Annotated in this window: 121 protein-coding genes and 1 tRNA gene (2 of these 122 only partly in view); 86 read left to right on the top strand and 36 right to left on the bottom strand. The window is 63.6% G+C overall.

The window, feature by feature from the left end:
* Nucleotides 1-292, top strand: the final stretch of a protein-coding gene (ppx, locus tag Q8R61_RS04005; protein WP_305534458.1) for an exopolyphosphatase. The gene continues 1,178 nt to the left of window position 1, outside the view; 292 of the gene's 1,470 nt are visible here — the last part of the coding sequence; its start codon lies beyond the left edge, outside the window; it ends in the stop codon at nt 290-292.
* A gap of 191 nt (nt 293-483) precedes the next feature.
* Here ppx and Q8R61_RS04010 read toward each other — a convergent pair whose 3' ends face one another.
* From Q8R61_RS04010 to Q8R61_RS04035, 6 genes are all read right to left on the bottom strand, one after another.
* Entirely contained in the window at nt 484-1,425 is a 942-nt protein-coding gene (locus tag Q8R61_RS04010) for a hypothetical protein (RefSeq protein WP_305534460.1), read from the bottom strand.
* A gap of 205 nt (nt 1,426-1,630) precedes the next feature.
* Complete coding sequence (locus tag Q8R61_RS04015; protein WP_305534462.1) at nt 1,631-2,734, bottom strand: mechanosensitive ion channel family protein; 1,104 nt, start codon at nt 2,732-2,734, stop codon at nt 1,631-1,633.
* A gap of 228 nt (nt 2,735-2,962) precedes the next feature.
* Nucleotides 2,963-3,448 carry a hypothetical protein gene (locus Q8R61_RS04020; RefSeq protein ID WP_305534464.1) on the bottom strand — a complete coding sequence of 162 codons (486 nt, stop codon included), beginning with the start codon at nt 3,446-3,448 and terminating at the stop codon, nt 2,963-2,965.
* Between the two features lie 240 nt (nt 3,449-3,688).
* Complete coding sequence (cls, locus tag Q8R61_RS04025) at nt 3,689-4,948, bottom strand: cardiolipin synthase (protein ID WP_305534466.1); 1,260 nt, start codon at nt 4,946-4,948, stop codon at nt 3,689-3,691.
* Nucleotides 4,949-5,066: 118 nt separating this feature from the next.
* Nucleotides 5,067-5,525, bottom strand: a complete 459-nt coding sequence (locus Q8R61_RS04030; RefSeq protein ID WP_305534468.1) for a glycine zipper 2TM domain-containing protein — start codon at nt 5,523-5,525, stop codon at nt 5,067-5,069.
* A 236-nt stretch (nt 5,526-5,761) separates the two neighbouring features.
* Nucleotides 5,762-6,427, bottom strand: a complete 666-nt coding sequence (locus Q8R61_RS04035) for an OmpA family protein (RefSeq protein ID WP_305534470.1) — start codon at nt 6,425-6,427, stop codon at nt 5,762-5,764.
* 394 nt (nt 6,428-6,821) lie between these two features.
* Between Q8R61_RS04035 and Q8R61_RS04040 the strand changes: the two genes are divergently transcribed.
* The 4 genes from Q8R61_RS04040 (at nt 6,822) to Q8R61_RS04055 (ending at nt 8,873) form a co-directional block, all read left to right on the top strand.
* Entirely contained in the window at nt 6,822-7,208 is a 387-nt protein-coding gene (locus Q8R61_RS04040) for a DUF2173 family protein (protein WP_305534472.1), read from the top strand.
* The gene (locus tag Q8R61_RS04045; RefSeq protein ID WP_305534474.1) at nt 7,192-7,524 is read left to right on the top strand and encodes a DUF2173 family protein; all 333 of its coding nucleotides are present in this window, start codon (nt 7,192-7,194) and stop codon (nt 7,522-7,524) included. Before Q8R61_RS04040 ends, Q8R61_RS04045 begins: the two co-directional genes overlap by 17 nt.
* Nucleotides 7,525-7,553: 29 nt before the next feature.
* On the top strand, nt 7,554-7,889 hold the full coding sequence (locus Q8R61_RS04050; protein ID WP_305534477.1) for a DUF2173 family protein: 336 nt from the start codon (nt 7,554-7,556) through the stop codon (nt 7,887-7,889).
* Between the two features lie 138 nt (nt 7,890-8,027).
* Entirely contained in the window at nt 8,028-8,873 is an 846-nt protein-coding gene (locus tag Q8R61_RS04055) for a MipA/OmpV family protein (RefSeq protein WP_305534479.1), read from the top strand.
* Between the two features lie 13 nt (nt 8,874-8,886).
* Here Q8R61_RS04055 and Q8R61_RS04060 read toward each other — a convergent pair whose 3' ends face one another.
* The 4 genes from Q8R61_RS04060 to Q8R61_RS04075 form a co-directional block, all read right to left on the bottom strand.
* Nucleotides 8,887-10,023: a GGDEF domain-containing protein gene (locus Q8R61_RS04060; protein ID WP_305534481.1), complete on the bottom strand. Its 1,137-nt coding sequence runs from the start codon at nt 10,021-10,023 to the stop codon at nt 8,887-8,889.
* 119 nt (nt 10,024-10,142) lie between these two features.
* Complete coding sequence (locus tag Q8R61_RS04065; protein ID WP_305534483.1) at nt 10,143-10,655, bottom strand: DNA-deoxyinosine glycosylase; 513 nt, start codon at nt 10,653-10,655, stop codon at nt 10,143-10,145.
* A gap of 6 nt (nt 10,656-10,661) precedes the next feature.
* Complete coding sequence (locus Q8R61_RS04070; protein ID WP_305534485.1) at nt 10,662-11,309, bottom strand: class I SAM-dependent methyltransferase; 648 nt, start codon at nt 11,307-11,309, stop codon at nt 10,662-10,664.
* Between the two features lie 98 nt (nt 11,310-11,407).
* Entirely contained in the window at nt 11,408-11,833 is a 426-nt protein-coding gene (locus Q8R61_RS04075; RefSeq protein ID WP_305534487.1) for a CAP domain-containing protein, read from the bottom strand.
* A 383-nt stretch (nt 11,834-12,216) separates the two neighbouring features.
* On the opposite strand from Q8R61_RS04075, the gene Q8R61_RS04080 reads away from it, so the two are divergent.
* Nucleotides 12,217-12,807, top strand: a complete 591-nt coding sequence (locus tag Q8R61_RS04080; RefSeq protein ID WP_305534489.1) for an alpha-ketoglutarate-dependent dioxygenase AlkB — start codon at nt 12,217-12,219, stop codon at nt 12,805-12,807.
* A gap of 64 nt (nt 12,808-12,871) precedes the next feature.
* Here Q8R61_RS04080 and Q8R61_RS04085 read toward each other — a convergent pair whose 3' ends face one another.
* The 4 genes from Q8R61_RS04085 to Q8R61_RS04100 form a co-directional block, all read right to left on the bottom strand.
* On the bottom strand, nt 12,872-13,579 hold the full coding sequence (locus Q8R61_RS04085) for a PEP-CTERM sorting domain-containing protein (protein ID WP_305534491.1): 708 nt from the start codon (nt 13,577-13,579) through the stop codon (nt 12,872-12,874).
* A gap of 239 nt (nt 13,580-13,818) precedes the next feature.
* Nucleotides 13,819-14,817, bottom strand: a complete 999-nt coding sequence (locus Q8R61_RS04090; RefSeq protein ID WP_305534493.1) for a zinc-dependent alcohol dehydrogenase family protein — start codon at nt 14,815-14,817, stop codon at nt 13,819-13,821.
* 110 nt (nt 14,818-14,927) lie between these two features.
* Nucleotides 14,928-15,776, bottom strand: coding sequence for a putative RNA methyltransferase (locus tag Q8R61_RS04095; protein ID WP_305534495.1), 849 nt, complete (start codon nt 15,774-15,776; stop codon nt 14,928-14,930).
* A 72-nt stretch (nt 15,777-15,848) separates the two neighbouring features.
* Nucleotides 15,849-16,820, bottom strand: a complete 972-nt coding sequence (locus Q8R61_RS04100) for a Crp/Fnr family transcriptional regulator (protein ID WP_371133550.1) — start codon at nt 16,818-16,820, stop codon at nt 15,849-15,851.
* Between the two features lie 73 nt (nt 16,821-16,893).
* On the opposite strand from Q8R61_RS04100, the gene Q8R61_RS04105 reads away from it, so the two are divergent.
* Nucleotides 16,894-17,286, top strand: coding sequence for a DoxX family protein (locus Q8R61_RS04105; protein WP_305534497.1), 393 nt, complete (start codon nt 16,894-16,896; stop codon nt 17,284-17,286).
* 62 nt (nt 17,287-17,348) lie between these two features.
* On the opposite strand, the gene Q8R61_RS04110 is transcribed toward Q8R61_RS04105, so the two are convergent.
* The gene (locus Q8R61_RS04110; protein WP_305534499.1) at nt 17,349-18,362 is read right to left on the bottom strand and encodes a GlxA family transcriptional regulator; all 1,014 of its coding nucleotides are present in this window, start codon (nt 18,360-18,362) and stop codon (nt 17,349-17,351) included.
* 157 nt (nt 18,363-18,519) lie between these two features.
* On the opposite strand from Q8R61_RS04110, the gene Q8R61_RS04115 reads away from it, so the two are divergent.
* On the top strand, nt 18,520-19,089 hold the full coding sequence (locus tag Q8R61_RS04115) for an OsmC family protein (protein WP_305534501.1): 570 nt from the start codon (nt 18,520-18,522) through the stop codon (nt 19,087-19,089).
* A gap of 64 nt (nt 19,090-19,153) precedes the next feature.
* Here the strand turns inward: Q8R61_RS04115 and Q8R61_RS04120 are convergent, their stop codons facing one another.
* From Q8R61_RS04120 to Q8R61_RS04135, 4 genes are all read right to left on the bottom strand, one after another.
* Nucleotides 19,154-19,537 carry a hypothetical protein gene (locus Q8R61_RS04120; protein WP_305534503.1) on the bottom strand — a complete coding sequence of 128 codons (384 nt, stop codon included), beginning with the start codon at nt 19,535-19,537 and terminating at the stop codon, nt 19,154-19,156.
* Nucleotides 19,538-19,607: 70 nt separating this feature from the next.
* Nucleotides 19,608-20,591, bottom strand: coding sequence for an MDR family oxidoreductase (locus tag Q8R61_RS04125; protein ID WP_305534505.1), 984 nt, complete (start codon nt 20,589-20,591; stop codon nt 19,608-19,610).
* A gap of 214 nt (nt 20,592-20,805) precedes the next feature.
* Complete coding sequence (locus tag Q8R61_RS04130) at nt 20,806-21,264, bottom strand: DUF411 domain-containing protein (RefSeq protein ID WP_305534507.1); 459 nt, start codon at nt 21,262-21,264, stop codon at nt 20,806-20,808.
* Nucleotides 21,265-21,473: 209 nt separating this feature from the next.
* Entirely contained in the window at nt 21,474-21,869 is a 396-nt protein-coding gene (locus Q8R61_RS04135) for a hypothetical protein (RefSeq protein ID WP_305534509.1), read from the bottom strand.
* Nucleotides 21,870-22,136: 267 nt separating this feature from the next.
* Here Q8R61_RS04135 and Q8R61_RS04140 point away from each other — a divergent pair, with 267 nt between their 5' ends.
* Nucleotides 22,137-22,766, top strand: a complete 630-nt coding sequence (locus Q8R61_RS04140; protein WP_305534511.1) for a 2OG-Fe(II) oxygenase — start codon at nt 22,137-22,139, stop codon at nt 22,764-22,766.
* A gap of 125 nt (nt 22,767-22,891) precedes the next feature.
* Here the strand turns inward: Q8R61_RS04140 and Q8R61_RS04145 are convergent, their stop codons facing one another.
* The 6 genes from Q8R61_RS04145 to ppk1 form a co-directional block, all read right to left on the bottom strand.
* Entirely contained in the window at nt 22,892-24,943 is a 2,052-nt protein-coding gene (locus Q8R61_RS04145) for a hypothetical protein (RefSeq protein WP_305534513.1), read from the bottom strand.
* A 70-nt stretch (nt 24,944-25,013) separates the two neighbouring features.
* Nucleotides 25,014-25,706, bottom strand: a complete 693-nt coding sequence (locus Q8R61_RS04150; RefSeq protein ID WP_305534515.1) for a hypothetical protein — start codon at nt 25,704-25,706, stop codon at nt 25,014-25,016.
* Nucleotide 25,707: 1 nt separating this feature from the next.
* Nucleotides 25,708-26,403, bottom strand: coding sequence for a DarT ssDNA thymidine ADP-ribosyltransferase family protein (locus Q8R61_RS04155; protein ID WP_305534517.1), 696 nt, complete (start codon nt 26,401-26,403; stop codon nt 25,708-25,710).
* An 83-nt stretch (nt 26,404-26,486) separates the two neighbouring features.
* Nucleotides 26,487-28,382 carry a molecular chaperone HtpG gene (gene htpG / locus Q8R61_RS04160; RefSeq protein WP_305534519.1) on the bottom strand — a complete coding sequence of 632 codons (1,896 nt, stop codon included), beginning with the start codon at nt 28,380-28,382 and terminating at the stop codon, nt 26,487-26,489.
* A 170-nt stretch (nt 28,383-28,552) separates the two neighbouring features.
* Entirely contained in the window at nt 28,553-29,350 is a 798-nt protein-coding gene (locus Q8R61_RS04165; RefSeq protein WP_305534521.1) for a DUF2007 domain-containing protein, read from the bottom strand.
* 46 nt (nt 29,351-29,396) lie between these two features.
* Nucleotides 29,397-31,463 carry a polyphosphate kinase 1 gene (gene ppk1, locus Q8R61_RS04170; RefSeq protein ID WP_305534713.1) on the bottom strand — a complete coding sequence of 689 codons (2,067 nt, stop codon included), beginning with the start codon at nt 31,461-31,463 and terminating at the stop codon, nt 29,397-29,399.
* Between the two features lie 160 nt (nt 31,464-31,623).
* Here ppk1 and Q8R61_RS04175 point away from each other — a divergent pair, with 160 nt between their 5' ends.
* The 17 genes from Q8R61_RS04175 (at nt 31,624) to Q8R61_RS04255 (ending at nt 45,816) form a co-directional block, all read left to right on the top strand.
* Nucleotides 31,624-33,156 (top strand): CYTH and CHAD domain-containing protein, encoded by a 1,533-nt coding sequence (locus Q8R61_RS04175; protein WP_305534523.1) that lies wholly within the window; start codon nt 31,624-31,626, stop codon nt 33,154-33,156.
* A gap of 73 nt (nt 33,157-33,229) precedes the next feature.
* Nucleotides 33,230-33,682 carry a histidine phosphatase family protein gene (locus Q8R61_RS04180; protein ID WP_305534525.1) on the top strand — a complete coding sequence of 151 codons (453 nt, stop codon included), beginning with the start codon at nt 33,230-33,232 and terminating at the stop codon, nt 33,680-33,682.
* A gap of 75 nt (nt 33,683-33,757) precedes the next feature.
* Complete coding sequence (gene fliF, locus Q8R61_RS04185) at nt 33,758-35,125, top strand: flagellar basal-body MS-ring/collar protein FliF (RefSeq protein WP_305534527.1); 1,368 nt, start codon at nt 33,758-33,760, stop codon at nt 35,123-35,125.
* Nucleotides 35,122-36,090, top strand: coding sequence for a flagellar motor switch protein FliG (locus Q8R61_RS04190; RefSeq protein WP_305534529.1), 969 nt, complete (start codon nt 35,122-35,124; stop codon nt 36,088-36,090). The genes fliF and Q8R61_RS04190 overlap by 4 nt, the downstream gene beginning before the upstream one ends.
* Complete coding sequence (locus Q8R61_RS04195; RefSeq protein WP_305534531.1) at nt 36,087-36,698, top strand: flagellar assembly protein FliH; 612 nt, start codon at nt 36,087-36,089, stop codon at nt 36,696-36,698. Before Q8R61_RS04190 ends, Q8R61_RS04195 begins: the two co-directional genes overlap by 4 nt.
* Nucleotides 36,695-38,092 carry a flagellar protein export ATPase FliI gene (fliI, locus tag Q8R61_RS04200; RefSeq protein WP_305534533.1) on the top strand — a complete coding sequence of 466 codons (1,398 nt, stop codon included), beginning with the start codon at nt 36,695-36,697 and terminating at the stop codon, nt 38,090-38,092. The genes Q8R61_RS04195 and fliI overlap by 4 nt, the downstream gene beginning before the upstream one ends.
* Entirely contained in the window at nt 38,089-38,553 is a 465-nt protein-coding gene (locus tag Q8R61_RS04205; protein ID WP_305534535.1) for a flagellar export protein FliJ, read from the top strand. The genes fliI and Q8R61_RS04205 overlap by 4 nt, the downstream gene beginning before the upstream one ends.
* The gene (locus Q8R61_RS04210) at nt 38,543-39,004 is read left to right on the top strand and encodes a hypothetical protein (protein WP_305534537.1); all 462 of its coding nucleotides are present in this window, start codon (nt 38,543-38,545) and stop codon (nt 39,002-39,004) included. The genes Q8R61_RS04205 and Q8R61_RS04210 overlap by 11 nt, the downstream gene beginning before the upstream one ends.
* Nucleotides 39,005-39,029: 25 nt before the next feature.
* On the top strand, nt 39,030-39,383 hold the full coding sequence (gene fliO, locus Q8R61_RS04215; protein WP_305534539.1) for a flagellar biosynthetic protein FliO: 354 nt from the start codon (nt 39,030-39,032) through the stop codon (nt 39,381-39,383).
* Nucleotides 39,380-40,108, top strand: coding sequence for a flagellar type III secretion system pore protein FliP (gene fliP / locus Q8R61_RS04220; RefSeq protein WP_305534541.1), 729 nt, complete (start codon nt 39,380-39,382; stop codon nt 40,106-40,108). The genes fliO and fliP overlap by 4 nt, the downstream gene beginning before the upstream one ends.
* Nucleotides 40,108-40,362 carry a flagellar biosynthetic protein FliQ gene (locus Q8R61_RS04225; protein WP_305534543.1) on the top strand — a complete coding sequence of 85 codons (255 nt, stop codon included), beginning with the start codon at nt 40,108-40,110 and terminating at the stop codon, nt 40,360-40,362. Before fliP ends, Q8R61_RS04225 begins: the two co-directional genes overlap by 1 nt.
* 1 nt (nt 40,363) lies before the next feature.
* Nucleotides 40,364-41,113: a flagellar biosynthetic protein FliR gene (locus Q8R61_RS04230; protein WP_305534545.1), complete on the top strand. Its 750-nt coding sequence runs from the start codon at nt 40,364-40,366 to the stop codon at nt 41,111-41,113.
* Nucleotides 41,114-41,225: 112 nt separating this feature from the next.
* Nucleotides 41,226-42,101 carry a 4-hydroxy-tetrahydrodipicolinate synthase gene (gene dapA / locus Q8R61_RS04235; protein ID WP_305534715.1) on the top strand — a complete coding sequence of 292 codons (876 nt, stop codon included), beginning with the start codon at nt 41,226-41,228 and terminating at the stop codon, nt 42,099-42,101.
* 53 nt (nt 42,102-42,154) lie between these two features.
* Nucleotides 42,155-43,255, top strand: coding sequence for an outer membrane protein assembly factor BamC (gene bamC, locus Q8R61_RS04240; RefSeq protein WP_305534547.1), 1,101 nt, complete (start codon nt 42,155-42,157; stop codon nt 43,253-43,255).
* 16 nt (nt 43,256-43,271) lie between these two features.
* Nucleotides 43,272-44,030 carry an MBL fold metallo-hydrolase gene (locus tag Q8R61_RS04245; protein WP_305534549.1) on the top strand — a complete coding sequence of 253 codons (759 nt, stop codon included), beginning with the start codon at nt 43,272-43,274 and terminating at the stop codon, nt 44,028-44,030.
* Entirely contained in the window at nt 44,027-45,475 is a 1,449-nt protein-coding gene (locus Q8R61_RS04250) for a DEAD/DEAH box helicase (protein WP_305534550.1), read from the top strand. The genes Q8R61_RS04245 and Q8R61_RS04250 overlap by 4 nt, the downstream gene beginning before the upstream one ends.
* Nucleotides 45,472-45,816 carry a DUF3301 domain-containing protein gene (locus tag Q8R61_RS04255; protein ID WP_305534552.1) on the top strand — a complete coding sequence of 115 codons (345 nt, stop codon included), beginning with the start codon at nt 45,472-45,474 and terminating at the stop codon, nt 45,814-45,816. The genes Q8R61_RS04250 and Q8R61_RS04255 overlap by 4 nt, the downstream gene beginning before the upstream one ends.
* A gap of 38 nt (nt 45,817-45,854) precedes the next feature.
* Here the strand turns inward: Q8R61_RS04255 and Q8R61_RS04260 are convergent, their stop codons facing one another.
* From Q8R61_RS04260 to msrB, 3 genes are read right to left on the bottom strand one after another with little or no spacing between them, the layout of a single operon-like run.
* The gene (locus tag Q8R61_RS04260; RefSeq protein ID WP_305534554.1) at nt 45,855-46,796 is read right to left on the bottom strand and encodes an MBL fold metallo-hydrolase; all 942 of its coding nucleotides are present in this window, start codon (nt 46,794-46,796) and stop codon (nt 45,855-45,857) included.
* 39 nt (nt 46,797-46,835) lie between these two features.
* Entirely contained in the window at nt 46,836-47,540 is a 705-nt protein-coding gene (locus tag Q8R61_RS04265) for a ferredoxin--NADP reductase (RefSeq protein WP_305534556.1), read from the bottom strand.
* A gap of 3 nt (nt 47,541-47,543) precedes the next feature.
* Complete coding sequence (msrB, locus tag Q8R61_RS04270; RefSeq protein ID WP_305534558.1) at nt 47,544-47,942, bottom strand: peptide-methionine (R)-S-oxide reductase MsrB; 399 nt, start codon at nt 47,940-47,942, stop codon at nt 47,544-47,546.
* Between the two features lie 326 nt (nt 47,943-48,268).
* On the opposite strand from msrB, the gene Q8R61_RS04275 reads away from it, so the two are divergent.
* The 8 genes from Q8R61_RS04275 to Q8R61_RS04310 all read left to right on the top strand — a co-directional run bounded on the left by Q8R61_RS04275 (nt 48,269) and on the right by Q8R61_RS04310 (nt 56,879).
* The gene (locus Q8R61_RS04275) at nt 48,269-48,688 is read left to right on the top strand and encodes a rubrerythrin family protein (RefSeq protein WP_305534560.1); all 420 of its coding nucleotides are present in this window, start codon (nt 48,269-48,271) and stop codon (nt 48,686-48,688) included.
* A gap of 83 nt (nt 48,689-48,771) precedes the next feature.
* Nucleotides 48,772-50,103 (top strand): heterodisulfide reductase-related iron-sulfur binding cluster, encoded by a 1,332-nt coding sequence (locus tag Q8R61_RS04280; protein WP_305534562.1) that lies wholly within the window; start codon nt 48,772-48,774, stop codon nt 50,101-50,103.
* A gap of 24 nt (nt 50,104-50,127) precedes the next feature.
* Nucleotides 50,128-50,712: a DUF3501 family protein gene (locus Q8R61_RS04285; protein ID WP_305534564.1), complete on the top strand. Its 585-nt coding sequence runs from the start codon at nt 50,128-50,130 to the stop codon at nt 50,710-50,712.
* A 63-nt stretch (nt 50,713-50,775) separates the two neighbouring features.
* Nucleotides 50,776-51,987 (top strand): cyclopropane-fatty-acyl-phospholipid synthase family protein, encoded by a 1,212-nt coding sequence (locus tag Q8R61_RS04290; RefSeq protein WP_305534566.1) that lies wholly within the window; start codon nt 50,776-50,778, stop codon nt 51,985-51,987.
* An 85-nt stretch (nt 51,988-52,072) separates the two neighbouring features.
* Nucleotides 52,073-53,113, top strand: coding sequence for an ABC transporter substrate-binding protein (locus Q8R61_RS04295; protein WP_305534568.1), 1,041 nt, complete (start codon nt 52,073-52,075; stop codon nt 53,111-53,113).
* A 4-nt stretch (nt 53,114-53,117) separates the two neighbouring features.
* On the top strand, nt 53,118-55,859 hold the full coding sequence (locus tag Q8R61_RS04300) for a bifunctional diguanylate cyclase/phosphodiesterase (protein ID WP_305534570.1): 2,742 nt from the start codon (nt 53,118-53,120) through the stop codon (nt 55,857-55,859).
* A gap of 26 nt (nt 55,860-55,885) precedes the next feature.
* Complete coding sequence (locus Q8R61_RS04305; protein WP_305534572.1) at nt 55,886-56,245, top strand: DUF2784 domain-containing protein; 360 nt, start codon at nt 55,886-55,888, stop codon at nt 56,243-56,245.
* A gap of 49 nt (nt 56,246-56,294) precedes the next feature.
* A complete protein-coding gene (locus tag Q8R61_RS04310; RefSeq protein ID WP_305534574.1) occupies nt 56,295-56,879 on the top strand; it encodes an NAD(P)H-dependent oxidoreductase in 585 nt (194 codons plus the stop codon).
* Between the two features lie 32 nt (nt 56,880-56,911).
* Here Q8R61_RS04310 and Q8R61_RS04315 read toward each other — a convergent pair whose 3' ends face one another.
* Nucleotides 56,912-57,817 carry a LysR family transcriptional regulator gene (locus Q8R61_RS04315; RefSeq protein WP_305534576.1) on the bottom strand — a complete coding sequence of 302 codons (906 nt, stop codon included), beginning with the start codon at nt 57,815-57,817 and terminating at the stop codon, nt 56,912-56,914.
* A 111-nt stretch (nt 57,818-57,928) separates the two neighbouring features.
* On the opposite strand from Q8R61_RS04315, the gene Q8R61_RS04320 reads away from it, so the two are divergent.
* Together Q8R61_RS04320 and Q8R61_RS04325 are read left to right on the top strand one after the other, a co-directional pair.
* The gene (locus Q8R61_RS04320) at nt 57,929-58,579 is read left to right on the top strand and encodes an FMN-dependent NADH-azoreductase (protein ID WP_305534578.1); all 651 of its coding nucleotides are present in this window, start codon (nt 57,929-57,931) and stop codon (nt 58,577-58,579) included.
* A gap of 37 nt (nt 58,580-58,616) precedes the next feature.
* A complete protein-coding gene (locus Q8R61_RS04325) occupies nt 58,617-59,474 on the top strand; it encodes a pirin family protein (protein ID WP_305534580.1) in 858 nt (285 codons plus the stop codon).
* 9 nt (nt 59,475-59,483) lie between these two features.
* Here Q8R61_RS04325 and Q8R61_RS04330 read toward each other — a convergent pair whose 3' ends face one another.
* Entirely contained in the window at nt 59,484-60,392 is a 909-nt protein-coding gene (locus Q8R61_RS04330; RefSeq protein ID WP_305534582.1) for a cation diffusion facilitator family transporter, read from the bottom strand.
* 171 nt (nt 60,393-60,563) lie between these two features.
* On the opposite strand from Q8R61_RS04330, the gene Q8R61_RS04335 reads away from it, so the two are divergent.
* From Q8R61_RS04335 to Q8R61_RS04355, 5 genes are all read left to right on the top strand, one after another.
* Nucleotides 60,564-61,178, top strand: coding sequence for a trimeric intracellular cation channel family protein (locus Q8R61_RS04335; protein WP_305534584.1), 615 nt, complete (start codon nt 60,564-60,566; stop codon nt 61,176-61,178).
* A gap of 81 nt (nt 61,179-61,259) precedes the next feature.
* Complete coding sequence (locus Q8R61_RS04340; RefSeq protein WP_305534586.1) at nt 61,260-61,772, top strand: CNP1-like family protein; 513 nt, start codon at nt 61,260-61,262, stop codon at nt 61,770-61,772.
* Nucleotides 61,772-62,890: a glutamate 5-kinase gene (gene proB, locus Q8R61_RS04345; protein WP_305534588.1), complete on the top strand. Its 1,119-nt coding sequence runs from the start codon at nt 61,772-61,774 to the stop codon at nt 62,888-62,890. Before Q8R61_RS04340 ends, proB begins: the two co-directional genes overlap by 1 nt.
* A gap of 95 nt (nt 62,891-62,985) precedes the next feature.
* Nucleotides 62,986-63,588 carry a histidine phosphatase family protein gene (locus Q8R61_RS04350; protein WP_305534590.1) on the top strand — a complete coding sequence of 201 codons (603 nt, stop codon included), beginning with the start codon at nt 62,986-62,988 and terminating at the stop codon, nt 63,586-63,588.
* Nucleotides 63,585-64,442, top strand: coding sequence for a cobalamin-binding protein (locus Q8R61_RS04355; protein WP_305534592.1), 858 nt, complete (start codon nt 63,585-63,587; stop codon nt 64,440-64,442). The genes Q8R61_RS04350 and Q8R61_RS04355 overlap by 4 nt, the downstream gene beginning before the upstream one ends.
* Here Q8R61_RS04355 and fur read toward each other — a convergent pair.
* Nucleotides 64,433-64,879 carry a ferric iron uptake transcriptional regulator gene (fur, locus tag Q8R61_RS04360; protein ID WP_305534594.1) on the bottom strand — a complete coding sequence of 149 codons (447 nt, stop codon included), beginning with the start codon at nt 64,877-64,879 and terminating at the stop codon, nt 64,433-64,435. The two genes, Q8R61_RS04355 and fur, sit on opposite strands and share 10 nt — an antisense overlap.
* Nucleotides 64,880-64,958: 79 nt before the next feature.
* On the opposite strand from fur, the gene bamE reads away from it, so the two are divergent.
* The 7 genes from bamE to Q8R61_RS04395 all read left to right on the top strand — a co-directional run bounded on the left by bamE (nt 64,959) and on the right by Q8R61_RS04395 (nt 72,629).
* Nucleotides 64,959-66,101, top strand: coding sequence for an outer membrane protein assembly factor BamE (gene bamE / locus Q8R61_RS04365; RefSeq protein ID WP_305534596.1), 1,143 nt, complete (start codon nt 64,959-64,961; stop codon nt 66,099-66,101).
* Nucleotides 66,101-66,904, top strand: coding sequence for a 4-hydroxy-tetrahydrodipicolinate reductase (gene dapB, locus Q8R61_RS04370; RefSeq protein ID WP_305534598.1), 804 nt, complete (start codon nt 66,101-66,103; stop codon nt 66,902-66,904). The genes bamE and dapB overlap by 1 nt, the downstream gene beginning before the upstream one ends.
* Before the next feature lie 22 nt (nt 66,905-66,926).
* Nucleotides 66,927-67,181, top strand: coding sequence for a glutaredoxin domain-containing protein (locus Q8R61_RS04375; protein WP_305534600.1), 255 nt, complete (start codon nt 66,927-66,929; stop codon nt 67,179-67,181).
* Between the two features lie 161 nt (nt 67,182-67,342).
* Nucleotides 67,343-68,482, top strand: coding sequence for a glutamine-hydrolyzing carbamoyl-phosphate synthase small subunit (gene carA, locus Q8R61_RS04380; protein WP_305534602.1), 1,140 nt, complete (start codon nt 67,343-67,345; stop codon nt 68,480-68,482).
* Nucleotides 68,466-71,672 carry a carbamoyl-phosphate synthase large subunit gene (gene carB / locus Q8R61_RS04385; protein WP_305534604.1) on the top strand — a complete coding sequence of 1,069 codons (3,207 nt, stop codon included), beginning with the start codon at nt 68,466-68,468 and terminating at the stop codon, nt 71,670-71,672. The genes carA and carB overlap by 17 nt, the downstream gene beginning before the upstream one ends.
* 16 nt (nt 71,673-71,688) lie before the next feature.
* Nucleotides 71,689-72,165, top strand: a complete 477-nt coding sequence (gene greA, locus Q8R61_RS04390; protein ID WP_305534606.1) for a transcription elongation factor GreA — start codon at nt 71,689-71,691, stop codon at nt 72,163-72,165.
* A 2-nt stretch (nt 72,166-72,167) separates the two neighbouring features.
* The gene (locus Q8R61_RS04395) at nt 72,168-72,629 is read left to right on the top strand and encodes a DUF4149 domain-containing protein (RefSeq protein ID WP_305534608.1); all 462 of its coding nucleotides are present in this window, start codon (nt 72,168-72,170) and stop codon (nt 72,627-72,629) included.
* 16 nt (nt 72,630-72,645) lie between these two features.
* Here Q8R61_RS04395 and yhbY read toward each other — a convergent pair whose 3' ends face one another.
* Nucleotides 72,646-72,942, bottom strand: coding sequence for a ribosome assembly RNA-binding protein YhbY (gene yhbY, locus Q8R61_RS04400; protein WP_305534610.1), 297 nt, complete (start codon nt 72,940-72,942; stop codon nt 72,646-72,648).
* Nucleotides 72,943-72,992: 50 nt separating this feature from the next.
* Between yhbY and Q8R61_RS04405 the strand changes: the two genes are divergently transcribed.
* The 27 genes from Q8R61_RS04405 (at nt 72,993) to Q8R61_RS04535 (ending at nt 98,364) form a co-directional block, all read left to right on the top strand.
* Nucleotides 72,993-73,664, top strand: coding sequence for an RlmE family RNA methyltransferase (locus tag Q8R61_RS04405; RefSeq protein ID WP_305534612.1), 672 nt, complete (start codon nt 72,993-72,995; stop codon nt 73,662-73,664).
* 60 nt (nt 73,665-73,724) lie between these two features.
* Complete coding sequence (gene ftsH / locus Q8R61_RS04410; RefSeq protein WP_305534614.1) at nt 73,725-75,617, top strand: ATP-dependent zinc metalloprotease FtsH; 1,893 nt, start codon at nt 73,725-73,727, stop codon at nt 75,615-75,617.
* Nucleotides 75,618-75,671: 54 nt separating this feature from the next.
* Nucleotides 75,672-76,511 (top strand): dihydropteroate synthase, encoded by an 840-nt coding sequence (folP, locus tag Q8R61_RS04415; RefSeq protein ID WP_305534616.1) that lies wholly within the window; start codon nt 75,672-75,674, stop codon nt 76,509-76,511.
* Complete coding sequence (glmM, locus tag Q8R61_RS04420; RefSeq protein ID WP_305534618.1) at nt 76,501-77,865, top strand: phosphoglucosamine mutase; 1,365 nt, start codon at nt 76,501-76,503, stop codon at nt 77,863-77,865. The genes folP and glmM overlap by 11 nt, the downstream gene beginning before the upstream one ends.
* Before the next feature lie 88 nt (nt 77,866-77,953).
* The gene (gene pstS, locus Q8R61_RS04425; RefSeq protein WP_305534619.1) at nt 77,954-78,973 is read left to right on the top strand and encodes a phosphate ABC transporter substrate-binding protein PstS; all 1,020 of its coding nucleotides are present in this window, start codon (nt 77,954-77,956) and stop codon (nt 78,971-78,973) included.
* A 118-nt stretch (nt 78,974-79,091) separates the two neighbouring features.
* Nucleotides 79,092-80,072: a phosphate ABC transporter permease subunit PstC gene (gene pstC, locus Q8R61_RS04430; RefSeq protein WP_305534621.1), complete on the top strand. Its 981-nt coding sequence runs from the start codon at nt 79,092-79,094 to the stop codon at nt 80,070-80,072.
* Nucleotides 80,073-80,075: 3 nt separating this feature from the next.
* Entirely contained in the window at nt 80,076-80,921 is an 846-nt protein-coding gene (gene pstA / locus Q8R61_RS04435) for a phosphate ABC transporter permease PstA (RefSeq protein ID WP_305534717.1), read from the top strand.
* Between the two features lie 18 nt (nt 80,922-80,939).
* Nucleotides 80,940-81,737: a phosphate ABC transporter ATP-binding protein PstB gene (gene pstB, locus Q8R61_RS04440; protein WP_305534622.1), complete on the top strand. Its 798-nt coding sequence runs from the start codon at nt 80,940-80,942 to the stop codon at nt 81,735-81,737.
* Between the two features lie 84 nt (nt 81,738-81,821).
* Nucleotides 81,822-82,571 carry a triose-phosphate isomerase gene (tpiA, locus tag Q8R61_RS04445; RefSeq protein ID WP_305534624.1) on the top strand — a complete coding sequence of 250 codons (750 nt, stop codon included), beginning with the start codon at nt 81,822-81,824 and terminating at the stop codon, nt 82,569-82,571.
* A 9-nt stretch (nt 82,572-82,580) separates the two neighbouring features.
* On the top strand, nt 82,581-82,934 hold the full coding sequence (gene secG, locus Q8R61_RS04450; RefSeq protein WP_305534626.1) for a preprotein translocase subunit SecG: 354 nt from the start codon (nt 82,581-82,583) through the stop codon (nt 82,932-82,934).
* A gap of 55 nt (nt 82,935-82,989) precedes the next feature.
* Nucleotides 82,990-83,074, top strand: a tRNA-Leu gene (locus tag Q8R61_RS04455).
* A 158-nt stretch (nt 83,075-83,232) separates the two neighbouring features.
* Nucleotides 83,233-83,589 carry an NADH-quinone oxidoreductase subunit A gene (locus Q8R61_RS04460; RefSeq protein WP_305534628.1) on the top strand — a complete coding sequence of 119 codons (357 nt, stop codon included), beginning with the start codon at nt 83,233-83,235 and terminating at the stop codon, nt 83,587-83,589.
* A 142-nt stretch (nt 83,590-83,731) separates the two neighbouring features.
* Nucleotides 83,732-84,208, top strand: a complete 477-nt coding sequence (locus Q8R61_RS04465; protein ID WP_305534631.1) for an NADH-quinone oxidoreductase subunit B family protein — start codon at nt 83,732-83,734, stop codon at nt 84,206-84,208.
* A gap of 6 nt (nt 84,209-84,214) precedes the next feature.
* The gene (locus tag Q8R61_RS04470) at nt 84,215-84,814 is read left to right on the top strand and encodes an NADH-quinone oxidoreductase subunit C (protein WP_305534633.1); all 600 of its coding nucleotides are present in this window, start codon (nt 84,215-84,217) and stop codon (nt 84,812-84,814) included.
* Between the two features lies 1 nt (nt 84,815).
* Nucleotides 84,816-86,069: an NADH-quinone oxidoreductase subunit D gene (locus tag Q8R61_RS04475; protein WP_305534635.1), complete on the top strand. Its 1,254-nt coding sequence runs from the start codon at nt 84,816-84,818 to the stop codon at nt 86,067-86,069.
* On the top strand, nt 86,069-86,542 hold the full coding sequence (gene nuoE, locus Q8R61_RS04480; protein WP_305534637.1) for an NADH-quinone oxidoreductase subunit NuoE: 474 nt from the start codon (nt 86,069-86,071) through the stop codon (nt 86,540-86,542). The genes Q8R61_RS04475 and nuoE overlap by 1 nt, the downstream gene beginning before the upstream one ends.
* Entirely contained in the window at nt 86,539-87,819 is a 1,281-nt protein-coding gene (gene nuoF, locus Q8R61_RS04485; protein ID WP_305534639.1) for an NADH-quinone oxidoreductase subunit NuoF, read from the top strand. The genes nuoE and nuoF overlap by 4 nt, the downstream gene beginning before the upstream one ends.
* Before the next feature lie 4 nt (nt 87,820-87,823).
* Nucleotides 87,824-90,178, top strand: coding sequence for an NADH-quinone oxidoreductase subunit NuoG (gene nuoG / locus Q8R61_RS04490; RefSeq protein WP_305534641.1), 2,355 nt, complete (start codon nt 87,824-87,826; stop codon nt 90,176-90,178).
* Nucleotides 90,178-91,194 carry an NADH-quinone oxidoreductase subunit NuoH gene (nuoH, locus tag Q8R61_RS04495; protein WP_305534643.1) on the top strand — a complete coding sequence of 339 codons (1,017 nt, stop codon included), beginning with the start codon at nt 90,178-90,180 and terminating at the stop codon, nt 91,192-91,194. The genes nuoG and nuoH overlap by 1 nt, the downstream gene beginning before the upstream one ends.
* Nucleotides 91,195-91,201: 7 nt before the next feature.
* Entirely contained in the window at nt 91,202-91,690 is a 489-nt protein-coding gene (nuoI, locus tag Q8R61_RS04500; RefSeq protein WP_305534645.1) for an NADH-quinone oxidoreductase subunit NuoI, read from the top strand.
* 197 nt (nt 91,691-91,887) lie between these two features.
* Nucleotides 91,888-92,529 carry an NADH-quinone oxidoreductase subunit J gene (locus tag Q8R61_RS04505; protein ID WP_305534647.1) on the top strand — a complete coding sequence of 214 codons (642 nt, stop codon included), beginning with the start codon at nt 91,888-91,890 and terminating at the stop codon, nt 92,527-92,529.
* Nucleotides 92,526-92,831, top strand: a complete 306-nt coding sequence (gene nuoK, locus Q8R61_RS04510) for an NADH-quinone oxidoreductase subunit NuoK (protein ID WP_305534649.1) — start codon at nt 92,526-92,528, stop codon at nt 92,829-92,831. The genes Q8R61_RS04505 and nuoK overlap by 4 nt, the downstream gene beginning before the upstream one ends.
* Nucleotides 92,832-92,836: 5 nt before the next feature.
* Nucleotides 92,837-94,834, top strand: a complete 1,998-nt coding sequence (nuoL, locus tag Q8R61_RS04515) for an NADH-quinone oxidoreductase subunit L (RefSeq protein ID WP_305534718.1) — start codon at nt 92,837-92,839, stop codon at nt 94,832-94,834.
* 12 nt (nt 94,835-94,846) lie between these two features.
* Nucleotides 94,847-96,331 carry an NADH-quinone oxidoreductase subunit M gene (locus Q8R61_RS04520; protein WP_305534651.1) on the top strand — a complete coding sequence of 495 codons (1,485 nt, stop codon included), beginning with the start codon at nt 94,847-94,849 and terminating at the stop codon, nt 96,329-96,331.
* Between the two features lie 9 nt (nt 96,332-96,340).
* Nucleotides 96,341-97,786, top strand: a complete 1,446-nt coding sequence (gene nuoN / locus Q8R61_RS04525; protein WP_305534653.1) for an NADH-quinone oxidoreductase subunit NuoN — start codon at nt 96,341-96,343, stop codon at nt 97,784-97,786.
* 55 nt (nt 97,787-97,841) lie between these two features.
* Nucleotides 97,842-98,144 (top strand): DUF2818 family protein, encoded by a 303-nt coding sequence (locus Q8R61_RS04530; protein ID WP_305534655.1) that lies wholly within the window; start codon nt 97,842-97,844, stop codon nt 98,142-98,144.
* A 4-nt stretch (nt 98,145-98,148) separates the two neighbouring features.
* Entirely contained in the window at nt 98,149-98,364 is a 216-nt protein-coding gene (locus tag Q8R61_RS04535; RefSeq protein WP_305534657.1) for an RNA-binding S4 domain-containing protein, read from the top strand.
* Here Q8R61_RS04535 and Q8R61_RS04540 read toward each other — a convergent pair.
* The 3 genes from Q8R61_RS04540 to Q8R61_RS04550 are packed head-to-tail and all read right to left on the bottom strand — an operon-like array spanning nt 98,361 to nt 102,035.
* A complete protein-coding gene (locus Q8R61_RS04540; protein WP_305534659.1) occupies nt 98,361-98,630 on the bottom strand; it encodes an AF1514 family protein in 270 nt (89 codons plus the stop codon). The two genes, Q8R61_RS04535 and Q8R61_RS04540, sit on opposite strands and share 4 nt — an antisense overlap.
* Nucleotides 98,627-101,209 (bottom strand): DNA mismatch repair protein MutS, encoded by a 2,583-nt coding sequence (mutS, locus tag Q8R61_RS04545; protein WP_305534661.1) that lies wholly within the window; start codon nt 101,207-101,209, stop codon nt 98,627-98,629. The genes Q8R61_RS04540 and mutS overlap by 4 nt, the downstream gene beginning before the upstream one ends.
* A gap of 19 nt (nt 101,210-101,228) precedes the next feature.
* Nucleotides 101,229-102,035 carry an inositol monophosphatase family protein gene (locus Q8R61_RS04550; RefSeq protein ID WP_305534663.1) on the bottom strand — a complete coding sequence of 269 codons (807 nt, stop codon included), beginning with the start codon at nt 102,033-102,035 and terminating at the stop codon, nt 101,229-101,231.
* A gap of 58 nt (nt 102,036-102,093) precedes the next feature.
* Here Q8R61_RS04550 and Q8R61_RS04555 point away from each other — a divergent pair, with 58 nt between their 5' ends.
* From Q8R61_RS04555 to iscX, 11 genes are all read left to right on the top strand, one after another.
* Entirely contained in the window at nt 102,094-102,861 is a 768-nt protein-coding gene (locus tag Q8R61_RS04555) for an RNA methyltransferase (protein WP_305534664.1), read from the top strand.
* Nucleotides 102,862-102,896: 35 nt separating this feature from the next.
* Nucleotides 102,897-103,655 (top strand): serine O-acetyltransferase, encoded by a 759-nt coding sequence (gene cysE / locus Q8R61_RS04560; protein ID WP_305534667.1) that lies wholly within the window; start codon nt 102,897-102,899, stop codon nt 103,653-103,655.
* A 76-nt stretch (nt 103,656-103,731) separates the two neighbouring features.
* The gene (gene iscR, locus Q8R61_RS04565) at nt 103,732-104,193 is read left to right on the top strand and encodes a Fe-S cluster assembly transcriptional regulator IscR (protein WP_305534669.1); all 462 of its coding nucleotides are present in this window, start codon (nt 103,732-103,734) and stop codon (nt 104,191-104,193) included.
* 22 nt (nt 104,194-104,215) lie between these two features.
* A complete protein-coding gene (locus Q8R61_RS04570) occupies nt 104,216-105,424 on the top strand; it encodes an IscS subfamily cysteine desulfurase (protein WP_305534671.1) in 1,209 nt (402 codons plus the stop codon).
* 22 nt (nt 105,425-105,446) lie between these two features.
* Entirely contained in the window at nt 105,447-105,833 is a 387-nt protein-coding gene (iscU, locus tag Q8R61_RS04575) for a Fe-S cluster assembly scaffold IscU (RefSeq protein ID WP_296886776.1), read from the top strand.
* A gap of 3 nt (nt 105,834-105,836) precedes the next feature.
* Entirely contained in the window at nt 105,837-106,160 is a 324-nt protein-coding gene (iscA, locus tag Q8R61_RS04580; RefSeq protein WP_305534676.1) for an iron-sulfur cluster assembly protein IscA, read from the top strand.
* 120 nt (nt 106,161-106,280) lie between these two features.
* A complete protein-coding gene (gene hscB / locus Q8R61_RS04585) occupies nt 106,281-106,811 on the top strand; it encodes a Fe-S protein assembly co-chaperone HscB (RefSeq protein WP_305534678.1) in 531 nt (176 codons plus the stop codon).
* 187 nt (nt 106,812-106,998) lie between these two features.
* Nucleotides 106,999-108,861 (top strand): Fe-S protein assembly chaperone HscA, encoded by a 1,863-nt coding sequence (hscA, locus tag Q8R61_RS04590; protein ID WP_305534680.1) that lies wholly within the window; start codon nt 106,999-107,001, stop codon nt 108,859-108,861.
* 7 nt (nt 108,862-108,868) lie between these two features.
* Nucleotides 108,869-109,642: a DUF3050 domain-containing protein gene (locus Q8R61_RS04595; protein ID WP_305534682.1), complete on the top strand. Its 774-nt coding sequence runs from the start codon at nt 108,869-108,871 to the stop codon at nt 109,640-109,642.
* A 1-nt stretch (nt 109,643) separates the two neighbouring features.
* A complete protein-coding gene (gene fdx, locus Q8R61_RS04600) occupies nt 109,644-109,982 on the top strand; it encodes an ISC system 2Fe-2S type ferredoxin (protein ID WP_305534683.1) in 339 nt (112 codons plus the stop codon).
* Complete coding sequence (iscX, locus tag Q8R61_RS04605; RefSeq protein ID WP_305534720.1) at nt 109,978-110,178, top strand: Fe-S cluster assembly protein IscX; 201 nt, start codon at nt 109,978-109,980, stop codon at nt 110,176-110,178. The genes fdx and iscX overlap by 5 nt, the downstream gene beginning before the upstream one ends.
* Nucleotides 110,179-110,259: 81 nt before the next feature.
* Here iscX and Q8R61_RS04610 read toward each other — a convergent pair whose 3' ends face one another.
* On the bottom strand, nt 110,260-110,788 hold the 3' portion of the coding sequence (locus Q8R61_RS04610) for an outer membrane beta-barrel protein (protein ID WP_305534685.1). 44 nt of this gene lie beyond the right edge of the window; 529 of the gene's 573 nt are visible here — the last part of the coding sequence; the start codon falls outside the window, past its right edge; the stop codon is at nt 110,260-110,262.

Here is a 110,788-nt window from a genome sequence, read left to right on the forward strand (position 1 = left end):
GCGTCTGGCGCTGCTGGCGCGCGCCCAGCGCGGCGCGCTGACCAAGCTGTCGAGCTTTGATGGGGTGGCGGACCCCGACCGCCGCCTGGTGTGGCTGCTACGGCAGGCCGTCATTTTCTGCCGCAACCGTGCCGAGCCCAAACTGCCCGAGATGAAGACGGAAATCGGTACCAAGCGTTTTCGCCTGACGCTGCCCGAAGGCTGGCTCGAAAGCCACCCGCTCACCCAGCGGGCGCTGGAGGAGGAGGCTGTGTATTGGCATGCGGTGGGGGTGAAGTACAGCTTCGGCTAGTGTCGCGAATCAGAAATAGCGGGACAAATAAAACGGATGGATTTTTTCGCAGGGCAAGGCGCGAGGAGGCGACATAGCCCGGTCTATGGCAACGACGCGTAACGCCGCCATATGGAATAAGATGGCGGAAAAAGACACCGTTTTATGTTTCGATATTTCTGATTCGCGACACTAGCGTGCCGGGCTGAAGCCTACTTGTTGTAGGTGCTGATGCAGTCCTTCAATGCGTCGACGTTGCGCGTATCGAGCGTGCAGTTGCGCGGCTTGGGGGCGCTGCCGTCGCTGCGGCGGCTTGCGGCGGGTCCGTCTTTTGGCGCACTGGGCGCGGCCGCCTCGACCTGGCGTGCGGCCACCTGTTTTTCCTCCGCCATGCCCACCTGTCTTTGGGTGCTGGCGGGACCGACGTGCTCGACCAGCGTGGCCGCCAGCTTTTCCTCGGCTTCGATGCGTGCGGCCTGTGCTTCGTCCAGTGCCTTGCGGGCTTCGGCATGCGATTGGGCGTTCTCCGTCAGTGACGATTCCAGGCGCCGGCCTTCGGCAACTTGCTGTCCGACCAGGCTTTCGAGCAGGGCATAGGATTCGGCGGTGGACGTCGTGTATTCGATGAAAGCGGCGGCGAGCTTTTTTTCCGTCTCGACGCGGCGGGCCTGTTCGGCCTCGAACGCCTTCACGATTTCGGCGCTGGGCCGGCTTTTTTCCGCAAGCGCTGTATCCAGGCGCTGGCTTTCCTGAAGCAAGGCACCGAGTTGTTTCTGGAACTGGGTATAGGCGAGCGCACCGCCCGCGAGACCGCCCATCAACACCAGGCTGAGGTAGACCAGGGCTGCTCGCAGGCGGCGCTTGGGCTTGGGTGGTGCTTCGGCCGCCGCTGCGGCCGGCTCCTCGCGATCCCGCGTCCGGTCACGCCGTGCGCCGGCACGGTCGTCATCCTGCGCCTCGGCCGGCGCGCCGCAGACTTTGGTGCGCAGTCGCTGCAGCCGTGCAATTTTCGCGTCGAGCACAGCCGCAACCCTGACACGCACCCGGGTCATCAGGGCGCGCTTGGCATGGGCCGCCACGGATTCTTCCGTGGTCTGCGCACCGTCCGGTGTTCGGGAGGATGGGCGCGTTTCGGGCTGGGGCGACGTGTTCAAACGGTTCTCACGGGATAGGCACTTACAGGTGATATCGGCCCGTGCGCCGAATAGTTAATGGCAAAACCGCATGCAGGCGAGCTTTTCCGCTGATTTGGCCCGGTTTTGGCGCGCGCCGCAGTCATTTGACGTGGCCCCATGCCCAGGACCACACGTCAAAATGCCGCGGTCCGCCGAAGGGCGCACGCAGGGCGGTCTGTGCGACTTACGCTTCAGGCGCCGCCGCGGGCGCGTCGGGGATCGAGTCGATATGCAGCGTCTGCGTTGGGAAGGCGATCTCGGCACCGTGGCCACGGATGATGTCGGCGATTTTCAGCAGCACGTCCTGCTTGACTTCGTGGTAGTGCACCCATTGCACGGTGCGGGTAAAGGTGTAGATGAAGAAATTCAGCGAGGAGACCCCGAATTCGTTGAAATTGACGATCAGCGTGGCGTCGGCATCGATCTCGGGATGCGCCTGCAGCATGGTCTTCACGTCCTCGACGATGACGGGCAGTTTGTCGAGGTCGGCGTAGCGGATGCCGATGGTTTCCCGGATGCGCCGGTTGGTCATGCGGGTGGGGTTTTCCACCACGATGGTGGTGAACAGCGCATTCGGCACATAGATCGGATTCTTGTTGAAGGCGCGCACGCGGGTGTGGCGCCAGCCGATGTATTCGACTGTGCCCTCGATCTCCTTGTCGGGCGAACGGATCCATTCGCCCACCACGAACGGTCGATCCAGGTAAATGGTCAGGCCGCCGAAGAAGTTGGCCAGCATGTCCTTGGCGGCAAAGCCCACCGCGATGCCGCCGATGCCGCCGAAGGCGAGCACGCCGGCGATGCTGAACCCCAGGTTCTGGACAATCACGAGGAAAGCCAGCACCAGGACGATGACCCGCCCCAGCTTGGACAGCGCATCCACCGTGGTGAAGTCGATGCCCTGGCCGACGGCTTCGGTGCGCGCCAGCAGGCCGTGCGAGGCGTTGCGTATCAGCCGCAGCAGGAACCAGGCGAACGCGAGGATGATCAGCGTGTCGCGCACCGGATCGACGTAGGTGGGCAGTTCCACGCCGCGGTGCTGGTAGATGATCGTGAGGGCATAGGCCGTGCCAGCCACCCACAGGATGAAGGTGAGCGGCTTGCGCATCGCCTTGAAAAGCGCGTCGTCCCAGACCGCCGCAGTGCGCGAGGCCAGTTTTTCGATATGGCGCAGCAGGTAGTAGGCGCCAATATTCAGCGCGATGACGGCGGCGATGATCGCCATCACTTCGGGGATCCAGGGATGGGCCAGCGAGGGCAGGCCTAGATGTTGCGCGAGTTCTTTCATGGGTGAATGCGGACAGAAATTCGGGGGCGGTGTGCCCCGATTCTAAGCGCAAAGCCGCTGGGCGCCGATTTGACGCCGTGTTTCAGTAGCCGACGATCCGGCGCATCCAGGAACAGGCTGCCCGTGCCACAGTAACAAGACAGCGCGCATCGATGTCTCCGGGAGGAAACAGCCAATTGCGCCGGGGCGGGCAGGCTTGCAACGCGGAAACGCGCGGGTGCCGCGCGTCTATTTCAGGACGCGCGCGCGACGCCCGATCTGGGTTCCATTCGGTGTGACCGGGCTTTCCGGGATCGACAGGAAGTGCGGCCTCGTGCTGCTCGCCATGGCCGGAATCATGGCCTGCGCGTGCACGGCAAAACGAGTCAGCGCCGCGCATTTTTCGAGGCAGGCACAGCGTCGGTCGTCGATCAGCCGGGATACCGTGACCGCGAGGGCATCGCATGCATTGGTCAGCCGCTCGAAGCCGGCTGCGCAAGCACACTCGCGCAAGCGGATCAGCGTCAGGGCATAGTCGGTAATCGCGTCCTGGGTCAGCGCGGCGGGATGCGCAAAACAGGGACTGGCAGCGGTACGGGTCAGTGCGGCCAGGGCATCGTTCACCGCCGCTGCAGCCCAGTTTTCAGGCGCACCGGGTGCCGGTTTTCGCCCCGGCGTTCTGGCGATCGTCGTGCGGATGTGCGGCTGGGGCTGCGGAACGTTCATGCTGCGCATGGGTTTGCCTCCTTATCTTATGGCCGGCGGGTATGTGGTCCCGAGCGGGCTGTTCTATATCGATCTATATCGACCAGAACAAGCGAATCTTTAATATATGTACTAGAAAAAAATAGTACAAATGTACCTGACGCGTTGCGCCCAGCCAGGTTGCAGTGCTGCAAGCGATCCGGACGGGCGGGCGGCCGGAGGGCTTATCTGGACGCACCGGCCTGAGCGGCCGGGCTCGGAGGACGAGCCTTACATCTGCGACCGCAGCAAGGCCATGGTGTGCTCGAGCAGCTTTTCACTCCAGGGACGGTTGCGCCATTCGGCGTAGGTAATCTGCCGTGATTTTTTCAGGTCGCCCTCGATGATATCGATCTGGCGCTGTGCGAATGCGTGGTCGTAGATATTGAGGTTGGCTTCGTCATTGAGCCGGAACGAGCGTGAATCGAAGTTGGTCGAGCCGACCGACACCCACACATCATCGACAACCATCACCTTGCAGTGAAACATGGTCGGCTGATATTCGTAGATTTCGGCGCCGGCCTCGAGCAGATCGCCCCAGCGTGCGCGCGAGGCGCGCCGCACCGGTTCCGAGTCGATGCGCTTGCCAGGCAAAATGATTTTGACTTTCACGCCGCGCTTCAGCGCGCGCACGAGGGTTTCGACCGACAGGTCGTCGGGGACGAAATAGGCATTGGCGATATAGATCGTCTTGCGCGCCGAGGCGATCGACAGCAGATACATCAGGCGCACGCTTTCGCTGCCCTCGCCCGACGAACTCTTGAACACTTGCGCGTGGTGCTCGCCGACTGGCTGCAGCGGCGGGAAATAGTCTTCGCCGTGCAGCACCTCACCGCTGGTCTTCATCCAGTTATCAAGGAACGCCGCCTGCATGTGCGCCACTGCCGGCCCTTCGATCCGGAAATGGGAATCGCGCCAGTGATCGGCATCCTGCGCATCGCCCAGCCAGTTGTCGGCGATGCCGACGCCGCCGGTGAAGCCCACCGTGCCGTCGATCACCAGCAGCTTGCGGTGGGTGCGGTTGTTCATCCGGGCCAGGTGGTACCAGTGCAGCGGATGGTATTTGTGGAGCTCGACTCCGGCGTCCTCCATCAGCTTCAATAGTTCTTCATCCATCTTCACACTGCCGACCCAGTCGACCAGCACATGGACCTTGACGCCGGCCTGTGCGCGTTCGGCGAGCGCCTCGGCAAATTCCCGGCCGATGTCGCCCGACCAGTAAATATAGGTTTCAAACGTGATGGTTTTTTGGGCTGCGCGAATGGCCGCCAGCATCGGCGGAAAAATCTCGTCGCCGTTGATCAGTTCCTGCACATGGTTGCCCGCCACCAGTGGAGGGCCGAGCAGGTGGCTCATCGTGCGCAGAAACTGGGGTTCCTGTACCGCATACAGTTCGCTGATCCGGGTCTGGACCTTTTTTTCGCCGGGGATGAAATTCAGCGCGAGGATGGTGGCGAGAATCGAAGCGACGACGATCCAGAAAACGAACATTTTTCGGCTTTTTATGAACGTTGTTAATTGCATGGGCATGATTACGACCCCGGAAAACCGGGGCCGCCATTCAGTCGTTACTTCGATGGCCTGCCGGGCGAGCCGGCAGGCAGGCGTATTACGGCACCACGCGGGCGTTTTCTCCGCTGCCTTCCACAATGACCTGCATGCCGGTGCGCAGGCGCGCGTCCACCGGCTGCACAATGGTCACGCGGCCACCGGTGCGCATGTCGACGCTCACCTGCTGCACCGTCTTGTCCCTGACCTTGGTTTCGCCGTAGGTCCCTGCGGCGCCGCCGAGGACGGCGCCCACCGCGGTGGCCATCTTGCTGTCACCCACAGCCGAGCCGAGGATGCCGCCAGCTACAGCGCCCACCGCGGTGCCTACGCCAAGTTTGTAATCGGCGTCCACCTCGACGTTTTCCAGCGAGGCGATCGTTCCGCGCCGGTCCGTCTGGGTTGCAACGCTGCCAGTGGTGGTCCCGTATGTGGTCGTGTCCTTGGTGGGCATGTCAGAACAGCCGGCGGCCAGGACCGCGCCCAACAGGACAGGCAGCACGCGTTTGAGTGTGTTCATGATTCGCCCCTCAGTGTGAGAAGACTTCAGTATCAGTAAGCCGCCCTGATTCGACTATCCGGGTTCGCCTTGTTCCGGGGACAGAAAACAGGACTCGAACGCGTAGGAAAAAGCCGCGTCCCATTACCGCCGTTTGTCTCCCGGCGGGTGGGCCGTGCATCCCGAAACAAGACCGCCGCCTCATCCGGAAACCGGGTTCCGGATGAGGCGGCGGCATGCGCGGGATGACTTCCTCCTTACTTCATCGGATGCAGTTCAACCCGACGGTTCTGGAAGCGGCCTTCGTCGGTTGCGTTGTCCGCGACCGGCTGGGACTCGCCATATCCCTTGATCACCAGGCGATCCGACGGGATGCCCTTGGTGACGAGATAATCGCGAACCGATTCGGCACGGCGCAGCGACAGATCCATGTTGTAGGCGTCACTGCCGCGACTGTCGGTGTGGCCTGCCACTTCGACCTTGCCGTCGCCCCACTCTTTCAGGCTTTCTGCCGCTGCGTCAAGCTTGGGATAGGCTTGCGGCCGCAAGCTGGCCTTGTCGAAGTCGAAGTTCACATCATCCAGTACCAGGCGGAGGGGTGCCGGGGCGGGTGCCGGGGCGGGGGTCGGCGCGGGTGCGGCAGCCGGGGCAAGTGCAGCCGGCTCGGGTGCAGGCGCGGGGGGCGGGCTCTCGACGACAGGTTCAGGGGCCTTTTCCGGCGGAACCGGGCAGGGCGTATCGAGCAAGGCACGTCCGGGGCAGCCGATGGTCCTGAAAAGCTCGTAACCGGTGGTTTTCCCGGTGGGGCTGGCCGCATTGCTGGGGTCATAGAACACGCCAAGTGCGGAATGCTGTGACGCAATGGCGCTACCGGACATGAGGGTCGCCGCACTGGCGCAAATCAGCAAATGGGTGGTTCGCATTTTCAGGCTCCTTTGATTATTGAATCGAAATCGCTTTCCCTGGAAGTTCACCTTGCCGCGCCTTCGGTCAAGCCACAGGGGCATGGCCTGGGTCGGATCAGCGGCATCGGATAATTTAAATTTAGCGCATTCATGCGTTTTTGCTTGTCAGCGGACAGATTCACTCTTTGTCAGAAGAATCCTTCAATTGTCAGGCCGGCGGAGGGTGCCCGATGGGCAGATTGGGGCCCAGGGCCAGCAGGGATGCGGGCTGAGCAGCCGTGATCTGCCTGCTTGTCTGGGCGGCTGTTTCGGGGTTACAACGCGGTTCAGGCAGGAAGCGGGTTATAGGGGCCGCAGAAAAAAATTGCTTAATTCCTATACTTGTTCCTGATGGAGAATTTTCGGAGGGGCCATGTCAAGAACAACCGAACTGGTGAAACTGCCCGGCGCGGTGGCTGCTGCGCTCTATTCCAGAAAGGGTTACCTGGAAGAAACCGATGGCGAATTGACCCCAGCCGAGGCTGCGGAAATGGCAAGCCTGTGCGCCGCCATCACCATGACACTGGAGATGCAGTGCAGCCTGCTGGGTCGCCTGGCCGGCAAGCCGGGCTGGGACAGCTCTTATGGCTGGATGACCTGGGGTCCCGACATGTCCCTCGTCACGGTTCACGACAGCACCTGCATCGTGCAGGCGCAGTTCACCTCATTCAATGACGTGTTCAGGGCGATGACGGAAGCGGCAGTCACCGAGCCGATCAAACCGGGTGGTAAAGGAGAGCCAAATGCCAACATTGGATGAATTGATGCGCTTGCCGGGGGTGTACGGCGCGATCGAGTTTTCCTGCAAGGGCGAACTCGGCCAGGTGCGGGGCGAGCTGAAGCAGGATTTTGCAGAAATCGTTGCCCAGATGTGTGCCGCCAACATGGCGATCTACCGCATGCAGGCCACAGGCTGGACCAAACTGACCGGCCAGCAGGGCTTTCTGCCCGAACGCGGCTTTGCCTTTGTGACCCTGGATTACGTGGTGATGGGCATGGACGGCACGGCGATCCTGGCGGACAGCAAACTGTTTGATTACGACGCGGCGTACCGGCGCTTCACCGCCGCGGCCTGAACCGGGCATCCACGGAAGGAGCGTGCACCATGCAAAATCTGGAGAGCCTGTCTCAGCTCAAGGGGGTCGTCGCCACCTTGCGTTTTCTGGACGACGGCAGCCTGGCCGCCGCGGCGGGAGACCTGGACCCGATCGATCCGCAACTGGCCGCCGAGTTGTGCTACGCGAACGGCCGCATCATGCAGCACAACAGCGACATGCTGATGACGCTGTCCGGCGCCGACGGCTGGCCGTCCCGCGGCTGGATGATGGTGGGCGATGAGCTGTCGATCTGCGCCGTGGCCGAAGTGGCCTGCCTGGTGCGCAATCGCGACGTTTCATTTAATGACGTGTTTCGCAGCCTGAAGGAAATTGCCCATAACTAGCCGGATCGGGGGGACTCACGCAGACGCCCGCGGTGCAGCCGATGGCATGGATGTTGAGCGGGATCATCCAGGTGACGCGGCCCCGCTCTGCGGTATTCTGTGCGGCCGGATCACACGAAAACCCAAGGACAGTGCCTGATGCAGAAACCGATCGTGCACGCTGCGCGCACAGCCATTTTTATTGCGAGCGTGCTGGCCATGCCGGCGGCCCATGCCGAGATGCGTCCGCTGTGGGAAGTGGGCGCCGGGCTGGCGGTCCTCAACTTGCCCAACTATCGCGGCTCGGATGCAAGGCAGACTACAGTGTTGCCGATGCCCTATCTGATCTATCGGGGTGAAGTGCTGAGAGCGGACAGCGACGGCCTGCGCGGTCTGCTGTTCGACAGCGAGTGGCTGGAGGTCAACGTCAGCCTCAACGGCAGCCTGCCGGTCAGCAGCGACGACGATCCGGTGCGCCAGGGCATGGCCGACCTCGACCCCGCCGTCGAACTGGGCCCCACCGTCAACGCCCGCCTGTGGCAATCGGCCGATCGCAGAATGCGGCTGGACGTGCGGGCGCCGGTGCGCACCGCCATCACCGTCGCGTCCGGCCCCGAGCAGATCGGCTGGCTGTTCTCACCCAACCTGCTGCTGCAGATCCGCGACCCGGCCGGCCACGCCGGTTGGAATCTTGGCATGCAGGCCGGCCCCTATTTCAATGACCGTGAATACAACGCGTATTTCTATGGCGTGCGCCCCGCCGAAGCCCTCGCAGGCCGTCCCGCTTATGACGCGTCGGGCGGCTATTCCGGTGCGCAGGTCACGCTCACCCTGACCAGGCGCTTTCCGCGCTGGTGGGTCGGCGGCTTCCTGCGCTACGACACGCTGGCCGGATCGGTGATCGAGGACAGCCCGCTGGTGAAGCAATCCGACGCCGTCTCGGTCGGGCTTGCGCTGAGCTGGGTGTTCAAGGAATCGACCCGGCGGGTCGACGCCGAGGAATAAGGCGGCGCCGAGACTAGATGGCCTGCGTCTGGCTGCGCCCCAGTTTTTTGGACTGGTAGAGGGCCTGGTCTCCGCGCGTCAGCAGGTCGTCCAGCGTGTCGTCATTGCCCCGCCATTCCGACATGCCGATGCTGACCGACCAGGCAATGGGCTCGCTTTCGCTGGCCGCTTCATGAAAGCGCCGTGCCACCAGCTGGGCGTGTTCGAGATCGGTGTCGGGCAGGATGGCCATGAATTCATCCCCGCCAAACCGGGTGAGCCGGTCGGTTGCCCGCAATGCCTTTTTGGCGCGTTCCGCAAAATCCACCAGCACCCTGTCGCCCGCAAGGTGGCCGTGGGTATCGTTGATGTCCTTGAACTTGTCGAGGTCGATCAGCATGATGGTCAGCTTGTTTCCATGGCGCCGGACGCGGGCGATTTCGCGCTCGAGTTCGTCGACCGCCGCCTTCTTGTTGAGGCACTGAGTCAGGTCGTCATGGCGGCTCATGTATTCCAGGTCCTGGCGCAGCCTTTCGGACGCCAGCATGATGAAGCTGATCGTCCCGATCGGAATCATCACGGACGGCAGCGCCATGTAGAAAAGCTGCGAGGTCGATTCATCCAGCAGACTGGTGGGCGCCTCGAAGCCCAGCATCAGGCCGCCCAGGCGCACGACCCGCGAGACGATCAGGACGGCGAGTGCAAACAGCAGAATGGCGCGCCCCGTGGTGTTGGGCAGTTTTTTCAGCACCAGCACCAGCTGGTCCAGCAGCACCACCAGCGTGAACGCGCTCAGGGTCGCAAGCCGCATCGCCACGCTCGGCTGCACATAGGTGAACCACACAAAGAGGCCCACATAGGCCAGCACAAACCAGAACAGCTGCACCGAGTTATCGCGGGGCGCCACCCCGGCAAACTTCCGTGTGCCGGCGTTCATGAGCATGAAGCCGAGCAGCAGCATCAGCTGGGCCGCGATGATGCTGAACAGGTCCGGTATCGTGTCGCGGGCGACGAACAGCGGAATGGCCAGCGCAATGACCAGCACCGACACGCCCCACTCCCGCAAGCCCCGAATGTTTTTGGGGAAGGTCCGGGCAATGACCAGCAGCACCACGCTCATGGCCAGGGCCATGAAGCACGAGCTGATCAGGATGATTAACGGGGGCGGCATCTAAATAGGGTGTTTATATTGTGTGCCTGGTTGCCTTGCGGGGGCGGCTTCCGAATGTTTCATCGCTTGCCGCCAGAGCCGTGCGGATACACAGTCGGCGGACATTCTAGCGTGGTCCTTCAGGCTTCCATACCGTTTAGAAGAATCGACCAGCGCGCCAGCTTGTCCTCCTGCGTCATCGATGCATGCGCCGGACTGGTGGACGGCAGCGTTTCACAGCGGATGGCCTGGAGGGCGGCGGGCAGGCCGGGCAGTACGGCCCGGCGATAGAGCTCGGCGGCCTTCGATCCGTTGAAGGCGATCAGCCGGATCTGTGGATGGGCCGCGATGAACGGCGCGAAATCGTTGGGCACCACGCTATCGGGACGAATCGCGGCATCCAGGCTGCCGGGGCGGTGGGCGGCCGCGCACACGTCCCACAGCGCAACCCCGCTCAGGATCAGGCGCCGCGTGCGTTCGTCGTAGGGCAATTCGGGGCCGGCGCCGAAGAGCCGTCCCATCAGGGGCCAGAACGCATTGCGCGGCTGCGCGTAGTACTGCTGCTGCCGCAGCGATTCCTGCCCCGGCAGGCTGCCGAGTATCAGCACCCGGGCGTGCGCGTCGGCAATTGGCGGAAACCCGGTCGAAACCACGCGCGCCTACGCGTCTTCGCGCCGCGCGGTCATCAGGAACACCGGGTAGTCCTGAGTTCCGCTGTCGTGTTCCTTTGCAATGCTGAACACCGTCTGAAACTGCACTGCGGCGAAGCCCGCCTGGGCGGCGCGCCGGCTCAGCTCGGCGCGATCGAAACCGTGGTGCACGTCGACCTCCGGGCCGTGAAACGAGCCGTCTTCCTGGTCGAGATCGGCGATGCACAGATATCCGCCGGGGTTCAGCAGGTCGTGGAAGATGGACAGGATCCGGTCCGTGTCCGGCACGTGGTGCAAGGTCATCGCGGTCATGATCAGGTCGAAGCGCTGCGTCGGCGCCGGGTCGGCCATCAGATCGAGTTGCAGCGTCGTCATGTTGGTGACGCCCTGCGCCGCGATCTTCTCGTCCACCACCTCGAGCATGCCGCCCGAGCTGTCCGCCATCAGGATGGCGCCGAGCTCATCCTTCAGCGGAAACGACAGCAGGCCCGTGCCGCAACCGTAGTCGAGCGCGGTCATGCCACGATTCAGCGGCACCGCCTGGCGGATGGCGTCGGCGATCTTCAGCCCGCGTTCGCGGAACAGCGGGTTATCGTCCCATTGGCGGGCTTTACTGTCGAAGTGGGCGGCGTCGAGTTGGGTGGGCTGGGTAGTCATGGGGTGAATGGTAAATGGGATGCCGTGTGATTGCATCGTCTCTGCGTCACTGTCGCGCGCACGGCCCTCGCGGTCCTGTACTGCCGAAGCGGTCGTCATCAGTAAGGGGTGCGCCCCAGCGTATTGCCCGGTGGATCGTAATTGCAGGCCACCAGCCGGGTGGCGTTGCAGATCGCCTCGCCGCATCCCAACCGGGTGGTGCCGCGCCAGACCATCTGGGTGTAGTGGCCGATCTGCCGGTAATTGTTTTTGGTGATGACGCCGCCGCGATAGCGTGCCTTCTCGCTTTCCCATCCGTGAGCGGCATCGATCGCTCGGTAATGGCTGGCGGTTCCCTGGAAGAGGTTTTCGCCGTAGCGGTTGGGCTGACGATGCCGCATGCGGCAGCCATTGGCCGCCAGGTGATCGGCCCACTGCTGTGCCTGCGCGGCGAGCCCCTCATCCCAGCGCAGCGGTGCCACGCCCACATCGGCGCGCACCGCATTGTGGTGGGTAAGTATTGCGCGGATATCGGTCGGTTTCATTTGCGTCGGCTTAAGGTCCGAGCTGACAGCGGGCGCTGGGCTCACGCGGTCAGGGTCGGTAGAGCGGGCCGGCAGCGGCTCCGCGCATCCGCCGAGCAACGCGAAAACCAGCGGGATCAAGCGAATCACAGGGCGATACATGGGACGCCTTTCATGCCGGGACAGACCTCGGATGGAGTCGCCCGCATGCCTTTTGGTTTCCGTTGACGCAGACGAAAGGGCGCGCGCGGTATCGACGCGTTCCTACATAATCAGGTATTGATCGCTATTGGAGCGGCAAAATCGAACGCCCTACGTTTCTCCCCAGGGGACGGGCGCGACACGCGCATCCCGCCGTTGACGACCCGCCCAGTGGAGGACAGAAATGAAACGGCAGACGCCTCATGACTGCACAGTTTGAGCTTTTCAACGCTGTAGAGACGCCGCGGCCGGAGCCGGAATACCCCGAGGGTTTTCGGTACCAGCCTGAGCTGCTGGGCGCGGCTGACGAAGCCGCGCTCCTTGCGCGCGTGCGCGAATTGCCTTTCCGCGCATTCGAGTTCCACGGCTATACCGGCAAGCGCCGCGTGGTCTCCTTCGGTTGGCAATACGACTTTTCCGGGCGCCAGCTTCGCGAAGCAGCGCCCATTCCCGACTTCCTGCGCGACCTCCGCGCGACCGCTGCCGCATTCGCCGCAGTGGCGCCGGAAGCGCTGCAGCAGATACTCGTCACGGAATACAGCCCGGGCGCCGGCATCGGCTGGCACCGGGACAAGCCGGTGTATGGCCAGGTCGTCGGCATATCGCTCTTGGCCCCTTGCGTCTTTCGCTTCAGGCGGGCGACGGGTGACAGCTGGGCGCGAATCAATCTGACGGCTGCACCACGGTCTGCTTACCTCTTGAACGGTCTGGCGCGGACGCTGTGGGAGCACAGCATTCCGCCGGTGAACGCGCTGCGCTACTCGATCACGTTTCGTACGCTGCGGGAAGGGTGAAGACGTGTCGTGCTAGCAACGCATGCAAGCATGCCGCTGTGAGAATGGGATCGGAGCGTTAGCGTTAGATTCCACGCGACGCAAAGAGGCTGCGACTCTGCCTGGTCATCCCGAAAACCATGAGTGGCAACATAACGAGCAGGAGGGACAGGGTTCCAGGTTCCGGAACGGCTGTCGCGACGATCGTGAAATTAAAACCGTCGATATTCGTGGAAGTAACAAAGTCGAAATAGGGTGCCCTGTAGCCACGCCAAGTGAGCGTGTGCCCGTCCCATGTTCCTTGCGAGTCACTGGGTCCTCCAATTACCCACCCGCTACACGATCCGGGGCCAACGAACAAGAAACACGGATCGCTCCGCGCTTCGAATGTCTCTCCGTTCATCAGTGCCAAATCGACGTCCAGGTAAAAGCCTTGAGCCAGTGCGTCAGTGGAAAGCCCCATCATTTTCAAATACAACAAATCTCTGTCTACGACTGGATATCCCGCACCGAAATCAAAATTCTCGTGAATCACGTGGACATCAATGTTGCCCGTGAGCATAAATTTTTGAGGCTGTGACTGGGATGGCTCCGGGCAAACCAGTTCACCGGTTTGATCAACTGTGCAAAATAGGATGAACGACGGGACGGAGAGGATCTCACTGCGGGTGGGGTCGATTTGAAGCAGAAGTGCATTGGCCGCTTGCGAAAAAAGCGCCATAAAAAGCAATGTGAGGGCAGGCATCAGCGCGCTCAAGCTGGATTTCGTTGTTTTGTCGTTGACCGTTTGCATGGCGGATTCTCTCCAAATAAATGAACATCGGACATGAGGTTGTTCAATCCGCCTTAGTTATTATCTCTACCGACGGCAGCCAGTTAAGCACCAGTCATGCCATCTCGGTTGTCATAGGCTTAGTCAAGATAAAACAAGGTTCTAGATTCGTATCACGCGATTGATGATGTAGGTAATGTAAAGAAATCCGACAAAGTAGAACCACCGGGCGGAATACGCAGCGTGCGCCTCAGAGGGGCTCAGTCGATGGCGAGGACCACCTTGCCGGTGAGCTCGCCGGCTTCGATCAAACGATGCGCCTCCGCGGCTTTAGCCAGCGGCAGGATCCTGTCGACGTGAACGCGCAGCGTGCCTGCATCGAACAGCGCTGCGCCTTGTTCGAGTATCCACGCCTGATGCTGCTGGGCTTCGGTCCAGCCGAAGAGCATGGGGGAGAGCATCAGTTCCTGACTGACGCGCAGGTTGCGCAGGCGGGCGGTCTTCCATTCGGTGTCCGTGCCGGGCTGGAGCAGGGTGACGAGATCGCCGTAGGGGCGGACGGCCGCAAAGCTGTGATTGAAGGTGGCGCCGCCGACGGTATCGAACACGATGTCGGCGCCCTGGCCCTGGGTCAGGTTCAGAACGGCCGGGACGAAATCGGTGTCGCGGTAGGAAATGGCTTCATCGGCCCCCAGTTGTCTGGTGAACGCGGCCTTGCTGGCGGAGCCGACGGTGGTGAGCACAAGGCAGCCCGCCGCCTTGGCCAGTTGAATGGCGACGTGGCCCACGCCACCCGCACCGGCATGGATCAGCACGGTCTGGCCAGCCGTCATCCGGGCGCGGTCGTACAGGGCTTCCCAGGCGGTGATGAGCACCAGCGGCGCGGCGGCGGTCTGGTTAACGTCCAGGCTGGCCGGCTTGCGCGCCGCGAAGCGCGCGTCCACCACCGCGTACTCGGCGTAGGTGCCGGGATGGCCGCCAATGCCGCCGTTGCAGAAGTAGACGGCGTCGCCCGGCTTGAAGCGACTCACGTTTGCGCCGACGGCCTCGACCACGCCCGCGCCGTCGCAGCCGAGGATGGCGGGCATGCGCTCGGGGTAGTAGGTGCCGCGAGCGCGCAGCTTGGTGTCGATGGGATTGACCCCGGCCGCCTTGAGACGCACCAGCAGTTCTGTGTCATGCGTGATCTGCGGGGTCGGCATGTCGGCAAGGCGGAGAACCTGAGGCGCGCCAGGCGCGTGCATCACAATCGCTTTCATGTTTCGTTCCTCCCGGTTGGCGTACGGTGCGCTCAAGGATAGCGATGGATCGTTGCCTGTCCAGTCAACCAACGCCTGATCGAGCTGTCCGGCCGTCGTGGCGGTATTTTCTAGCGCAGGCCCCGTTCAAAACACGTCAGCCGAACATCCACGCTGAGCGACAGCGTCGTCAACGCAGCGGCCGCAGCGCGGCCCTCGGCACTGGCACGGAAGAGATGCGGCGTCATTGCCAGCAGGTCGGCAATCTGCCCGGCACTGGTCAGCTCGATAGCGAAGCGCAGCGTCTCCGTCGGCAGGCGGCTGAAACCTGCCGGGGTTTGCAGGTCGGGCGGGCGCTCCGGCTTCAGGCTGGGGTAGATGATTTCGCGCAGTTCGCGCAGATGATCGGGCCCGGCATCGACCTGCACCAGCAGGCCGCCCGGCTTCAGCACCCGCGCAAACTCCGCATACACCGGGAAGCCGAACATGCACAGCACGCGATCCAGCGTGCCCGACAGCACCGGCAGGTTGGCGTTGCTGCCCACCACCCAGCTGGGCCGCCTGTCCTGCTTCGCCGCCGACAACACCGCCCATTTGGAAATATCCAGTCCCAGCAGCGCCAGCGTTTTTTCGTCGCCCACCGCTGCGGCCAGCTGGCGCATGTAATAGCCTTCGCCACAGCCGGCATCGAGACAGCTGATGTGTGCGTCAGCCGGCAGATCGGCCAGCACCGCCCGGCTCACCGCAGCGCCAATCGGCTGGTAAAAGCCCGCCGTCAGAAAACGCCGCCGCGCCGCAACCATTTCCTTGCTGTCGCCCGGATCGCGCGAGCGCTTGTGCTGCACCGGCAACAGGTTGGTGTAACCCTGGCTGGCGATGTCGAAACTGTGGCCGGACGCGCAGGCCCAGGCGGAACCCGTGCAATGCAGGGGCGTACCGTCCAGCGGACAGGCCAGTGCCTGGAAAGGGGTGATGCTCATTGGCTATTGTCCGGCGAGCTCAGGTGAGGGTGCGAAAACCGGGGTCTGTCCCGCATCCCGTATTGCTCCCATCTACTTAGAACTTCGGCCGTGCGGGAGCAAGCGCTCATACTCATCCTTAACCACCGCATAGCACTCACACACTCGCTTTTCCAGTTTGGGGCGATCCAGCACGGTGATGCGACCGCGTGTGCGCACAAGCAATCCGTCTTTTTGCAACTGTCCAACAACTTGGGTCACGCTCTCCCGGCGTACACCCAATAACTCTCCAATCGTCTTTTGGGTGATCACGACTTCATCGCTATGCAATCGATCCATGCTCATCAAAAGCCATCGGCACAATTGCTGATCCAGTGAATGGTGTTGGTTGCACACTGCAGTTTGGGAGGTCTGGCAAATCAGTGCCTGCGTGAAAAGCAGGGCCACATGTTGCAGTTCACCGCCCAAGGCGAATTCTTGTTTCATCACTTTCCGGCTGAGTCGGTAAGCATGGCCTGCGCTTTGCACTTCCGTGCTGGTAGGCATGCTCTCGCCCCCCATGAAAATGGAAATGCCGACCATCCCCTCGTCACCCACCAGCGCGGTTTCGCTGGAGGAACCGTCTTCCAGGGAATACATCAGCGAGACAATGCCGCTGGTCGGGAAATGCAAATAATTCACATGGTCTCCCGACTCCGACATCGTCCATCCCAATGGCATCTCCACGAGTTCAAGATTGGGCAACAGTCGCTCGTAATCCCGCGCGGGAAGGGCTGCCAGGATGCGGTTTTGCTTTGGATCCGGGGGCGAAGCGTCCGCGATTACCTTTTTTGACATGTCTGGTTTGTTCGAGCGTGAAGTTCGTTGAGTTGACGTGAGTTCGGTCCCGTTCAGGCGTTGTTTCCCCACGCTGTCTTCCCCCATTCGGGTGAGCATTTCAGGAGTGTACTGGGGAGCTCGAGCTTTTCGTAATACGCCAGAAACCAGAGCCACTGGAAGCATCGTGCAAAAACGGTCTCCGCCCAGCCGAATGTCCAGCCGGTCCGCTGGACGGCGCCATTCCATTGGCTAGACTCAGTGAGCGCGGGTATCGAATGTCCGCATGCAAACCGAAGTCCCAACCAGGAGGAGCATCGCGATGCACAATGATTTGAACGACACCGGCAAGCTGATTTTGCGTCTGACCCTTGGAATCCTGATCCTGCTCCACGGCATTGCCAAGCTCACCCACGGCATCGAGCCGATCGAGGGCATGGTCACCAGCATGGGCATGCCCGCATTTGTCGCCTACGGCGTCTACGTAGGTGAAGTGGTGGGGCCGCTGCTGCTCATCATCGGTTTCTATGCGCGCATCGGCGCCGCCCTGATCGCCATCAACATGCTCTTCGCCATCGCGCTTGCACACACCAGCGAACTCACGATCCTCACCCAGACAGGCGGCTGGGCGCTGGAATTGCAGGGCATGTTCCTGTTCACCGCGATTGCACTGATGGTCATGGGCCCCGGGCGGTTCGGCGTCAACCAGCGCTGAGCACACACGCCGCAAGCCGTTTCACAGACGAATCTCCCCCGACCATTGAGGCCGCGGGCTCTTCATGACGGCAACTGGAACATGCGCCGATACTGGCTGGGCGACAGCCCGGTGCGGCGCTTGAACAGCCGGCGAAAGAACGAGGCGTCATCGTAACCGGCCTCGACGCTGATCTCGTCCACCGGCAGCGCGCCGCTCTCCAGCAGTTCTTTCGCGTATTCGATGCGTTCGTTCTGCAGGCGCTCGATCAGTGTCGTGCCGGTGGCCTGCTTGAATCGTCGCTTCAGCGTGCGTTCCGGAATGCCGCTGCGGCACACCGCCTGTTCCAGCGCGTCATGCTCGCGGAAGTGCTCGGCCAGCCAGTTCTCGCAGGCGCGCACCACGGCGTCGGCGTGCGGGTCGCGCCGCACCAGCGCGGCATAGGGCAACTGCCCCTCGCCGTGCCACTTGAGCAGATAGACCTTGGCGATGCGCATTGCCTCGCCGGGGCTCGCGTGGCGCGCAATGATGTGCAGCGCCAGGTCGTGCCATGAAGTGGTGCCACCCGCAGTGACGATGCGGCCGGCCGGGTCGGCGAAGGCGAGGTTGGGGTCAGGACGGAAGCGCACATTAGGGTATTGCTTGCGGAACAGCGTCTCGTAGCCCCAGTGTGAGGTGGCGTCGCAGCCGTCGAGCAGGCCGGTCTCCGCCAGCAGCACCGCGCCCGAACACGCCGAATACAGCGTTGCCCCGCTGCGGTAGCGGCGCCGCACCCACTCGATCAGCGCCGGATGGCGGCCCTTGGTCGACTCGTCCGGCCCCAGCCAGATTTCCGGCAGGATCACGATGTCCGCCTGCGGGTCGTCGTCCACCGACGCATCCGGGCTGACCGGAATCGCGTTGCCGCAGCGAAAGGGCTCGCGGGAAGGCGACACGATTCGCACGTCGAACACCCGCTTTTCTGGTTCGACCCCCACCAGCGTCTGCCAAAGGTTTCCGGCCGCCGACAGCACGTCGATCATGCCGTACAGCGCCGAGCCCGCGGTCTCCGGCACGGCAACGATCGCGGTTTGTACGGGGGAGGGTGCGCGGGTCATGGCTCTCCTGCAATGAGTGGCACGAATGAACCGATTCTGTCAGGAATCCAGCTTATCCAAAAGTCGGCCGGGATTTATCGTACCCATACGCCGTTCGATACCGCTCACGCTGCGGGGCGCGGCGAACTCACCCGTCAACCGTCAAAGGAGAAACATCATGTCCCACGCCAACCTTGCCGCCGCCCAAGCTATTGTCCGCAACGGCGTCGACGTCACCGCGCTCTTCGCCACCATCGATGCCGTCAAGGCCAATCCGGACATCGCCCGGTTCCAGTTCCGCGCCAGGAACAGCTGGAAGGGCGGCGACCACAATCACAGCACCATCGACGACTTCCACGGCGCCTTGCAGGACATTCCGCACGCGCGCGCCTTCGAGCTCGACAACGGCGAGCCAGCTGTCCTGCTCGGCCGCGACGACAACCCCAACCCCGTCGAGTATGTACTGCACGCGCTGATCGGTTGCCTCACCACCACCATGGCCTACCACGCCGCTGCGCGCGGCATCACCGTCGAGGCCATCGATTCGCATTTGGAGGGTGACCTCGACCTACGCGGCTTCCTCGGCCTGTCGAATACCGTCCGCAAGGGCTTTTCCACCATTCGCGTCGTCATGCGCGTGAAGTCCGAGGCCTCCGCGCCGGTGCTGCGCGAGCTCGCCAAGTACTCGCCGGTGTACGACATCGTGTCGAACTCGCTGCCGGTCGAGGTCAGGGTCGAGACGTACTGAGCCCTCGTGACTCGGCGCCGGGCCTCATCCTGGCGCCGAGCGGCGTTCTACCGGCGGGGCTGGATCAGGAATCCGGGCCCCGTAACGTTGCCTGCATCGCCTGCTCGCTCACCGGGTAGGTCAACACGGCATGGACGGGAAACAGTTCCAGCAGCTTGCCGATATGGTCTTCTTCACGCGGATGCATGAACACGATGACCTTCGCCTGCGGCGCAAAGCGTTGCAGCGTCCGGATCGTGACGTCCAGATTGGAGACGTTGGCGCCCGCGTAGTTGTTGCCCCAGCCGTAGACGAACTCGCCGACGAAGAAATCGGGCGGCTGCTTCTGCAAGGCCCGATGGAGATTGCGGGCCGTGTCGAAGCGCTCCGCCACGATGCCCAGCTTCTGGTACAGGGCGCTGAAATCGGGAGGGAAGGGGGATTCGATCAGGGAAAAAAGGGTTTGCATGGGGCTGAAGTTTACAGCGGCGCCCATGAGTTTTGGTGCGGACAGCCTGTGGGACGCGCGAACGAAAACGTCAGCGGTTGACGTCCACGATCACCCGGCCCCGCACCTCGCCGTTGAGCAGCTTCGAGGCGAGGGGCAGCACGTCTGAGAGGCCGACTTCCTGGCTGATCGTGGCCAGCTTCGCGACATCGAGATCGCTGGCCAGGCGTCGCCAGGCTTCGAGCCGCTCGGGCCGGGGACACATCACGCTGTCGATGCCCACCAGCGTCACGCCGCGCAGGATGAACGGCGCGACGGTGCCCGGGAAATCCATGCCGCCTGCGAGCCCGCAGGCCGTGACCACACCGCGATATTTTGTCGTCGCGCAGACGTTCGCCAGCGTGTGGCTGCCGACCACGTCCACCGCACCGGCCCAGCGCTCGCGGCCCAGGGGCTTGCCGGGCGTCGCGAACGTCGCACGGTCCAGCACTTCCACCGCACCCAGCTGCTTGAGGTAGTCGGTCTCTGCCGGCCGGCCGCTCACCGCGACCACGCGGTAACCCAGCCGGGTCAACACTGCCGTCGCCACGCTGCCCACGCCGCCGGCCGCGCCGGTCACCACAATCTCCCCATCGGCCGGCGTCACGCCATGCCGCTCCAGCGCCAGCACGCACAGCATCGCGGTATAGCCCGCCGTGCCTATGGCCATCGCCTGCTGCAGCGTGAATTGCGCCGGCAGCGGCACCAGCCAGTTGCCGTTTACGCGCGCCTTTTGCGCCAGGCCGCCCCAATGCGTTTCGCCCACGCCCCAGCCATTCAGGATCACCGCGTCGCCCGCCTTGTAATCGGGGTGCGTCGAATGCGCCACCGTGCCGGTCAGATCGATGCCGGGCACCATCGGAAACGCGCGCACCACCGGCCCCTTGCCGGTGATCGCCAGCGCGTCCTTGTAGTTGAGCGTCGAATGGCTCACCCGCACCGTTACATCGCCCTCGGGCAAGCGTCCCTCGTCGAGGTCCGTCAGCGCGGCGCGGTAGCCCGCCTCGTCCTTCTCGATCAAGATTCCTTTGAACATGGGATGGGGGTTTCTCCGTTAAAGCGCGACGAGACGCCAGCGGGCAAAGCCCATTGAAAGCCCGTCATGGTTGGACCGTTGGATATTGCGGGTCGTGTCTAAACGCTGCGTCTCCAAGCCGAGCCTTTGCTGCAGGGTGCCGAAATCGGGGGTGCAAAGGCGGACCCGATCAGAGAGAAAAGGGCTCCGAAGCCGCGGTTGTTTTATCGGACGCTCAATATCGCGAATACACCCGCGGGGCGCCGTTCTTGTCCAGCAGGATCACCTCGTACGCATCCTTGTGGCTGCCCTGTTCCATGCCGGGAGAACCGACCGGCATGCCGGGCACGGTCAAGCCGCGTGCCTGCGGTTTTTCCTTCAGCAGGCGCTTGATGTCCCGGGCGGGCACGTGGCCCTCGATGACATAGCCGCCGATCACCGCCGTGTGGCAGGAGCCGTAAGCGGCCGGAACGCCCAGGCGCTGCTTGTGCTGCGCCACGTCCTGGGTGTCGTGGCTGCGTACCGTGAAGCCGTTTTCCTTGAGGTGGTCGATCCACTTGACGCAGCAGCCGCATGTCGGGCTCTTGTACACGTCGATGACCGGCACCGCCGGCGCGGCCCACGCAGTCGAGGACACGAATCCGATGATCATGGCCAGGGAAAGGGCAGGTTTTGTGAAGCGTGTCATTTTCATGGTGTGATCGGATGGACGAGGTTGGTTGAATGATCGGGCAATCAAATGACCAGACTCCATTGGCTTTGGTTCGCTCACCCGACGCGCCAGGTTCGACGGGCAGCGGAGTTCGGAGCACTCTGTAGACATCGAATTCTGGCGGCAATGCTATTCGACGCTGACCCCTTTAGTCGCTTTGAGTGGGCCTGGCCCGTCGCACTTCCATTCGCTCAATCTAGCGCGTTTTTTAGCGTATGCCACTGGATCGGCGCAGGCCGCGTGTTATCCAATACCTCGGCCTGCTTGCGTTTGGCGTATTCCTCCGCACGCTGCAAGAATTTCTGAAGATCGGCGTTGGCGATGCGGGTCTGTTCCTCCATTTCGTCGGCGGTCAGAGGCGCGTCGATCAACCGAACCTCGATACGCAAAACGGCAGGATATTTTTCGGTCAGCGCCTGCAGGATCGCGTCGAGCTTCTTGCCAGGCAGGCCGTAGCGCAGCTGCTTGGTGAGAAACAGCCGTAGAATTGCTCCGTCGCCCGGGTTCGCGCGGTTATTGATCACCGCCGCCTCTTTCTGCAGCCAGCCACGCAGCCGCAGCGGCGTGATCTCGACGCCGGGGTTCAAGATGGCGATGTGGATTTGTCCCGAAGCCATGCGGAACTCCTGTCATGCAAAAGCGGCATTGTGCAGAAGATTTGCGGGCAGCGCCAACGCGAGGAGGCAATGGTGACCCCATTTGCGCGGATCAGTGGTCGGTTCAGAAAAAGGCGAAAGCGATGTTTATTAACAGTATTCAATACGGCATGAAACCGCGCCTCGTGGCGCTTTGGGCGCTTTTCACTGGCAACGGGGGGATGCCGTGATCGCCAACTCCTGGAAGGAGCCCCGGGCATGCAACTGATCGGTCGCTACCACAATGCCGGCTTCGAGGCGGTTGCTGATGGCGTCATGGATTTCTTTGACCGGCGACACGATCTGCAGCGGCCGGGCATAGCCTTCGGTTCTGGCGGCCGTGACGCGGAGCCTGCCAAGGTATCGACGGACATCAGCCTCGTGGCGTTCAGCCGTTCAGATCCCGAGGCATTCGCACTTGCAGATCTGATCGTGCGAGGTGTATCAGCAGGCCTTGAGCGCTACCTGCAGGAGCGACCGCTGTTCCGACAGGTCTGCCCGGACCAGGAGTTGTTTGTGACGCCGGTGTTCAACCTGCAGCGTTACGCGCCCGGCGAGGGTTTCCGTCAGTGGCACTGCGACTGGACGATTGGCGACGAAGCCACCGAGCCGGTGCACCGCGTGCTGGCCTGGATCCTCTACTGCAATTCGGTGGACGAGGCTGGCACCGAATTCCACTGGCAACAGCATCACGAAGTGGCGGAGCGGGGCAAGCTGCTGATCTTTCCAGCCTCGCCCTCTCACATCCATCGTGGCCGGGTGAATAGCGAGCTCAGCAAGACAATCGCCACTGGCTGGATCAATGCGGGGTCGCGTGAAGGCTTCTTAAGGCGTCTGGCTCGCTCCTGAGGTCGAGGTGCCAGAAGCATCATTTTTTAAACCATTTTTGCGATTCAAGACGTATCTGAATCTGGCGTTCGATTAGATCACTAGAGAAGAAATGGTGTCTGACCTATTTGTTCCTGTATTGACCGTCAAGTTGTGGGTAGCCCCAGTTTGTCGAAGAACGCACGATTTCTTTGTCTGGCTGAATTGAGTAAGCGGTCAAAAGAAATAACTTCGATATAGGCCTTGTAATTTGGGTTGTACCCAAAGTAGCCAAGATGATCGCTTGTCACCGTCAAGCCAAGCGTTTTGCATCTGCGCTCGACGGTGGGAGTGATGTCACAAATGGCGTAACAGAATCCGGGTATGTCATCTGAGCGAGGTATCGGTCGGCCAGAAGATGTTTTTGCGCCACCTTCACGAATGCGTTCCAAATAGCCAAGTGCCTGTTCAACGGGGTCTTTCTCTTCTCCAGCCGCGGCGTCATTCCGCATTGGCCGCTTGATCTCTACAATAACGATCGATGCTAATGGCAAGCCTTGCCCATCGGCTACCAGGATGGGCTCGTCAAAAACGTTCAAAGCGCAAATATCAGGCTCCTTGGTGCTTGCGTAATCGGTAATCGGCATCGTCGATAGGGACTTGTCAGAGGCAAGGAAATCGTGGAATGCAAGCCGTTCATCAATCAGCCAAAGATTGCAACTGTCTAACTTCACCTCATTAGAGGTCTTTCTCATTGGCATAATGAGTTCATGAATTAACTCTTCTCTGGCGTACTTACCATCTGCCCCACGCTGTACCGCCTTCCCCAAAATGTCCAGTATGATTTTCCTGTGGAAAACATAGTTCGCGAGGTCGGACTTTTTGATGTCGTCGGCTTTTTCCAGATAGTCAGCGAGACGAGCGTTATATTGAGCTGGCGACTCATCCTTACCGAAATTCATGATCTCGTGACCCTCTGAAAGCAAGCTGCCTTCAATCTCCGCTAGCTGCTTGTGCAAGATCAAGTCAAGTTCTTTGTCTGATATATCGGGGTCGACGCTCAGTTTGTCCTCTGAGATGCGGGCGAGAATAGGGCGATAGCGAGGGGCGCGGTGGGAGACAAATTTTTCCACTCGCGCTCGTCCTGCTTTCTGGCTTTCCTTTAAATAGCCTTCCAAGTGCTTACTAGAAGATGCAATAACCGCGTTCCTGATGTCTGTTAGGTTAAGCTCGGTTTCAGAGAATAGGTCCTCGCTCATTTCCTCGATGTCGAAGCCGATGCGTTCTGGGCGTACATGCTGATCAAGGAATGGAGATGTTACATAGCAAGCATAAACAAACTCTCCTGCCTCTTCCTTGATCTTTCCATGTAGCCCAGCCACTTTGCCGGCGATATTCTCTTCCTCTACTACGCGGCTCGCTGCACACCATGCGATGAAGTGTTGCTTAGCTGAGCTTGCTTTGAGTTTGATATGCGTGAGTTCAAAACTTTGTCCTTTGATTTGGACACTCTCCTTTTTGGCGGACGAGAACATGTACTCGTCGTAGATATCATCAAGGCTAATTAGTTCTAGCTCATCTTTGATTCGAATTTGTGGAGCACCACCATCCCGAACGAAGTACCAAAGACAGTGTTCAAACAAACTATTCGCAATGGTTTTTCCGGTCTTCGGGGACTTCTCCCGATAGGATTTGTTAAAGCCGTTTAGATTCACGCAGGTTTTGGGTTGAGTTCCCGGTTCAGCATCACCCAGTTTGATGTTGCCCACCCCTTGTGCAGCCGTAAAAGTAAAGGATCGCCGTTTTAGGTCAGTAGCCTCGTTTCGAAAGTCGCTCGTGACAGTTACACCTTCGAACGCTTTTAGCCATAGTAAACGTCCAACGCCCCGGCAACCCTGTTGTGCCTTGTAGTCGCTATCTAGCGTCTCGAACGAACTCATGTTCATGTCATGAAATCCCGCCCCGTTATCGGTGATCTTGAAACCAATAATGTTCTCTAAGGGGGGCGCGCCACGTTTTGATTTACTGTCGTCCAGTTGCAATGCAGTTTGCGGCGTTCTAATGATGTCGATAGTGATCTCGCCATAGCCAGGATCCGCGTCCAACTCGGCAATTGAGTGAATCGAGTTCACCACAGCTTCGAACAAGGGGAGCAAACCATGGCTTTTTGGAAGCGGTGTGTTGCGCAACCGTCCTTGAAGATAGGTGTTCATGCTCATGCGGTTTTTCCCCTTGGTCTCATTTTCGTTTGTTGTTAGCTTGCTTGCATGCCGGCCGTTTGAGTTGAGTTCAAACGCAGGTACTCTGAACCACTATATTTCGTCGCTGTTCTTCATATTGCTGTCGAGTGACGTCGAGGAACAGTTCAGGGGATGAAATTGCATCGTTGAGAACCCCACCTTTTAGGAGGCTGAGGTAAAGCGCTGCTGAGTAGGCTTGGCAGTTGATTGAGCGTGCAGGGTTGAATTCAATATCACTAAATCCGCAATATTGAGTAACTTGCTTAGCTAAATTGTTGTTCTGATGCAATGCGTTGATATAGATCCAGTCATAGAAATAGGTCCTCGGAGTAAGTGGAAAGTTTTTACCAAAGAACTCAAATCTGACGAGATTCCCTGATTCCTTTAAGCGAATGTCTTTCTTGGCGAGGTGGGAATCTAGGCCAATTAGGTCCTTGTATGGCCCCCCTCGCTCAAATACTTTGCTGCCTTGAAACGCGGTTTCAACAGTAAATACGGAGTTTTTTACTCTAGTCGTAATACGTAAATTGAAGGCACTGAGTTCGACACCAAGAGCTTCTTCTGACTTGCTTGAAATCTCTAAAACTGGGGAGATACCGCACGCTGCCGCGATAGCGTGAAGCTCTCTGATAGATTTTTGTTTCTGACTCTTCGCCATACCTGGATGCCAGTTGAACTCGAGCATCCTCTCTTCAACTCCAATGCCATCAGATATTGGAAGGAAAACTGGTCTTAAGGCCATGCTATTTCCAGTGGGAATAGTCCATTCGAGCGGAGAATAATGACTTGTGATAAAGAAATCCGAAGTTCGGGTATTTGGCTTTCAATTCGTCTCTGCGACTGCTACTTTGGCACACCGCACCCAAAATGTATTTGGGTTCAATGATGTCAAAGACTAGAACCTCCGCTTGCGGATTGGTCGGGCAGTCATCGGGTAGTTTTAGATCCGTTCGGCACGGCTTGCCATCTGCTGGCGAGAAAAGTTTTTCAAATGCGCCGAGTCCTTTACGACTGGCCAGCGGGATTGCCTTTACGTTGCTGCTGGCTGCATTTTCGTAACAAAAGGCACAGTCCTTAAGCCAAAGAATACTCGGCTTGCAAGCGAGTACAACCCATTCTTGCTGTGGATTATGCTGCCGCAAACTGAAGAACATCTTGTAATTTGGATGCCCAATTGATAAGCAATTAGCTGCCTTTTCACCATCCAGCCTATAAGCATCATTATAAATAGCACTGGTTGATTGGGCCTCAAGGATTGCTCTTGGGACGAGGCCGTTCAGGAGAATGGAATCCAAATTCTCCAATCGCGTGAAGTGCCAGACGAACTTTATTTTTCGTTTTTCCACTGCCGCTTCCACAATCAATCCTCTTGTACTTTGATCGGCGCTAAGGATTGCAGCATTCAGAGGATGGCGCAACATCGCGATCAGATTCAGCAATAAAAAGCGCGACTGATCGCTCAGCCGCGCCGGGACAACAGGTTGAAGGCCGCTCGCATTTCGACATGTGCGGCCTCTTTTAGTTAACTCGGCAACATCGCCAACAACCCATTCAATCGGCGCACAAAACTCGCCGGGTCTTCCAGCTGGCCTCCTTCCGCCAGCAGCGCCTGCTCGAACAGCAGGTTGGACCAGTCGGCGAAGCGGTCTTCGTCGGATTCGCTGTTGAGCCGCGTGACCAGGGCGTGTGACGGGTTGATCTCCAGCGTAGGCTTCACCGTGGGCGCAGCCTGGCCGGCGGCCTTGAGCAGGCGTTCGAGGTTGGCGCTCATGTCGCCTTCGCCGGTGACGAGGCAGGCGGGCGAGTCGGTGAGGCGGTGGGTGACGCGGACGTCCTTGACGCGCTCGCCGAGCGTGGTCTTGATGCGCTCGACCAGCGGCTTCATGGCGTCTTCGGCTTCCTTCTGCGCGGTCTTCTCGGCTTCATCTTCCAGCGCGCCCAGATCCAGCCCGCCCTTGGCGACGGACTTGATCGGCTTGCCGTCGAACTCGTGCAGGTTGCTCATTAGCCATTCGTCGACGCGGTCGGACAGCAGCAGCACTTCGATGCCTTTCTTGCGGAAGATTTCTAGGTGCGGGCTGTGCTGGGCGGCGGCGAAGCTGTCGGCGGTGATGGTGTAGATCGCTTCCTGGCCTTCCTTCATGCGGCCGATGTAGTCCTTGAGCGAGACGACCTGCGCATCCGTATCCGTATGGGTGGAGGCGAAGCGGAGCAGGGCGGCGATGCGCTCCTTGTTGGCGAAGTCCTCGCCCGGGCCTTCCTTCAGTACCTTGCCGAAGGCGTTCCAGAACTCGACGTATTTCTCCGGCTGGTTCTCGGCCAGGTCTTCCAGCAGGCCCAGCACCTTCTTCACCGAGCCATTCTTGATCGCATCGATGTCGCGGCTGGACTGCAGGATTTCGCGCGAGACGTTAAGCGGCAGGTCGGCCGAGTCGATGACGCCGCGCACGAAGCGCAGGTAGGCCGGCATCAGCTGCTCGGCGTCGTCCATGATGAAGACGCGGCGCACGTAGAGCTTGATGCCGTGACGGCGGTCGCGGTCGTAGAGGTCGAACGGCGCGTGCGATGGCACGTAGAGCAGCGAGATGTATTCCTGCTTGCCCTCGACGCGGTTGTGCGACCACGCCAGCGGCGGCTCGAAGTCGTGGGCGACGTGCTTGTAGAACTCCTGGTATTCCTCTTCCGTTACGTCCTTCTTGGCGCGCGCCCACAGGGCGGAGGCGCGGTTGACGGTTTCGTCATCAATGGTGGGGGTTTCCACGCCGTCCTTCCATTCGGTTTTCTTCATCACGATGGGCAGGGTGATGTGGTCGGAATAGGTGCGGATGACCGACTTGATCTTGTAGTCGGAGAGGAACTCGTCCTCGCCTTCGCGCAGATGCAGCACGATCTCGGTGCCGCGGCCGGGCTTGTCGACGGTTTCCAGCGTGTAGTCGCCGGCACCCTCGGATTCCCAGCGCACGCCGTGCTCGGACGTGAGGCCGGCGCGGCGGGTGGTCAGCGTCACGCGGTCGGCGACGATGAAGGCGGAATAGAAGCCGACGCCGAACTGGCCGATCAGCGCGGCGTCCTTCTGCTGGTCGCCGGACAGCTGGCTGAAGAATTCGCGGGTGCCGGATTTTGCAATCGTGCCGATGTGCTCGATGACTTCCTGCCGGCTCATGCCGATGCCGTTGTCGGTGATGGTCAGCGTGCGCGCGGCGCGGTCGAAGGCGATGCGGATCTTGAGGTCGGGGTCGTTCTCATACAGCGCGCCATCCGACAGCCCCTCGAAGCGCAGCTTGTCGGCGGCGTCGGAGGCGTTGGAAATCAGTTCGCGCAGGAAAATGTCCTTGTTGGAATACAAGGAATGGATCATCAGCTGCAGCAGCTGTTTGACTTCGGCCTGGAAGCCAAGAGTTTCTTTGGTGGCGGACATGCCTTTATCTCCCGTAAGGTACAAACAAGGTGATACGGGAAATGGGGGCGGGTTGGCGGGTTTCAAGCCCTGTCGCTCAGGTAGGGCTTGAGGCCTTCGACGATGAGAGGGTTGTTCAGCTTCGATGTGATGGGCGGCTGAGGCAGGTTCTGCCCCGCCGGCACACCGAGTCAGGGCGCCAGGGTGATCACTTGCTCTTCGATGACCTCTGCGGTCGCCGAATAGACATAGCGCTTGTCGAGCTTGCCGTCCTTGTCCGCGTCGACCTCTGCGGTTGTGAGTACGCCAAGCCGATAGTGCTCGATCCGAACAGGCAACGCGGTGTACGGGTTGAGGAATTCGACAGAGGTCAGCACGCCGTGCGCATAGTGGTATCTCAGGTCCGGGAGAGTGTCTCCATCGGTATCCACTTCGCCGACTTCGTACTTCCCCTTACGCAAGCGGTAACGGCTTTCGAAGACGCCGTCGAAGTCGTCATCCGCTTCGGCCGACACGACATGCCCCTGCCTGTCGGCGGTTTCGACATAGTCAATTTTTCCGTCCAGGTTGCGATCCTCCTTGGACCCGAGAAACGTGCCACTTGGCGAATAACGCCAGATCAGGTCGGGCACGCCGTCATGGTTGTAGTCGATTCCATCGTTGTTCAAAGGCGCACGGAAGAACAAGTAGGAGCCTGCTACCCCAATCAGTACGCCGACCAAAAGGGCCGCAAAGCCGTTATTTTGCCGTTGAGCGGGTGCCGGGGCCGGGTCATGCACCTCTGTGGCCTCCCATCTCTGGATCACGGCTCTTGCCCGTTCATAATTCTCGGCGTCGACCATCAGGCGGACGAGGCCACTTGCCGGAAGCTCACCAACGCCGCCCTGGAGGTAAGCGCCATTCACCTGCGTGGGGATGCCCTCCTGCTGCAGCAGATCGTGAAGCATTTGGGCTTCGAGGCTATTCGATGCTTCGTAGAGGGTCTTCACGGATCCTGGTCGAGTGGACGGGTGGGAGAAGCATAACGGAGCCGGCTCATTTTTGTCTGGAGAACAGGTCCAGCAGCACGTCCTGGGCGCTGTAACGCTTGGCGCGGCGCGCCTTGCGGCGACGGTAGCTGCCGTCGGGCTGCATGTCCCAGGCTTGCACGTTGTCGCGCAGGTAGGGTTTGAGGCCTTCGAGGATGACGCGCTTTTTCAGCTTGGGGTTGAGGATGGGAAAGCCGGTTTCGATGCGGCGAAAGAAGTTGCGGTCCATCCAGTCGGCGGAGGACAGATAGACCTGCTCGACGCCGCCGTTCCTGAAATAGAAGATGCGTGTGTGCTCGAGGAAGCGCCCGACCACCGAGCGCACCCGGATGTTGTCCGACAGGCCGGCGATGCCGGGGCGCAAGGCGCACACGCCGCGGATGATGAGGTCGATCTTCACCCCCGCCTGGCTGGCGGCATACAGCGCAGCGATGACCTGCGGCTCCAGCAGCGCGTTCATCTTGGCGATGATGGCGGCGGGTTTGCCGGCGGCGGCCAGCGCGGTTTCGTGGTTGATGGCGGCGACGACTTCGCTGTGCAGCGTGAACGGCGCCTGCCACAGGCGCTTGAGTTTGCCGGCCTTGCCCAGCCCGGTGATCTGGGTGAACAGGCTGGCGACGTCGGCGGTAATAGTTTCGTCGGCGGTCAGCAGGCCAAAGTCGGTATACAGGCGGGCGGTACGGGCGTGGTAGTTGCCGGTGCCCAGGTGGGCGTAGCGGCGCAGTTCGCCCTCTTCGCGGCGGACGACCAGCGCGAGCTTGGCATGCGTTTTGTGGCCGACGACGCCATAGACGACATGGGCGCCGACTTCCTCCAGCTTGGCCGCCCAGTTGATGTTGGCTTCTTCGTCGAAACGCGCCATCAGCTCGACCACCACGGTGACTTCCTTGCCCGCCTGGGCGGCGCGGATCAGCGCCTGCATCAGCTTGGAGTCGGTGCCGGTGCGGTAGACCGTTTGCCGCATGGCGACCACGCTGGGGTCGGCGGCGGCCTGCTCGATGAAGTCGATCACCGGCTGGAAGGATTCGAACGGGTGGTGCAGCAGAACGTCGCCCTTGCGGATGTGCGCAAAGATGTCGTCCTGCTTGGCCAGCCGCGCGGGCAGGGCGGGGATCAAGGGTGCAAACTTGAGCTCAGGACGGTCGACCCAGTCGGGCACCTGCATCAGGCGCACCAGGTTGACCGGGCCGTGTTCCTGGTAGAGGTCGTCTGGATCGAGCTCGAATTGTTCTAGCAGGAAGGCCGCCATCGAGGTCGAGCAATTGTCGGCCACCTCCAGCCGCACCGCGGCACCAAAGTGGCGTTGCGGCAACTCGCCCTGCAGCGCCTGGCGCAGGTTCTTGGTTTCCTCGTCGTCGACGAAGAGGTCGGAATTGCGGGTGACGCGAAACTGGTAGCAACCCTGCACCGTCATCCCGGCGAACAGCTCGCCGACGTGGGCGTGCAGGATGGACGACAGGAACACGAAGCCGTATTCGCAGCCGGCGATTTCCTCCGGCAGGCGGATGACGCGCGGCAGCGAGCGCGGCGCCTGCACCACGGCGGCGCCGGAATTGCGGCCGAAGGCGTCGCGTCCGGACAGCTCGACCGCAAAGTTGAGGCTCTTGTTGAGCACGCGCGGAAAGGGGTGCGAGGGATCAAGTCCCACCGGGGTGAGCACCGGCATCAGCTCGCGGAAAAAGTAGTCGCGAATCCACGCCGCCTGGGCTTCGTTCCAATGCGTACGGCGAAAAAAATGCACGCCGTTTTCGGCCAGCTCGGGAACGATATCGTCGTTGAAGAGTTCGTACTGCCGGGCCACCAGCGCATGCGCCATGTCTGATACCGCACGAAACTGCTGGCGCGGGGTCAGCCCGTCGGGCGAGCGCTGGGTGGAGTTGGCGCGGATCTGCTCTTTCAGTCCGGCCACCCGAACTTCGAAGAATTCGTCCATGTTGCTGGACACGATGCACAGGAATTTCAGCCGCTCCAGCAAGGGCATGGTGGGATCGTCGGCCTGCGCCAGCACGCGGCGCTGGAATTCGAGAATGCCGAGCTCGCGGTTGATCAGCGTCTCGGGACTGGGGAGTGTCATCGTTTTGATATCCATGTCGTGCTTGAATCCTGACGTGCTTGAAACTTGGCGTGTTTGAATCTTGGTGTGTTTGAGTCTTGGCGGGCTTGAATCTCAGTGCGCTTGAATTTTGGCGTGCTTGAATGATAAGGGGCCACCGGGGCCCCAATATGACAGTTAAATGACAACTACGCATCCGCAGGAAATCGAACTCAAGCTGGCGCTACCGCCCGAACAGGCCGCGGCCTTTCTCAAGCGCATGGCCCGGCGGCGCAGCGTGCCGGTGAAGCACGACCTGATCACCCGCTATTTCGACACCCCCGACTTTGCGCTGAGCGCGCTGGGTGTGGCGTTGCGGGTGCGCCGCGTGGGCCGCCGCTGGCTGCAGACCTTGAAGACCGAAGGCGAGCGCCAGGGCGGGCTGTCGCGCCGTGCCGAATATGAAATGCCGGTGGCAGGCGACGCGCCGGACTGGACGCGGTTTCCACCCGAGGCGCTGGCCTGGGTGCCGGAGGCGCTGCGCGATGCCCTTGTTCCGGTGTTCGAGACGCGCTTTCACCGTACCGCCTGGCAGCTGAAGGGCAAGGGCGGCGCGGCGATCGAAGTGGCGCTGGACGTGGGCGAGGTGCGGGCCGGCGAGCGCAGCCAGCCGATTTGCGAGATCGAACTCGAACTGAAAGCCGGCCAGCCGGATGCACTGTTTGCGCTCGCGCTGGAGTGGGCCGCTGCCTTCGACTATCTGCCGTTCGACGTCAGCAAGGCCGAACGCGGCGTGCAGCTTGCGCAGGGCGAAGCGGATGCGCCACTGAAGTCGGCAGCGATGCGACTGGACGGCGACATGAGCGTGGAGGACGGCTTTGCCGCGATCGTGCAGGCATGTCTCGCGCAGTTCCAGAGCAATCTGCCGGGCGTGTTTGCCAGCAACGACATCGAGCACGTGCACCAGGCGCGGGTAGCGCTGCGGCGGCTGCGTGCGGCATTGCGGCTCTATCGCAAGGCGTGCGTGCTGCCGGACGCACTGATGGACGGGCTGCGCACGCTGGCCGCCGCGCTCGGCCCGGCGCGCGACTGGGACGTGTTGTTGGCGGAAACCCTGCCAGCGATCGCGCCGCATTGTCCCGATCCCGATGCCTGGCAGCGCGGCATGCAGGTGCTGGAGGCGCACCGGATCGACGTGCGGTCGGCCATGCAGACGGCCATCAGGCTGGGGCATCCGGGCGCCTGGCTGCTGGCGGTTCAGCGCTGGCTGCTGCAGCGCGGCTGGCGGGCCGCTCCGCCGGCGCAGCGTCTGATCCAGTTGTCGCCGCTGGAACAATGGGCGCGCCGTGCGCTGCAGAAGGGACATCGCCGCGTCGCCCGCGGTGCGCGCGATTTCGATCAGCTGGAACCGGCGCAGCGCCACGCCCTGCGCATTGCGATCAAGCGCCAGCGTTATGCGGCCGAGTTTTTCCAGCCCCTGTTTGGCGGGTACCCTGAGGGGCATCAACGTCGGCAGGCTCGCTATCTGGCTGCCCTGCGCGACGCGCAGGACAGCCTTGGGCGCAGCAACGACGCGCATGTGGCGTGGGGCCTGCTGACGTCGGGTCCGGCGGTCGACGCCGGGCCGATGGGGCAATTCGTGCTCGGCTGGCTGGCGGCAAAGCTGGCGGAGGCTGCGAACGACGAAAGCGCGGGTGCGGTGCGGGACATTCTGACACTGAAGCGCGACTGGTAAGCGTATGGCTGCGCCGGGTTATGCTGGCCTGTGCTGAACGGATAAACGAACGATTTTTTGCGAGGCAAGACAGATGGATCTCATTTTGTGGCGACACGCCGAAGCGGAAGACGGCATGCCCGATCTCGAACGCGAGCTGACCGACAAGGGCCGCAAGCAGGCTTCGCGCATGGCCGACTGGCTCAACCCGCGCTTGCCGCCGGATATCCGCGTGCTGGTGAGCCCCGCCACGCGCACCCTGCAAACGGCACAGGCGCTGGGACGCTACTACGACCAGGTTCCGGCACTGGCGCCGGGGGCCAGCGCCGCCGACCTGCTGGCCGCCGCAGGCTGGCCGGAGGCGCCCTATCCGGTGCTGATCATTGGCCATCAGCCCACGCTGGGGCAGGCAGCGATGCGCCTGCTGGCCGGACAGGCGGGCGACCTGACGGTAAAAAAAGGCGGCATCTGGTGGTTTCAGGGCCGCGAGCGGGCCGGGCAGATGCAGGTGGTATTGCGCGCTGTGGCCGCGCCTGACTGGTTATAATCGCCATGTGAACAAACAGCCCATCCAGCATCAGGCGACCCCGCAGACCCCGGCCCCGCAGACGAGGTGCTTTCCGTGCCGGGTTGGCTGAGCAGTCTGCGCGAATTGATCGCTGAAGCGAGTCCCCTGCGCCGCTTCACGTTCACCCTGCTGGTGCTGTTGCCGCTGGCCGCACTGGCCGCGGCGTATCTGTGGTTTACCCCGCCTGTCTACCGCGTGTTGTACACGCAGCTGTCCGATCGTTCCGGCGGCGAAGTCATCGCAGCGCTCGAGCAACTCGACATTCCCTATCGCCTGTCTGCCGCCGACGGCAGCATCGAAGTGCCGGCCGATCGCCTGCATGCCGCACGCTATCGTCTGGCTGCGCAGGGTCTGCCCAAATCCGATGCCGATGCGCAGGACGAAGCCGAGCGTGCGCCGCGCTTTGGCGCGTCGTCGCTGCAGGAGCAGCAGCGTTTTCAGCGCGCGCTCGAAACCGATCTCGCACGTTCGATCCAGACCCTGGAAGCGGTCGAACTGGCGCGCGTGCACCTCGCGTTGCCCAAGGTGTCGCCTTTCCTGCGCGATGCGCCGCCCGCCACTGCCGCGGTGCTGGTGCGGCTGCGTCCGGGAGCGCAACTGCAGGCGGAGCAGGTGACGACGATCCAGACCCTGGTGGCGGCCAGCGTGCCGCGCATGAAGCGTAGCGAAGTGCAGGTGCTCGGTCCGCACGGCATGGTGCTGGCCGACGCTGCGCCCGAGCCGGTGCAATCGCAGCGGCTGGCGCTGGAGCAGGATCTGGTGCGGCGCGTGCTCGCGGTGCTGACGCCCTGGTTGGGCGAGGACCGCGTCAGTGTGCAGGTCACCGCCACGCTGGACGACAGCGAAACCCGGCAGACCGTGGAGCGGGTGCAAAACGTCGTGGTGGCGGGGGCGGCGCATCCGCTGGAAAAAAGCGTGCGCACCACGCGCGAGCCGGAAGGCCGCATCCAGCGTATCCAGGCCATCGTGATTCTGGGCTACGACGCCAGCGCGGAGGAGTTGCAGCGCGCCGGGCAACTGGCGCAGCAGGCGCTGGGCCTGGAGCCGGCGCGCGGCGACAGCGTCAACGTTTATGCCTTGCCGGCGGCTGCGCCGTCCGCTGCCGCAGAGGACGTGGCGCCGGCCGAGGTGTTGGAGAACGCACCGCCGGCGGCCTCGGCACCGGTCTCGGTTCCGCGTATGTCGCCGGCGAGCCCGTCGGCGTCTGCACGGGCCTGGAAGACCTTGCCGCCGTGGACGCTGGCGGCCGTTTCAGCCCTGCTGGCGCTGATGATCATGATGATCTGGCGCCGCCGCCGTCCGCCGCTCGAGGTCCCCGCGGTGGAGGCGGATTTCGACGCCGAACTCGATGCCACCCGCAATCAGGTGCTGGCCAATCCGCGCGTGACGGCGGATGTGGTCCGGCTGTGGATGCGCGCATGAGCCAGGCCGGCATCGAAAAATCCGCCGCGCTGCTGCTCGCCTTGGGCGAGGAGGCGACGGCCGCGGTGTTTCGCTACCTGAGCCCGCTCGAGGTGAGCCGGCTCGGCAGCGCGATGCGCGAACTCGACGTGCTGCCGCGGGATCGCGTGCGTGCGATCCTGCGCGACTACGCCAGTGAAGCGGCCGAGCAGACCGGCTTTGCCACCGACACCGGACGCTTTCTCGACGAGGCCTTGAAGCAGGCCTTCCGCCCCGAACACCTGCAGGCACTGCAGCAGCGCCTGGGCGCAAACAGTACGCAGGCGCTGGAAAAACTGGCCTGGCGCGAGCCGGCCGAAATCGCTGGTCTGCTGGAAGCGCAGCCGCCGCAGCTGATCGCCGTGGTGATGACCCAGCTGCCGCGCGATGTCGCCGCGGCCGTGCTGGAATTGCTGCCCGGCGAGACGCGTGCGGATGCCTTGATGAGCCTGGCGCACAGCGAAGCGCCCAGTTCCGAGATGCTGCGCGAACTGGACGATTGGCTGATCAGCCTCGACGCGTCCGCGTCGCCGCAGGGTGAGGCGGCGGTCGCCGGCCTGTTGGGGCAGATGAGCGAAGGCAGCGCGGCGGCTGCGCTGAGCCAGCTCGATCACAACGATGCGGAGCTGGCCGCGCGCCTGCGCGTGCGCCAGCTCGCGTTCGAGGATCTGGCGCGTCTGCCCGAGGCGAGCCGCAAGGCCTTCCTGCGCCATGTCGGCGCGCGTACCCTGCTGCATGCGTTGAAGGGCAGCGACGGGCAGGTGCTCGACGCGCTGGCGGCGGTGATGAGCCCGACGGCGGCGCAGCGTATGCGCGTGGATCTTGATACGCTGGGCGTGGTGCCGGTCACCGTGATCCAGGCGGCGCAGGATGAAGCCGGCGCAAGCCTGCGGCGACTGGCGGCGGAAGGCGCGATTTTGTATCCCGAAGAAGTGGAGGCGGCATGAGTATGCAAGACGACCCCTCTGCCAATGACACCACGGCATTCGAGCAGTGGGAGGTGGTGGAACTGGCGGCGTCCGCCGAGGCGCCGTCGCCGGCTGCCGACCTCGAAGCCGAACTGGCGCGCCTGCGCCAGGCCGCGCGCGACGCAGGCTATGCCGAAGGCCTGGCTGCCGGCCGGCAGGAGGGGGAGCAGGCCTGTGGCCGCATGAAGCAGCTGGCCGAAAGTTTCGACAGCACGCTCGACAACCTCGATTTCCGCCTTGCCGACATGCTGCTGCAACTCGCGCTCGACGTGGCGCGTCAGGTGGTGGCGGGCGAACTCGCCGCGCGTCCTGAACGCGTGCTCGACGTCGTCAACCTGGCCCTGAAGGAAATGGCCGAGTCCAGCCGCGAAGCGCGCCTGCTGCTGCATCCGGATGACGCCATGCTGGTGCGCCCGCACCTCGACCAGGTGCTGGACAAGACCCGTCTGCGCATTGTGGAAGACGTGCGCATGGTGCGCGGCGGCTGCCTGATCGAGACCCCGCAGGGCGAGCTCGATGCCACCCTGCCGGCACGCTGGCGCCAGGTGGTGCAGGTGCTCGGCTCTAACCAGAACTGGATCGAATGAGCGAGCGTATCGTCCGCCTGCGCGAATACCTGGCCAACTGCCGGCGGGCGGTGAACTGGGCGACGCCGATCACAGTCACCGGACGCCTGACGCGGGTGTCCGGCCTGGTGATGGAAGCGGTGGGGGTGCGCCTTCCGGTGGGCAGCCAATGTCATATCCAGGTACCCGGCGGGCAGAGCATCGAGGCCGAGGTGGCGGGATTCTCGGGCGAGCGCCTGTTCATCATGCCGGCCACCGACACCTATGGCGTGATGCCGGGCGCGCGCGTGGTTCCGGACAATCCGATGGTGGCGCAGCCGCCGCGCCTGGGAACGCGCTATGTGCCGCGTCGCCGTGCGCACGACCGCGTGCGCCATGTGCCGGTGGGCGAGCGGCTGCTGGGACGCGTGCTCGATGGCGCCGGGCGACCGCTCGATGGCCTCGGTCCGTTGTCGCTGGAACGCCGGGTGCCGCTGTATAGCCGCCCGATCAATCCGCTGGAGCGCGCGCCGATCCGGCAGACGCTGGATGTCGGCGTGCGCGCGATCAACGGCCTGTTGACGGTGGGACGCGGCCAGCGGCTCGGCCTGTTCGCCGGCAGCGGCGTGGGAAAAAGCGTGCTGCTCGGCATGATGGCGCGCTATACCGAAGCCGACGTGGTGGTGGTGGGCCTGATCGGCGAACGCGGCCGTGAGGTCAAGGAATTCATCGACCAGATTCTGGGTGTTGAAGGCATGGCACGCGCGGTGGTGGTGGCCGCGCCCGCCGACCATCCGCCGCTGATGCGCCTGAACGGCGCGGCGTATGCGATGTCGATTGCCGAATATTTTCGCGACCAGGGCAAGCACGTGCTCTTGATCATGGATTCGCTGACCCGCTACGCGATGGCACAGCGCGAGGTGGCACTGGCGATCGGCGAGCCGCCGGCCACCAAGGGTTATCCGCCGTCGGTGTTCGCCAAGCTGCCGCAGCTGGCTGAACGCGCCGGCAACGGACGCAGTGGCAGCGGTTCGGTCACCGCATTTTTCACCGTGCTGATGGAAGGCGACGACCAGCAGGACCCGATTGCCGACGCGGCGCGCGCGATTCTCGACGGCCACATCGTGCTCACCCGCGACCTCGCCGATGCGGGCCATTACCCGGCGATCGACATCGAGGCCTCAATCAGCCGGGCACAGCCCGACCTGCTGTCCGAGGATGCGCTGGAGCGTACCCGCCGCTTCAAGTATCTCTACTCGCGCTACATGCGCAGCCGCGATCTGCTTGCCGTCGGCGCCTACGTGCCGGGCGCCGACGTGGTACTGGACGAGGGCGTGCGGCTCTACCCGAGGATGCAGGGCTACCTGATGCAGGGCATGCGCGAGCGCGCAACGCTGGAATCGTCGCGCGCGGGACTCGATGAGGTGCTCGGATGAAAACCTTTGCGCTGGCGCGCGTGCTGCAGCTGGCCGAACGGCGCAGCGAAACGCTGTCGCGTTCGGTCAAGCTCGCGCACGGCATCTGGCTGCGCGCACGCGGCCGTCAGGTGCAGCTGATCGCGCTGCGCGATGCGCGCATCGCGCAGCTGGCCGGCGAACTGCGCGCGGGGGTGACGGCCGCGCGGCTGCAGGAGACGAATCGTCTGCAGCAGGTGCAGGCGGCCGAAATGCGGGCGGCGCAGGCCGACATCGATGCCGCCCACCAAGCCTGGCAGGCGCGACTGGCCGAATGGATGCAGGTCGAGCAACGGGTGAAGGCGCTGCGCCTGCTGGAGCAGCGCCACCTGGCCCACCTGGCCGTGCAGCAGCGGCGCACCGAGCAGCGCGAGCACGATGAACTGGTGGAGTTGATGCATCGCCGCGAAGCGGGTACGCGGGAGGCCTGGGATGCTGCTTGAACTGACGCCGGCGGAAACCGCTTTCCTGACGACGCCGGTCGTCGTTTTCGACGTCTTCCCGCAGCGCTTGACCCGCCGCCTCGCCGCGACGCTGACCGCGCGGCTGCACCTGCCGGTGCGCGCGCTGCCACTGCCGGCTGTCGCACCGTCGGCCGCGCCGGACGTGCCGGTCTGGCAGCCGGATGCTGCGCTTGCCACGCTGTGGCTGACGCGCCGGCTCGGCGGCTGGCGCGTCTCGGGCGCTTCGCCCTTCGTGCCGGCCGCGCTGATGCGCACGCTGGACGCGGTGCTGGCCGAAAGCTGGCTCGACGAACCCGTACCGGATCCGCTGCCGTCTTCGCTCGCATGGCAACTCGGCACCGATCTCGCGCAGGCGACACTGGCCCTGAGCTTGCCGCCGCAGCCCGCCGCACTGACGCGCTGGGCGCGCGGCGTGATCCGCCATGGATAAGCACACGAACCGGACCCTAGCGACCATGACACCTCCCCTCATTGCGGCCGTCGCGCTGCTGCTGACCCCCGCTGTGGCGCAGGCCGCGCCGCCTGACATGGCCGGCGGACTGTTCACCGTGCTGCTCAGCCTGGCGCTGATCCTCGGCGGCTTTGTCGCGGTGGCCTGGTTCGCGCGCCGCTACCTGCCCGGCATGGGCGCGCAGGGCGTGGTGAAAGTGGTGGGCACGACGGCGGTGGGGCCGCGCGAGCGCGTGGTGGTGGTCGAGGTCGACGACACCTGGGTGATGCTGGGCGTGGGCGGCGGCAATGTGCGGCTGCTGCACACGCTGCCGAAACCGGCCGCGGGCACGCGATCCCTGACGGAGCGCGCGGAATGAGGCGAATCCTGATGCTGATGGCGCTGGGCCTGAGCCTGCCCGCGCTCGGCGCCGACGCGAACGTGCCGCTGTTGTCGGTGACGCCCGGCGCCGGCGGGCAGGTGATCGGCGTGCCCGGCGCGAGCCTGCCCTGGCTGCTGCTGTTTCCGTTTCTGCCGGCCTTGCTGCTGGCGTTCACCGCCTTTACCCGCATTGCGGTGGTGCTGTTCCTGCTGCGCCAGGGACTGGGCAGCCACACTGCGCCGCCCAATCTGGTGCTGATGGGGCTGGCGGTGCTGCTGACGATTTTCGTGATGTCGCCCGCGCTGAAAGTCATCGATGCCGAGGCTTATCAACCTTACCTGGCGGGCTCGCTTTCGTTCAACGAAGCGGCCGAGAAAGCGTCGTCGCCGCTGAAGGATTTCATGCTGCGGCAGACCCGCGCCGAGGATCTCGACCTCTTCATCGGCGACGACAAGACCATCGATCCGCGCCAGGTCGACACGGTGCCGCTGGCCGCGCTGGCACCGGCCTTCCTCACCAGCGAGCTGAAGACGGCCTTCCAGATCGGCTTCATGGTGGTGCTGCCGTTTCTGGTAATCGATTTGGTGGTGGCCGCGGTGCTGACCGCGCTCGGCATGATCATGCTGCCGCCGCAACTGGTGTCGCTGCCGCTGAAACTGCTGCTCTTCGTCACGGTTGACGGCTGGTATCTGCTGGTCGGCTCGCTGCTCGGGAGCTTTTAATGGAGGGCCTGGCCCGCGACGCCCTCTGGCTGACGCTGATGATTGCGGCGCCCGTGCTGCTGGCAGGCCTGCTGGTGGCATTTGCGGTCAGCCTGTTCCAGGCCGCCACGCGGATCCACGAACCCACGCTGGCTTTCGTGCCCAAGCTGCTGATCATGGCGATCGTGCTGGTGGTGCTGGGCAGCTGGATGGGCGGCCAGCTGGTCGAGTTTGCGCGCACCCTGCTCACCGATTTTCCCGGCTTGATCGAATGAGATGCCGTTGACCGAAGCGGGCGTCTCGGTCTGGCTGTTTGCGTTTGCGCGCGTTGCCGGCTGGATTGTGTTCGATCCGCTGGCGGGCCGGTTACCGCTGATGCTGCGGCTGTTCATCGCCGCGGTGCTGGCCGCGGTGTTGGCGCCGGGCGTGGCGGCCGGCGAACTCGCGCCGTTTTCCCTGCCGGGCCTGCTGGCGCTGGCGCTGGCTTTCCTGTGGGGGGCGGCGCTGGCGCTGTGTGTGTGGCTGGTGTTCGCCGCGGTGAGCGCCGCGCTGGTGTGGACCGGCCACACCGCCACCGGCGGCCTCTTGATGCTGACGGCCGAGCAGGCGGGGCCGGCCGACGCCGCCTGGCGTGCGCTGGCTGGCTGGCTGGCAGCGCTGGCCTTCCTGGCGGCGAGCGGCCATCTGATGGTGGTTAGCGCTCTGCGCGACAGCTTTGCGGTAATGCCGGTCGCCAGCCTGCCGGCCGCGGCCGATCTGCGCCAGCTGGCCGAAGCCGCCGGCTGGCTGTTTGCGGTCGGCATGCAACTGGCGCTGCCGCTGGTGGCGCTGGCGCTGCTGATCCAGTTGGCGCTGGGCATCGTGGCGCGCACCACGCCGGGGCTGGACATGTTTTCGGTCGGGCTGGGGCTGGCCGCGCTGGGGCTGATGGCGGCCTGGGTGTGGGCGGTGCCGCTGGTCACGCAGGCCATGGGCCTGGGCATCGGGCAACTGGGCGGCTGGCTGGCCACGCTCGTCGCAAGATGACGCCGGCCTCGGCCAGATGCATTAGAATGTCGCGATTTAATGCAATCGCGCCGACCAAGCGGCGCGGTACTGAAATTACAGCGGCGGAAACAACAAGATGGCAGAGATGAACATGCTCCGAGGCAGCCTGGTTGCCATCGTCACCCCGATGTCCGACGATGGCGCGCTCGATATCGGGTCGCTGCAGAAGCTGATCGACTGGCACATCGCGGAGGGGACCGACGGCATCGTCGTCGTCGGCACCACGGGCGAATCGCCCACCGTGAATTTTGACGAACACTGTCAGCTGATCCGGGTTGCGGTCGAGCGGGCCGCCGGCCGGGTGCCGGTGATCGCGGGGACCGGGGCGAACTCCACCCGCGAAGCCATCGAGCTCACCGCATGCGCGAAGTCCGCCGGTGCGCAGGCCGGCCTCTCGGTGGTGCCGTACTACAACAAGCCGACGCAGGAAGGTCTGTTCCAGCATTACAAGAAAATCGCCGAGGCGGTCGACCTGCCGCTGATCCTGTACAACGTACCGGGACGCACGGTGGCCGATCTGTCGAACGACACGGCGCTGCGCCTGGCGCAGGTGCCCGGCATCGTCGGTATCAAGGACGCCACCGGCAACATGGAACGCGCGGCCGATCTGGTACGTCGCGCGCCGAAGGATTTTCTGCTGTATACCGGCGACGACGCCTCGGCCATGCCTTTCATGCTGCTAGGTGGTCATGGCGTGATTTCGGTCACCGCCAACGTGGCGCCGAAAATGATGCACGAGATGTGTGTGGCGGCGTTCGAGGGGAACCTCGCGCGTGCGCGCGAACTCAACAATGCGTTGCTGCCGCTGCACAGCAGGCTGTTTGTTGAAGCCAACCCGATTCCGGTCAAGTGGGCGTGCGCCGAACTGGGTCTGATCCCGTCCGGTCTGCGCCTGCCGATGACCCCGCTGTCTGCCGGATTGCATGACACCGTTCGTGACGCCTTGCGTCACGCCCAATTGATCTAGCGTGACGCGATGCGTCATGCCGGTTTGAGTAGCCTTACGTTTTAGGACACCTTATGCGTTTATTGCCCCTGTTTTTGATGATCGCGCTGACGGCTTCGGGCTGCGGCATCATCGAGTCCAAAAAAATCGACTACAAATCGGCCGGCAAGCTGCCGACACTGGAAGTGCCACCCGACCTCACCGCGCCGACCGGTGACAACCGCTATGCCGTGCCCGACACGCAGGGCAGCGGCTCCGCCACGCTGTCGACCTACAGCCAGGAGCGCAAGGTTGCGCCTGCCGGGACGCAGACGCTGCTGCCGGCGCAGGACACGGCGCGCATCGAACGCGCCGGCAGCCAGCGCTGGCTGGTGGTGCAGGCGACGCCGCAGCAGGTGTGGCCGGTGATCAAGGACTTCTGGCAGGAGACCGGCTTCATCGTCAACCTCGAGTCGCCCGAAACCGGCGTGATCGAAACCGACTGGGCCGAGAACCGCGCCAAGATCCCGCAGGACATCATCCGCCGCACCATCGGCAGAGTGATCGACGGTATGTACTCGACCGCCGAGCGCGACAAGTTCCGCACCCGTATCGAAAGCAGCGGCACCGGCACCGAAATCTACGTCAGCCACCGCGGCATGATGGAAGTCTACGATTCCGCGAACAAGGACCGTACCGTGTGGCAGCCGCGCCCGGCCGATCCCGAACTCGAGGCGGAAATGCTGCGCCGCCTGATGCTGCGCTTTGGCGTCGAGGAAAACCGCGCGCAGACGCTGATGGCCCGGCAGCAGACGCCGGAAATGGCGCGCGTGCTCAGCGAAGGCGGCGCGACGATACTGGAAATGGACGAGAACTTCGACCGCGCCTGGCGCCGTGTTGGCCTCGCGCTCGACCGTGTCGGCTTTGCGGTGGAAGATCGCGACCGTTCCAAGGGTGTCTATTTCGTGCGCTATATCGATCCCGAGATCGACAACGACAGCAAGCGTGACGAAGGCATCCTGGCCAAGTTCGCGTTCTGGCGCAGCAAGAAGGAGCAGGCCTCGCCGCAATTGCAGATCGTGGTCAACGACGCCGGCGAGAAAAGCCGTGTCAGCGTCAGCGGTGCCGACGGCAAGCCGGTCGATCCCAGCACGCGGACCCGCATCATCAACCTGCTGCACAAAGAGCTGAAGTGATGCGGGAATCCGCCTGATGCGGTTTGCGTGCCTGGGCAGCGGCAGCGAGGGCAACGGCCTGGTGGTCGAGGCCGGCGCCACCCGGGTATTGATGGACTGCGGCTTTGGCCTCGCCGACAGCGTGGCGCGGCTGAGCCGCCTCAGGCTGCAGCCCGCCGACCTGGCCGGCATCGTGGTGACCCACGAGCACAGCGATCATATCGGTGGGGTGGGGCGGCTGGCGCGCAGGCACAAGTTGCCGGTGTGGCTTACCGCGGGCACGCTGGCCATGGCGCAGGACCTCGATGGCGTGGCGGTGCAGGTGATCGACAGCCATGCCGCCTTCGCGGTGGACGGGATGGAAATCCAGCCCTATCCAGTGCCGCACGATGCGCGCGAACCGGTGCAGTATGTCTTCGGCGACGGCAACCGCCGGCTGGGCGTGCTGACCGACACCGGCTGCAGCACGCCGCACATCGAGGCCATGCTGGCCGGCGTCGATGCGCTGGTGCTGGAATGCAATCACGATGCGACGATGCTGGAAAACGGACCGTATCCCACGAGCCTCAAGCGGCGCGTCGGCGGCCGCTTCGGCCATCTGGAAAATGGCCAGTCGGCAGCCTTGCTGGATACGTTGAAGCACGAAAAATTACAATACGTGATGGCCGCACACGTCTCCAGAAAGAACAACACGTCCGCGCTGGCGCAGCGCGCGCTGGCGCAGGTGCTGGGCTGTGCGGACGACGACGTGCGAGTGGCCTGTCAGACGACGGGATTTGATTGGATAAGGCTTTGACGACTTTTGCTGAACTCGGGCTTGCCCCCGACATCCTGCGTGCCCTCGACGACATGGGCTACGCGACCCCGACGCCGATCCAGGAACAGGTGATTCCGCTGGCGCTGCAGGGCGGCGACATTCTCGGCGCGGCGCAGACCGGCACCGGCAAGACGGCGGCGTTCGCGCTGCCGCTGATCCAGCGCCTGCTGCCGTTTGCCAACACCGGCACCTCGCCGGCCAAACATCCGATTCGCGCGCTGATCCTCACCCCGACCCGCGAGCTTGCGATCCAGGTCGAGGAGAGCATCAAGTCCTACACCCGGCATGTGCCCGTGCGTTCGCTGGTGGTGTACGGCGGGGTCAACATCAACACCCAGATCCCGATCCTGAAAACCGGTATCGAGATCCTGGTGGCGACGCCCGGCCGCCTGCTCGACCACGTGCAGAACAAGACGCTGATGCTGAATCAGGTCAACACGCTGGTGCTCGACGAGGCCGATCGCATGCTCGACATGGGCTTCATGCCCGACCTCAAGCGCATCGTCGCGCTGCTGCCGACGCAGCGGGTGAACATGATGTTCTCGGCCACCTTCCCGGAAGAAATCCGCAAGCTGGCCGACAGCATCCTCAACACCCCGACCTTCATCGAAGTCGCGCGCAACGAGACCGCGGTGACGGTGACCCAGGTGGTGCACCCGGTGCATCACGAGCGCAAGCGACAGCTGCTGGCGCACCTGATCAAGAGCCGCGAACTGAGCCAGGTGCTGGTGTTCACCGGAACCAAACTGGGTTGCAACCGGCTTGCCAACGAACTCAACAAGGTCGGCATTCACGCCGATGCGATCCACGGCGACAAGACGCAGCAGGAACGCATCAAGGCGCTCGACGCCTTCAAGGCCGGCAGCATCCGCGTGCTGGTCGCCACCGACGTTGCCGCGCGCGGCCTCGACATCGAGGCCTTGCCCTTCGTCGTCAACTACGACCTGCCGCACAACGCCGAGGACTACGTGCACCGCATCGGCCGCACCGGCCGCGCCGGCGCTTTCGGCGAGGCGATCTCGCTGGTGAGCGAATCGGAGACGCGCTACCTCAAGGACATCGAGCGGCTCATCGGCAACGCCATCGAGCCGACCATCGTGCCCGGTTTCGAGCCAGGCGCGGCCGACGTGCCGGCGTATCAATCGCGCCCACCGCGCCATGAGCGCCCATCGGAGCGTCATGCGGAGCGCGCGCCGGAGCGGCATACCGAGCGCCAGCCGGAGCGTCAGGCCGAACGTCCTGAACGCGCGGCGCCGCGTCCGCGCCCGGCTGCGGCGTCGCGCGACGCGCTGTTCGATGCACCCTATGTGCCGGGCGAAGCGACGACAAACGCCAGCGCACCCGCACGGCCGCGCCCGACGCAGAAGAAACCCGTGGCGGCGCTGTTCCGCAGCCCGGTCAAGCCGGACGCCGCCGGGCAGTGAGCTGGGAAGTCCTGCTGCTGGGCCTCTTTGGTGCCGGCGCCTGGTACTGGTATGCCGGCATGCAGGCGCGCGAACAGGCGGTGGCAGTCAGCCGCCGCGCCTGCACCGACGCCGCCGTGCAGCTCCTCGATGACAGCGTCTCTCTGCGGCGGATCCGGCTGGCGCGCGACGGCAGCGGTCAGCTCAGGTTTCAGCGCGATTACCGCTTCGAATTTTCCGACAACGGCGACAATCGCCGTCCCGGCGTGGTCCGCATGCTGGGCGAGCGCGCCGAGTGGGTGAGCCTGGATGGATCGTGGCATGCCGGTCTAGCCGCCACGGTGACGCGGCTGCACGACTGAATCCGGATTGAACCCGCAGCGTGCGCTGCGGGTGAGGTTTATTCCTGTTCGATTTCCAGAATCGCCAGACTGATCTGCAGGCCGAGATTGGCGTCGAATTCTTCCCAGTTTTTGTAGGCCTTGAGCTTTTCGGCGAGCACCGGCTTCATCTCGAAGTCGCTTTTGCCTTCGTCGTACATGCGGCGCACTTCTTTCAACAAAATGTCGAAATACGCCTTCTGGTCGGCGATGAAAGTGCGGTTGCTGCTGGTCTTTCCATGGCCGGGCACGTAGAGCTTGGCATTGAGGTCGTACGCGCGCTGGGTGGCCTTGATCACGCCCTTGAAGGTGCCGTCGCGCAGGTTCATCGATTGGCGGTTGAGCACGTTGTCGCCGGTGAAGAGGGTGCTGTCCTCGACGATCTCGATCATCAGGTCGGTCTTGCTGTGCGCGTCGTCTGAGGAATGGATGCGGAAGGTCTTGCCGCCGATCTTGAATTGCTGGCCGTCGGCCGCTTCGACCGTCGGGATCACTGCGCGGGTGCCATCGGTGTAGCCCTTCGTCAGGTTCGACATCAGGTCGAGCCAGAATTTGTCGGCGCCTTCCTTTGCCTGTTTGATCATGTCGGGGTGAGCGATCAGGGTGGCGTTCGGCCACGCTTCGAGCACTGCCTGATTGCCAAGCCAGTGGTCGCCGTGCACATGGGTGATGAAGACGTGGGTGACCGGTTTCTGGGTGGTTTTCTTCAGCTGCGCCACCACCATGCGGCCGGCCTGCACGCTCGAACCCGGGTCGATCAGCACCACGCCGTCGGCGGTGACGATCCAGGCCGGATTGTTCATGAAGCTCTGGTTCTCCACCGACGGGACGCCCTGCGGGCCGTGGATCACGTAGGTATCGGCGTGGATTTTTTGCGGCGGGTGAGGGCGCACGACGTCATTGGGGCCGGCGCTGGCGAGGGTGGAAAAGGCGAGGGCGGCGAAGAGCGGTATCAGGTGCATGGCGTTTCCTTACAGGGTCGATGTGGCGGCAGAAACACCCTACCACCACTTCTCGAAAATGATGCGGTTCATCGGCACGCCGAGGTCATGCAGCAGCGTGCTCATGTCCTCGACCATGCCCTTGGGGCCGCACAGGTAGTACAGCGTATCGTCCGGCACGTCGAGCGCGTGCAGCTTGACCGGGTCGATGCGGCCGGTGAGGCCGTGCCAGCACGGATCGGGCTGGGTGACCGTGATGCTGACGTGCAGGTTTTCGTGGTTGCGGACGGCGGCATCGAGTTCGTCGCGGAACAGGATTTCGCGGCTGTCCGATACGCTGTAGACCAGATGCGCCTGCGTCGGCAGGCCGGCGTCGCGCACGTGGCGGAAGATGGACAGCAGCGGGGTGATACCGACGCCGCCGCCGATCAGCACCACGTTGTCGCTCATTTCCGGCAGATAGACGAACGGCCCCTGGCCCTGGCTCACGCGCACGCGGTCGCCGACCGCGGCATGCTCATGGGCCCAGCGCGCCACCGGATGACGCGCGCTGGCCTTGATTGCGAGTTCGATTTCGCCGGGATGGATCGGCGAGGTGGTGATCGAGTAGCCGGCCGTCTGTGTCGCGCCATCGATCTCGATGCTGAGGTCCACCCATTGCCCCGGCAAAAAGCGGAAGGCGGGGTCGGGAATGGCGAGACGCAGGGCGCGAATGCTGGGCGTGGCGGCGGTGATGGCCGTGACGTTCGCGTCGAAGATATGCAAGGCTCAGTCCTTTTTCTGGAAGCTGAGCGAGGCCGAGTTGATGCAGTAGCGCTGGCCGGTGGGGGCGGGGCCGTCGGGAAAGACGTGGCCCAGGTGCGAACCGCAGCGGCGGCACAATGCCTCGACGCGCACCATGCCGTGGCTGCTGTCGTGCTTTTCCGCAACGGCATCGGCATTCAGCGCCTGGTAAAAGCTTGGCCAGCCGGTGCCCGAATCGAACTTGGCGGTGGACGAAAACAGCGCTTCGCCGCAGGCAGCGCAGCGGTATTCGCCGGCTTCGTGGTGGTCCCAGTATTGCCCGGTAAAGGCGCGCTCGGTGCCATGCTCGCGCAGGATGCGGTATTGATCGGGCCTCAGTTCGGCGCGCCATTCGGCGTCGGTCCGGGTTTTGTCAGCACTCATGGCAGCTCTCCTGTAGCCGACGAGTTTACCTTCAAGCGGCCGCTCCTGGATGCAATCCCATGCCGCAGCCAAGGTCACGCCTTCGGGATGCGGACCGTGCGTTTCCAGCGCGCGGCCCGGGCGATCATTCTTTTCTCCGGCAAAAATCGGCGCGAGGTTGACAGCGTCATCGCAGCGGGTTTATTCTTCGTTCAGGTATTAGACTAAGTCTAAAAACCGGATACCCTCGCGCGTCAAAGTGCTATAAAGCCCAGGCTGAAGACGCTGTGACGGGCGGGGTTCATCAGTGCTGAAAAGCATGTCCAACGAATCAAGGAGATCAGGTTATGCAACTCAAAGGCTCAAAAACCGAAGACCATCTGAAAGCCGCCTTTGCCGGCGAATCGCAGGCCAACCGCCGCTACCTCTACTTCGCAGCAAAAGCTGACGTGGAAGGCTATAACGACGTTGCCGCTGTGTTCCGCTCCACCGCCGAAGGCGAAACCGGCCATGCGCACGGCCACCTGGAGTATCTGGAGAAGTGCGGCGACCCCGCCACCGGCATGACCTTCGGCCCCACCGCCGACAACCTGAAGACCGCGATCGCGGGCGAAACCCACGAGTACACCGACATGTACCCGGGCATGGCCAAGGATGCGCGTTCGGAAGGCTTCGACGAAATCGCCGACTGGTTCGAAACGCTGGCCAAGGCCGAGCGTTCGCACGCGAACAAGTTCCAGAAAACCCTGGACACCCTGGGCGCGTAAGTTTGCCCAGCCAAAAAGCGGGTCGGTTGCGGCCCGCTTTTTTTGGCGCTGATTTTTAAAGAACATAGATAACTGGAGTTCGCATGAGCACACGTGAAGGCAGCCTCGAAGCCCCGACCCGCCACCCGCTCGACTGGAAAAACCCGGATTTCTACAACGAAGACAAGCTCAATCATGAGCTTGAGCGCATCTATGACATCTGCCACGGCTGCCGCCGCTGCGTGTCGCTGTGCACCGCGTTTCCGACCCTGTTCGACCTGATCGACGAGTCCTCGACCCTGGAAGTCGACGGCGTGGCCAAGGCCGACTACTGGAAGGTGGTCGACGAGTGCTATCTGTGCGATCTCTGCTACATGACCAAATGTCCCTACGTGCCGCCGCATCCGTGGAACCTCGATTTCCCGCATACGATGCTGCGCGCCAAGGCCATCAAGTACAAGAAGGGCGAGACGAGCTTCCGCGACAAGCTTCTGTCCAGCACAGACGCGATGGGCAAGCTCGCCTCGATTCCGGTGGTGGTGCAGGCGGTCAACGCCAGCCTGAAGAGCGCGCCGATCAGGAAGATCGTCGACAGCGTGCTGCACATCCACCCCGACCGCAAGCTGCCCGAATACGACAGCGCCAAGTTCCGTTCCACCGCGAAGCCGCGCGGCGATTTCGCGGTGAAGGCCGGCGAGAAGACGCCCGGCAAGGTGGCGATCTACGCGACCTGCTATGTCAACTACAACGAGCCCGGCATCGGCCACGACCTGTTGAAGCTCCTGGCGCACAACGAAATCCCCGCCGTGCTGGTGGAGAAGGAAGCCTGCTGCGGCATGCCCAAGCTGGAGCTGGGCGACCTCGACGCGGTGGCAAAGCTCAAGGAAACCAACATCCCGCACCTGGCCAAGCTGGCGCGCGAAGGCTACGCGATTCTCACTGCGGTACCGTCGTGCACGCTGATGTACAAGCAGGAGCTGCCGCTGATGTTCCCCGATGACGCCGACGTGCAGGCGGTGAAGGAGGCGATGTGGGATCCGTTTGAATACCTGATGGCTCGCAATGTCGACGGCCTCCTGAAGACCGATTTCAACAGCCCACTCGGCAAGGTGGCCTACCACGTGCCGTGCCACCAGCGGGTGCAGAACATCGGCAACAAGACGCGCGACGCGCTGCAGCTGGCCGGCGCCACGGTGACCATGGTCGAGCGCTGCTCGGGCCACGACGGCACCTGGGGCGTGAAGAGCGAGTTCTATGACAAGTCGATGAAGATCGGCAAGCCGGTGTTCCGCCAGATGGCCGAGCCGCAACCCGACTATGTCAGTTCCGACTGCGCGATTGCCGCGCGTCACATCCTGCAGGGCATGGGCGAAACCGCCACCGCGCAGAAGCAGCATCCGATCACGCTGCTGCGCATCGCCTATGGTCTTGAGTAAAACCTTTCGCTAGGAGATATGAACATGCCGCACATTACCCGTGACAGCCTGATGAGCCTGGAAAGCTACGCCAAGGTGCGCCCCGAAATGCGCGCCGAAATCATGGCGCACAAGAAGAACCGCATGGTCGAGCTGGGCGACCACGTCACGCTGATTTTCGAGGACGAGAAAACCATGCGTTACCAGATCCAGGAAATGCTGCGCGCCGAGCGCACGTTCGAAGACGCCGGCATCCAGGACGAACTCGATGCCTACAATCCGCTGGTGCCGGATGGCAGCAACTGGAAGGCCACGATGATGATCCAGTACTCCGATCCGGATGCGCGCAAGCTCGCGCTGGAAAAACTGAAGGGCATCGAGGACCGCGTGTGGGTGCAGGTGGCCGACCAGCCGAAGGTGTTCGCCATCGCCGACGAGGACATGGAGCGCGAAAACGAGGAGAAAACATCGGCGGTGCATTTCCTGCGCTTCGAACTCGACGCCACCTCGATCACAGCCGTCAAGGGTGGCAGCCCGATTCGCATGGGCATCGATCTGGCCGCCTATCCGGTGGCGCCGATGACGCTGGCGGACAATACCCGTGCTGCACTTGTCGTGGATTTGACCTAAAGTGATTTCAAGGCGGTCATAACGACAAGGACAACGCATCGCCAGCCTGAAAAGGAGAGTGCGATGCTGGATCAACTGCTGGTTCATCAGGTGCGGCGGCGGGTGGAGGCTTCCGGCCTGCCGTTCGTGGTCGAATTCTGGAATGGCGAGCAGGTCGGCGCCATTGACGATGCCGCGGTGCGGGTGCGGCTGCATCAAGCGGCCAGTCTCAAGGCGATGGCCGACCCCAGCCTGGGCGCGCTGGCGCGTGCCTATGTCGAGGGCCACCTCGACCTGATCGGCAACGTGCGTGACATCCTCGCGCTCGGCGACCGTTTGTGTAACGCAGGCAGTTGCGCGCCGAAGAGCGGCTCGGAAGGCTGGAAGTGGTGGCGGCATACGCGCAGCAAGGACCGCAAGAACATCCAGTACCACTATGACGTATCCAATGATTTCTATGGTCTGTGGCTGGACAAGCGTCGCGTCTATTCCTGCGCCTATTTCAAGACCCCGGACATGAGCCTCGACGCCGCGCAGGAAGCCAAGCTCGACCATATCTGTCGCAAGCTCGACCTCAAGCCTGACGAGCAGTTTCTCGACATCGGCTGCGGCTGGGGCGGGCTGATCCTGCACGCGGCCGAGCGCTATGGCGTGCGTGCGGTTGGCATCACGTTGTCGGATGATCAGCATGCGTATGTAAGCGAGCAGATCGCGACGCGCGGACTCGCCGGCCGGGTCGAGGTTCGCAGGATGGACTACCGCGACGTGCCCGAACACGGTGGCTACGACAAGATCGCCAGCGTCGGCATGTTCGAGCATGTCGGCCGCGCCAATCTTGCGGCCTATTTCGACAAGATCCACGCGTTGTTGAAGCCGGGTGGTCTGGTGCTCAATCACGGCATCACCACGGCCACGCCGGATGCCGGCGGGCTCGGCGGCGGCATTGCGGAATTCATCGAGGACTACGTCTTCCCCGGCGGCGAGCTGGTACACGCGTCCGAAGTGCTGCGCGCCGCCGCAGTCAGCGGACTCGAATGCCTGGACGCAGAAAACCTGCGCCCGCACTACGGCAAGACCCTGTGGCATTGGGTGACCCGGCTTGAGCAGCACGCCGAATCGGCGCAGCGGCTGATCGGCGAACAGAAATACCGCATCTGGCGCATCTACATGGCGGGCTCGGCCCATGCGTTCGACCGGGGCTGGATGGAGTTATGGCAGGTGCTCGCCGGCAAGGGCGTCGCCGGCAGCCAGACAAACTATCCCTTCAACCGGGACTACATCTACGCCAATACCTGAACGACAGTGCAAGCCCGCAGCCCCGGCTTTCCGGGGCTGCGGGCTTGCGCTTGCCTGGCAGCCATGCCATTCTGCGCGAGCCAGAATGAAAACGACAAAGGGGACGCATATGGGCATGTCGCGCAGGCGGGCGTTGGCAGGATTGGGCGCGCTTGGCATGGCGGCGTCGCTGAGGCCGCTGCAGGCGGCAGGCGACGAGATCATTCGTCTGAATATTCCCGGCCCGCATCTGATGCCGTTTTTCCCGCTCGAACTGATCCCGGTGCTCGGCATCGACCGCGAACTCGGCGTGCGCCTCGCCATCCGCCACCTGCCCTCGGGCGTGCTCGCCGCCGAGGACATGCTGGCCGGCAACGCCGACTTCGCCGGTACGGGCCTGCCGATCCTGCCGAACTTCATTGCCCGACACCGGGACATCGTGGCCATCGCCACATTGTCGAGCGGCGCGCCGCCCTACGGCATTGTCGTGCGCAAGGCGCTGGCGACGAAGATACGCAGCCTCAAGGACCTGCGCGGGCATAGCGTGGGGGTGCCGATGGGCAGCGTCTCGACCAAGACCTATCTGCAATTGCTGGCCGAGCACTGGGTCAGCGCCCATGGCGTCCGCCCGCAGGAAGTCCGCTGGGTGCCGATCACCCAGAATTACGAAGGAGTGCACGGCGCGCTGGCGGGCGAAGTTGCCGACGCGGTGTTCTGCGAGGAGCCCAACTCCGGTGCGCTGGTCCGCGAAGGTCTCGGCGTTCGGATTGCCAGTTTGTACGACCCCGGCAATCCGGTTCAACTGGCGGGCAGCACCCATATTCGCGCGGTATTGGCGGCGGCGCCGGCTACGCTGGAGGCGCGCCCGCAAGCGCCGCGCAAGATGGTGCAGATGCTGCGTCGCGCGCTGACATGGATACACGAGGTGCCGCGCGAACAGATCCCGTTGCGCCTGGGGATTGCCGATGCGGCGCAGCGGGCCGACATCGTACAGGCGCTGGGCAGGTTGCCGAATTTCTACAGCCGGGATGGCCGTTTCGATCCCGCCGAAATCGCATCCACCCGGCTGTTCATGAAATCCGTGGGCCTGTCGATGCCGGCCGGGCGCGACATCGCAACCGTAATCGACGCGCGCTGGCTGCGCTAGGTGGATGACCCGCGATCGGACTGATCTGAAAGGCTGGCTGCAGACAGGCTTCTCGCGCCTGCGCGGACAGGCGCTGGCGCATCTGCTGCTGGTGGCGCTGGTGGCTTCGGTCATTCTTGCCGTGGCGGGCTTTGCGTCCTTTTATGTGATCGAGGGACGGGAAGTTGCGCAGAACCGGAGCGCCACGCACGACTACTATCGCGATCAACTGATCCGCCTGGAAGCGTCCTGGCAGGCAAGTGCCGACCAGGTGGTCAGCCGTCTGGAATTTTCACGCCTGCTCGAAACCAATACACCCGGCACGGCGCCGCGGCTCAGCGCCTATCTCAATGCGCAGTGGGCATTCCTCGAGTTTCCCACGATGCTGGTCGTCGGTCCGGGTGGGGATGTCCGTTATCGCTACGGACCGATTGCCCAGGCCATCGATGTGCGCGACATCACCGATGCGGAATGGCTGCTGGTGCCCTCGCACGACGAAATCTACCGGGTGTTCCAGGTGCCGATCTGGCTCGGTCCCGAAGGGCAGGGCCAGTTGCTGCTGTTCCGCCCGCTCAACACCGAGACGCTGCGCCGGCTGCTGATCCCGGAAGTCCATCTGGTGGCGTTCATGGACGGTCGCGAACGGGTACGTTCGCATCCGCAGCCAGCCCAGCCCGAAACCCTGATGCGCCACGACACGGTCAGGATAGGCGAGCAGCGGTATATCGGCGTGGATCTGCCCTGGCCGGTGGAGCGCGGGCCGGAACGGGTGCACATCAAGGCCTACCGGGTGGTGGGCGGCACGCAACTAGCCTGGCAGATTCTCGGGCTTGCGGCGACGGCGATCGCCGCGCTGACCGTGCTGTTGTGGCTGGGCTTGTGGCGCTGGTTGTCGGTGACCGTGCGGCGGATCGAGGCGGTCGACAGCGCACTCGACGACTACGCGGCGGGACAGGCGAGGGCGGCCGACGTCGCACAGCGGTTGGCGCCAACGCGGGTACGCAGCGATGAAATCGCCGCACTGGCGGGTGCATTCGAGGCTTTTGCCACGGCAGTGGAGCGCCGCGAGGCCGAGCAGAAAATCTATATGGAAACACTCGCCATGCTCGACGAGGCGGTGCTCGATCTCGATTTCGACGGTCGCATCCTCCATGCCAGCCCGGGCTGGGCACGCCTGTGCCGTCGCGCCGACTCGGTCGGCATGACGCTGACGAAATTCGTCCACGGCGACGATATCGACGCGCTGCGCGCCCAGTGCGAACTGCTGCGTACCGCACGGAAAAACCAGACCAGCATGCGCCTGCGCCTGAACGTCGACGCCAACCGGGAGGAGTGGGCCGAGGCGCGCTTCATCGGCTACCGCGATGCGGGCGGCACGCTGGTGGCGATCCGCGGCGTCATCCGCGACATCACCCAGAGCTTCCAGCACGAGCGGCAGATCAGCCACATGGCGCTGCACGACGCGCTGACCGGCCTGCCCAACCGCGTGCTGCTGGAAGACCGCTTCAAGGTGGCGCTGCAACTGGCGCAGCGCAGCGGGCACTGCGCCGCCGTGTGCTTTATCGACATCGACAACTTCAAGACCGTCAACGATTCGCTCGGCCACAAGGCGGGCGATGCGCTGCTGGTGGCATTTGCCGACACTCTGCGCGGCGCGCTGCGTGCCGGCGACACGCTGGCGCGCTGGGGTGGCGATGAGTTCGTGCTGCTGCTGCCGGACATGCGCTCGCCCGCAACCGTGCGCGAGGTGACGCACAAGCTGGGCAGCATCGTGCAGGCGCCGCAGCATATCGCGGGCAACGACATCCGCATTACCTTCAGCATGGGCGTCAGCGTGTTTCCGGATGACGGCGCCGACATGAGCCTGCTGTTCTCGCAGGCCGACCGCGCGATGTTCTACGCCAAGGCGCAGGGCCGCAACCAGGTCTGCTACTACAGCGACATGCACGACAAGGACGAGGGCCGGCAGGAACTCTATATCCAGAGTCAGCTCGCCAGCGCCATCAACGGGTGCCGGATCGAAGCCTGGTTCCAGCCGCTGATCGCGGCAGACAGCGGGCGCTGTATCGGCGCCGAGGTGCTGGCGCGCTGGCACGACGACGAGTTGGGCTGGGTCAGCCCGACGACCTTTATTCCGATGGCGGAAAACATCGGCCTCATCCGCGAACTCGGCCACCAGATCTGGGAAGCAGGCCTCGCCGCCTTGCGCGACTGGAAGGCCGCCGGCCACGCCGACCTGCACATTGCCATCAACATGTCGAAGCGGCAGCTGTTCATCGCATCGCTGGCCGAGCAGATGCTTGACGATTTGGCGCGCTTCGGCCTGCAGCCGTCGGACATCATGCTCGAGGTTACCGAAAGCGTGGCGCTGAGCGATGTCGAGCATGCAGCGGAACGTCTGGAAGCGCTGCGCAGCGCCGGCTTTGCGCTGGCGATCGACGATTTCGGCACCGGCTATTCCTCGCTCTCGCAATTGCACGACATTCCGGTCGATGAGCTGAAGATCGATATTTCCTTCATTCGTCGCTTGCACGAACCCAAAGGATTGCCGATGGTGCAATCGATCATCCAGATCGCGCGGACCCTCGGCCTGAAATCGGTGGCCGAAGGCGTCGAGGATGCGGCAACGGCCGACCTGCTGCGCACCCTGGGTGTCGATGTGCTGCAGGGTTATTACTTTGGTAAGCCGATGCCGCGTACCGAGTTCATCGCCTGGCTATCGGCCGCGCAGCCGGAAAACGTGCTGCCGCTGCGCGGTCAGCGCTAGCAAATCCCACGCATTCGGAGGTCCGGATGGCAAACGTCCTGGCAGATCTGCTCGTGGTGGTTCATCTGGCGTTCGTCGTCTTTGTCGTGACGGGCGGCTTCCTGCTTGGTCGCTGGCCGCGGCTGGTCTGGCTGCACCTGCCCGCGGCGGTCTGGGGCGCCTATATTGAATTCAGCGGCGGTATCTGTCCGCTGACACCGATCGAAAACCGCCTGCGGATACACGGCGGCGGCGATGCCTACAGCGGCGACTTTGTCGCGCACTACCTGCTGCCACTGCTGTACCCCGCGCAGCTCACGCCTGGATTTCAGATCTGGTTGGGGTTCGGCGTAGTGGCAGTGAACGCGCTGGCGTATACGCTGGCCTGGCGTGCCTGGCGCAGGTGATCCGCTGCGGGCAGACGCGGCGCCGGCTGAACGATCAAGGGGACACACCATGCCGCAACTGCTCGATGCGATTCAACAACGTTTTGCGTGCCGCGCTTTCCACCCGGACCGGCCGCTGACGGCCACGCAACTGGCGCTGCTTTGCGAGGCGGGTCGGCTGGCGCCGTCGGCTTTCGGGCTGGAGCCGTGGCGTTTCATTCCGGTGACCGATGCGGCTCCGCGCGCGCGCATCGCCGGTGCCTGCTTCGATCAGCCGGCGGCGACCAGCGCCGCGGCCTTCATCGTGATTGTGGCGCTTGTCGCCGCACTCGACCCCGATTCGGACTATGTGCGGGCACGCTTTGAAGCGGAAGCGCGCGGCGGCGAGGTGGCGCCGATTGACGCCGCCTACCGCGCGCTGTGTCGCGACACGCCGCTGGCGGCGTGGGCGCAGGGGCAGTGTCATTTCGCCGCCGCGCAGATGCTGTTGCAAGCAACGCACATGGGCCTGGGCAGCTGCCCGATCGGCGGGTTCGACGCAGCGGCGTTGGCGCAATCCCTATCGCTGGCGCCGGGCGAGGTGCCGGCGCTGGTGATCGCGCTGGGGCAGTGCGCTGAGCCGGCACCGGCGCGGATTCGCAAGCCGCTTGAATAGCCACTTGAATAAAGCGCGCTGCGAGGCGTGCGTCAGCGGTCCCAGTATGGCTCGCCTTCCAGATGACCGGCCAGGCAATCGATCAGCGCACGCGCGCGGCTCGACAGGTGGCGGGTGGGGGGATAGACGGCGTAGGCGGCGAGTTCGGGCCAGACATGGTCGGCCAGTAGCGTCACCAGCTCGCCAGTGCGGACCGCTTCGTGAATATAGAACGTGGGCAGCAGCACCACGCCTTCGCCGGCCACGGCCGCGCACTTGAGGAAGTCGCCGCTGCTGGCCGCCAGCCGCACCGGCACCCGCACCTGTCCGGACATGCCGTCGGGCGCACGGTAATGCCACAAGCCGGGGTCGCGCACGTTACTGTAGGCCAGGCAGTCATGCTGCGCCAGTTCGGCCGCGTCGCGCGGCGTGCCGCGCCGCGCGAGGTAGGCGGGGCTGGCGCAAACGACATGGCGGATCGGCGCCAGACGGCGCGCGATGAGGCTGGAATCTTCCAGCGTGGCGATGCGGACGGCGAGGTCGAAGCCTTCCTGCATCAGGTCGATCTGGCGGTCGTTGAAATCGAGTTCGAGCCGCACCTCGGGATGCCGGGTCATGAAGGCCTGGATCGGCGACGTCAGGTGCAGCAGGCCGAACGCCAGCGGTAGCGCCACCTTGAGTCGTCCCTTGAGCGCGCCGTGCGCCTGCGACACCGCAGCGGCCGCGTCCTCGACGTCGGCCAGGATGGCGACGCAGCGTTCGTAGTAGGCGCGTCCGCTGTCGGTGAGATTGAGCCGGCGCGTGGTGCGCTGGATCAGCGAGACGCCGAGCTGCGCCTCGAGCTCGGCCAGGCGGCGGCTGACCGCGGACTTGGCCAGGTTCAGCCGTTCGGCCGCGGCGGTGATGCTGCCTGCCTCGACCACACTGACGAAAATCTGCATCTGGGTGAGTCGGTCCATTGTTCTTTATTTGGCAATAGATAATTCAATAACTGTATCTTTATTCTTGTTAAAGCAAAACCAATAATGACATCACCGCGCCATGTTGGCGTCCGATTCAGGAGCGATGTCATGCAAGCAAGTCCGTCCATCTCTGCCCCGTCCCCTTTGCGCGTGTTGCGCGTCGACGCCAGCGCCCGCGTCGCGGGCTCGGTCACCCGCCAGCTCGCCGACCGGCTGCTCGACGGCCTTGCCGCCCACGCGCCCGGCTTCGACCTGCAGCGGCGCGACCTGGCGCAGGGCCTGCCGTTTGTCGATGCCGACTGGGTGGCCGCCAATCTCACCGATCCCGATGCGCGCACTGCTGCGCACCGAGACACGCTGGCAGGGTCCGACGCGCTGGTGGCCGAGGTGAGGGCGGCCGACGTCTGGGTGATTGCGACGCCGGTATACAACTTCGGCGTGCCGGCCAGCCTCAAGGCCTGGATCGACCAGATCGCCCGCGCGCGGCTGACATTCCGCTATACCGAAAACGGGCCGCAGGGTCTGCTCGAAGGCAAGAAGGTCTATATCGTGGTGGCAACCGGCGGCACCGAGGTGGACAGCGCGATCGACTTCGCCACGCCGTGGCTGAAATTCGTGCTCGGCTTTCTCGGCGTGCGCGATATCGAAGTGATCGCGGCCGACCGGGGCATGGCGCGCGGCGACCGCGCTCGCCAGGATGCCGCCGCGCAGATCGATGCGCTGCTCGAACGCGACTGGCCGGCCCGTGCGGCCGCATAGCCCGCACGCTCTTCATTCAACAGATAAGGAGTCCATCATGACCCTGCGTCCCCTCAGTCAACGCGTCCCCGCCTTCGAAGTGACCGAAGGCGCCGGCGTCACGGTCCACCGCAGCATCGGCACGCCGGCGCTGAAGAACCTCGACCCGTTCCTGATGCTCGACCATTTCGGCAGCGACAATCCGGACGAGTACATCGCCGGTTTTCCCGAGCATCCGCACCGCGGCTTCATCACCTTCACCTACATGCTGGACGGCCACATGGAGCACCGCGACAGCATGGGCAATCGCGGCGACCTCAAGGCCGGCGGTGTGCAGTGGATGAAAGCGGCCAGCGGCGTCATCCATTCCGAAATGCCACAGCAGACAGACGGCCTGATGCGCGGCTTCCAGCTGTGGATCAACCTGCCGGCGCGCGACAAGCTGTCCGATCCGGCCTATCAGGAATTCTCGGCGGCGGCGATTCCCGAGGTGACGGCAGCGGGCGCACGGGTGCGCGTACTGGCCGGTGAATACAACGGCAACCGCGGCGTTATCGACGACCCTGCCACCGACGTGCTGTATCTGGACGTCACGCTGGACGCGGGCGCCGCCTTCAGCCTGCCGCTCGACGACAGCCGCAACGCCTTCGTCTATGTCTTCGAGGGCGATGCTCGGCTGGCCGGGACCGCCTTGGCGCGGCATACGCTGGCGGTACTGGGCAAGGGCGACGCATTCGGCATCGAGGCCGGCGCTGCCGGCGCCCGCTTCATCCTGGTGGCGGGCCGCCCCCTGGGCGAACCGGTGGTGCAATACGGTCCCTTCGTGATGAACACCCGCGAGGAAATCGAACAGGCCTTTGCCGACTACCGCGACGGCCAGCTGGTGCGGACCCGGGCGGCGATGACCGGCCACTGATCGCCGTGTCTATTCCGGGAAGCGGTCCAGTTCCTGGTCCGCCAGCGACAACGGGTCCTCCAGCGGTTCCAGATGCGTGGTGAGGTGGGCGTAGGGCACGGCCTGACGGATATCGGCCTCGATGCGTTCCGACCAGTCGTGCCCCTGCTGGATGCTCCAGGCGCCGGGCACCAGCACGTGCAGGGAAACGAAGGCGCGGCTGCCGGCCTGGCGCGTTCGTAATGCATGGAAATCCAGCCCTTGACTGCGGTAGCGATCCAGCACGGCTTCGATTGCCTCGATGTCTTCAGTCGGGATGGAGATGTCCATCAGTCCGGCAGCGGACCGATGCAGCAGCTGCCAGCCGGTCCACACGATATTCATCGCCACCAGCAGCGCGATCACCGGGTCGAGCCACAGCCAGCCGGTCGCCCACACCAGGCCGACGCCGAGAATGACGCCTGCGGATGTCCAGACATCGGTGCGCAGGTGATGGGCATCGGCTTCCAGCGTGATGGATCTGTACTTCTTGCCCACCCCCATGAGAATCTGCGAGGTGGCCAGGTTGATGATCGAGGCGACCACCGACACCGCCAGCCCGATGCCCACGGCTTCGAGCGGTTGCGGATTGAGCAGGCGTTCGATCGCTGTGTAAGCGATGGCGACGGCGGCAACGAGGATCAGGAAGCCCTCGAATGCGCTGGAAAAATACTCCGCCTTGCCGTGGCCGTGCGCATGGTTTTGATCTGCCGGCATCGCCGCCAGCGTCAGCATGGCCAGGGCCATCATGGCACCTGCCAGATTGACGAAGGATTCGAGCGCATCGGACAGCAGTCCGACCGAGCCGGTGAGCCACCAGGCCCAGCCCTTGAGCAGGATGGTGGCCAGGGCCGCCGCGATGGAGAGCCAGGCGTAGCGTTTGAGGGAGGGGGGCAGCATTCGATGGTTCGCAGGACCCAGGAAGTCGGGTCGATTGTATCGCGGCACCTGTTCTTCGACCGCATCAACATGCGGTTCAGGCGGGGTGTTCACGCGGTCTGCGGAGTGGTTGCCGAGAGACCTGGAATCAATCAAGCTGGCGTCACCCACGCCTTTTTCGGACGATCCACCATGGAAAACCTGCTGTACTGGGCCGGCATGTCGGCCGTCGCGGTGAACGCCCTGACCGGCGTGCTCGATGCCGGCCGCAAGCGCATGGACCTGATCGGCGTGGTGATGGTGGGCGCCGCCACCGCACTGGGCGGGGGCACGGTGCGCGACGTGCTGCTGGGGCGCCCGGTATTCTGGATCAGCGATCAGGTTTACCTGGTTGTCGCGTTGTTGACCACGCTGCTCATCTTCTTTGCGGTGCGCGGCCTGCGTCTGCCGCCGCGGCTGTTCCTGATTCCCGACGCGCTCGGCCTGGCGCTGTTCACCATCGTCGGCACCCAGATCGCCCTCGAATGGAACGCCTCCTGGCTGGTGGCCAGCCTGCTCGGGGTGATCACCGGGGTCGTCGGCGGCGTGCTGCGCGACGTGCTGTGCAACGAAGTGCCGCTGGTCTTCGTGAAGGGCGAGCTGTATGCCTCGGCCGCCTGGGCGGGCGCCCTGGGGCTGGTGGGCCTGCAGGCACTCGGCGTGTCGCCGGTGATTGCGGCGTGGGCGGGGATGGCATGCGTGCTGGGCGTGCGCCTGCTGGCGATGGCGTTCCGCATCTCGCTGCCGATCTATTCGGAGCGCCAGTAGGTCACGGGATACAGGTCACGGAAATGGCGCGCGCCCATATTCCTGCAGACATCGCGGGGCCGAAGCCATAAAATGCCGGGCATGAAAATCCTCTCCGTACTGCTGCTGTGCCTGCCGCTTGCCGTTCACGCCGAGTGGGGCCAGTTCGATTTTGACTATGCCAATGAAAGGCCCTGGGTGGAACTGGCCGCGCAGCTGCCGGCCACGCCCATAGCGGAAAACCTGATCGAGTTCAATGTCTCGTCGGCCACGCGCAACCGGCACTACATCGATGCCGCCTCGATCAGCGTCGGCGAAGACCAAGTGGTGCGCTACACCGTGGTGATCGATGCCGCCGGCGGCGCCCGCAACGTCCTGTTCGAAGGCATGCGCTGCGTCACCTCCGAGCACCGCACCTATGCTTACGGCCAGCCTGACGGCAGCTGGACGCGGGCGCGCAAGTCGGGCTGGGAGAGCATCAAGCTGCGCTCGCTGCTGTCGCACCGTAAGGCGCTGTTCGAGGACCATTTCTGCTTCAACGGCATTACGGTCAAGGATGCCCGGGAAGCCGTGTTCTACCTGCGCAATCCGCGGCAGAGCGTGGACTTCCACTGATGCATTCCGTGGTGAAACACGCCCGGCGCATCGTCGTCAAGGTCGGTTCGAGCCTGGTCACCGCCGAAGGCCGCGGGCTCGATCATGCCGCGTTGTCGCGCTGGGCCGGGCAGATCGCGGCACTGGCCGGGCAGGGCAGGGAAGTCGTGCTGGTGTCGTCCGGCGCGATTGCCGAGGGCATCGCCCGGCTGGGCTGGAAAGCGCGGCCAAAGGCGGTGAACGAACTGCAGGCCGCCGCCGCCGTCGGCCAGATGGGCCTGGTGCAGGCTTACGAATCGATATTCCGCACCCATGGCCTGCATGCCGCGCAGGTGCTGCTGACCCACGAAGACCTCGCCGACCGCACCCGCTATCTGAATGCGCGCTCGACCCTGCGCACGCTGCTGGCGCTGCGGGTGGTGCCGATCATCAACGAAAACGACACCGTCGCCACCGATGAAATCCGTCTCGGCGACAACGACACGCTGGGCGCGCTGGTCACCAACCTGATCGAAGCCGACTGCCTGGTGATCCTCACTGACCAGACGGGCCTCTACACCGCCGACCCGCGCAGGGATCCGCAGGCGACGCTGGTGATGGACGCGCACGCCGGCGACCCTGAGCTCGAGCGCATGGCGGGCGGGGCAGGCAGCAGCGTTGGCACCGGCGGCATGCTGACCAAGATTCAGGCGGCCAAGCGCGCGGCGAGGAGCGGCGCCCATACCGTGATCTGCAGCGGACACGAGGAAAACGTGCTGCTGCGGCTGGCCGCCGGCGAGACCATCGGCAGCCAGCTGGTGGCGCGCCAGGCGCCGCTCGCCGCGCGCCGGCAGTGGCTGGCCGACCATCTGCAATTGCGCGGCGGCGTCGTGCTCGACGACGGCGCGGTACATGCGCTGCGCGAAGCCGGCAAGAGCCTGCTGCCGGTCGGCGTCAAGGGCGTCACCGGCGAATTCGAGCGCGGCGAAGTGGTGGCGGTGGTCGATGCCGCGGGTCGTGAAGTCGCGCGCGGCCTCATCAACTACAGCGCGAGCGAGGCGCGCCGCATCGCCGGCAAGCCGAGCAGCGCGATCGAGGCCGAGCTCGGTTATATCGACGAGCCGGAGCTGATCCACCGCGACAACCTGGTGCTGGTGTGAAAGATGTTCCCGTTCTCAAGGGCGGCGAGACGCGAAGACACGCCGAAGACAGTGCTGAAGCACGGCGAGGCGCAGTCGACAATGTATCGGCGGCCTTGCGAACGGGAACCACGCTGGACCTGATGCGCCATGGCGAACCCGTGGGCGGCCGCAAATACCGCGGCCAGATCGACGATCCGCTGTCGGACAAGGGCTGGGCGCAGATGCGCGCTGCGGTGGGCGACGCAGCGCCGTGGACGCGCATCGTGTCGTCGCCGCTCGCGCGCTGCCGCGCCTTTGCCGAGACGCTGGCGACGCGGCATGCGCTGCCGCTGCAGTTCGATGACCGCCTGAAGGAGGTCGGCTTCGGTGCCTGGGAAGGCAAGTCGGCCGCCGAGATCGAGCAGGAGGCGCCCGGCACACTGGCGCGTTTCAAGACCGACCCGATCCATGCGCGTCCGGCTGGCGCCGAGCCGCTGGCCGATTTCCATGCGCGGGTGGCGATGGCGCTCGACGACCTGCTCGCGCAGCATGCCGGCCAGCACGTACTGCTGGTGGGGCACGCCGGGGTAATGCGCATGGCGCTGGCGTGGGCGTTGCATATCCCGCTGGAGCACGCCTACCGCATCGAGGTGGCGACCGCAACGCTCACGCGCCTGCGCTTCGACGGCGGCCTCGCCAGCCTGATCTTTCACGGCAGCGCGCGCGTCGAGCGGTGATCCGTCGGTTCGTACTCGGGCTGTGTCTGCTGCTGGCGGCGCCAGTGCAGGCCACCGCCATCCGGCTGGTCGACGACGCCGGGCGTACGCTCGAACTGCCGCAGCCGCCGCAACGCATCATTTCGCTGACGCCGCATCTCACCGAACTGCTATTCGCCGTCGGCGCCGGTGCGCAGATCGCGGGAGTCGACAGCGCCAGCGATTATCCCGCGGCGGCGCGCACGCTGCCGCGCGTGGGCGACTACAGCCGGATTCATTTTGAACGCATTCTTGCGCTGCAGCCGGACCTGATCGTCGTCTGGGTCGGCGGCAACCGCCCGGTGGACATCCATGCCCTGCAGCAGCTGGGCTTTCCGGTGTTGCATACGCACGCCACCCGGCTCGACGACGTGGCGCGCCTGCTGCGCCTGCTGGGCCAGGCTAGCGGACATGCGGCGGCCGGCGAATCGGCCGCCGCGGCGTATTCCGCGCGGCTGGCCAGGGTGCGGGGGCGGGCGGGGCAGCCGCCGCTGCGCGTGTTCTATCAGGTGTGGGATCGGCCGCTGATGACGGTGGGCGGCACGCACTGGATCAGCGATGCCTTGACGCGCTGCGGCGCGCACAATGTGTTCGCCGATCTGCAGGCGCTGGCGCCGACGGTATCGCGCGAGGCCGTGCTCGGGCGCGCACCGGAATTGATCGTGGGCAGCAGCGACGCGCGTGATCTGCGCCATGCCTGGCTGCCGTTCAGCCACCTGCCGGCGGTGAAAAACAAGGCTTTCGTGCAGGTGGATGCGGACCGGCTGCACCGGTTGACACCGCGCCTGGTCGAAGGCGTGATGGAACTGTGCGCGGCGGTGGATGCCTATCGGTGACGCGGATCGGCGGCTTTGCGGTTGGGGCAGTTTTCCTTGATGCAGTCGGCGTAGATCTGCAGCGAATGGTCGTGAATGGCAAAGCCGCGTTCCTTGGCGATGCGGTTCTGGCGTTTTTCGATTTCGGCGTCAAAGAATTCCTCGACCTTGCCGCACTGGATGCAGACCAGATGGTCGTGGTGGTCGCCCTGGTTGAGTTCGAACACCGCCTTGTCGCTGTCGAAGTGGTGGCGCATCAGCAGTCCCGCCTGCTCGAACTGGGTGAGCACGCGGTAGACCGTGGCCAGCCCGATGTCCTGGCCCTCGTCGGACAGCAGGCGATACACCTCTTCAGCCGTCATGTGGCGCTTCTCACTCTGCTCGAACAGATCCAGGATCTTCAGGCGCGGCAGAGTGGCTTTCAGGCCGATGCTCTTGAGGTCGGATGGATTGCTCAAATGAGGCTCCAGAATGGAAACGCGAATACGTTATGATACGTTTTTTCCCAATCGCCCCAATTTTTCCGACTCCCCGGCTATGCGTCATATCCTGATTTCCGTTTTGCTCGTGGGCCTGGTGGCCGGCTGTTCCACCCCCCGAATCGGGCCCCATCGCATCGATGTGCAGCAGGGCAATGCCCTCGATCAGGAGAATGTCGCGCGCCTGAAGCCCGGCCTCAACCGTTCGCAGGTGCGCTTCCTGCTCGGCACGCCGCTGGTGGTCGACCCGTTCCGTACCGATCGCTGGGACTACGTCTACGTCTTCTACAAGGCGGGCAAGTTGGCCGAGCAGAAGCGCATCACGCTGTTTTTTGACGGCGATACGCTGGCCCGCATCGAAGGCGACCTGCCCCCGCCACCGGAGCCGGCGGCCGAGCCCCAGCCGGTCTCGGCCGCCCCGCAGCCCGGGGTCGCCGCCGTAGCGCCGACCGAGCCGAAGGTGCAGCCGATGGCGCTGGCCGCCGAGCCGGCACCTGTTGCCACCCCGGTGAAGGCGGCGCCTGTTGCACCCTTGGCCGCGCCGACGTCCGCCGCTGTGGCCTCCACGCCGTCATCGGTGGCCAAGCCGGCACCCGCTGCCTTGACGCCTGCTCCGGCACCGGTGGCCGCCCCGGCCGTCGCGGCTCGTGCCGCAGACGCGACCCCGCAAGAAGCGCCGACCGGCTCCAGCATCGTGCAGCCGCTGCCCAGCCCCAAGAATGTGCCGGCCTATGTCGACCCGCGGCCACGGGCCGAGTTGAGCCTGCAGCCCGAAACCAATGTGATGCAAATCCAGCCGGACGTGATCCCTGCGTTCCCCGATCCCAACGCGGTGCCAGCCGACGACGCAGCTGTACTGAAGGCCGTGAATGAATGGGCGGCCGCCTGGTCACGACGCGACGAAGACGCCTATCTCGCCGCCTACGATGCCAGCTTCGTCCCACAGGGGGGCGGCAGCCGCGCCGACTGGGAGAAGCGCCGTCGCCTGCTGCTGGGCGTGGCCCAGAACATCGACCTCAAGATCGATTCGCCGTCGGTCGCTCGTTCGGGCGCAGACGGTGTGACCGTGACCTTCAATCAGTTCTACCAGTCCGGTGCCTATCGCGATGCTGTCGTCAAGCAATTGCGGATGGTCGAGCGTAACGGCCGCTGGCTGATCGCCGAGGAAAAAGTGGTGTCGATCCTGCGCGGGATTCCGTAATGCCCATGCAGACCGCAATTGCCGGCGTGTCCGGCCGCATGGGACGGACCCTGCTCGAAGCGGTGGCCGCCGATGCCGACTGTGTACTGCATGCCGCCCTCGACCGCCCCGGCAGTCCGCTGCTGGGACACGATGCCGGCGCCGCCTGGGGCGCGGCCAGCGGGGTCCAGGTGAGCGATCAGCCCGCTGCGGTTTTGCCAGGCGCGCAGGCCTTGATCGACTTCACCCGTCCCGAAGCCACCTTCGGCTACCTAGACGCCTGTGTGGCCGCCCGCGTGCCACTGGTGATCGGCACCACCGGCTTCGACGAGGCGGGCCGCGCCCGCATCGCGGCGGCGGCGCAGCAGATCCCGGTCGTGTTTGCGCCCAACATGAGCGTGGGTGTGAACCTGTTGATGAAACTGGCCGAACTCGCGGCCCAGGTGCTGGAAGACGGCTACGACATCGAGATCATCGAGGCGCACCACCGCCACAAGGTCGATGCGCCATCCGGCACCGCGCTGGGCCTGGGCCAGGCCGTCGCGCGTGCGATCGACCGTGATCTGGCCAGCTGCGCCGTCTACGGCCGCGAGGGCGTGACCGGCGAGCGCGATCCGAAGACCATCGGTTTTGCCACGGTACGTGGTGGTGACATCGTCGGCGACCACACGTTGCTGTTCGCCGGCATCGGCGAGCGCGTCGAGCTCACCCACAAGGCCAGTAGCCGCGCCACCTTTGCCCAGGGCGCGCTGCGCGCCGCCAAATGGCTGCAGGGCCGTGCGCCGGGCCTGTACGACATGCGCGACGTGCTGAACCTCAATTAATCGCCAGCTACAGGAAACGAACATGAATGCCGTCAAGGTCTACAGTACCGGCACCTGCCCCATCTGCGTCAAGGTCAAGGCCTTTCTCGACAAGCGCGGCATCGGCTACGACGAAGTCCGCATCGATCTCGACCGCGAGGCGATGAAGGAATTTGCCGTCGTCACCCACGGTGCGCGTACCGTGCCGCAAATCATCGTCGACGGCACATGCATCGGCGGTTTTACCGAGCTGACCGAGCTCGACATGGATGGTGGGCTGGCGCACCTTCAGGCCTGATCCGGGGCGGGAAAAGCCCGCTTCCAGCGTCATCGAGCATTGAAGACGGACGCCGGATCGGCTACAATTCGGCAATTCAAATTCAGGCGGGTTCGCGCGAGCGGCTCGCCTGAATTTTGTCACCTGCGCCACGCCCGATTTCTTGCCCAGCGGAGTATTCCTTGTCACGTGCCCAGCCCGCCATCCTTGTTCTAGCTGACGGTTCGATCTTTCGCGGCCTGTCCATCGGCGCCGACGGCATCACGACCGGTGAGGTGGTATTCAACACCGCGCTGACCGGCTATCAAGAAATCCTCACCGATCCCTCGTATTCGCGCCAGATCGTCACGCTGACCTACCCCCATATCGGCAACACCGGCATCAATGCCGAGGACGTCGAGGCGGACCGCATCCACGCAGCCGGCCTGGTGGTACGCGATGCGCCGCGCCTGCATTCGAACTTTCGTGCCGCCCAGTCCCTGCCCGATTACCTCAGAAGCCAGAACATCGTGGCGATCGCCGACATCGACACGCGACGGCTGACGCGCATCCTGCGTGAAAAGGGCGCGCAGAGCGGCTGCATCATGGCGGGCGCAGTGGACGAAGCGAAAGCAATCGAGGCCGCGCGCGCCTTCCCGGGTCTGGCCGGGATGGACCTCGCCAAGGTGGTGACGGCGCCGGCGTCCTACACGTGGAGCGAAACCGAGTGGAAGCTCGGCGCCGGCTATGGCCAGCAAACCGAACCGCGCTTCCATGTCGTCGCCTTCGATTACGGCGTCAAGCGCAACATCCTGCGCATGCTGGCCGAGCGCGGTTGCCGCCTCACCGTGTTGCCGGCCACCGCGACCGCGGCCGAGGCGATGGCGCTGAAGCCGGACGGCATCTTCCTCTCCAACGGCCCCGGCGATCCCGAGCCGTGCGACTACGCGATCCAGGCGATTTCCGAGCTGGTTGCTGCAGGCGTGCCGACTTTCGGCATCTGCCTCGGCCACCAGTTGCTGGCACTCGCCTCGGGTGCGAAAACCGTCAAGATGAAGTTCGGCCATCACGGCGCCAACCATCCGGTCAAGGATCTCGACAGCGGGCGGGTGGCGATCACCAGCCAGAACCACGGCTTCGCGGTGGATGCAGCGACGCTTCCGGCCAATATCCGCAGCACCCATGTCTCGCTGTTCGACGGCTCGCTGCAAGGGATTGCGCGTACCGACGCCCCCGCATTCAGCTTCCAGGGCCACCCTGAAGCCAGCCCCGGCCCGCACGACGTGAGCTATTTGTTCGACCGATTTATCAAGTTGATGGCCGACCATGCCCAAGCGCACTGACCTTAAAAGCATTCTCATCATCGGCGCCGGCCCCATCGTCATCGGGCAGGCGTGCGAATTCGACTACTCCGGCGCCCAGGCGTGCAAGGCGCTGCGCGAGGAGGGCTACAAGGTCATCCTCGTCAACAGCAATCCGGCGACGATCATGACCGACCCGGACATGGCCGACGTCACCTACATCGAGCCGATTTCCTGGCAGGTGGTCGAAAAGATCATCGCCAAGGAGCGCCCCGATGCGCTGTTGCCGACCATGGGCGGGCAGACCGCGCTCAACTGCGCGCTCGATCTGGCCCGCCACGGCGTGCTGGAAAAATACGGCGTCGAGATGATCGGCGCGTCGAAGGAAGCGATCGACAAGGCGGAAGACCGCGAAAAGTTCAAGGCCGCGATGACCAAGATCGGCCTCGGCTCGGCGCGTTCGTCGATCGCCCACAGCCTGGAAGAGGCACTGCAGGTGCAGGCGGCGCTCGGCTTTCCGTCGATCATCCGGCCCTCGTTCACGATGGGCGGCTCGGGCGGCGGCATTGCGTACAACAAGGACGAATTCATTGCCATCTGCGAGCGCGGCCTCGAGGCCTCGCCCACGCACGAGCTGCTGATCGAGGAATCGCTGCTCGGCTGGAAAGAATACGAGATGGAGGTGGTGCGCGACCGCAAGGACAACTGCATCATCATCTGCTCGATCGAGAACTTCGATCCGATGGGCGTGCACACCGGCGACTCGATCACCGTGGCACCGGCGCAGACGCTGACCGACAAGGAATACCAGATCATGCGCAACGCCTCGCTGGCCGTGCTGCGCGAGATCGGCGTGGAAACGGGCGGCTCCAACGTGCAGTTCTCCATTAACCCGGAAGACGGGCGCATGGTGGTGATCGAGATGAACCCGCGGGTGTCGCGTTCGTCTGCGCTGGCGTCGAAGGCGACCGGCTTTCCGATCGCCAAGGTGGCGGCCAAGCTGGCGGTCGGCTACACGCTCGACGAACTGCAGAATGACATCACCGGCGGCGCGACCCCGGCTTCGTTCGAGCCGTCGATCGACTACGTGGTGACCAAGATTCCGCGCTTCGCGTTCGAGAAATTCCCGCAGGCCGACGACCGCCTGACGACGCAGATGAAGTCTGTCGGTGAGGTGATGGCGATTGGCCGCAGCTTCCAGGAGTCGCTGCAGAAAGCGTTGCGCGGGCTGGAAGTCGGCGCCGACGGCTTTGACCCCAAGACCACCGATCAGGAAGAAATCGAAGCCGAACTGATGTCGCCCGGCCCCGAACGCATCTGGTACGTCGGCGATGCGTTCCGCGTCGGCATGAGCCTGGAGGAAATCCACGCGGCCTCGAAAATCGACCCCTGGTTCCTCGACCAGATCCAGGGCCTGATCGAACTGGAAACCTCGCTGGCCGGACGTGCGCTGACCGATCTCGGCCGCGACGAGCTGCGCCAGTTGAAGCGCGCCGGTTTCTCGGATCGCCGCCTGGGCAAGCTTTTGAGCACCGACCAGCACGCGGTGCGCGCACGCCGTACCGAACTGGCGCTGCATCCGGTCTACAAGCGGGTCGACACCTGCGCGGCCGAGTTTTCCACGCAGACCGCCTACATGTATTCGACCTATGAGGAAGAATGCGAGTCGCATCCCACCGACGCCAAGAAGATCATGGTGCTGGGCGGCGGCCCGAACCGCATCGGCCAGGGCATCGAGTTCGACTACTGCTGCGTGCATGCCGCACTGGCGCTGCGCGAGAACGGCTTCGAGACCATCATGGTCAACTGCAACCCGGAGACCGTGTCGACCGACTACGACACTTCAGACCGCCTGTACTTCGAGCCGCTGACGCTGGAAGATGTGCTGGAAATCGTCCGCATCGAGAAGCCCTTCGGCGTGATTGTGCAGTACGGCGGGCAGACGCCGCTGAAGCTGGCGCGTGACCTGGAACGGAACGGCGTGCCCATCATCGGCACCAGCCCCGACATGATCGATGCTGCCGAAGACCGCGAGCGTTTCCAGCAGATGCTGCACGACCTGGGTCTCAAACAACCGCCCAACCGCACCGCGCGCAACCCGGAGAGCGCGATCCGCATGGCCGAGGAAATCGGCTACCCGCTGGTGGTGCGCCCGTCCTATGTGCTGGGCGGCCGCGCGATGGAAATCGTGCGGGAGGAGGCCGATCTGCGCCGCTACATGACCGAAGCGGTCAAGGTGTCGAACAAGTCGCCAGTGTTGCTCGACCGTTTTCTCAATGACGCGATCGAGGTCGACGTCGACGCGCTGTCCGACGGCGAGCAGGTGGTGATCGGCGGCATCATGCAGCACATCGAGCAGGCAGGCGTGCATTCGGGCGACTCGGCGTGCTCGCTGCCGCCCTACAGCCTGTCGAATGACATCCAGGACGAGTTGCGCCGCCAGACGGTGGCGATGGCGAAGGCGCTGAAAGTGATCGGCCTGATGAACGTGCAGTTCGCAATCCAGGGCGACACCGTCTACGTGCTGGAAGTGAACCCGCGCGCCTCGCGCACCGTGCCCTATGTGTCGAAGGCGATTGGCGCGCCGCTGGCGAAGATCGCTGCGCGCGCGATGGCGGGCATCTCACTGAAGTCGCAGGGCTTCGAAAAAGAAATCATCCCGCCGTATTTCTCGGTCAAGGAAGCGGTGTTCCCGTTCCGCAAATTCCCCGGCGTCGACACCATCCTCGGCCCGGAAATGAAATCGACCGGTGAAGTCATGGGCGTGGGCGACACGTTCGGCGAGGCCTTCGTCAAGTCGCAGCTGGCGTCGAGCTCGGAGCTGCCAAAGCCGGGCGGCCGCGCTTTCGTCAGCGTGCGCTCGGGCGACCGCGACGCCATAGTCGAGGTTGCGCAGGCGCTGCTCGACCTTGGTTTCAGCCTGGTCGCCACCCGCGGCACGGCGCAGGCGATCGAGTCGGCGGGCATTCCGGTGGCCATCGTCAACAAGGTCAAGGAAGGCCGGCCGCATATCGTCGACATGATCAAAAACGGCGACATCGATTTCATTGTCAACGTGGTCGAAGACAAGAAAGCGGTGAAGGACTCCTACGCCATTCGCGCCGAGGCGCTGTCACGCCGGGTCGTGTATTTCACCACCCTGGCTGGCGCGCATGCAGCCTGCATGGGCATGCGGCATGGCGACGAACTCGAGGTGTATTCCCTGCAGGCGCTACATCAACGCCTGCACTGAAAGAAAAGGTTAGCGTGTGAATAAATTTCCCATCACTGTCGTGGGCGCAGAAAAGATGCGCGCCGAGTTACAGCATCTGAAAACCGTGGAACGGCCTGCCGTGATCCAGGCGATCGCCGAGGCGCGTGCGCAGGGTGACCTGTCGGAAAACGCCGAGTACGACGCCGCCAAGGAAAAACAGGGCTTCATCGAGGGCCGCCTGGCCGACCTGGAAGCCAAGCTGTCCAACGCGCAGATCATCGACCCGAAGACGCTCGACGCCGACGGCCGCATCGTGTTCGGCGCGACAGTCGAGCTGGAAGACGCCGAATCGGGCGACACCGTCACCTATCAGATCGTCGGCGACGACGAGGCCGACATCAAGCAGGGCATGATTTCGGTGTCGTCGCCGATCGCGCGCGCGCTGATCGGCAAGTATGCCGGCGACGGCGTGGATGTGCAGGCACCGGGCGGCGTCCGCCATTACGAAGTGCTCGACGTCGAGTACAAATAAGCATGCGGCGCTTCTGGGATGGCCTCGCCGGAACGCTGCTGGTGCTGTGGATCGGCGGCATCTGGGCGATCGGCTATGTCGCCGCGCCCGTGCTGTTTGCCAGCCTGGGCGACGACAAGCAGTTGGCAGGCATGCTGGCGGGCAAACTGTTCGAGATGATGGCGTGGATCGGGATCGCCGCGGCGGCCTATCTGCTGATCTACCGCATTGCGCGCGACGGCGGCGCGGCGCTGAAAACCCTGTTCTTCTGGGCAGTGGCGGCGATGCTCGGGCTGACCCTGGTCGGCCTGTTCGGCATCCAGCCCATCCTGCAGGGCCTGAAGGACCAGGCCATGCCGTATGCCGTGATGCAAAGCGTGTTTGCCGACCGTTTCCGGCACTGGCATGGGGTATCGAGCATCCTCTACCTGATCCAGAGCGCGCTCGGGCTGCTGCTGGTCTGGCGTTCGGGGCTGGCGCGCTAGCGCCGCCCGAGGGCAATTAGCGCGGCAGGACGATGACGGGCTTGGCAGCGGCGCGATAAACCACCAAGACCTTGCCGATCTGCTGCACCGGGGCGGCGCCGGTCGTCGTGCAGATTTCCTCCATCCAGGCGCGCCGGGTCTCCGGCTCGTCGGTGGCCGCCTTGATCTTGATCAATTCATGCGCGTTCAGCGCAAGATCGACCTCCTTCAATACGGCAGCGGTCAGGCCCTGGTTGCCGATCATGACCACCGGCTGGCGCGTGTGGGCCAGGCCCTTGAGGAATTGCCGTTGTGCGGGCGTGAGTGGTTTCATGCAGATTTCCTTCAAATGAGCGCGGATTGTAGCCGATAGAGCGGATAGAGATGGCGCAGAAACCCAAGCGGACCAAATCGGGCAGTGCTTGGATGCATGAGCACGTGACTGATCCCTACGTCAAAAAGGCGCAGCAGGACGGCTATCGCTCGCGCGCCGCCTATAAACTGCTGGAAATTGACGCCCGCGATCATCTTCTGCGGCCCGGCATGACCGTGGTCGACCTGGGCGCAGCACCCGGCAGCTGGTGCCAGGTGGCGGTACAGAAGCTGAAAAGGCAGGGCAGGGTGCTGGCGATCGACTTGTTGCCGGTGGCGCCGATGCCCGGGGTCGACAGCCTGGAGGGCGACTTCACCGAACCGGCGGCGCTGGCCTGGCTGGAAGAAAAGTTGCAATCCGGCCGGGTTGACCTTGTATTAAGCGACATGGCGCCCAACATCAGTGGGGTGATACTGAGCGATCAGGCCCGCCAATATGAGCTGTGCGAGCTGGCGCTTGATTTTGCGGTGAACTGGCTGAAACCTGACGGTGCTTTTCTCGTCAAAGTATTTCAAGGCGTCGGCTTCGAGGAATTTCGGGCGCAGATGCGGCAGGCGTTCGAGCAGGTGCTGATCCGCAAGCCCGATTCTTCGCGTGACCGCAGCACCGAAGTTTATCTGCTGGGGAAGCGCCCGCTTGCCGCGCAGCAAGCTGCCGTGACAAGCCCGCAAGAACAGGTTTAGAATGAGTCTAAACGCGCTGCGCCCAATTGAATGTGCCGTCACCGGCACTGAGGAGTGAATGTGAACAACCTGTCCAAGAATATCGCTGTCTGGCTGATCATCGCCGTTGTCCTGATGACGGTATTCAACCAGTTCGGCGCGCAGCGCACCACGCAGACGCAGATGCCGTACTCGCAGTTCATCGAGGAAGTGCGCCAGCAGCAGATCACCAAGGTGGTGATCGAGGGCAACGTGTTGAAGGGCGAGCGCACCGATGGCCAGCGCTTCACCAGTTACGCGCCGAGCGATCCCTGGATGGTGTCCGACCTGCTGAAGAACGGGGTCTCGGTCGAAGCCAAGCCGGAAGAACAGCCGTCCTTCCTGATGAGCCTGTTCATTTCCTGGTTCCCGATGCTGCTCTTGATCGGCGTGTGGATCTTTTTCATGCGCCAGATGCAGGGCGGCGGCCGCGGCGGCGCGTTCTCGTTCGGCAAGAGCAAGGCGCGCCTGCTGGACGAAAATGCCAACCCGGTGACCTTCGCCGACGTCGCCGGCTGCGACGAAGCCAAGGAAGACGTGGCCGAAGTGGTCGACTTCCTCAAGGATCCGACCAAATTCCAGAAGCTGGGCGGCCACATCCCGCGCGGCGTGCTGATGGTGGGCCCCCCGGGCACCGGCAAGACGCTGCTGGCGCGCTCGATCGCGGGCGAAGCCAAGGTGCCGTTCTACAGCATCTCCGGTTCGGACTTCGTCGAGATGTTCGTCGGCGTCGGTGCGGCGCGCGTGCGCGACATGTTCGAGCAGGCCAAGAAAAGCGCGCCCTGCATCATCTTTATCGATGAAATCGACGCAGTCGGCCGCCAGCGTGGTGCCGGCCTCGGCGGCGGCAACGACGAGCGCGAGCAGACGCTGAACCAGCTGCTGGTCGAAATGGACGGCTTCGAGGCAAGCACCGGGGTCATCGTGATCGCCGCGACCAACCGTCCCGACGTGCTCGACCCGGCGCTGCTGCGCCCGGGCCGTTTCGACCGCCAGGTGGTGGTGGGTCTGCCCGACATCCGCGGCCGCGAGCAGATCCTGCTGGTGCACATGCGCAAGGTGCCGCTGGCGCCCGACGTACGCGCAGACATTCTCGCGCGCGGCACCCCCGGCATGTCCGGCGCCGATCTCGCCAACCTGGTCAACGAGTCCGCGCTGTTTGCCGCGCGCGGCAACAAGCGCCTGGTCGATATGGACGACTTCGAGAAAGCCAAGGACAAGATCCTGATGGGCGCCGAGCGCAAGTCCATGGTGATTACGCCCGAGGACAAGAAAAAGACCGCGTATCACGAGTCGGGCCACGCGGTGATCGGCATGACGTTGCCGGGCTGCGACCCGGTACACAAGGTCACGGTGATTCCGCGCGGCCGTGCGCTGGGCGTGACAATGTCGCTGCCGGAGCTGGACCGCTTCAGCCTGTACAAGGACGAAATGCTGTCGCAGATCAGCATGCTGTTCGGTGGTCGAGTGGCCGAGGAGCTCTTCGTCGGCAGCATCTCGACCGGCGCGTCCAACGACTTCGAGCGCGCCACCAGCATCGCACGCGACATGGTGACTCGCTACGGCATGTCCGAGGCCCTGGGCCCGATGGTGTATGGCGAAAACGAGGGCGAAGTCTTCCTCGGCCGCTCGGTGACCACGCACAAGAACATGAGCGAGGCCACGATGCAGAAAGTCGACGCCGAGATTCGCCGCATTCTGGACGAGCAGTACGCGGTGGCGAAGAAAATCCTCACCGAGAGCCGCGACAAGGTTGAGGCGATGACCGCCGCCCTGCTGGAGTTCGAGACCATCGACGCCGACCAGATCGGCGACATCATGGCGGGGCGTCCGGCCCGTCCGCCGAAGCCGGCTGCCACGCCGCAACCGCCTGCGGGTGGCGGCGACAAGCCAAGCGCGCCGGCGCCGACTGTGCAGCCGGCCGAGGAAACCTGAGCGTCGATCCGGTTCCACGCACTACAATGGAGGGGCTTTGGCCCCTCCCTTTTTATGCCCGTTCTCCACGCCGGTTCGCACCGACTCTCTCTGGCCCGCCCCCTCGTGATGGGGATCGTCAATGTCACGCCCGATTCGTTTTCGGATGGTGGGCGTCTGGGCGATGTGCAGGCGGCCATCTACCATGCGCTCAAGCTGCAGGAAGCGGGGGCCGATATCCTTGACGTCGGTGGGGAATCCACCCGCCCGGGCGCGGCTGCCGTGCCGGCCGACGCGGAAATGCGGCGGGTGCTGCCGGTGATCGAATCCTTGGCGCGTCGCGGTTGTGTGGTGTCGATTGATACGATGAAACCCGAGGTGATGCGCGCGGCGCTGGCTGTTGGGGCGGCGATGGTCAACGACGTGATGGCGCTGCGCGCACCGGGCGCCGTGGCTGCGGTGGCCGAATCGGATGCAGCGGTGTGCCTGATGCACATGCAGGGCGCGCCGCGGACCATGCAGCAGGCACCGCACTATGCCGATGTGGTGGACGAGGTCAGGCAGTTTTTGCAGGACCGCGTCACAGCCTGCGAAATAGCGGGCATCGATCGCGCACGGATGGTGATCGACCCCGGCTTTGGTTTTGGCAAGACGCTGGCGCACAATCTGGCCCTGCTGAGGCATCTGGACCGTCTGACGGAAATCGGCGTGCCCGTTCTGGCGGGGCTGTCGCGAAAATCGATGCTGGGCACGCTCACCGGGCGGAGCGTGGAAGAACGTGAATTTGCCGGGGTGGCGGCACATCTGATGGCGGTGGCGCGCGGCGCGAAGATTCTGCGGGTGCACAATGTAGCGGCCATGCGCGATGCGCTGGTGATCTGGAATGCAGTGGAGGAACAACACGATGGGACGTAAGTATTTTGGCACCGACGGCGTGCGCGGCAGGGTGGGCGAGTCGCCGATCACGCCCGAATTTGTCATGCATCTTGGCTATGCCGCAGGCCAGGTGCTGGTGGCCGACCGCGGCAGCCTGCCGCCCAACCAGCACCCGACCGTGCTGATCGGCAAGGACACCCGCATTTCCGGCTACATGCTGGAAGCCGCGCTGGAAGCGGGCCTCACCGCGGCCGGGGTGAACGTGCTGATGACCGGTCCGATGCCGACACCGGCGGTGGCCTACCTCACGCGTGCGCTGCGTCTGCAGGCCGGCGTGGTGATTTCGGCCTCGCACAATCCGTTCGAGGACAACGGCATCAAGTTCTTTTCCGCCAGTGGCGAAAAGCTGCCGGACAGCGTGGAAGAAGCGATCGAAGCGCGGCTCGATCATCCGATCGTGACCGTCGAGGCCCGCCAACTGGGGCGCGCCCGCCGCATCGAGGATGCCGCTGCGCGCTACATCGAATTCTGCAAGAGCACCTTCCCCAACAACCTCGACCTGCGCGGCATGCGTATCGTGGTGGACTGCGCCAACGGCGCGACGTATCACATTGCGCCGCATGTGCTGCACGAGCTGGGAGCCGAGGTGGTCGCCATCGGCAATGAGCCGAACGGCTTCAACATCAACGACGAATGCGGCGCCACCTACACCGATGCCTTGTCGAAGGCGGTGCGCGCCCACCGCGCCGATCTGGGGATTTCGCTCGACGGCGACGGCGACCGCCTGATGATGGCCGATGCCGCGGGCCGGATTTACGACGGCGACCAGCTGGTCTACGTCATCGCGCGCCACCGCATCCAGAGCGGCTACATGAAGGGCGGCGTGGTCGGCACACTGATGACCAATCTCGGCACCGAGCACGCGCTCGGGCGCATTCAGGTCCCGTTCGAGCGCGCCAAGGTGGGCGACCGCTATGTGCTGGAGCGCCTGCATGCCAACGGCTGGGTGCTGGGCGGCGAGACCTCGGGCCATATTCTTTGTCTGGACAAGCACACCACCGGCGACGGCATTGTCTCCGCGCTGCAGGTGCTGCGCGCGGTCCGCGAGACGGGCGAGACGCTGGAAACCCTGACCGCCGATCTCGAAACCTATCCGCAGGTGATGATCAACGTGCGGGTGGCGAAGGGCTTCAAGCTGGATGCGGCGCCGGCGGTCGGGACGTCGGTTGCCGACGCGGAATCGGCCCTGAACGGCAGTGGGCGGGTCGTCCTGCGCGCATCCGGGACCGAGCCGCTGATCCGCGTGATGGTGGAGGGTCGGGATGCGGAACTGGTTCGCCATACGGCTGAAACAATAGCAGCGGTTGTCAGGACTGCAGCTACGGGCGGGTGATTTCCCGTCCTGAAATATATCTGTAATATTCGCCCGTTAGTATGGCGACGTCGCCCATGCGGCAATGTCACGACTACCGGAGATTTACATGCGTACATTCAACAAACTGGTTCAAGCCGCTGCTGCTGCGGTCCTGGGCCTGGCTTACTCGGCTGGTGCACTGGCCGCCGACATCACGGGCGCGGGCGCAACCTTCCCCTATGCCATCTACACCAAGTGGGCCGAGGCCTATCAGTCCGAGACCGGCAACAAGGTCAATTACCAGGGCATCGGCTCCTCGGGCGGCGTCAAGCAGATCCGCGCCAAGACCGTTGATTTCGCTGGCTCCGATGCGCCCGTGAAGGACAGCATCCTGGACGCTGCGGGTCTGATCCAGGTCCCCGTCGTGATGGGTGGCGTCACCATCGTCGTCAACGTTCCCGGCATTGCGTCGGGCGCGCTGAAGCTGGATGGCGTGACTGCCGCCAATATCTTTCGCGGTGCCATCACCAAGTGGAATGACCCGGCCATTGCCAAGCTGAACCCGGGCATTAAGCTGCCGGACATGGCCATCACCGTGTCGCATCGTTCGGATGGTTCTGGCACCACCTATGTATTCACCCACTATCTGGCCAAACAGTCGGCAGACTTCAAGCGCGAGGTCGGTGCTGGTAATACGGTGAACTGGCCGCGTAACGCGGTCGGTGGCAAGGGCAATCCGGGCGTCGCCGCCAATGTGCAGAAAATCCGCGGCTCGATCGGCTATGTGGACATCGCCGATGCCATGCAGAACAAGATGATCTTTGTAGCGCTGAAGAACCGCGCCGGCAATTACATCGTGCCGAGCCAGCAGGCTGTTGCCGATGCCGCTGCCAACGCCGACTTCAAGGTCAAGGGCATGGCCCCCGATCTGCTCGATCAGACGCACAAGAACGCCTGGCCCATTACCAGTGCCACTTATATCCTTGTGTATGAGAAAGGCGGCAATGCGGCGAAGCAGAAGAGTGTGGTCGACTTCTTTACCTGGTCGCTGAACAAAGGCCAGAAAATGGCCGCCGATCTCGGCTTCGTGGCGTTGCCGCCCAATGTCGCGAAGATGGTCGAAGCAGAGATGAAAAAAATCAGATAAGTCTGCTGAGTTGAATGACGGATGCCGGGACGGCCCAGCCGCCCCGGCTTTCTACGAAAGCGCCTGCCCCAGCGGCGGGTGTTCCCGCAGACACTATTGAACCGATAGGCACCCCACCGTGAGTGAGACCAGCGTAAGCGCCGCCGGAATTGATCTGCATGCCAGGCAGGTTCGCAAGTTTCGCCTGCAGGACAGGTTTTTTCATCATTCCACCCAGCTGTTTGCCTTCGTCGTACTGGCGGCACTGGCAGGCATCCTGGTGTCGCTCACGATCGAAGCCTGGCCCAGCCTCGAGGCATTTGGCCCGTCCTTTCTGTGGACCAATATCTGGAGCGTGCCTGACGACGAATACGGTGCGCTGGCCGCCATTTACGGCACGGTCGTGACGTCCGTGCTGGCACTCCTGATTGCGGTGCCGATCAGTTTCGGGATTGCGCTGTTCCTGACCGAAACCTGCCCGGTGTGGCTGCGTCGGCCGCTGGGAACCGCAATCGAACTGCTGGCGGGCATCCCGTCGATTGTGTACGGTATCTGGGGCCTGTTCGTTTTTGCGCCGCTGTTTGCCGACCATATCCAGCCCCCGCTGCAGGCGCTGCTGGGCGATGTGCCGGTGATCGGCAGCTGGTTCTCCGGCCCGCCCATCGGCGTGGGCATCCTGACTGCCAGCATCGTGCTGTCGCTGATGGTGATTCCCTTCGTCGCCTCGGTCATGCGCGACGTGTTCGAAACCGTGCCGCACGTGCTGAAGGAATCGGCCTATGGCATGGGCTGCACCACCTGGGAGGTGATGCGCAACATCGTGCTGCCCTACACCCGCGTCGGCGTCATCGGCGGCATCATGCTGGGGCTGGGTCGCGCGCTGGGCGAGACCATGGCAGTCACCTTCGTCATCGGCAACGCCAACCGCATCAACGGCAGCCTGTTTGCACCCGGGACTTCGATTGCCTCCACGCTCGCGAACGAGTTCGGCGAGGCTGATCCCGGCCTGCATATCGCCTCGCTGTTTGCGCTGGGCCTGGTGCTGTTCATCATCACCTTTGTCGTGCTGGCGATTTCGCGCTGGCTGATCAGCCGCAGCATGGGCCGTGAGGGCTTGTAAATGATGATGAGCCTGTACACCCGCCGCATCTGGGTCAACCGCATCGGCATCACGCTGTCCATGCTCGCGATGAGCCTGGGCCTGATCGCGCTGATGTGGATTCTATGGACGCTGTTTTCCAAGGGCTTTGCCGCGCTGAGCTGGGATCTGTTTACCCAGGACACCCCGGCGCCCGGCTCCGAAGGTGGCGGCCTGCGCAATGCCATCGTCGGCAGCGGCCTCATCCTGCTGTTTTCCATGCTGATCGCGACGCCGGTCGGCATTCTCGCCGGCATCTACCTGGCGGAATACGGACGCGTTTCGAAATTCGCGGCGCTCACCCGCTTCATGACCGACATCATGCTGTCGGCGCCGTCCATCGTCATCGGCCTGTTCGTCTATGCGCTGTTCGTGGCGACCACCGGTGGGTTTTCCGGCTGGGCCGGCTCGCTGGCGCTGGCGCTGATCGCGATTCCGGTGGTGGTGCGCACCACCGAGAACATGCTGAAGCTGGTGCCGACGAGTCTGCGTGAAGCGGCCTTTGCCGTGGGCGCGCCGCGTTGGCAGGTGTCGCTCAAGGTGACGCTGCGCGCGGTCAAGTCGGGCGTGGTGACCGGCGTGCTGCTGGCGATGGCGCGCATCACCGGCGAGACCGCGCCCTTGTTGTTCACCGCGCTGAACAACCAGTTTTTCAGCACCAACATGGCGGAACCGATGGGCAACCTGCCGGTGGTGATCTACCAGTTTGCGTTGAGCCCGTACGAAAACTGGGTGAACCTGGCCTGGGGCGGTGCGTTGTTGATCGCTTTTCTGGTACTGGCAGTCAACATCGTTGTGCGCGTCGCGTTCCGCAACAAAGACAAACGTTAATTTCATCGGAGCTACGCTGTGCCCAATCAAACCACGCCCGATCAAGCCGCTTCCGCCGCCGAAAATACGGCCCTGCAGGTCCGCAACCTGGATTTCTTCTATGGCGACTTCAAGGGCCTCGACAACGTCAGTCTGGACATCGCCCAGAAGAAGGTGACCGCTTTCATCGGTCCGTCCGGATGCGGCAAATCCACGCTGTTGCGGACTTTCAACCGCATGTATGACCTGTACCCGGGGCAGCGCGCCGAAGGCCAGATCCTGTTCCACGGCAAGAACCTGCTCGACAAAAGCCAGGACGTGAATCTGGTGCGCGCCAAGATCGGCATGGTGTTCCAGAAGCCGACCCCGTTTCCGATGACGATCTACGAGAACATCGCCTTCGGCGTACGCCTGTACGAGCGCATGTCGCGCAGCGCGATGGACGATCGCGTGGAATGGGCGCTGAAGAAGGCCGCTTTGTGGGGCGAGGTGAAAGACAAGCTGCAGCAGAGTGGCCTGTCGCTTTCCGGTGGCCAGCAGCAGCGCCTGTGCATCGCGCGCGCGGTTGCGGTCAAGCCCGAAATCGTGCTGCTGGACGAGCCGACCTCGGCGCTGGACCCGATTTCCACCGCCAAGATCGAAGAACTCATCAACGAACTGAAAAGTGACTACACCATCGCCATCGTCACCCACAACATGCAGCAGGCGGCCCGGATTTCAGATTACACGGCCTTTATGTACCTGGGCGAGCTGATCGAATTCAACGAGACCGCCACCATTTTCATGCGACCTGAAAAGAAGCAGACCGAGGACTATATTACCGGCCGTTTCGGCTGATCGATTGCCCCTGGCAGCGCGCTCGCGGTTGACCCGCGGGCGCGTTGCGCTTACCATCGCGCACTTTTGTTTGGCAGACCTCCCATGCGCAAGAAACTCGTAGCCGGTAACTGGAAAATGCACGGCAGCCTGGCAGAAAATGCCGCGCTGCTGGACGCAATCAAGCCCGCCCTGGCGGGGATCGATGCCGTGGTGTGTGTGCCGTTTCCCTATCTGGCGCAGGCACAGGCAAGCTTGACGGGGTCGTCCATTGCCTGGGGTGCGCAGAACGTGTCCGAACAGGCCAAGGGTGCGTTCACCGGCGAAGTGTCGACCGGCATGCTGCTCGATTTCGGTTGCAAGTACGTGATCGTCGGCCATTCCGAGCGGCGCAGCCTGTATGGCGAATCCGACGCGCTGGTGGCGAAGAAATACATGGCCGCGCAAGCCGCCGGCCTCACCCCCATTCTGTGCGTGGGTGAATCGCTGGACGAGCGTGAGTCGGGCGTGACCGAGGCGGTCGTTGCGCGACAGCTCGATGCGGTGATCCAGACCGCCGGCGTCGCCTCGTTGGCGAAAGCCGTGGTGGCCTACGAACCCGTGTGGGCGATCGGCACCGGCAAGACCGCCAGCCCGGAGCAGGCACAGGCGGTGCATGCCTTCATCCGCGGCAAGATTGCGGCGCTCGACGCGGGCGTGGCAGACGGGCTGGTGATCCAGTACGGGGGTAGCGTAAAAGCCGCGAATGCGGCAGAATTGATGGCTCAGCCCGATATCGATGGCGGCCTGATTGGCGGCGCTTCCCTGGTCGCTGACGACTTCATCGCGATTTGCCGGGCAGCTGCTGCCAACTAAGAGTTAAACATGGAAACACTGGTCTGGATCCTTCACATTATCGTTGCCGTCGTGGTCATCGTGCTGGTGCTGCTGCAGCATGGCAAGGGTGCGGACATGGGCGCGGCATTCGGCAGCGGCTCGTCGGGCAGCCTGTTCGGTGCCACCGGTTCGGCCAACTTCCTCAGCCGCAGCACCGCCGTCATGGCAACCGTGTTCTTTCTGACCAGCCTGGTCCTGGCTTATTACGGACTGCAGCAAAAGAAACCCGCAGCCAGCGTACTGGACCGGACCGGCGTGCCGACGACCATCCAGCCCGTCGCGCCTGCAGCGCCCGCAACGGCACCGGAGGGCGGCTCCAGGGCAGCAGACATCCCGCAGTAAAAACCTCAGCCGGACGCGCTCGCGTCCGGCACATTGGAAGGGCGAAAGCCCTTTGGCCGACGTGGTGGAATTGGTAGACACGCTATCTTGAGGGGGTAGTGACCTAGGTCGTGCGAGTTCGAGTCTCGCCGTCGGCACCATCAAATTTCCTGATTTGTTCATTAGCGCAGGCTATCGAATAAGCTTTTGATTATAAAGACAAAAGTACCAATTTTTCGGCTTGACAGTCGGCGCGTCAGACTAATACACTCGGGTCATAATTATTCAATAGCCTAACAGGCATATTCGGAGGAACCCGGTGCTGGAGAATTACCTCCCCATTCTGTTGTTTATCCTGGTTGGCCTGGCCTTTGGCATCGGTCCCATCATCGCGGGCAGCCTGCTGGCACCCAACCGCCCCGACAGCGAAAAACTCTCTCCCTACGAATGCGGCTTCGAAGCCTTCGAAGACGCGCGCATGAAATTCGACGTGCGCTACTACCTCGTCGCCATCCTGTTCATCCTGTTCGATCTGGAAATCGCCTTCCTTTTCCCGTGGGCGATCGTGCTGGAGGAAATCGGCATGCCTGGCTTCATCGCGATGATGGTTTTCCTTGGCATTCTGGTCGTCGGTTTCATCTACGAGTGGATGAAGGGAGCCTTGGAATGGGAGTAAGGCTTTTGAGCCGTTGGGCGAGGGGCCCCGCGCCAGCGGGGATCGACCCGGCGAAGAGGCCTGCCCGCGACGCGCAGGAAGCGGGCATGTTGACGACGCTTGCAGAGCGGGCGTGGGTGACAAGTTGGGCGAAGGAGGCCGAATGAGCATCGAAGGCGTCCTCGAGCAGGGCTTCGTCACCACCAAGGCCGACCAGCTCATCAACTACATGCGCACCGGCTCGATGTGGCCAATGACCTTCGGCCTGGCGTGTTGCGCGGTGGAAATGATGCAGGCCGGCGCCTCGCGCTACGACCTCGACCGCTTCGGCATCGTGTTTCGCCCCAGCCCGCGGCAGTCCGACGTGATGATCGTTGCCGGCACGCTGTGCAACAAGATGGCGCCGGCACTGCGCAAGGTCTACGACCAGATGGCCGAGCCACGCTGGGTGATCTCGATGGGCTCGTGCGCCAACGGCGGCGGCTATTACCATTACTCGTACTCGGTGGTGCGCGGCTGCGATCGCATCGTGCCGGTCGACATCTACGTCCCCGGGTGTCCGCCCACCGCGGAAGCGCTGCTGTTCGGCATCATCCAGTTGCAGAACAAGATCCGCCGCACCAATACCATCGCCCGCTGACCGCCCATGTCCCAGACCCTGGATACCCCCGCTTTGCCTCTTGAAACCGCGCTCGGCGATGCGCTGGTGCAGTCCTTCGTCCGGCTGGGCGAATTGACGCTCGTCGTCAAGTCGCAGCATTACGAAGCGGCGATGCGCACACTGCGCGACCATCCCGACTGCCGCTTCGAGCAGCTGATCGACCTGTGCGGGATGGATTACTCGGACTACGGCGATGGCATCTGGGAGGGCCCGCGTTTTGCCGTGGTCGTGCACCTGCTGTCGCTGACCTACAACCAGCGTGTGCGCGTGCGCGTGTTCTGTCCTGACGACGCCCTTCCGGTGGTGGCCTCGATGGTCGATATCTGGCCGTCGGCCAACTGGTTCGAACGCGAAGCCTTCGACCTCTATGGCATCGTGTTCGAGGGCCATCCCGACCTGCGCCGCATCCTCACCGACTATGGCTTCATCGGCCATCCGTTCCGCAAGGACTTCCCGCTGTCGGGCAACGTCGAGATGCGCTACGACCCGACCCAGCAGCGGGTGATCTACCAGCCGGTGTCGATCGAGCCACGCGAAATCGTGCCGCGCATTGTGCGTGACGAAAGCTACGGGGCAGGGCGCTGACATGGCCGAAATCCGGAATTACACGATGAACTTCGGCCCCCAGCACCCGGCCGCGCACGGCGTGTTGCGCCTGGTGCTGGAGCTCGACGGCGAAGTGATCCAGCGCGCCGACCCGCACATTGGCCTCTTGCACCGCGCGACCGAGAAGCTCGCCGAGCACAAGACCTTCATCCAGTCGGTGCCCTACATGGACCGCCTCGATTACGTGTCGATGATGGTCAACGAACACGCCTACGTGATGGCGATCGAGAAGCTGCTGCAGATCGACGTGCCCGAGCGCGCGCAATATATCCGCGTGATGTTCGACGAAATCACCCGCGTGCTGAACCACCTGTTGTGGCTGGGGGCGCATGCGCTCGACGTCGGCGCGATGACGGTGTTCCTGTATGCCTTCCGCGAACGCGAGGACCTGATGGACTGCTACGAGGCGGTCTCCGGCGCGCGCCTGCATGCAGCCTATTACCGTCCCGGCGGCGTCTACCGCGACCTGCCGGACACGATGCCGCAGTATGCGGCGCAGCACACCCGCAACGAAGCGACGATGAAGTCGATGAACGCCAACCGTCAGGGTTCGCTGCTCGACTTCATCGAGGATTTCACCCAGCGCTTCCCGACTTACGTCGATGAGTACGAGACGCTGCTGACCGACAACCGCATCTGGAAGCAGCGCACTGTTGGCATCGGCGTGGTGTCGCCCGAGCGCGCCAAGGCGCTGGGCTTCACCGGTCCGATGCTGCGCGGTTCCGGCGTCGAGTGGGATCTGCGCAAGAAGCAGCCCTACGAAGTCTACGACCGCATGGACTTCGACATCCCGGTGGGCACCAACGGCGATTGCTACGACCGCTACCTGGTGCGCATCGAGGAAATGCGCCAGTCCAATCGCATCATCAAGCAGTGCGTCGACTGGCTGCGCAAGAACCCGGGCCCGGTGATCGTGGAAAACCACAAGGTCGCGCCGCCGTCGCGACTCGACATGAAGCAGAACATGGAAGAGTTGATCCACCACTTCAAGCTCTTTACCGAAGGCATGCACGTGCCGGCCGGCGAGGCCTACGCTTCGGTCGAGCATCCCAAGGGCGAGTTTGGGATTTACCTGGTGTCGGACGGCGCCAACAAGCCCTATCGTCTGAAAATCCGCGCACCGGGCTATGCGCATCTGGCGGCGCTCGACGAAATGAGCCGTGGCCACATGATCGCCGACGTCGTTGCCATCATTGGCACGCAGGATATCGTTTTCGGGGAGATCGATCGCTGATGTTGTCTAAGGATTCTCTCGCGTTGATCGACGCCGAAGTCGCCAAGTATCCCGCCAACCAGAAGCAGTCTGCGGTGATGGCCGCGCTGCGCATTACGCAGTCGGAGAAGGGCTGGCTCAAGCCCGAGCTGATCGAATATGTCGCCGACTACCTCGAGATGCCGGCGATCGCCGCCTACGAGGTCGCGACCTTCTACAACATGTATGACACCCACTCGGTGGGGCGCCACAAGATCACTCTGTGCACCAACCTGCCGTGCGTACTGAGCGGGGCGGGTGAAATCGCCGAACATCTGAAACAGAAGCTCGGCATCGGCTTTGGCGAAACCACCGAGGACGGCCGCTACACGCTGAAGGAAGGCGAGTGCATGGGCGCCTGCGGCGATGCGCCGATGTGCCTGCACAACAACCACAAAATGCACACGCATCTCACGCCCGAGAAGGTAGACGCGTTGCTGGACGAGCTGAAATGAGCCTGCTCAAGCCTACCCACAAGGTCTGCAGCTGGACGCAGGAACTCGACAACCCGGGTTCACTCGCGACCTATGTCGCCAACGGCGGCTACCAGGCGCTGCGTCGCGTCGTCACCGAGCCAATGTCGGGCGACGCCATCATCGCCGAACTCAAGACCAGCGCGCTGCGTGGGCGCGGCGGCGCGGGCTTCCCGACGGGCCTGAAATGGAGCTTCATGCCGCGCGCGTTTCAGGGCGACAAGTACATCGTCTGCAACAGTGACGAGGGCGAGCCGGGCACCTTCAAGGACCGCGACATCCTGCGCTACAACCCGCACCAGCTGATCGAGGGCATGGCGATCGCCGGTTACGTGCTGGGTGCCAAGGTCGGCTACAACTATATCCACGGCGAGATTTGGGATTGCTACGAGATCTTCGAGGCGGCGCTGAAGGAAGCACGCGACGCCGGCTATCTCGGCGACAAGCTGTTCGGCACCGATGTCAGCTTCCAGCTGCACGCGCACCACGGCTACGGCGCCTACATCTGCGGCGAGGAAACTGCGCTGCTGGAATCGATCGAAGGCAAGAAGGGGCAGCCGCGCTTCAAGCCGCCGTTCCCGGCGAGCTTCGGCCTCTACGGCAAGCCGACCACGATCAACAATACCGAGACGCTGGCTTCTGTGCCATGGATCGTTCAGCACGGCGGCCAGGCCTTCCTCGAACTCGGCAAGCCCAACAATGGCGGCCCCAAGCTGTTCTCGGTGTCGGGCCACGTCAACAAGCCGGGCAACTACGAAGTGCCGCTCGGCACGCCGTTCTCCGAGCTGCTGGAGATGGCAGGCGGGGTGCGCAACGGACACAAACTGAAAGCTGTGATTCCGGGCGGCTCGTCGGCCCCGGTGCTGCCGGCCGACGTCATGATGGACTGCACGATGGACTTCGATTCGATCGCCAAGGCGGGCTCGATGCTGGGCTCGGGCGCGGTCATCGTGATGGACGAGACCGTCTGCATGGTGCGTGCGCTGGAGCGGCTGTCGTATTTCTATTTCGAGGAATCCTGCGGCCAGTGCACGCCCTGCCGTGAAGGCACCGGCTGGATGTACCGCATCATCCACCGCATCGAGCACGGCGAGGGTCGGCCGGAAGATCTCGAATTGCTGAACAGCGTGGCGGGCAAGATCGGCGGCCACACCATTTGCGCGCTGGGCGACGCCGCGGCAATGCCGGTGCAAAGCTTCCTCAAGCATTTCGGCGACGAGTTCGCGTACCACGTCGAACACAGAAAGTGCATGGTCTGATCAGATGGCTACGTTGAATATCGAAATTGACGGCAAGTCGCTCACGGTTGAGAGCGGCGACACCATCATGGATGCGGCCCACGCGGCGGGCATCACGATCCCGCATTTCTGTTACCACAAGAAGCTGTCGATCGCGGCCAATTGCCGTATGTGTCTGGTGCAGGTAGAAAAAGCGCCGAAGCCGCTGCCGGCCTGCGCGACGCCAGTGACCGACGGCATGAAGGTGCAGACCCGCTCCGAGTATGCGATCAACGCGCAGAAGAGCGTGATGGAATTCCTGCTGATCAACCACCCGCTCGACTGCCCGATCTGCGACCAGGGCGGCGAATGCACGCTGCAGGATCTGGCGGTGGGCTATGGCGGCTCGTCGTCGCGCTACCAGGAACTCAAGCGCGTGGTGCGCGAAAAGAATCTCGGCCCGCTGATTGCAACCGACATGACGCGTTGCATCCACTGCAGCCGCTGTGTGCGCTTCGGCCAGGAAATCGCCGGCATCATGGAGCTCGGCATGGCCGGGCGCGGCGAGCATACCGAAGTCATGCCTTTCCTCGAATCGCAGGTGGCGTCCGAGCTGTCGGGCAACGTGATCGACCTGTGCCCGGTCGGCGCGCTCACCAGCAAGCCGTTCCGCTACACCGCGCGCAGCTGGGAGCTGTCGCGCCGCCCCTCGATCAGCCCGCACGACAGCCTCGGTTCCAACCTCGACGTCCACGTCAAGGACAACAAGGTAATGCGCGTGCTGCCGCGCGAAAACGAGGATGTCAACGAATGCTGGCTCGCGGACCGCGACCGCTTCTCCTACCAGGGTCTGAACACCCCGGAGCGGCTGACGCAGCCGATGATCAAGCAGAATGGCCAGTGGGTCGAAACCACCTGGCAGGCGGCACTGGAATACGTCGCCGACAAGCTGAAGGCTGTGCCCGCCGAACAGATCGGCGCGCTGTCGACGCCGTATCGTCCCGCGGAAGAACTCTTCCTGCTGCAGAAACTGATGCGCGGGCTAGGCAGCGGCAACGTCGACCACCGCCTGCGGCAGTCGGACTTCTCGCTCGACGACAAGGCGCACGGCGGCTTCTGGCTCGGCATGCCGGTGACCTACATGTCGCGGCTGAACCGTATGCTGGTGGTCGGTTCGAACCTGCGCAAGGACCATCCGCTGATGGCACACCGCATCCGTGAATCCGTACGCTGGTACGGCGAACTCAACCTGATCAACGCGGCGGAAGACGAATTCCTCGGCAAGGTACACGCCAAGCGCATCGTCGCGCCGTCGCAGTTGGCCGCGGCGCTGGCGGGCGTGTGCCGCGCGCTGGCCGAACTCAAGAACCTGCCGATTCCCGGAATTGCCGCACACGGTGTTACCGACGACATTTCGAAGAAAATAGCCGAGAGCATTGCGGGCGGCGAGACGCGTGCGGTCTTTCTCGGCAACATGGCGCAGCACCATCCGACCTATGCGCAGATCCATGCGCTGGCGCAGGAAGTGGCGACGCTCGCCGGTGCCAGCTTCGGCGTGCTGGGCGAGGCGGCCAATAGCGTCGGCGCCGTCGCAGTAGGCGCGATCCCCGGCCGTGGCCCCTTGGGCCAGGCCGCGATCAAGGGCCAGAACGCGCAGCAGATGCTGACCACGCCGCTGTCCGCCTATCTGCTGCTCGGCGTCGAAGTCGAACTCGATACCCATGACCCGGTGACGGCGATGGCCAGCATCAACGCCGCGGATTTCATCGTGGTGATGTCGCCCTACAAGGGCAAGTCGCTCGACTATGCCGACGTGCTGTTGCCGATCGCGCCGTGGACCGAAACGTCGGGTACCTTCGTCAATACCGAAGGCCGGGTGCAGAGCTTCGCCGCCGTGGTGAAGCCGCTCGGCGAAACCCGTCCTGCCTGGAAGGTGCTGCGAGTACTGGGCAACCTCTTGGGCCTGACCGGCTTCGATCACAACGACAGCAAGGAGGTGCTGCGCGACGCGCTGGGCGATACGCCCACCGGCAACGTGCAGGCCTTCCTCAGCAATGAAGTCAGCGGCGTGACGCCGGCACAGCCGCAGGCGGTCAGCGGCCTCGAGCGCGTCGCCGAAGTGCCAATCTATCAGACCGACGCAGTGGTGCGCCGCTCGGCATCGTTGCAGATGACACAGGATGCTGCGCTGCCGGTGGCGCGCATGCATGGCAATCTGATCGCGAAGCTGGGCCTGACGGAAAATGGCCGCGTCTCGGTGCGCCAGACGGCGACCGCGCTGACGCTGAAAGTGCAGCGTGACGACCTGCTGCCCGACACCTGCGTACGCATCCCCAGCGGCCACCCGCTGACCGCAGGCTTGGGACCGATGTTCGGTCCGATCACGGCGGAGCCGGTCTGATGGAGGGAATCAACGTGGATTGGGCTGCCGTTCAAACCGTCGCCTGGACGCTGATCAAGATCATGGCGCTGGTGGTGCCGCTGATGCTGGGCGTCGCCTACCTGACCTATGCCGAACGCAAGATCATCGGCTGGATGCAGGTGCGCATCGGGCCCAACCGCGTGGGTTTTCTCGGCCTGCTGCAGCCGATTGCCGATGGCCTGAAACTGCTGATGAAGGAAATCATCATTCCTTCCGGCGCCAACAAGAGCCTGTTCATCCTCGGCCCCATCCTCGCCATCGCGCCGGCATTGGCCGCATGGGCGGTGATTCCGTTCACCGACAATCTGGTGCTGGCCAACATCGATGCCGGCCTGCTGTACGTGATGGCGATCACCTCGATGGGCGTCTACGGCGTCATCATCGCGGGCTGGGCGTCCAATTCCAAATACGCCTTCCTTGGCGCAATGCGCTCCGCCGCGCAGATCGTGTCGTACGAAATCGCGATGGGCTTCGCGCTGGTCGGCGTGCTGATGGCGGCGCAGTCGCTCAACCTCATCGACATCGTGCAGGGCCAGTCGGGCGGGGTGCAGCAGTGGTACATCTGGCCGCTGTTCCCGCTGTTCATGGTGTACCTGATCGCGGGTGTGGCCGAAACCAACCGCGCACCGTTCGACGTCGCCGAAGGCGAATCCGAGATCGTCGCCGGCTTCCATGTGGAATATTCGGGCATGGCCTTTGCCGTGTTCTTCCTCGCCGAATACGCCAACATGATCCTGATCGCCGCGCTGACCACGATCATGTTCCTCGGCGGCTGGCTGTCGCCGGTCGAATTCCTCCCGGACGGCATCGTCTGGTGGCTGCTGAAGACCGCCTTCGTGCTGTTCCTCTTCCTGTGGTTCCGCGCCACCTTCCCGCGCTATCGCTACGACCAGATCATGCGACTGGGCTGGAAGGTGTTCATTCCCATCACCATCGTCTGGATCGTCGTCGTCGGCGGCATGATGCAGACGCCGTATGGTTATCTCTTCCATTGAGGCGGCCATGAGACGGATCACGCATTTCTTCGGCAGCCTGTTCCTGATCGAACTGCTGCGCGGCATGATGCTCACCGGGCGTCACCTGTTCGCGCGCAAGATCACGGTTCAGTATCCGGAAGAAAAAACCCCGCAATCGCCGCGTTTCCGCGGCCTGCACGCGCTGCGCCGCTACCCCAACGGCGAGGAGCGCTGCATCGCCTGCAAGCTGTGCGAAGCCGTGTGCCCGGCCCTCGCCATCACGATCGAGTCGGAAAAGCGCGACGACGGCACCCGCCGTACCACGCGCTACGACATCGATCTGACCAAGTGCATTTTCTGCGGCTTCTGCGAGGAGTCCTGCCCGGTCGATTCGATCGTCGAGACCCGCATCCTCGAATACCACGGCGAAAAACGCGGCGACCTGTATTACACCAAGCCGATGCTGCTCGCGATCGGCGACAAGTATGAAGAACAGATCGCGAAGGACCGCGCGGCGGATGCGAAGTATCGGTAGGGCACGCGGAGCGTGCCCGGGGATAGGAGCTAGGAAATAGAAATTAGGGGCGGTGCGCTGCGCGCGCCGCTTGATTGAACAACACGACGTACAAACGAAACGGGAGGCAGGCAAACGGAAAACGGGTATCGGGCACGAGCGGTGAATAGCCATCCCTAGCCCCTCATTCCTAACTCCTAGCCCCTAGCCCCTACAAAATGACCTACACGACCGCCATCTTCTACTTCTTCGCCGCCATCCTGGTATTTGCCGGCCTGCGCGTCATTACTGCGCGCAACCCGGTGCACGCCGCGCTGTTCCTGGTGCTGGCCTTTTTCACGGCCGCCGGCCTGTGGGTATTGCTGGAGGCCGAATTCCTCGCCATCACGCTGGTGCTGGTCTATGTCGGCGCGGTGATGGTGCTGTTCCTGTTCGTGGTGATGATGCTCGACATCAACCTCAACAAGCTGCGCGAAGGATTCTGGGACTACCTGCCGCTGGCCGGTTTCGTCTCGGTGCTGCTGGTGATCGAAATGGCGCTGATCCTCGGCAGCCGCCACTTCGGCCTCGACGTGATGGCCACGCCCGAGGCGCGCCCGGCGGACTACAGCAATACCAAGGAGCTCGGCCGGCTGCTGTATACCGACTACGTCTATGCATTCGAGCTGGCCGCAGTGATCCTGCTGGTGGCCATCGTTGCCGCCATCGCATTGACGCTGCGCCGCCGCAAGGACAGCAAGTTCATCGATCCGGCCGATCAGGTAAGGGTCAAGCGCAACGACCGCCTGCGCATCATCAAGATGCAGTCTGAAAAGCGGCCAGGGGTCGGGGTTCAGGATTCAGGGGAGGGGGGCGCGTGATTTCCTTGTCGCATTACCTGGTGCTGGGCGGCATCCTGTTCGCCATCAGCGTGCTGGGCATCTTCCTCAACCGCAAGAACGTGATCGTGCTCTTGATGGCGATCGAGCTGATGCTGCTGGCGGTGAACATCAACTTCATCGCGTTTTCGCATTACCTTGGCGATATCCACGGCCAGATCTTCGTCTTTTTCATACTCACCGTGGCTGCGGCCGAATCCGCCATCGGCCTCGCCATTCTGGTGGTGCTGTTCCGCAATCTGCACACGATCAACGTCGATGACCTCGACCACCTGAAAGGCTGATGCGGATGGACATGCAGACGCTCTATCTCATCATCCCGCTTGCGCCCCTGTTCGGCGCGATCGTCGCCGGGTTGTTCGGCCGCCTGGTCGGCCGCACCGGCGCCCATGTCGTCACCATCGCCGGCGTCGCCATCTCGTTCATCGCCTCGGTGCTGGTGTTCCAGGATGTACGGGCAGGCAACACCTTCAACGGCACCGTCTACACCTGGATGGTGCTGGGCGATCTCAGTTTTGAAATCGGTTTCCTGATCGATTCGCTGACCGCAATGATGATGCTGGTCGTCACCTTCGTCTCGCTGATGGTGCACATTTACACCATCGGCTACATGCACGACGATCCAGGTTACCAGCGCTTCTTCTCGTACATTTCGCTATTCACCTTCTCGATGCTGATGCTGGTGATGAGCAACAACTTCCTGCAGCTGTTCTTCGGCTGGGAGGCGGTCGGGCTCGTCTCCTACCTGCTGATCGGCTTCTGGTACCAGAAGGAAACCGCGATCTACGCCAACCTCAAGGCCTTCCTGGTCAACCGTGTCGGCGACTTCGGCTTCATCCTCGGCATCGGCCTGGTGCTGGCCTACTTCGGCTCGCTCGACTACGCCACCGTGTTCGCCAAGGCGCCCTCGATGGCGACCGAGACCATCACGCTGTGGCCCGATACCGCATGGAGCCTGATGACCGTGATCGGCATCCTTTTATTCATCGGCGCCATGGGCAAGTCGGCGCAGTTCCCGCTGCACGTCTGGCTGCCCGATTCGATGGAAGGCCCGACGCCGATTTCCGCACTGATCCACGCAGCGACAATGGTGACTGCCGGCAATTTCATGGTGGCGCGCATGTCGCCGCTGTATGAACTGTCCGACGTGGCCCTGAGCTTCATCATGGTCATCGGCGCGATCACCGCGCTGTTCATGGGCTTCCTCGGCATCGTGCAGAACGACATCAAGCGCGTGGTGGCGTATTCGACGCTGTCCCAGCTGGGCTACATGACGGTCGCGCTCGGTGCCTCGGCCTACTCGGTCGCGGTGTTCCACCTGATGACGCACGCCTTCTTCAAGGCATTGCTGTTCCTGGCGGCCGGTTCGGTCATCATTGCGATGCACCATAACCAGGACATCCGCTACATGGGCGGCCTCAGGAAATACATGCCGATCACCTGGATCACCTCGCTGATCGGCTCGCTGGCGTTGATCGGCACGCCTTTCCTGTCGGGCTTCTATTCCAAGGAAACCATCATCGAGGCGGTGCGGCTCTCGAACCTGCCGGTGGCCGACATCGCCTACTGGGCGGTCGTCATCGGCGTGTTCGTCACCGCCTTCTATTCCTTCCGCATGTATTTCCTGGTGTTCCATGGCAAGGAGCGTTTCCATCAGGGCCATGCGCATGGCAACGAGCCGGACACCCACCATGATGAACACCACGGTGGCACGCCGCACGAAACCCCCTGGGTGGTAACTGGCCCGCTGCTGGCGCTGGCGCTACCGTCGCTGGCGATCGGCTACATGACGGTCGAAGCCATGCTCTACGGTGATTTCTTCGGCAACGCGATCTACGTCTCGGACCGCCATCAGGTCATGCATGACCTCAATCAGAATTTCCATGGCGCGGCAGCGATGGGCCTGCACGCCGTGGTGACGCTGCCGTTCTGGTTGGCGGTCGCGGGCGTGGGGCTGGCGGCGTTCTTCTATCTCAAGCGCCCGGACATTCCGGCGGCGATCGCGCAGCGCTTCAAGTTCCTGCACCAGCTGCTGCTCAATAAATACTGGTTCGACGAGCTCTACAGCTGGGTGTTTGCTAAGGGCGCCCGCTTTCTCGGCGGCTTCCTGTGGCGGCGCGGCGATCAGAACGTGATCGACGGCGTCTTCGTCAACGGCACGGCACATCTGGTTGAACGCTTCTCGCGCCTGGTCAAGGCTTTCCAGTCCGGCTACATCTACCATTACGCGTTTGCCATGCTGATCGGGGTGTTCGCCCTGGTGACCTGGTTCGCGCGGCTCAATTAAACCAACAACGCCATGTTCGGACAGTCGATACTTTCTCTCGTCATCTGGGTCCCGATTCTGGCCGGGGTGGCGGTGCTCGCCACCGGCTCCGACCGCAACGCCGCACTCGCCCGCTGGATTGCGCTGGCCGGCGCGCTGCTGGGATTCATCGTCGCGATCCCGCTGGTCACCGGCTTTGACACCGGCACTTCGGCGATGCAGTTCGTCGAGAAGGCGGCGTGGATCCCGGCGTTCAATATTCATTACCACCTCGGTGTCGACGGCATCTCGATGCCGCTGATCCTGTTGAACAGCTTCATCACGGTATTGGTCGTCATCGCCGGCTGGCAGGTGATCCAGGACAAGGTCGCGCAGTACATGGCGGCCTTCCTGATCATGTCGGGCCTCATCAACGGCGTATTCGCGTCGCTCGACGGCATCCTGTTCTATGTCTTCTTCGAAGGCATGCTGATTCCGCTGTATCTGATCGTTGGCGTGTGGGGCGGCCCTAACCGGGTCTACGCCGCGTTCAAGTTTTTCCTCTACACCCTGCTCGGCTCGCTCCTGATGCTGGTGTCGATGATCTACCTGTATTTCCAGTCGGGCGGTAGCTTCGACATCCAGACCTGGCACACCACCACGCTCGGGATGACCGCGCAGACGCTGATGTTCTTCGCCTTTTTGCTCGCCTTCGGGGTCAAGGTACCGATGTGGCCGGTGCACACCTGGCTGCCCGATGCCCACGTCGAGGCGCCCACCGGCGGCTCGGTGGTGCTGGCGGCGATCACGCTCAAGGTCGGCGCCTACGGCTTCCTGCGCTTCATCCTGCCGATCCTGCCGGATGCCAGTGCGGAACTCGCCTGGTTCGTCATCATGCTGTCGCTGATCGCGGTGGCCTACATCGGCCTGGTCGCGCTGGCGCAGTCCGACATGAAGAAGCTGATCGCCTATTCGTCGATCGCGCACATGGGTTTCGTCACCCTCGGCTTCTTCATGTTCAGCCCGCTCGGCCTCGAAGGCGGCCTGGTGCAGATGATCTCGCACGGCTTCGTCTCGGCCGCGCTGTTTCTCTGCATCGGCGTCATGTATGACCGCCTGCATTCGCGCCAGATCAAGGACTACGGCGGCCTGGTCAACAAGATGCCAGTGTTCGCCGCCTTCTTCATGCTGTTCGCGATGGCCAACGCGGGCTTGCCAGCCACCAGCGGCTTCGTCGGCGAGTTCATGGTCATCATGGCCGCCGCCAAGGTCAATTTCTGGTACGCCTTCGTCGCCGCCACCACGCTGATCTTCGGCGCCGCCTACACCTTGTGGATGTACAAGCGCGTCGTGTTCGGCAACGTCACCAATCCGCACGTCGAGGAAATGAAAGACGTCAACGCGCGCGAAATCCTGCTGCTCGGCGTGCTCGCCGTCTGCGTGCTGGCCATGGGCCTGTATCCCAAGCCTTTCACCGACGTCATGCACGTGTCGGTGGTCGACCTGTTGGCGCACGTCGCCCAAAGCAAACTGCCTTAAGGTTCCAAGATGAGCGACTTCCTCACCCAATTCGCCCCCGCGCTGCCCGAGATCTTCGTGCTGGTGATGGTGTCGTTGATCCTGCTGATCGACGCCGCGCTCGGCGACAGCAAGCGCTATGTCGCCTATGTGCTTTCGCTTGCCACCATCGCCGGCGCCGCTTTCCTCACCGCGCGCGATTTCTCCACGATGCCGGTGCTGGCGCTGGGCGGGCTGTTCATCGACGACCCGCTGTCGGACGTGCTGAAGCTCTTCCTCTATCTGACCGTTGCCGTGGTGCTGGTGTATTCGCGTGATTACCTGCGCCAGCGCGGACTCTACAAGGGCGAGTTCTTCGTGCTGGCGCTTTTCGCGCTGCTGGGCATGATGGTGATGGTGTCGGCCAGCCATTTCCTCACGCTGTATCTAGGCCTCGAACTGCTGTCGCTGTCGCTCTATGCGATGGTCGCGCTGCAGCGCGATTCCAGTATCGCGACCGAGGCGGCGATGAAGTACTTCGTGCTCGGCGCGCTGGCGTCCGGCATGCTGCTTTACGGCATGTCGATGGTCTACGGCGTCACCGGCTCGCTGGCGCTGGCCGACATGGCGCAGATCCTGTCCGACGGCACGGATCTGCGGATTCCGCTGGTGTTCGGCATCGTTTTCATCGTATCCGGCCTGGCGTTCAAGCTGGGCGCGGTGCCGTTCCACATGTGGGTGCCCGACGTCTACCACGGCGCGCCCACCGCGATGACATTGTTCATCGGTTCCGCACCCAAAATCGCCGCCTTTGCCTTCGTCTTCCGCATTCTCGGCCAGGGGCTGGAATCGCAGGTCGCCGAATGGCGCGACATGCTGGTGATCCTGGCGGTGCTGTCGATGGCGGTCGGCAACATCGCGGCCATTGCGCAAACCAACCTCAAGCGCATGCTGGCCTATTCGACCATCTCGCACATGGGCTTCATGCTGCTGGGCATCCTCGCCGGGTCGCAGAACGGCTACGGCAGCGCGATGTTCTACGTGCTGGTGTATGCGCTGATGAGCCTGGGCGGCTTCGGCATGATCCTGCTGCTGTCGCGCGCCGGCTTCGAAGCCGACAAACTCGACGACTTCAAGGGACTGAACCGCCGCAGCCCGTGGCTGGCTTTCCTGATGCTGCTGCTGATGTTCTCGATGGCCGGCATCCCGCCGACGGTCGGCTTCTACGCCAAGCTCGCGGTGCTGCAGGCCGTGGTCGAGATCGGCTACGTATGGCTGGCGGTGGCGGCGGTGCTGTTCTCGCTGATCGGCGCCTTCTACTACCTGCGCATCGTCAAGCTGATGTACTTTGACACCCCGCACGATACGACGCCGATCGCCCCCTGCGTCGACAGTCGTGTCATCATGTCGGCCAACGGGCTGGCCGTGCTGGCGCTCGGCATTCTGCCGCAGCCGTTGATGGCGGTGTGCATGTACGCCATCGGCGCATCCTTCTGAACCAACCCCGCCAGAGCCGGTCTGCTCTGGCGTTAAACAGTTTTCCGGATTCATTGTGAACTTCTCCACCTCGCTGCTGCTGATCCTGGCGTTCATTGCCGCCAACCTGCCGTTCCTGATCGAACGCATTTTCTTTGTCGTCAAACCCAAAACCGGCAGCAAGGGCCTGGCCTGGCGCCTGCTCGAACTGGTCGTATTGTTCTTCGTGGTGGGTGGTATCGCGATGCTGCTGGAAAGCAAGCTCGGCCCGGTCCATGCGCAGAACTGGGAGTTCTACGCGGTCAATGCTTCGCTGTTCGTGGTGTTTGCCTATCCGGGATTCGTCTACCGCTACCTGTGGCGCCGGCGTGGCGCCTAGCAGCATGGACTTCACGCTGCGCGGCGAACACGTCGCCCTGTGCGACCTGCTCAAGCTCACCGGCATTGCCGACAGCGGCGGGCAGGGCAAGCTGATGATCGCCAACGGCGAAGTGACCGTGGATGGCCAGCCCGAAAGCCGCAAGACCGCGAAAATCCGTGCGGGCCAGACGGTGCAGTGCCTCGGACAGACGGTGCGGGTGCTAGCGGCCGAAGCCTAAAGAAAACAGAAAAAGAAGCGGCCGGCGTCGTACTCCACCGCCAGCCGTGCGCCGCGGTTCAGCGCATAGTCCCACGACCCCTTGGTCGCGCAGCCTACGTGGCATTCGCTCACCCCGGCGGGTGATTCGAGATCACGTTCGCGGTCATACCAGCTCAACAACATCGTTTCGTCGCCCAATTGCTGCGTGGCAACGGCCGTCGCCAGTTTCAGCGCGGCATTAAAATCCAGGCCGAGTTCGGCCGCATCCAGACGCAGGGTTTTCACGGTGTGGTATCCGTCAGCGCCTTCAACGCGTAGAGCATATCCAGCGCCGCTTTCGGCGTCAGCGTATCGGGGTCGAGCTCGCGCAACTGGTCGAGCGCGGGGTGCGGCGGCGGTTCGTCGTTGGGCAGGTGGGCGGCAAACAGGTCGCCCTGCGGGCCGGGCTGCAGTTGCGCGTCCTCGAGTTCGCGCAGGTGACGCCGCGCCGCGTGGATGACCGGGCTTGGCACGCCGGCCAGCCGCGCGACCTGGATGCCGTAGCTCTGCGAGGCCGGGCCTTCTTCCACCGCGTGCAGGAACACCAGGTCAGCGCCGTGTTCCTTGGCGTCCAGGTGTACGTTGACCAGCTGGCGGAATTCCTGCGCCAGCTGGGTCAGCTCGAAATAGTGGGTGGCGAACAGCGTGAATGCGCGGGTGGCGGTGACCAGATGGCGCGCCACCGCCCACGCCAGCGCGAGGCCGTCGAACGTGGAGGTGCCGCGGCCGATCTCGTCCAGCAAAACAAGACTGTGGGCACTTGCGTTGTGCAGGATATGCGCGGTCTCGGTCATTTCGACCATGAAGGTCGAACGGCCGCCGGCCAGGTCGTCGGAGGCGCCGATGCGGGTGAAGATCTGGTCGATGTCGCCGATTTTCGCTGAATGGGCGGGTACCCACAGGCCGCAGCAGGCCATCAGCGTGATCAACGCGACCTGCCGCATGTAAGTCGACTTGCCGCCCATGTTGGGGCCGGTGATCAGGAGCATCTGGCGGCTGCGGCTCAGTGTCACGTCGTTGGCAATGAAGTGCTCGACCTGCGCCTCGACCACCGGATGACGGCCGCCGCGGATCACGATGCCGGGCTCCTCGCTGTACTCGGGCGCGTTGAGCCGGAGTGTGCCCGTGCGCTCGGCCTGACTCGCCAGCACGTCGATTTCGGCCAGCGCCGCGGCAATCGTCAGCAGATCCGGCACGTGCGGCGTCAGCATGTCGAGCAGCGCATCGAACAAGGCTTTCTCGCGCGCCAGCGCGCGGTCCTGTGCCGACAGCGCCTTGTCCTCGAAGGCCTTCAACTCTGGCGTGATGTAGCGCTCCGCATTTTTCAGCGTCTGCCGACGGCGGTAGTCGTCGGGGACCTTGTCCGACTGTGCGCGGCTGACCTCGATGTAGAAGCCGTGCACCCTGTTGTACTCGACCTTGAGCGTGGTGATGCCGGAGCGCGCGCGCTCGCGGGTTTCCAGTTCCAGCAGGAAGGCCCCAGCGTCGCGCGTCAGCGCGCGCAGTTCGTCGAGGTCGGCGTCGTAGCCGTCGGCAATGACGCCACCTTCGCGCAGCACGCTCGCAGGTTCGGGCTGAACTGCGCGGGCCAGCAGCGCATGCAGGTCGGGCCGGGCAGCGAGTGAAGCCTGCAGCGCCGCGAGGCGGGCACGGTCGTCGGGCAGTGCGGCGGCGAGATCGGGCAGCAGCGCCAGCGTGTCGCGCAGGCCGGACAGATCGCGCGGGCGCGCGCTTTTCAGCGCGATGCGGCCGCTGATGCGTTCGACGTCGGCGCAGCTTTTCAGCAGGCGGGTCAGCGTGGCGGCGGTGTCGGGCAACTCCGCCAGCACGCCGATGGCGTCGCGCCGCTGCGTCAATATTTCGCGGTCGCGCAGCGGGTGGTGCAGCCAGTGGCGCAGCAAACGCGTGCCCATGCCGGTGGCGGTGGTGTCGAGCACCGACAGCAGTGTGGGTGCCGCTTCGCCGCGCAGGGTTTCGGTCAGCTCCAGATTGCGCCGGGTGGCGGCGTCGAGCTGCACGAAATCGCCGTCGCGTTCGGCGCGGATCGCCTGGATGTGCGGCAGTGCGGTGCGCTGGGTGGTCTGGATGTAGTCGAGCAGCGCGCCCGCCGCGGCAATGGCCAGGTGCAGATCGGCGACGCCGAAGCCGGCCAGGTCGCGGCTGCCGAGTTGCTGCGCGAGGCGGATCTCGGCGCCGGCCGTGTCGAACTGCCACGGTGCCAAGCGGCGCACCGCGCAGGCTGCGCCGCTGAGGGCAAAGTCGTCGGGTGCCAGGATTTCCGCCGGCCGGATGCGCGCGAGCAGGGCGGGCAGGGCGGCCGCCTCGACCTCGGTGACCTGGAAACGCCCGGCGGCAAGATTGAGCCAGGCCACGCCGATCGCGTCCGGGCCCGGTGCTGTATTAAGTTTTCCTGGCGCAATCGCCAGAATCAGCGTGTCGCGCGTTTCATCCAAGAGGCCCGAATCGGTCAGCGTGCCCGGCGTCACGATGCGCGCCACCTGGCGCTCGACCGGGCCCTTGCTGGTGGCAGGGTCGCCGACCTGCTCGGCGATCACCACCGATTCGCCCAGCTTCAGCAATCGCGCCAGATACTGCTCGGCGCTGTGATACGGCACGCCGGCCATCTTGATCGGGCTTCCGGCCGAAGCGCCGCGGGTGGTGAGCGTGATGTTCAGCAGCCGCGCCGCCTTTTCGGCATCGTCGTAGAACAGCTCGTAGAAGTCGCCCATGCGGTAGAACAGCAGCATGTCGGGATGCTGCGCCTTGATGCCCAGGTACTGCTGCATCATCGGGGTGTGGGCAGTGGACTCCTTGGCGATCGACATGGGCGGACAGGCGGTCGGATCAGACTTTCAGTTCGGGCGGCAGGTGGGGGGCGATGACCTGCAGCATCTGGCCGAAAATCTTCGGGGTGGCGGCGACGATGTTGCCGGATTCGAGAAAGCCTTCGTCGCCCAGGAAGTTGCCGACCAGCGCGCCGGATTCCTGTGCGATCAGGCTGCCCGCGGCGAGGTCCCACGGCTGCAGGTGCATTTCCCAGAAGCCGTCGTAGCGGCCGCATGCTACGTAGCATAAGTCGAGCGCGGCGGAGCCGGGGCGACGCAGGCCAGAGGTGGCTTTCATCATGTCGCGGAACATGTTGAGGTAGGCCTCGGCGAAGCTGAAGTCGCGGAAGGGGAAGCCGGTGCCGATCAGGCATTCAGAGAGCTTCGCGCGCTTGCTGGCACGGATGCGGCGGTCGTTGAGCATGGCGCCGCGGCCGCGGGTGGCGGTGAAAAGTTCGTTGCGCGCGGGGTCGTAGACGACGGCCTGGGTGATCTGGCCCTTGTGCTTCAAGGCGATGGAGACCGAATACTGTGGCAGGCCGTGCAGGAAATTGGTGGTGCCGTCGAGCGGATCGATGATCCACTGGTAGTCCTCGCCGTTTTTGGCGTCGGCCGTGCCAGACTCCTCTGCTAAAATCCCGTGGTTCGGATAGGCGTCGAGCAGGGTTTCGATGATGGCGCGTTCGGCCATCTGATCGACTTCGCTGACGTAATCGCGGTCCTGTTTGCTTCGTACGGTGAGTTGGTCGAGGTCGAGCGAGGCGCGATTGATGATCGCCCCGGCTTTGCGAGCGGCTTTCACCGCCGTATTGAGCATGGGATGCATGGTGTCTGGCTACAAATTCAAAGAACGAAGCGCTATTTTACTTGATGACACCCACTTGATGATCCTGGCCGACCCGAAACTTCTCGCCCGTATCCGCATCGTTCTGGCGCGCACCAGCCACCCCGGCAACATCGGTGCGGCGGCGCGTGCGATGAAGACGATGGGGCTGTCCGATCTGGTGCTGGTCGCGCCCGCCGTCTTCCCCAACAGCCAGGCCGACGCGATGGCCGCGGGTTCGACCGACCTGCTGGCGCGGGCGCGGGTATGCGCCACGCTCGCCGAGGCGCTGGCCGACACCACGCTGGCGCTCGGCGTGTCGGCGCGGCGGCGCGACATCGTGGCCGAGGTGTTGACTCCGCCCGAGGCGGCGATGCGTTTGTTGGCCGAGGCGCAGGCCGGACCGGTGGCGCTGGTATTCGGCAACGAAACCAGCGGGCTGTCGAACGAGGAGCTGAGCCTGTGCCAGGGCCTGGTGACGATCGCCGCCAACCCCGACTACAGTTCGCTCAACCTGGCGGCAGCGGTGCAGGTGCTGAGCTACGAGCTCCGCCAGGCCTGGCTGGGCCATGCAGCGTGGCCGCAGCCCGAGATGGACGCCGCCAGCAGCGACGAGGTGGAGAAGTTCTATGCCCACATGGAAACCGCGCTGGCCGAACTGGAATTCCTCAACCCCGGCTCGCCCGGCAAACTGATGCTGAAGCTGCGGCGGCTGTTCGCCCGTACCCGGTTGGCGAAGGAAGAAGTGAATATCCTGCGCGGCATCCTGACCGCCGCGCAGGAAGCGCAGCAGCGCGCGAACCGGACGCGGAACCCCAGCACGGAATAGTTGACTAAATTACTAGGAAATAGCATCCTCGACGCATGAAACTGCTCAGCCAACTCAAGGAAGACATCGCCGTCGTATTCGACCGCGACCCGGCCGCGCGCACGAGCTTCGAAGTCGTCACCACTTATCCGGGTTTTCACGCCATGCTCTTCCACCGCCTGGCGCACAGGCTGTGGCGCATGGAATGGAAATGGCTGGCACGCTTCACCTCGCACATCGGTCGCTGGCTCACCGGCATCGAAATCCACCCCGGCGCCACCATCGGCCGGCGCGTGTTCATCGACCACGGCATGGGGGTGGTGATCGGCGAAACCGCCGAGATCGGCGACGACTGCACCCTGTATCACGGCGTCACGCTCGGCGGCACCTCGTGGAACAAGGGCAAGCGCCATCCCACGCTGAAACCCGGCGCGGTGGTGGGGGCGGGCGCCAAGATTCTCGGCCCGATCACCATCGGCGCCAATGCACGCGTCGGCTCCAACGCCGTGGTGGTGAAGGACGTGCCGGACAATGCCACCGCGGTCGGCATCCCGGCACGCATCCTGGACAGCGCGGCAGAGATCCAGCGCAACCAGCAGGCGGAAAAACTCGGCTTCTCGGCCTATGCGATTTCGGCCGACATGAACGACCCGGTGGTCAAGGCCATCCACGGCCTGATCGACCATTCGGCCCACATCGACCACCGGCTGGAACTGATCCTCGCGCAGCTGCAGAAACTGGGCGCGGAAGTACCGCCCGGACAGGACAAGCCGGACGATTTTGACCCGAACTATCTGAACAAAATAGTTGACTAAATTGGTAAGGTAAGGAATAGTTGACTGAAATGCTCGGGAATTTTATAGTTCGGGCCAAATTTCGGGAGAACACGTCATGAGATTGACCACAAAAGGCCGTTTCGCCGTCACAGCCATGCTGGATCTGGCCCTGCGCGGCGGCAAAAGTCCGGTGACACTGGCCGGCATCAGCGAGCGTCAGGACATTTCCCTGTCGTATCTGGAGCAGTTGTTCAGCCGTCTGCGCCGCCATGCGCTGGTCGAAAGCGTGCGCGGCCCCGGCGGCGGCTATTATCTGGCGCGGCCGCTTGCCGAAGTCAGCGTGGCCGACATCATCCGTGCGGTCGACGAACCCATCGATGCGACCCAGTGCGGCGGCAAGGAAAACTGCCTCGACGAGCACCGCTGCCTGACGCACGACTTGTGGACGGGGCTCAACGCCCATATCTACGATTATCTGGACAATGTCACGCTGGCGACGCTGGTGGCCAAGCAGGACGAGTGCAAGGACAAGGTGCTGCAGGACCGCCGTGCCGCCAAGGTCACGCTGGCCGCTTGAACGATTCAATTAGGGCAAAACGATGAAGACTCTGTATTTCGATTATTCCGCCACCACCCCGGTCGATCCGCGCGTTGCCGCAAAGATGATTCCCTTCCTGACCGAGGAATTCGGCAACCCGGCTTCGCGCTCGCACCCCTACGGCTGGACGGCCGACAAGGCGGTCGAGGATGCGCGTGCCGAGGTCGCCGCGCTGGTCGGTGCCGACCCCAAGGAAATCGTCTTCACCTCCGGTGCCACCGAATCGAACAACCTCGCCATCAAGGGCGCAGGCCATTTCTATTCCGGCACCAAGGGCAAGCACATCATCACTGTGCGCACCGAGCACAAGGCCGTGCTCGACACCGTGCGCGAGATGGAGCGCCAGGGTTTCGAGGCGACCTACCTGAACGTCAAGGAAAACGGCCTGCTCGACCTCGACGTGCTCCGCGCGGCGATCCGTCCCGATACCGTGATGGTCTCGGTGATGGCGGTCAACAACGAAATCGGCGTGATCCAGGACATTGCAGCAATTGGAAAAATCTGCCGCGAAAAGGGCGTGATCTTCCACGTCGATGCGGCGCAGGCCACCGGCAAGATGCCGATCGACCTGAAAACGCTTCCGGTTGATTTGATGTCGTTCTCGGCCCACAAGACCTACGGCCCCAAGGGCATCGGCGCACTGTATGTCCGCCGCAAGCCGCGCATCCGCCTGGAAGCGCAGATGCACGGCGGCGGCCACGAGCGCGGCATGCGTTCGGGCACGCTGGCCACCCACCAGATCGTCGGCATGGGCGAAGCCTTCCGCATCGCCCGCGAGGAAATGGCGACCGAGAACGAGCGCATCCGCATGCTGCGCGACCGCCTCTACAACGGCCTGAAAGATATCGAAGAAGTGCACCTGAACGGCGACATGGAACAGCGCGTGCCGCACAACCTCAACGTCAGCTTCAACTTCGTCGAGGGCGAATCGCTGATCATGGCGATCAAGGATCTGGCCGTGTCGTCGGGTTCGGCCTGCACCTCGGCCAGTCTGGAACCGTCCTACGTGCTGCGTGCGCTGGGCCGCAGCGACGAACTGGCGCACAGCTCGATTCGTTTTTCCATCGGCCGCTTTACCACCGAGGAAGAAGTCGACTACGCCATCAAATTGCTGCACGAAAAGATCGGCAAGTTGCGCGAGCTTTCCCCGCTGTGGGAAATGTTCAAGGAAGGCGTTGATCTGAATTCCGTGCAGTGGGCTGCACATTAAGTTGACGTAAAGGAGAACCACCATGTCTTACAGCGAAAAAGTACTCGACCATTACGAAAACCCCCGCAACGTCGGTTCCTTCACCAAGGACGACGACGGTGTCGGCACCGGCATGGTGGGCGCGCCTGCCTGCGGCGACGTGATGAAGCTGCAGATCAAGGTCGGTGCCGATGGCCGCATCGAGGACGCCAAGTTCAAGACCTACGGCTGCGGTTCGGCGATCGCCTCCAGCTCGCTGGTGACCGAATGGGTCAAGGGCAAGACGCTCGACCAGGCCATGGAAATCAAGAACACGGCGATTGCCGAAGAACTCGCGCTGCCGCCGGTGAAGATCCACTGCTCGATCCTGGCCGAAGACGCGATCAAGGCCGCGGTTGCCGACTACAAGCAGAAAAAAGGTCTGGAGTAAGCCATGGCGGTGACCCTGTCCGAGCGCGCAGCGCAACACGTGACCAACTACCTCGCCAAACGCGGCAAGGGCGTCGGCATCCGTCTCGGCGTGCGTACCACCGGCTGCTCCGGCATGGCCTACAAGCTGGAATTTGCCGATGACGTGCCCGAAGGCGACGAGGTCTTCACCAGCCATGGCGTGACCGTCTTCGTCGATCCGAAAAGCCTCACTTACATCGACGGCACCGAACTCGACTACGCCCGCGAGGGACTGAACGAAGGCTTCAAGTTCAACAACCCGAACGTGAAGAACGAGTGCGGCTGCGGCGAGTCGTTTAACGTTTGATGGTAGGAGCTAGGGGTTAGGATCTAGGGGCTAGGGAAGGTGCGGCCCAGGGCCGCGCTTATTAAAGACGCGAAGCACAAGCCCCCCTAAATCCTAGCCCCTAGCCCCTGGCCCCTAACAATGGATTTCACCCAAACCCACTTCGAACTGTTCGGCCTGCCGCAAGCGTATGCGCTGGACCGTGACAAACTCGATGCCGCTTACCGCGAAATGCAGAACACGGTGCACCCGGACCGCTTTGCTGCACAGCCGGATGCCGAACAGCGGGTGGCGATGCAGTGGGCAACCCAGGCGAACGAGGCCTACCAGACGCTGAAGCATCCGGTGAGCCGCGGCGTGTATTTGCTGAAGTTGCAGGGCATCGACGCATTCGATGCCAGCAACACCAAAATGGCGCCGGCCTTTCTGATGCAGCAGATGGAATGGCGTGAAGCCATCGACGAGGCGCGCGCCGGCAACAGCACGGCAGCGCTGGATGCCCTGAGCGACGACCTGCGCAGCGCACACCGTCGGATCGAGGCGCAGCTGGCCGATCTGATCGACACTGCGCATGATTATGCGGCGGCCTGCGAGGCCGTGCGCCAGCTGCGTTTCATGGACAAGCTCATCGCCGAAGTCGGCGACGTCTACGAAGAACTGGAAACCTATTAAGACGGCCAGATATGTTTGAACATTTGAATGATCGTGGAAGGTGTCTAGCGTGGTGCGGTTCGTTGAGCCGTCTCAATAGGGCGCTGTGCTTAATGTTTATCGATTCGACACGCCACGCGTTCGAATTGAAACAATCGCAGTTCCACGAAATCACTTTCTCTAACGCCATTGTGCCGAATCGATAAATATGGCCCTGTTGCAAATCGCAGAACCCGGCATGTCCACCGCCCCGCACCAGCATCGGCTGGCGGTGGGCATCGACCTGGGCACGACCAATTCGCTGGTGTCCACGGTGCGCTCAGGCCTCGCCGTGGTGCTGGACGACGAAGCCGGCCATTCGCTGCTGCCCTCGGTGGTGCGCTACTGTTCCAGCGGCGAGATCGAGGTGGGGTATGCCGCGCAGGCCGCGCAAAACCGCGATCCGCACAATGCCATCGCCTCGGTGAAGCGCTTCATGGGGCGCGGCATCGCCGACATTGACGACATCGCCAGCCTGCCGTACCGCTTCGTCGATGCGCCGGGCATGGTGCAGTTGAGAACCGCTGCCGGTGTCAAAAGCCCTGTCGAGGTCTCGGCCGAAATCCTGAAAACCCTGCGCCAGCGCGCCGAAACCGCAATGGGCGGCGAACTCGTCGGCGCGGTCATCACCGTGCCGGCCTACTTTGACGACGCCCAGCGCCAGGCCACCAAGGATGCCGCGCAGTTGGCCGGCCTCAATGTGCTGCGCCTGTTGAACGAGCCGACCGCGGCGGCGATTGCTTACGGCCTCGACAATGCCTCCGAAGGCATCTACGCGGTCTACGACCTCGGCGGCGGCACTTTCGATATCTCCATCCTCAAACTCTCGAAGGGCGTGTTCGAAGTGCTCGCCACCAACGGCGACTCGGCGCTGGGCGGCGACGACTTCGACCAGCGCGTGTTCTGCTGGATCGTCGAGCAGGGCCGCTTCCAGCCGCTGTCGGCGGGCGATATGCGGCTCCTGCTGACCAAGGCGCGCGACGCCAAGGAAGCGCTGACCGAGCACACTGACGTGCGCATCACCGCCGTGCTGTCGACCGGCGAAATGATGGATGCGACGCTGACCCAAACCGAATTCAACAGCATGACGGCGAGCCTCGTCAGCAAGACGCTGGCGCCCACCCGCAAGGCGTTGCGTGACGCCGGCCTGTCCGTCGATGAAGTGAAGGGCGTGGTGATGGTCGGCGGCTCCACACGGATGCCGTGCATCCGCCATGCGGTCGCCGGTTTCTTCAAGCAGACGCCGCTGACCAACCTCGATCCCGACAAGGTGGTCGCGCTGGGTGCCGCCATGCAGGCCGACGTGCTGGCCGGCAACCGCGCCGGCGACGACTGGCTGCTGCTCGACGTGATTCCGCTGTCGCTCGGCCTCGAAACCATGGGCGGGCTGACCGAGAAGGTGATCCCGCGCAACACCACGATTCCCACCGCGCGCGCGCAGGAGTTCACCACCTTCAAGGACGGCCAGACCGCGATGAGCGTGCACGTGCTGCAGGGCGAACGCGAGCTGGCGTCCGACTGCCGTTCGCTGGCGCGCTTCGAGCTGCGCGGCATCCCGCCGATGGTGGCGGGGGCGGCGCGCATCCGCGTTACCTTCCAGGTCGATGCCGACGGCCTCCTGTCGGTGGCGGCGCGCGAGCAGAGCAGCGGGGTCGAAGCCAGCGTACAGGTCAAGCCCTCGTACGGGCTGGGCGACGACGAAGTCACCCGCATGCTGAAAGACGCGTTCACCTACGCCAAGGACGACATGTACGCGCGTGCGCTGAACGAGCAGATCGTCGACGCGCAGGGCCTGATCGCCGCCACCCGCGCGGCACTGGCGCAAGACGCCGCGCTGCTCGACGAAGCCGAAACCGCGGCGATCGAAGCCGGCATCGCCGATCTCGAAACACGGATGGCAGGCACGGATCACCAGGCCATCAAGCGCGGCATCGAGGCGCTCAATGCGGTGACCACCGAATTCGCCCAGCGCCGCATGGACCAGAACGTGCGCCGCGCGATGGCCGGACAGAAACTGGAAACCTTCGGTTGAACGAATCATGCTGAACGACGCCTTCATCGAATCCCTGCGGGTCAAGCTCGAAGCGCACCCGATCTACGCCGCCGTGCAGACGCTGGACGACCTGCGCATGTTCATGCAGCACCACGTCTATTCGGTGTGGGACTTCATGTCGCTGATCAAGTACCTGCAGCACGAGGTCGCGCCTGCACGCTGGCCGTGGACGCCGCAGGGCGACGCCTCGGTGCAGCGCTTCATCAACGAACTGGTGCTGGAAGAGGAAACCGACGTCGCGCTGCCGGGGCAGGAAGGGTTTACCAGCCACTTCATGCTGTATCTGGCCGCCATGCGCGAAATCGGGGCCGATGCCGACACGCCGGCGCGCTTTGTGCAGAACGTGGCGGAGCAGGGCATCGATGGCGCGCTGGCGTCGGGCCTCGCGCCCGCGCCGTCGGCCGCGTTCACCCGCACCACCTTCGATTTTCTGGCGAGCGGCAAGCCGCACACCGTCGCCGCCGCGCTGGCGCTAGGGCGCGAGCACGTCATCCCGTCGATGTTCCGCGCCTTCCTGTCGCGCATGGCGGTGACCGAGGCGCAGGCGCCCAGCTTCCACTACTACCTCAACCGCCACGTCCACCTGGACGAGGATTTTCATGCGCCGCTGTCGCTGCGCCTGCTCGCCGCGCTGTGCGGCGGCGACGCTGCCAAATGGCGCGAAGCCGAAGCCGCGGCCGCCGCCGCGGTCGACGCACGTTTACAATTCTGGGACGGCGTACTCGCCGCCCTGCCAAGCCAACAAACCCAAGCCGCCTGATATGCCCCAACTCATCGTATTGCCCCACGTCGAACTCTGTCCCGAAGGCACCGTCATCGAAGCCAAGACGGGCGACACCATTTGCGATACCCTGCTCGCCAACGGGGTCGAAATCGAGCACGCCTGCGAAAAATCCTGCGCCTGCACCACCTGCCACGTCATCGTGCGCGAAGGCTTCAATACGCTGGCCGAGTCGACCGAAGATGAGGACGATCTGCTCGACAAGGCCTGGGGGCTGGAACCGCAGTCGCGGCTGTCGTGCCAGGCGCGTGTCGCCAGCAGCGACCTGGTGATCGAAATCCCCAAATACACCATCAACATGGTCAAGGAAGGTCATTGAAATGAAGTGGACGGATTCCCTCGACATCGCGATCGAACTTGCCGAAGCACACCCCGAAATCGATCCGCGCACCATCCGCTTCACCGACCTGCGGGGCTGGGTGATGGAGCTGCCGGACTTCGACGACGACCCCGAGCATTCCGGCGAAAAAATCCTCGAAGCGATCCAGATGGCATGGATCGACGAGATGAGTTGACAGCCGGGCACTACTGGATGCTTTGAAATGAAAAAGGGGGCTTGCGCCCCCTTTTTCATTGCCAAACGTCGGGTCCGGATATCAGAACTTGAAGACCACGCCGGCCGAGATCAGGTCGATGTCCGCTTCGCCGGTACCGCCGTTGAAGCTCGAACTGCCCGCTTCGAAATAGCGCTCCCATTCCACGCGGAGCCCAACCGACTTGGTGAAGTTGTACTGGGCGCCCAAGCCAAGAGACCATGCAATGTCGGTGTCTTCAGCTGCCACGGTCCCTTTGACGTCCGTCTGCAGGAAGTTCATGCCACCCGAAAAGAGCAGGGAAAAACTGGGGCTGAGCGCATAGGTTCCGAGCAAGCGCATGGTGACGCCGTCGACTTCCCGTGTCCCCGTCTGCGCACCCGTGTACTCGACTTCGCCCGTGTCGACGTAGCCAAATTCCATCGAGATGTATTCGTTGACTTCAAGCCCGCCAAAGATCTTCCAGGCCATATCGGAGTCGTCGCAGCTGGTCGCGGCGGGGCAGCTTATGTCGGAGGTGGCTTGGCCCACGCTCGCACCCAGATAGGGCGCCAGGGTGAAGTCAAAGAAACCGGCAGACGCAGGCGTGGAT

The sequence above is a fragment of the Thiobacillus sp. genome, from assembly GCF_030696885.1.
In the GTDB taxonomy this organism is placed as follows: Bacteria; Pseudomonadota; Gammaproteobacteria; order Burkholderiales; family Thiobacillaceae; genus Thiobacillus.

Bases quoted from the DNA above. Each gene is read 5' to 3' on its own strand.
- Q8R61_RS04015 (WP_305534462.1), bottom strand. From the start codon at position 2,734: ATGAAAGAACTCGCGCAACATCTAGGCCTGCCCTCGCTGGCCCATCCC.
- Q8R61_RS04020 (WP_305534464.1), bottom strand. From the start codon at position 3,448: ATGCGCAGCATGAACGTTCCGCAGCCCCAGCCGCACATCCGCACGACG.
- cls (WP_305534466.1), bottom strand. From the start codon at position 4,948: ATGTTCGTTTTCTGGATCGTCGTCGCTTCGATTCTCGCCACCATCCTC.
- Q8R61_RS04030 (WP_305534468.1), bottom strand. From the start codon at position 5,525: ATGAACACACTCAAACGCGTGCTGCCTGTCCTGTTGGGCGCGGTCCTG.
- Q8R61_RS04035 (WP_305534470.1), bottom strand. From the start codon at position 6,427: ATGCGAACCACCCATTTGCTGATTTGCGCCAGTGCGGCGACCCTCATG.
- Q8R61_RS04040 (WP_305534472.1), top strand. From the start codon at position 6,822: ATGTCAAGAACAACCGAACTGGTGAAACTGCCCGGCGCGGTGGCTGCT.
- Q8R61_RS04045 (WP_305534474.1), top strand. From the start codon at position 7,192: ATGCCAACATTGGATGAATTGATGCGCTTGCCGGGGGTGTACGGCGCG.
- Q8R61_RS04050 (WP_305534477.1), top strand. From the start codon at position 7,554: ATGCAAAATCTGGAGAGCCTGTCTCAGCTCAAGGGGGTCGTCGCCACC.
- Q8R61_RS04055 (WP_305534479.1), top strand. From the start codon at position 8,028: ATGCAGAAACCGATCGTGCACGCTGCGCGCACAGCCATTTTTATTGCG.
- Q8R61_RS04060 (WP_305534481.1), bottom strand. From the start codon at position 10,023: ATGCCGCCCCCGTTAATCATCCTGATCAGCTCGTGCTTCATGGCCCTG.
- Q8R61_RS04070 (WP_305534485.1), bottom strand. From the start codon at position 11,309: ATGACTACCCAGCCCACCCAACTCGACGCCGCCCACTTCGACAGTAAA.
- Q8R61_RS04075 (WP_305534487.1), bottom strand. From the start codon at position 11,833: ATGAAACCGACCGATATCCGCGCAATACTTACCCACCACAATGCGGTG.
- Q8R61_RS04080 (WP_305534489.1), top strand. From the start codon at position 12,217: ATGACTGCACAGTTTGAGCTTTTCAACGCTGTAGAGACGCCGCGGCCG.
- Q8R61_RS04085 (WP_305534491.1), bottom strand. From the start codon at position 13,579: ATGCAAACGGTCAACGACAAAACAACGAAATCCAGCTTGAGCGCGCTG.
- Q8R61_RS04090 (WP_305534493.1), bottom strand. From the start codon at position 14,817: ATGAAAGCGATTGTGATGCACGCGCCTGGCGCGCCTCAGGTTCTCCGC.
- Q8R61_RS04095 (WP_305534495.1), bottom strand. From the start codon at position 15,776: ATGAGCATCACCCCTTTCCAGGCACTGGCCTGTCCGCTGGACGGTACG.
- Q8R61_RS04100 (WP_371133550.1), bottom strand. From the start codon at position 16,820: ATGGAATGGCGCCGTCCAGCGGACCGGCTGGACATTCGGCTGGGCGGA.
- Q8R61_RS04105 (WP_305534497.1), top strand. From the start codon at position 16,894: ATGCACAATGATTTGAACGACACCGGCAAGCTGATTTTGCGTCTGACC.
- Q8R61_RS04110 (WP_305534499.1), bottom strand. From the start codon at position 18,362: ATGACCCGCGCACCCTCCCCCGTACAAACCGCGATCGTTGCCGTGCCG.
- Q8R61_RS04115 (WP_305534501.1), top strand. From the start codon at position 18,520: ATGTCCCACGCCAACCTTGCCGCCGCCCAAGCTATTGTCCGCAACGGC.
- Q8R61_RS04120 (WP_305534503.1), bottom strand. From the start codon at position 19,537: ATGCAAACCCTTTTTTCCCTGATCGAATCCCCCTTCCCTCCCGATTTC.
- Q8R61_RS04125 (WP_305534505.1), bottom strand. From the start codon at position 20,591: ATGTTCAAAGGAATCTTGATCGAGAAGGACGAGGCGGGCTACCGCGCC.
- Q8R61_RS04130 (WP_305534507.1), bottom strand. From the start codon at position 21,264: ATGAAAATGACACGCTTCACAAAACCTGCCCTTTCCCTGGCCATGATC.
- Q8R61_RS04140 (WP_305534511.1), top strand. From the start codon at position 22,137: ATGCAACTGATCGGTCGCTACCACAATGCCGGCTTCGAGGCGGTTGCT.
- Q8R61_RS04145 (WP_305534513.1), bottom strand. From the start codon at position 24,943: ATGAGCATGAACACCTATCTTCAAGGACGGTTGCGCAACACACCGCTT.
- Q8R61_RS04150 (WP_305534515.1), bottom strand. From the start codon at position 25,706: ATGGCCTTAAGACCAGTTTTCCTTCCAATATCTGATGGCATTGGAGTT.
- htpG (WP_305534519.1), bottom strand. From the start codon at position 28,382: ATGTCCGCCACCAAAGAAACTCTTGGCTTCCAGGCCGAAGTCAAACAG.
- ppk1 (WP_305534713.1), bottom strand. From the start codon at position 31,463: ATGACACTCCCCAGTCCCGAGACGCTGATCAACCGCGAGCTCGGCATT.
- Q8R61_RS04175 (WP_305534523.1), top strand. From the start codon at position 31,624: ATGACAACTACGCATCCGCAGGAAATCGAACTCAAGCTGGCGCTACCG.
- Q8R61_RS04180 (WP_305534525.1), top strand. From the start codon at position 33,230: ATGGATCTCATTTTGTGGCGACACGCCGAAGCGGAAGACGGCATGCCC.
- Q8R61_RS04190 (WP_305534529.1), top strand. From the start codon at position 35,122: ATGAGCCAGGCCGGCATCGAAAAATCCGCCGCGCTGCTGCTCGCCTTG.
- Q8R61_RS04195 (WP_305534531.1), top strand. From the start codon at position 36,087: ATGAGTATGCAAGACGACCCCTCTGCCAATGACACCACGGCATTCGAG.
- fliI (WP_305534533.1), top strand. From the start codon at position 36,695: ATGAGCGAGCGTATCGTCCGCCTGCGCGAATACCTGGCCAACTGCCGG.
- Q8R61_RS04205 (WP_305534535.1), top strand. From the start codon at position 38,089: ATGAAAACCTTTGCGCTGGCGCGCGTGCTGCAGCTGGCCGAACGGCGC.
- Q8R61_RS04210 (WP_305534537.1), top strand. From the start codon at position 38,543: ATGCTGCTTGAACTGACGCCGGCGGAAACCGCTTTCCTGACGACGCCG.
- fliO (WP_305534539.1), top strand. From the start codon at position 39,030: ATGACACCTCCCCTCATTGCGGCCGTCGCGCTGCTGCTGACCCCCGCT.
- fliP (WP_305534541.1), top strand. From the start codon at position 39,380: ATGAGGCGAATCCTGATGCTGATGGCGCTGGGCCTGAGCCTGCCCGCG.
- Q8R61_RS04225 (WP_305534543.1), top strand. From the start codon at position 40,108: ATGGAGGGCCTGGCCCGCGACGCCCTCTGGCTGACGCTGATGATTGCG.
- Q8R61_RS04230 (WP_305534545.1), top strand. From the start codon at position 40,364: ATGCCGTTGACCGAAGCGGGCGTCTCGGTCTGGCTGTTTGCGTTTGCG.
- dapA (WP_305534715.1), top strand. From the start codon at position 41,226: ATGCTCCGAGGCAGCCTGGTTGCCATCGTCACCCCGATGTCCGACGAT.
- bamC (WP_305534547.1), top strand. From the start codon at position 42,155: ATGCGTTTATTGCCCCTGTTTTTGATGATCGCGCTGACGGCTTCGGGC.
- Q8R61_RS04245 (WP_305534549.1), top strand. From the start codon at position 43,272: ATGCGGTTTGCGTGCCTGGGCAGCGGCAGCGAGGGCAACGGCCTGGTG.
- Q8R61_RS04260 (WP_305534554.1), bottom strand. From the start codon at position 46,796: ATGCACCTGATACCGCTCTTCGCCGCCCTCGCCTTTTCCACCCTCGCC.
- msrB (WP_305534558.1), bottom strand. From the start codon at position 47,942: ATGAGTGCTGACAAAACCCGGACCGACGCCGAATGGCGCGCCGAACTG.
- Q8R61_RS04275 (WP_305534560.1), top strand. From the start codon at position 48,269: ATGCAACTCAAAGGCTCAAAAACCGAAGACCATCTGAAAGCCGCCTTT.
- Q8R61_RS04280 (WP_305534562.1), top strand. From the start codon at position 48,772: ATGAGCACACGTGAAGGCAGCCTCGAAGCCCCGACCCGCCACCCGCTC.
- Q8R61_RS04285 (WP_305534564.1), top strand. From the start codon at position 50,128: ATGCCGCACATTACCCGTGACAGCCTGATGAGCCTGGAAAGCTACGCC.
- Q8R61_RS04290 (WP_305534566.1), top strand. From the start codon at position 50,776: ATGCTGGATCAACTGCTGGTTCATCAGGTGCGGCGGCGGGTGGAGGCT.
- Q8R61_RS04295 (WP_305534568.1), top strand. From the start codon at position 52,073: ATGAAAACGACAAAGGGGACGCATATGGGCATGTCGCGCAGGCGGGCG.
- Q8R61_RS04300 (WP_305534570.1), top strand. From the start codon at position 53,118: ATGACCCGCGATCGGACTGATCTGAAAGGCTGGCTGCAGACAGGCTTC.
- Q8R61_RS04305 (WP_305534572.1), top strand. From the start codon at position 55,886: ATGGCAAACGTCCTGGCAGATCTGCTCGTGGTGGTTCATCTGGCGTTC.
- Q8R61_RS04310 (WP_305534574.1), top strand. From the start codon at position 56,295: ATGCCGCAACTGCTCGATGCGATTCAACAACGTTTTGCGTGCCGCGCT.
- Q8R61_RS04315 (WP_305534576.1), bottom strand. From the start codon at position 57,817: ATGGACCGACTCACCCAGATGCAGATTTTCGTCAGTGTGGTCGAGGCA.
- Q8R61_RS04320 (WP_305534578.1), top strand. From the start codon at position 57,929: ATGCAAGCAAGTCCGTCCATCTCTGCCCCGTCCCCTTTGCGCGTGTTG.
- Q8R61_RS04325 (WP_305534580.1), top strand. From the start codon at position 58,617: ATGACCCTGCGTCCCCTCAGTCAACGCGTCCCCGCCTTCGAAGTGACC.
- Q8R61_RS04330 (WP_305534582.1), bottom strand. From the start codon at position 60,392: ATGCTGCCCCCCTCCCTCAAACGCTACGCCTGGCTCTCCATCGCGGCG.
- Q8R61_RS04335 (WP_305534584.1), top strand. From the start codon at position 60,564: ATGGAAAACCTGCTGTACTGGGCCGGCATGTCGGCCGTCGCGGTGAAC.
- Q8R61_RS04340 (WP_305534586.1), top strand. From the start codon at position 61,260: ATGAAAATCCTCTCCGTACTGCTGCTGTGCCTGCCGCTTGCCGTTCAC.
- proB (WP_305534588.1), top strand. From the start codon at position 61,772: ATGCATTCCGTGGTGAAACACGCCCGGCGCATCGTCGTCAAGGTCGGT.
- bamE (WP_305534596.1), top strand. From the start codon at position 64,959: ATGCGTCATATCCTGATTTCCGTTTTGCTCGTGGGCCTGGTGGCCGGC.
- dapB (WP_305534598.1), top strand. From the start codon at position 66,101: ATGCCCATGCAGACCGCAATTGCCGGCGTGTCCGGCCGCATGGGACGG.
- Q8R61_RS04375 (WP_305534600.1), top strand. From the start codon at position 66,927: ATGAATGCCGTCAAGGTCTACAGTACCGGCACCTGCCCCATCTGCGTC.
- carB (WP_305534604.1), top strand. From the start codon at position 68,466: ATGCCCAAGCGCACTGACCTTAAAAGCATTCTCATCATCGGCGCCGGC.
- Q8R61_RS04395 (WP_305534608.1), top strand. From the start codon at position 72,168: ATGCGGCGCTTCTGGGATGGCCTCGCCGGAACGCTGCTGGTGCTGTGG.
- yhbY (WP_305534610.1), bottom strand. From the start codon at position 72,942: ATGAAACCACTCACGCCCGCACAACGGCAATTCCTCAAGGGCCTGGCC.
- Q8R61_RS04405 (WP_305534612.1), top strand. From the start codon at position 72,993: ATGGCGCAGAAACCCAAGCGGACCAAATCGGGCAGTGCTTGGATGCAT.
- folP (WP_305534616.1), top strand. From the start codon at position 75,672: ATGCCCGTTCTCCACGCCGGTTCGCACCGACTCTCTCTGGCCCGCCCC.
- glmM (WP_305534618.1), top strand. From the start codon at position 76,501: ATGGGACGTAAGTATTTTGGCACCGACGGCGTGCGCGGCAGGGTGGGC.
- pstS (WP_305534619.1), top strand. From the start codon at position 77,954: ATGCGTACATTCAACAAACTGGTTCAAGCCGCTGCTGCTGCGGTCCTG.
- pstA (WP_305534717.1), top strand. From the start codon at position 80,076: ATGATGAGCCTGTACACCCGCCGCATCTGGGTCAACCGCATCGGCATC.
- tpiA (WP_305534624.1), top strand. From the start codon at position 81,822: ATGCGCAAGAAACTCGTAGCCGGTAACTGGAAAATGCACGGCAGCCTG.
- secG (WP_305534626.1), top strand. From the start codon at position 82,581: ATGGAAACACTGGTCTGGATCCTTCACATTATCGTTGCCGTCGTGGTC.
- Q8R61_RS04465 (WP_305534631.1), top strand. From the start codon at position 83,732: ATGAGCATCGAAGGCGTCCTCGAGCAGGGCTTCGTCACCACCAAGGCC.
- Q8R61_RS04470 (WP_305534633.1), top strand. From the start codon at position 84,215: ATGTCCCAGACCCTGGATACCCCCGCTTTGCCTCTTGAAACCGCGCTC.
- Q8R61_RS04475 (WP_305534635.1), top strand. From the start codon at position 84,816: ATGGCCGAAATCCGGAATTACACGATGAACTTCGGCCCCCAGCACCCG.
- nuoE (WP_305534637.1), top strand. From the start codon at position 86,069: ATGTTGTCTAAGGATTCTCTCGCGTTGATCGACGCCGAAGTCGCCAAG.
- nuoF (WP_305534639.1), top strand. From the start codon at position 86,539: ATGAGCCTGCTCAAGCCTACCCACAAGGTCTGCAGCTGGACGCAGGAA.
- nuoG (WP_305534641.1), top strand. From the start codon at position 87,824: ATGGCTACGTTGAATATCGAAATTGACGGCAAGTCGCTCACGGTTGAG.
- nuoH (WP_305534643.1), top strand. From the start codon at position 90,178: ATGGAGGGAATCAACGTGGATTGGGCTGCCGTTCAAACCGTCGCCTGG.
- nuoI (WP_305534645.1), top strand. From the start codon at position 91,202: ATGAGACGGATCACGCATTTCTTCGGCAGCCTGTTCCTGATCGAACTG.
- Q8R61_RS04505 (WP_305534647.1), top strand. From the start codon at position 91,888: ATGACCTACACGACCGCCATCTTCTACTTCTTCGCCGCCATCCTGGTA.
- nuoL (WP_305534718.1), top strand. From the start codon at position 92,837: ATGGACATGCAGACGCTCTATCTCATCATCCCGCTTGCGCCCCTGTTC.
- Q8R61_RS04520 (WP_305534651.1), top strand. From the start codon at position 94,847: ATGTTCGGACAGTCGATACTTTCTCTCGTCATCTGGGTCCCGATTCTG.
- nuoN (WP_305534653.1), top strand. From the start codon at position 96,341: ATGAGCGACTTCCTCACCCAATTCGCCCCCGCGCTGCCCGAGATCTTC.
- Q8R61_RS04535 (WP_305534657.1), top strand. From the start codon at position 98,149: ATGGACTTCACGCTGCGCGGCGAACACGTCGCCCTGTGCGACCTGCTC.
- mutS (WP_305534661.1), bottom strand. From the start codon at position 101,209: ATGTCGATCGCCAAGGAGTCCACTGCCCACACCCCGATGATGCAGCAG.
- Q8R61_RS04550 (WP_305534663.1), bottom strand. From the start codon at position 102,035: ATGCATCCCATGCTCAATACGGCGGTGAAAGCCGCTCGCAAAGCCGGG.
- Q8R61_RS04555 (WP_305534664.1), top strand. From the start codon at position 102,094: ATGATCCTGGCCGACCCGAAACTTCTCGCCCGTATCCGCATCGTTCTG.
- cysE (WP_305534667.1), top strand. From the start codon at position 102,897: ATGAAACTGCTCAGCCAACTCAAGGAAGACATCGCCGTCGTATTCGAC.
- iscR (WP_305534669.1), top strand. From the start codon at position 103,732: ATGAGATTGACCACAAAAGGCCGTTTCGCCGTCACAGCCATGCTGGAT.
- Q8R61_RS04570 (WP_305534671.1), top strand. From the start codon at position 104,216: ATGAAGACTCTGTATTTCGATTATTCCGCCACCACCCCGGTCGATCCG.
- iscU (WP_296886776.1), top strand. From the start codon at position 105,447: ATGTCTTACAGCGAAAAAGTACTCGACCATTACGAAAACCCCCGCAAC.
- iscA (WP_305534676.1), top strand. From the start codon at position 105,837: ATGGCGGTGACCCTGTCCGAGCGCGCAGCGCAACACGTGACCAACTAC.
- hscB (WP_305534678.1), top strand. From the start codon at position 106,281: ATGGATTTCACCCAAACCCACTTCGAACTGTTCGGCCTGCCGCAAGCG.
- hscA (WP_305534680.1), top strand. From the start codon at position 106,999: ATGGCCCTGTTGCAAATCGCAGAACCCGGCATGTCCACCGCCCCGCAC.
- Q8R61_RS04595 (WP_305534682.1), top strand. From the start codon at position 108,869: ATGCTGAACGACGCCTTCATCGAATCCCTGCGGGTCAAGCTCGAAGCG.
- fdx (WP_305534683.1), top strand. From the start codon at position 109,644: ATGCCCCAACTCATCGTATTGCCCCACGTCGAACTCTGTCCCGAAGGC.